Origin of the sequence: Alkalilimnicola ehrlichii (genome assembly GCF_003399765.1) — a bacterium.
GTDB lineage: Bacteria > Pseudomonadota > Gammaproteobacteria > Nitrococcales > AK92 > AK92.
On record NZ_NFZV01000010.1, the window covers coordinates 57,672 to 147,621 of the forward strand.

Sequence of the window (89,950 nt, forward strand, 5' to 3'; positions counted from 1 at the left end):
TGATTAAGCGCGTCTATTACGACCGGATGGTTGTGTCCCAGGGTGTTGGCGCCTAAACCGCAGATGTAGTCAATGAACTGATTACCGTCGACGTCGGTGACCAGGGCACCGGAACCGCTGGCTAAATAGATGGGAAAGCGACCGGGGGCAAAATGCTCCGGTTTTTTCATCATCGACTGAGTGAACCCCGCCACGTATTGCCGCGCCTCGGCGGCCAGTGTCTCCGAGCGGGTAAAGACCAAATCGGAACCAGGTTTAGGTAACTGCGCTAGCGCGTTGCTATCCATATAGTTAATTTCCTTTATCTAAAGACTTAGACACCGACTTCCGGTACTGCGCCGGATTGCACGATCATCCCTTGCATGGCCGCTTGCGCGAGACTGCGCTGAAAGCGCTGCCGGTCGGGCTTAGCTATCGGCTGTAAACGGCTATGCCAGCGCGGATTGAACGGAGGCGGTTCGAACCGACCCGGCATAGCCGGCGTACTGTTACGTCTTTGTTCGAAGAATGCTGCAAGCGTCTGATCGTGTTGATCGCCTTGCGTAAGACACTGCAACCACTCCGGTAACGAGGTGATGGCAAACTCATAGCCGCTGCTGCGCAACCAGTCGTAGACCTCGGCGATGGGAACCGGTGGATAGGGAGTGAGATGCCAGGTATCGGCGCTCAGGGGCTCGAACAACTGCCGTACGATGACGTGCGCGACGTAATCGACCGGCGTCCAGATTTCCGCGAAATCGAGCGCCGGGAGCAGCCGGTGCTTAAGCCCGGCACCGATAATCCGCCATAAAAGATCCTGCGCATTCGGATTTCCCCCGCGACTGGCCGGCGTTATCCTCCCGATCCGGAACACTTCGGCGGCTAAACCTTGGGCGATAGCGCCATAAACCCGCTGTTCCGCGACCCACTTACTTTGCTGGTAACCATCCTGCAAACCCGCGTGAGCGGCATAGGCGCATGGTGCGGCGACGGGAGCCAACTCGGCTGACGGCAGAGTGGCTAAGGTCGAGATAAATTGAAAACGCTTAGCGGTTCCGACGGCGGCCAAATCCAACAAATGCTGAGTGCCGTCGACGTTGGCCGCCCGCAGGCTTTGGTAGTCGCGCATGACGCTTACTTGCGCCGCATTGGCAATGACGGCATCCACCGCGTCGGCGAGCGTTTGCCATTGCGGTTGCGTCAAACCAAGGCGGGCTTTGGCGACATCGCCAACGACCACGTGCAGGCGCTCCTCCCAATGCGGCTGCCAAGAGCCGCCCTGCTCCTGCACGGCACGCTTGAGACGCTCCAGGCCCGCCCTCTCGCTGTCTGCGCGCACCAGGCAGTAAATCCCTATTGGCGTTTCTTGCAGGAGAATGGTCAGTAACTCGGTACCTAGGAAGCCTGTCGCGCCGGTCAACAGAACGGCACGCAAACGGCCTTGGGGTTGCCGGTAAACGCGCTCCGGCCCCTGCGCCTCGGTTACGAAAAGGGGCCATCCCGCCTGCTTGGAGTCCGCTTCCCTATCAAGGGCTTGCGCCAAATCCTTGAGACGGGGGTGACTGAACAGCAGCGGAATCTCCACCGTCTTACCCAATAACTTGCTGAGCCGGTTAGCCACTTGTAGGCATTGCAGCGACTGGCCGCCCAGCGCGAAGAAATCGGCGTCCCGCTCGATCTCGGTAAGGCCCAGTACGGTCTGCCAGACTTGCCGCACTTTCGCTTCCGTACCGCTCTCGAAGCCGATATCAGGCGCCTGCGAGAGGTGTTGCCGTGCCAGTGCCTGCAAGGCTTGCCGGTCGACCTTGCCGGTCGACGTCTTAGGTAGCGCGGTTACTTGATGGTAAGACGAAGGAATAAGCGGCGGCGGCAGCTTATTGGCCAGCTGCCGCCTGAGTTCGACGGCCTCGAGCCGCCGGCGGGTTACGAGAAATGCCGTCAAATATTTTTCGCCTACCCCCGTTTGCATGCCCAGCACCGCGGCTTGTTGCACATCGTCAAGCGCTAACAGCGCGGCCTCGACCTCTCCGGGTGTCACCCGGTGGCCGCTGATCTTAATTTCGTCGTCGACTCGGCCCAGATACGACAGACTTCCATCCGTTTCCTGTCGCACAAGATCGCCGCTGGCATAACTCCGTGGTGCCCCAACAAACGGCAGCGCTTTGACGAAGCGCTCTGCCGTTTGTCGGCTTAAGTTGTGGTAGCCCGACGACAAGGTCGGGCCGCAGAGCATCAACTCTCCGGCTGTGCCCGGCTGACACGGCTCGCCGCTGTCGTTTCGGACCCAAGCTTGAACGCCTGGCAAAGGCTGCCCTATCGATACCGGATCACGCCTCCCCGTCAAACGCTGCGCCGTGGCAACGACAGTGGCTTCGCTGGGGCCATAGGTATTCCAGAGCGGGCAGGCACCCGGGAGCTCGAACCAAAGCTGTCGCTGTTCCGGGTAAAGGGCCTCGCCGCCGATGATGACCTGCCGCAAGCTTGCGGGAAAGCTAAGCTTATGCTGTGCCAACGCCAGGCTCCACTCATGCCAAAAGGCGGTAGGCAGATCGAGTACCGTGATCCCCCAGGTATGCAAACGCTCGGTAAAGGTCGCCAGACAGCGCGTGGCGCTGCCGTCGCGGACCACTAGCGTCGCACCGCTACCGAGTGCGCCGAAGATCTCTTCGACACTGGCGTCGAAATGCAACGGGGCGAAGTGCAACACTCGGTCGTCGGCCCTTAGCCCATAACACTGCCGCGCGCTCGCGACAAAATGCGCCAACGCACGGCGGCTAACGATGACCCCTTTCGGCGTTCCGGTACTGCCGGAGGTGTAGATCTGATAGGCCGCTGTGTCGGAGCAATACCGCGCGGCAGGCGTATCCTGTGTCGGCGAGTCAAGACAGTCCCAGCGCCAGACCGGGCCCTGCCAATCGGGCACCGCTTCGGCGTCGCCGACGATCAAGGCTGCGGGCGCGGCATCTTTTAGCACCTGCGTTTGGCGCGCCGTCGGCGCGTTCGGATCTAAAGGAATATAGGTCGCACCTATACCTAACACGCTCAGCACGGCAACGATGGCATCGCTGCCTTGCGGCAGCGCTAACGCGACCCGTTGCCCCGCATCGAGGCCGCATGCACGTAGTGCCGATTGACGTCGGAGCACGGCTTGCAATAAAGCGCGATAGGACCACTGTCGCTCGCCGTCGATCAAGGCTATCTGCTCGGGCGTGGCATAGGCATGCGAAACCAGCAGTTGCGAGACGTCTTCGGCCGGGATTGCCAGTGGTGGCCCCGATAGCAGGGGTAGAGCGGCGGCTTCGACCTGCGGCTGCGCCGGGTCTTTTATCAAAGACCGCAATACTGTCAGTAACGTGGCGAGAAACTGCTCTACCGCCTCGCGTTGATAGACGGCGGGGCTGGCGCCGATGTCGATCTGTAACCTTCCGCCCTCGCCTCGCGGTTGTACCGTCACGCTAAGATCGTCATGACCGCCGCTGGACACGCTCCGAGAGCGGGCTTTGACGGCACCGAAATCCAGCGAGAAATCAAACGGCAGGACATTCACAACAAGCGCGAAGAGCCGCCGTTCGGGGGCTAGATAGCCGCTATCGCGTAAAAGATGGCCATAGCGATAGCGTAAGTGGGGGCGGCAATCGCGCAGTTCTTCGCGCACTGCTCGGCTCAGTTGAGCGCCGGTAGCGCCTGCCGGCAGCGACACCCGCAACGGGCTCAGATTCATCACCAGCGCGGGCACCCGGGCGGTTTTAGACCCAAGGCGCCCCATCGCGGCCATCCCAAGCGGTATGTCTCGGGCACCTGTATAGGTATGTACGAGCAAGGCGGATGCCGCGTAAATCCAGTCCGTCCAATGGGTGTCGGACGACTCCGCCTGCGCTTTGAGTGCCTCGAATTCGTCGGCTTCAAGATGCGCTCGCGCATTTAACAACTGATGAGAGGCTGTCGGCGGCCGCGTCGATAACCGTGGCGTTTGCGTTGCCAGCCCCGCCAGTTTCTCCGCCCAAAATGCCTGATCGGCGTCTCGGGCAGTGCTTGCCTGGTAGGCCGCATCCTCTTCGAAAACCGCTTCTGGCGGACCGAAGGCCGGCGGTGCCTCGGGTGTGCGGTAAAGCTCAGCCACCCGCTGTTGCAGTAATTGATAACCGTACCCATCGATCAACAAATGATGAATGGAGAGAAACCAATAATGCCGCTCGGCGGACAAGCGGATTAGTGCGTGGCAAACCAATGGCCCGGTCTTAAAATTTACCGTTCGCGCTACCCGTTCGCGCATCCAGGCGTTGGCGGCATCCTCCGGTTTGGCATCAGCGCTGACATCGACCCGCTCTAAGGCCGTTGAAACGAGGCTCCGGCGCTGTTCCGGCACATCGCCGCTGTCGTCGATGACGACGTGCAACCCTTCGGCTTCCTGCAAGGCCTGCTCGGCCGCGCGTCGAAAACGCGGCAAATCCAGCGGACCGTCAAGGCATACATATTCCGCTGTGTTATACAGGGCCGGTTGCGCTGCCTGTTGCTGGCTTAACCAAAGGCCGAGCTGCGCCTGCGTGAAAACTCGGCGAAGCGGCTTAGGCTGCGGCACGATCCGCCTCCCGAATCGCTCGCCACCAACCCGCAACGGTCGGGTCTTCCGCCAGGCGCGGGAAGCTGACGTTTAAGCCTTGCCGCTGCCAACGCTCGACAAGCCGCATCGCTTGTATGCTGTCTAAACCGGCGTCGATTAAGTGCGTCTCCGAGCTAAGCTGCACCACCGATACCCGCATGACAGTCGCCAGTTCTTGCAGTAACCAGTTGTAACCGAAAGCCTCTGCCTCGTCTTTCCAGGCGTTGATAACCTGTTGCGTTGTTAGGACTTGGCCGCAACGCGTCGCGATATAGTTCAAGGCATGCTGATGTTCGCTGCGACTGAAATCGGCCACCGCATCGGAGACCACGGTGGTCTGAATATCCTGCATAAAAGCGTCCAAAGCAGTGGTTTGGATGCCGATATGCGTGTAGACGCCCACAATGACGAGTTGGTCTCGCCCCCATTCCGTTAGATCCTGCCGCAGCGATGAACGCTGGAAGGCGGAATAGCGCCACTTGGTCAGTAAACGGTCGCCCGGCATTGGTGCCAATCCGGCGACGACCTCGGTTTGTTCCGGCTTCGCTTCCAGTCCTCGGCCCCAGAAATCGGTCAACAAGCGCCGTTGTTCGGCTGGCTGATCGCCAGGCTGGAGCGTATAAACTATCGGAATCTGGCGTTCTCGCGCGGCCGCGATCAAGCGTCGACAGTGATCTACGAGCTCGGGAACCGGCGCTTTTTCTTGGTCGAAGAACCCAAGAAAATAACGCTGCATGTCGTGTACCAGCAGTGCTGCACGCTTTTTGTCGAGCGGCCAATCGACCTTATTGGCAACGGTCGGTTGGGCATCGGCGAGTCGATACGAATAGATTTTGGGTATAGCCATAAGCCACGTCATTCCTCTGAGTGCGTTTAAGATGCCTGCCGGGAGGCCGTGTGGTTTGCATACTCGGCCGCCAGCTCGCGCAACTGCCGTTTGCTGGTTTTGCCGGCGGCAGTGAGCGGAAAGGCGCTAACCGCTTGGAAGAGGTCCGGGATTTTGTAGCTCGCCAGTCCGCTTTGGCGAAGAAACTCCCGCAACGCCCGCTCCGGCATGACAGCCTTACGGCGAAAAATCAGGAAGGCGCAGCTACGCTCGCCGAGGTGTTCGTCGGGCATGGCGACCACCGCCGCATCGTGAATATCGGGGTGGGCTAGCAGATGATTCTCGACTTCCTCCGCCGCGATTTTTCGCCGCCGCGGTTAATCTGATCTTTCGCCCGCCCTTCGACGATGAGATAACCTTCGTCGGTCAAGCGAACGCGATCGCCGGTTCGGTAAAGCCGTCGACGGTAAATGCTCGCGCGTTATGCGCCGCTGTCTTGTAGTAGCCCCTGATCGTGTACGGCCCCCGGGTAAGTAAATGACCGACCGCACCCGGCGGGACGTCCTTGTCCTCGTCGTCCACCACACGGATTTCATCGTCTGCCGACAGCGGCCTGCCTTGTGTGTTGATGATCAGCTCGTCGGGGTCGTCCAAACGCGTGTAGTTAACCAGCCCTTCGGCCATGCCAAACACTTGCTGCAATCGGCACCCAAGCTTGGGCGTCACCCGCTTGGCCGCCTCGGCGCTGAACTTCGCTCCGCCGACTTGTAGTAATCGAAGACTGGATAAATCCTCTCGCCGATGCTCGACCGCCTCCATCCAAAGAAGCGCCAGCGGCGGGACGAGCGCTGTTAAAGTGACCGCTTCCCGCTCGATAAGCGGAAACGCCACATCCGGGCTTGGATGCCGGGCCAGGACGACTCTGCCGCCCGCATGCAAGATGCCTAGGCTGCCGGGAGAGCTGAGGGGGAAGTTATGAGCGACAGGGAGTACGGTTAGACAAACGCTATCGGCACCTAGCCTGCATAGCTCCGCGCTCGCTCGCACGCTGTAGAGGTAGTCGTCATGGGTGCGCGGAATAAGCTTTGGGGTACCCGTACTGCCGCCGGACAACTGAAAGAAGGCTACGGTGTCCGCAGCCGGTTCCGGAAAGGAGCTTGCAACGGCATACAAGCTGGCAAACGGAATAAACTCTTCGGCCTCGCCCAGCACTATAACGTGACGCAAAGCCGGGCAACGCGCCTGGACTTCATAAGCGAGCTGCCGATAATCGAACCCGCCCTCTATGTCCGGAACGATATACGCAACCGCTCCTGTCTGCTCGCAGAAGCTGACGATCTCGGAGCGTCTATGCGTTGGCAACGCCAATACCGGCTGAGCGCCTAATCGAAACAAGGCGAAACAAATCGCAAAAAACTCTGCAACATTAGGCAGCTGGACGACAACCTTATCATTCCGCTTAATAGGCAAACCGCGCAACCCCGCCGCCAGCCGGTCGGCACGCTCGTCCAGCTCGCGGTAACTCCAGCGACGCTCCTGGTCTACGAGCGCGATACGATCGCCAAAGCGGGCAGCGCGTGCGCGCAGAAAGCTTCCTAGTGTCTCCCCAGTCCAATAGCCGGCCTCTCGATAATAGTCGCCAAACACAGCCGGCCATGGCGTAAACGCTTGTTCTTCAAGCTGTTGCCCTATACTGTTTGTCATCGCCACACCTCTTCCAGCAGTTGCTCGACCCCTAACGCCACCAACATCGTGCGTAATTTCGAACTCGTCTCGGCCAATTCCTGCTGAGGCGTCGATCCGGCCACAATGCCGGCACCGGCAAATAACCTCAGCGCCCGACCGGCGGACTCGGCACAGCGGATGGTGACCGCCCATTCGCCATTACCTTTAGCGTCCAACCACCCGATAGCACCGGTAAACGCACCCCGATCGAACGGCTCCAGCGCTTTGATGGCGCGCCGCGCAGGCTCGGTCGGATAACCGCACACAGCAGGAGTCGGGTGCAGTGCGTATACCAACTCCAAGGTGGAAACATGCGGTCGAGTCAAGGTGCCGGCGATTCGGGTCGATAGATGCATCATGCTGTCGGTAAACACGACACTGGGTTGAGCCGGTACGACTAGGGAGGCGCAATAGGGACGTAAAGCCTCCTCGACGGCAGCGACAACGATGGCATGCTCGCGCCGGTCTTTATCGGAGGCCAACAAGGCTGTTGCTCTACGCTGGTCTTGAATCGGGCAACCAGTACGCGGCAAGGAGCCGGCTAAGGGGTTGCTGGTGACGTGATTGCCGTGGCGCGATATCAGGAGTTCCGGACTTGCACCGAACAGCGTTCGCGGGGTCTGCTCTCCCTCTCTAAACGGAAGCTGCAACGCATAGGTATAGCCGGAGCGGTTTTGCTGGGTAAGGCGTTTAAGCACAGCCGCCAGCGCAACCTCCCGATCCAGCTTAAGATCGAGTGCCCGGGATAATACAATCTTGCTCAAAGCCCCTTGCTCGATAAGCATCAAGGCCTGCTCAACCCCTTCGAGGAAACAAGCCGGGTCCGACCGACACTCCTCAATGGTATGGGTAACCGGCGGGATTAGCAGGCTACGGACAAATTCCGCTGCCGGAAGCATGCAACGCAATGTCTCCGGCACAAAGAGTGCGACGTCTGCGTCACGTTCGAACGGCAAAGCACCCACCGCGAGCTCCGAAGGGGCGAGTCGCCATGCGAGAGTGTTCTGCAACTCTGCGGCGCTTTGCTTATTCCAGGGTATAGTTATCGACTCTCGGATGCCCTCGCCGATCCAGGTTTGTCCCGGCGAAGCAAAGTAGTAGCTTAAGTTTTCGCCGACCGCGGAGAACACGTCTTCCCCCCGGTCGTTAGCGTCATAGCGTTTGCCTTGCGTTATCGTACTCATACCAATCCTTTGTTTCGCGCTTGAACAACCAAAGCGATCAGGCACTTAGGCTTGCACCTCCGTCCACGCGAAGATCATGTAGCGTGACATGCCTGGCCTTTTCGGAGAGTAGAAAAACAACGGCGTCGGCAACGTCTTCCGGCACCGCGATACGGCCCAGAGGAATACCGTTACGAAAGCTACCGAGGCAGCCCTGCACAGCGGCCGCCCTACCCGCAGCGTCCTGCCAAAGTGTTTGCTGCATAGCGGTATCGGTCGAACCAGGAGAAACTAAGTTGCAGCGAATTCCATACGGCGCCAGCTCCAACCCGGCACAGCGAATAAACTGGCTCATTGCAGCTTTGGACGCGGCATAAGCCGCCATGTGAAGCCTGGGTACAGCGGCAGCATTCGAACCTATCGCCACCATCGCACCCTGCCGACGCGGCATCATCTGGCGCGCGACTGCGCGCACCGTATTAAAGGTGCCGGCCGCATTAACCGCGAAGCTCTCTTGCCAATCCTCGTCGCTCGTCTCCAGTAAGGAGCCAGGCCGCAATATCCCCGCGACATGAACAAGAAAATCGATATTTCCCCACGTCGCTTCAATCTCGCCCACCGCCCGCTCAACGGCCGCACTGTTGCTAACGTCAAGTGCGACCGAGACGATGCTGCCTCCGCAGCGCGCCATATCGCCGCAGTCGGCCGGTTCGCGCTTATGCACATCGGCTGCAATAACCGTCGCTCCGAGTTGCATTAGCCGCTCTACCACAGCCGATCCTATACCTCCCCAAGCTCCGGTTACTAAGGCACATTTGCCGGCGAAGACCTCGTTGCCACTCCCTTCCTGCCGCTCCACTGAGCACCTCCTGATTCCGCTGACAAACTCTGCCTGTAGTCCTTATCCGACAACTATGATAGTGAGAAGCATTTGCATTTAAAGATGATGGGGCTAGTATTTCACAAGCCGACACAAAAGAAATTTGCCGAATCACAGGAGAAGTTTGTGGAATGCTCAACTTGAATAGGGGAAACGACGAGCCGCGCGGGCGAGCATTGAGCGGCGAGCAGGTCAAGCTAAGCGGGGAGACATTTGGATCCGGCTATGAAATAAGCGGCTCCCGCCCTGAAAGCTCGATATTCAGCGGGACCTTGCGGGCAGCCAAGCTAAGGGACGGCTTGCTCGTGCACTGCGCCGATCTGTGCGACTTGGCGGATACCAAGATAGAACTGCTACTCCACCCCGTACTTAGTATCGAGCTGATTCTCCGCAGCGAGGCGGATATCTTTTTTGATAACCGACCGCTTAAGTTAAGAGGCACACTTTCCAACGGTAAAGAGAATCCGCGAGGTGTGCTGATATCGCTAACCGACCCCGTACGCTTCCGGCGCCAAGCGCGAGCCGGCAACCGGGAACGGAAAGTCAGCATCCTATTAAGTAAATCGTGGCTCGCACAAGACAGTCATAACCTTTTGACCGATAGCGAGTTAGGAAGACTTTATCGACGTCGTTTGACGATCGCCGAATGGCAGCCGTCTCCCCGCGCCATTGCTTTAGCCGGGCAAATGCTTCAGCCTGCCGCGCTCACTCCCCTATTGGAGCGTATGTACCTGGAGAGTCGGGCGATCGAACTCGCCGCCGAGGCCTTATCGCAACTCGGTCGGCAACCCGTGCAAATGCCTACGCGTCTCAAACCGCGCGATTATCGGCGCATGCTCTCGTTACGGGAGTATCTGGATAGCGGCGAAGCCGCCTCTGCCTCTTTGCCCAAGCTTGCCGCGCAAGTAAACGTCAGCGTTAATACGCTACAGCGACATTTTAAAGCGGCATTCGGCTTAACGGTGTTCGATTATCTACGAGAACAGAATCTACAGCGGGCGAGAGCTGCGCTGGAACAAGGCGGCGTAAGCGTTGCCGAAGCGGCGGAGATTGCCGGCTACAACAGTGCCGCCAACTTCGCCACGGCCTACAAGCGCCGGTTCTCCATAGCGCCTAAGGAATCTAGAGCTAGGCTTTGATAGAAAACGAAAAATCGGTTTTCCCCAAAGCCCCCTTGTCTTGCGGCGTTTCCCAGGGCTTAGATTCTCTGGGAACACCGAGCCTATGAGGCGGGGCGGCCGATCCGGCTTAGTAGCACAAGCCTGCTAGGCCGGATCGGCCATTACGGCTACTCCAACGGGGCGAGACGATCGATTTCGAACTCGCCTTCGCTCACTTCTCTGATGCGGAAGGAAACCTTATCGCCAACACCAAGCCCTTCCGTCAGTTCGGCATCAGCCACCGCAAACCGCATGACCATGGCGGGCCAGTTCAGCTCCGGCATCGGCTCATGATGCATCACAAGGCTTGTACCGTTCTTTCCAATGGCGCGCACTTCCCCTATCCCCTGCGCTGTTACCGCCACGCTTTGCGCGTCATGCTGGTGATGTTGATGGCCATGTCGATGAGCGTTGTCGGCCCAGGCCGCCGGCGCCGCGAGTCCGACGGTCATAGCTAGCGCGCCGATCAGGTTAAGGTAGGATTTCATTGGCATTTTCCTCATAGTCGTAGGTAATGGGGGGCGGCAACTTATTCGGTGGCGCCCGTCTCGGGATAGCGACGACGCTGCCAGAGCCAGTACAGAACCGGCAGGAGTAACAGCGAAACCAACGGTGCGGTGATCATCCCGCCGATCATCGGCGCGGCGATGCGCTGCATCGCTTCCGACCCCGGCCCACCGGCAAGCAGTAAGGGCATGAGGCCTAGCACCACCGTGAGCGCCGTCATTGCCTTGGGACGCACGCGCAGGACGGCGCCTTCAATAACGGCTTGTTCCAATTCGCGACGCGTGGCCGGCCGCTTTTGCTCGACGGCGCCCTTGATGTACATCAGCATGACGACGGCGAACTCGGCAGCTAATCCCAGTAGCAGGATAAAGCCCGCAGCCACGGCAACCGACATTTGGAAACTCATGGCATAAAGCAGCCAAACGCCGCCAACCGCCGCAAACGGGAGTGCCCCCATCAACATCAAGGCCTCGGTACCATTGCGGAAGCAGAGGTACAAGAGCAGGAAGATCAGTACGACCGTGACAGGCACAACCAACGTCAGGCGTTCCTTGGCCCGCTCCATATGCTCGTACTGACCCGACCACCGAATCGAGTACCCGGCCGCAGCTCAACCTGGTCTCGCACCACGACTTGCGCCTCTGCGACATAGGAGCCAAGATCGCGGCCACGGATATCGACAACGACCCAGCCATTCAGGCGGGCATTCTCGGTCCGGATCATTGCCGGCCCATCGACCAGTTCAACGGCGGCCAAGCGATGTAAGGGCAGCTGCTCGCCCTCGGCGGTAACCACCGGCAACTCTCTCAGGCTTTCTATGGAGTCCCGCCAATCTTGCGGATAGCGGATGCTGATCGGGTAGCGCTCCCGCCCCTCTACGGTTTCGCCCACCGTCATACCACCGACTGCGGTTTGGATGACTGTTTGCAACTCGGCGACGTTAACCCCGTAACGTGCTGCCGTCCGGCGGTCGATCTCGACTTCGATATAGCGGCCCGTCGCCGTGCGATCGGCACGCGCGGATACCGTGCCCTCCACATCGGCCAAGGCCTGTTCGATATTGCGGCCGATTTGCTCGATGACGGCGAGATCCGGGCCCGCCACTTTGATGCCCACCGCAGAGCGAATCCCGGTGGAGAGCATATCGATGCGAGTCTTGATCGGTTGTACCCAAACGTTATTGGCGCCTGGGATGGATACCGCTTGGTCGAGTTCCCGAATCAAGTCGTCCTTGGTCAGACCCGGCCGCCATTGGTCGCGGGGTTTGAAGCGGATGACGGTCTCCAGCATCCCCAGCGGCGCAGGGTCCGTCGCGGTTTCGGCTCGGCCGGCCTTACCGAATACCTGCTCGACTTCCGGCACACTCATGATGGCCCGATCCGTATACTGGAGAAACTCGCGCACCGTTCCGATCGACGCGCTCGGCTCCAACGACGGCATATACATTAAGTCGCCCTCGTCGATCTCGGGCATAAACTCGCTGCCCAGTCGCGTGGCAGGGTAAAGCGCGCTCAGGGCCAGCACTCCCGTCACCGCAACGGTTGTCCAGGGGTAGCGCAACAGCGCCATCAGCACGGGACGATACGCGCCGATCAAGGCGCGGCTGATCGGATGCTTCGACTCCGGCCGAATCCGCCCGCGCACCAGATATCCCATCAACACCGGAACCAAAGTAATCCCCAAGCCGGCGGCGGCAGCCATGGCATAAGTACCGGTGAACGCCAACGGTTGGAACATGCGACCTTCCTGGCCTTGCAGCGTGAACAGCGGCAAGAAGCTAACCACGATGATTAACAAAGCAAAGAAGATCGGCCGCCCGGTTTCCTTGGCAGCAGCGGCCACAGTCGTCCAGCGCTCTTCGCCGGGGGGAGCCCTTTCTAACCGTTTATGTAGGTTTTCCACCATCACAATCGCGGCATCTACCATCGCGCCGATCGTAACGGCAATCCCTCCTAGCGACATGATGTTGGCGTTGATACCTTGCCACTGCATAATCATCAACGCTGCCAAGATACCGATAGGCAGGCTGACGATAGCCACCAAGGCGGAACGCAGATGCAGCAGGAACACCAGACATACCAGCGCGATAATCAGGAATTCCTGCACCAGTTTCTCGGCTAGATTTCGTACCGAGGCCTCGATTAACGTCGAGCGATCGTAAGTTTCTACAATCTCGACCCCCGGCGGTAGACTCGGCCGCAATTCCTCCAGGCGTTGTTTGACCCGCTCAATTGTGGCAAGGGCGTTTTCGCCGTGGCGCATCACGATAAACGCCCCGACGACTTCCCCTTCCCCATTCAAATCTGCAAGACCGCGACGCGGCGCCGGCCCGATTCGGATATCGGCAATGTCCTCCAGTAACACCGGCGTCCCCTGCGCGCTGCGGCCCACGGGTACGCTACGTATATCCTCTACGCCTTGCAGATAACCGCGCGAACGCACCATATACTCGGCTTCGCCCATCTCGACGACCGAGCCTCCGGCTTCCTGATTCGCGCCGCGGATAGCCTCCCGCACTTGAGTCAGCGACAGCCCATAAGCCCGCACCCGCACAGGGTCGAGCACCACTTGATACTGACGTACCATCCCGCCGAGCGAAGCGACCTCGGAGACACCTTCGATCGCTTGCAGCTCGTACTTTAAGAACCAATCTTGCAGAGAACGTAGCTCGGCCAGATCATGCTGACCGCTACGATCGACTAACGCATACTGATATACCCAGCCGACTCCGGTTGCGTCCGGCCCTAAAGCCGGGCGAGCACCTTCGGGCAGCCCCGGCGCGACTTGGCTCAGATACTCAAGTACCCGAGAACGGGCCCAGTAAGGATCGGTGCCATCCTCGAACAAAATGTAGACGTAAGAGTCGCCGAACATGGAAAAGCCGCGCACATCGGTGGCACGCGGTACGGATAACATCGCGGTGCTCAGCGGGTAAGTCACTTGATCCTCGACAACCTGCGGAGCCTGACCCGGAAACTCGGTATGGACGATTACCTGAACATCCGACAAGTCCGGAATCGCGTCTAAGGGTGTTTGTCGTACCGAGAACACGCTCCAGGCAATAAATACCAGAGCCAGCAGTAGTACCAAGAGCCGGTTATCGAGCGACCACTGGATAATGCGTTCGATCATCGTAATCGCCTCCTTAGTCAATCGGCTCTATAGCGGTGACCGTGTACCCCAGCACACCACCCTCGATCATCCGGAAGCGGACGACTTGTCCGGCGGCAAATCCATCGAGTGCCACCGCTTCGTCGACGGAGAAATCCATCGTCATCTCCGGCCACTGCAGCTCGGGTATGGGCTCATGGGCAAGCCTTATTTCGTGGGCCTGGCGATCGATGGATATCAGCTTGCCCTCGGCCCAAACGACCTGCCGAGGTTCGTCCTGTGGACCGGCTTTTTCCATACGGCGCAACTCCGCACCAAGGTTGGATTCGGAGTCGATCAGAAAATGACCGGAGGCAACAACAGACTCGCCAACCTCAAGCCCTTCCCGAATCTCAAAGCGGTCGCCGAACCGGCGGCCGAGCTTAACGGCTCGCCCGGCAAACCGCCCCTCGCCCAGCGCCACTACCACTCGGCTATGGCTACCCGTTCGTATCACCGCCTCCGCGGGAACATGCACCGTATTCGTGACGGTCCCCGCCTGGAGGTCGACGTCGGCGTACATGCCCGGCCTGAGGCGACCATCCGGGTTATCAAGTGTGATTCGAGCACGCACGGTACGGGTAGCCGTGTCTAAAGCCGGATAGATAAAATCGACCGTACCGCTTAGGCTCATATCGTTGATGCGAATCGCCGCCCCGCTACCGACCTGTACATCGGCCGCTTGCTCCGGGAAAAGATCGACCAGCAGCCAGACGCGCGAGAGATCGGCCAGCTCCATGGCGGTTGTCCCCGGCGCGAGCTGCATGCCTTCTCGAATACTCAGCTCCTGTACGCTCCCCCGTTGACGGGCACGCATAGGGACCAACGACTGCACCCGCCCTTCCTGTTCGATCGTGCGTATATCCGCTGCGCTTAGGCCCAAGGCGGCCAGACGCTCTCTAGCCGCCGTTCGGTCGGCGCCACTCCGAACAACCTGCAACAACTCCTCCTGCGCATTGATCAGCGCCGGCGAATACATTCTAAATAGCACCTGCCCGCGCTCGACTTGCTCGCCGGTGGTGCGCACCCGCAGATCTTCGATCCAGGCCTCGGTACGCAGATGCACATGCGAGAGACCACTTTCATCGAAATCGACGTACCCCACCGCGCGAACCTGCCGGGTCAAATCGCCCTGTTCCACCGTGGCTAACCGTACATTCATACTTTGCAGTACACCGGGCGCGACCCGCACGCCGTCACCGTCCCCCGCTTCCGCGCTGTCCGCATAGACCGGCACGTAATCCATGCCCATGTGGTCCTTGCGCGGTTCGGGCGAGGTAATCGAGGGGTCCATAGGATTTCGATAGTAGAGAATCTCGCGCTCCCCGCCGGAGGATGCCGCGTTCGTCGTCGCTTTCTGCACGGCTACGCTCGCGGCACCGCCGACTGCGGCGCCGAGGCTTAATAGCAGAACGATATGGATGGCTTTCATAATGCTTGTCCCCCGGCAAGGTAAAGCAGCTCAGCTTGCAGCTGGCGGCGCTCGATCATCACCCGTAAAGCTTCCAGTCGGGTCTCCAAATCCGTTACGCGTGCTCGGATCAGGCTGCGAAACGGTATTGTCCCCGCCCGGTAGGCCTGTTCGGCAGCTTCGGCATTACGCCTTGCCGGCTCCAATAAGCGCTGCTCGTAACGCCGCTCACGTTCCAAGAGTTGCTGCCAACGGCCCATCGCCCCCTCCCATTGGCTGCCCAGCGCCCGCTGACGTTCGATATAAGCCTGTTGAGCAGCCAGATAACGGTGCCGCTCGGCAGCAACTTCGCTGTTAACGCGCGCCCGGGAAAGCAGCGGCAAATCCACCATTACCATTCCGGAAAAACTGCCGGAATTGTCCGTCATACCGCCGGGGGCGTAACCGTAGCCGAGTTCGACGCTCCACTGCGGCCGATAGCCCTCCTGCGCCAACTCGACAGCATGTAAGCTAGCCTCGACAAGCGCTTGTTCCGCATCCAAAATCGGGTGGGTTGAGAAGTACCTTGGCGGATCGGGCAGTTCGGGCAGCTCGTCGCTCAACGGACGCCGAGCCGCTTCCGCTCCTATCCAACGCGCCAACTCCGCAAGCGCCAGGGCTTGCTGTTCCTGAACGATACTGATGCGCTCTTCTAGCCGCCGTAGCTCCAGCTCCGCCTCCAACACATCTTGCTGGCTTGTGGTACCGGCGGCGAATTCTCGTTGCGTCAGGTCTACTAGGTTTTCGAATAACCCCCTATTCTCCTCGAGGACATCGGAGGCTTGGCGCAAGTACGTCAGTTCTAGAAACAGTTGCCGCACCTGCTGCCGACTTTGATGCTCTGCATCCTCGGCACGCGCGTAGTCGCCGCGCGAAAAGGAACGCTCCCGTTCGCGGGCTAAGCGCCGGCTGTCCCCCGCGGGAAGGATTGACGCACACCAATGCTGAACTGAGTCATCGGGTCGCTATCGAGGGCATCGTCGAAGGGGACGCTCATCGCCTCTCCGATAAGCATCAAATTGGGAAGCCGCCCGGCAGCGTCGGCTGCTGCTTCCTGGGCCCGCGCATTCTCGCGGTGACGAAGGGCGGCCGGATCGCGCTCCAGCGCTAGCCGCTCCGCCTCGTCGAGTGTCAGCGGCGATGCTGTCATGCCTGGCAATGGCATTAGCAAAACGCCGCCTAGGAGCAGGCCTGATAGCCTGCCCAGGCAGAATCGAAACATGAATATATCCTCGTCGTAGGTACTCGCGCTGCGCCGTAGACGAACGGCACTATTGCGATGTCAACGCGGCTTATAAGCCGCCGTACTCAGACGAGGCGAAATCTGGGAGGTCGAGGGTCTTGAGTGGGATTTTGCGTGACAAAAGCGGTTTGCACGAAAAAGTTTGCCTGTTTGGCGGCCAGCACGCGCGTGCCTAGCGTGCCGGTAAGGCCGGGCGCACACGGGGCACAGTCGAAACACGCCTGTGCCGCCGCCTCCCCCGCACAGCAGTCGTGTTCGTCATGGACATGTTCGGCGCTAGGCGATTCGACCTGAGCGGAAGCCGACGCCATCGGCATACCCATGACCACTGACGCAGGAGCCCCTACGAGCATCGCCAACAGTAGCAGTATGGTAATGGCATGGCGTCCGAACATAAGCGAATCGAAAACAGATCCTTGCTAACTATTTCAAAGGCGCGGGATTTAACCCAATACTTTCATTGAACGGGCTGACTTTGCCCTTACCCTGACGCCAACAGTACTAGCCCAACGCAGGCAGGAGCTTGAGTTCGATCAAGTTGTCTCTCACTATTTGCGGAAGCGAGTAACGGGCGCTAGTTGGCGAGTATAACGAAGATGCAGGTGTATAACCGTTACCTACTTCCTTACCTTACCCACTTCGCGATGCGAATGCCAATGCTCGACGCCTATCGGCGGGAAGTGGTCAGGCAGGCGCGCGGTAACGTGCTGGAACTCGGGGCGGGCTCCGGGCTTAATTTGGCGTTGTACGAGCCGCGCTTAGTCAGCCGGGTTTACGCGCTGGAGCCGGAACCTGGAATGATTCGCTTAGCGCGCACCCGGCTTACCGAGGCTGCGGTTCCGGTAGAGATTCTGCCGGTTGGCGCGGAAGCCATTCCGTTACCGGATTGCTCGATCGATACGGTTTTGTCGACCTGGACGCTGTGCACGATCCCCGACATCAAGGCCGCGCTGTCGCAAGCGCGCCGCGTGCTTAAGCCCAATGGCCAGTTTCTATTCGTGGAACACGGTCTGTCGAACGACAACGCCGTCGCCCGCTGGCAGCACCGGCTCACTCCGTTTTGGTCCCGTTGTGCCGGCGGTTGCCAGCTGGATCGCCCGCATGCCAACTTGCTCCGCCAGGCCGGTTTCGTTATCGATAGGCTTGAAACCGGCTATATCGGCCGCTTGAAACCGATGACTTATACCTATCGAGGCCAAGCGCGCCGAGCGGATTCCGAATAAAGCTCAGACTAAGGCTAACCCCTTAGCCTTGCCGACTTTACCGTTTGTTCTCTTAACGAAAGTTCGCCAAAAGCCCGTTAGGCCGGAGCACTCGCCCCCGGAAGCAGGCCGATACTACCAACAGCTATCAGATACGCCACGGCAACGATGCCGAAACACCCCCATGAAACGGGGTCGCGCGCCGTATAAACGATCGGATCGGTATGCATAGTGCCGCGGGTAGCCGCTAACCAGAGTCGGCATTGCCAACACAGCATCGCCGGTACCGCCAGCCAAAGGCTTAGCGGCTCCAGATAGACTCCGCTAAGTGCCGCGCTATCGATATACAGCGCAAGCACCAGAATCGCTATAACGCTGCTGAAGACGCCTATGGCGCAAACCCTACCTACGTTCGCCGAACCGTATCCAAGAGCCGGACCCTCCGCGATAGTCGTATCGGTTTCTTGCAGTTCGGCAGCCCGTTTAATCAACGCCAACGCGAGGAACAAAAACCCTGAGACGACCACCAACCAACTCGAAACCATAAGGCCGCACGCGATCGCCCCGCCAAGCAGACGAACGGCATACAACGACGCCAGGCTGAGCACGTCGGCCAGCGGCTTTCGCTTCAGCCAGAAGGAATAGGCGGTAGCAATTCCGGCAAATAAGACGATCGCCAAGCCGGCTAACAAAGACAATGTAGCTGCGAGTAAAATGCCGGCGCCTATGAAGGCAGGCCCTAACACGCCGTAACGCAAGGGAAGCTGGCCGCCGGCAAAAGGACGCGTTCGTTTACGTGAATGGCGGCGATCTGCTGCGATATCGATTAAGTCATTGATGATGTAAGAGCCTGACGCGGCCAGGCAAAACGCTACGAACATGAACGCGGCGGCAAGCATCGCCGCCGGGTCGGTCCAGGGCACGGCAGCGAATGCCGGCACGAATACCAGGAGGTTTTTCGCCCATTGGGCGCTGCGCAACGCCTTCAGCAAACTCGTTAGGCGACCGTCGCGGTTGCCGAAAACACAGCTTACGAATGCCGCGGCTCGCGCTTTCGCTTCCAGGCGACCGGACGGATTTACTAAAAGCGCCTCGGCCGCGCTTTCCCATACCGGCAAATCGCACTCGGCCGCGCCGATATAACTGTAACCGCCGGCACCGAAGCGACCGACAAGCGCCTCTGCTATTGTCTTCTCTTCGCTATTCAACGCATCGGCGGCGAGAACCTCATCGAAAACCCCCAGGTGATCTGCGATGCGTTCGGCGACAGTGCGATGTATAGCCGTCGCCAATACGACCCGGCGACCGTTACCTTTCTGCTGCTCGACATAGCGCAGTACGGCTGTGTTGAAAGGCAAACTCGCCACGTCAAGTTCGCATTCCTGCCCAAGTCGCTGCCTGAGTGCGGAACGCTCGCCGCGCGTTTGCCAAACGGCCTGGAGTAACACCAACGGTTTATGGCGCAATAGGCCAACTAAACATTCGTCGACAGGGTCGGCCGCCAACAAGCTACCGTTCAAGCCGACACAAAGCGGAAGCTTTTCTAGCTGGGCTTGGCGGCCCTCCGGAAGCCGCCGAGTTTTGGGAAACGGCAACACCTGTGCTTGAGCGTTCTGCATCAGTCATCCCTCTGACGGCTGTGACATCGGCATGCGAAGCATTAAGGCGACAACTGAAACCGCTTCCCGGCGGCAAACCCCAGCGGGTTTCGGCAAAAGACCATCTTCAACTGCAAGGAAATAATGGGTTTTCTCGATCCGCTTTCAAGCGGGGGGAAATCGGGCAGGTTTTATCCGCAGAGCGGCAAACGAAGGGCATAGGACAAGGTGTGTGGGGGGAAAGCCGGGGATACCGTCATCAGGTATCCCCGGCTATACGAGCAGACGTCGATTACAACTCGTCGACCGGAATGGCCATCACGGCCGAGGAGCCATGGCTTACGCTCTCCGCATGAGCTTTGGCGCGAGGTAGCAGCTGTTCGATATAGAACTGCGCCGTAGCCAGCTTTTGCCGATAGAAGGGGTCGTCGCTGCCGGCGTCGATGGCTTGTTGCGCAAGGAAGGCGCCACGAGCCATCAGGCCGGCGCCGGTAACGTAACCTGCCAACATCATATAATGGTAAGAATTGGCCGTCGCTTGTACCGGATCGGCCGCGCCGTTACTTAACAACCACTCGGTGGCTGCCTCCAGTTGCTCAAGCCCTGCGTTTAATGGCTGCTGCCAACCGGCAAGCGGCGTGAGTTCGCTAAGCGACGCAATATTCTGCCGCAACTCGGCAACCAAAGTTTGCATTGCCTGCCCGTTATCCCGCAGCAACTTACGGCCTACCAGGTCGTTCGCCTGGATACCGTTGGTACCTTCGTAGATGGGCGCGATGCGCGCATCGCGTAAGTGCTGGGCCGCGCCGGTTTCTTCGATAAAACCCATGCCGCCATGCACTTGAACGCCTAAGGAAGTCATTTCCAGGCCGAGTTCGGTGCACCAGCCTTTAACGATGGGGATTAACAGATCGACACGGCTTTGCTGGTGCGCTCTGCGTTCAGCATCCGGATGGTGCCGCGCTTCGTCCATAGACGCGGCGGCTGAATAGGCCAAGGCACGCATTGCTTCGATAGCCGAGCGCATCGTCATCAACATACGGCGGACGTCGGGATGATGTGCGATCGGTACAGGATTGGCGTCCTTATGCCCCACTGGCCGCCCTTGCACGCGCTCGCGGGCATAAGCGACGGCCTGTTGATAGGCCCGTTCCGCAATGGCCAGGCCTTGCACCCCGACCTTATGGCGCGCCTCGTTCATCATGGTGAACATGTAGGCTAGGCCTTTGCCCTCTTCGCCGACCAGATAACCGATAGCGCCTTCATTATCGCCATACGACATAACACAGGTCGGGCTACCGTGAATGCCGAGCTTGTGTTCCAAAGCCGTGCAACGGTAGTCGTTCCGTTCGCCGAGGCTGCCGTCCGCGTTGACAAGATACTTCGGTACGATAAACAGCGAGATACCTTTCACACCGGCAGGTGCGTCGGGAGTGCGGGCCAGAACGAGATGAACGATGTTCTCGGCCATCTCGTGCTCGCCCCAAGTGATGAAGATCTTCTGCCCGAACAACCGGTAACGATCGCCTTCGGGTACCGCACGCGTGCGGATCACCGACAAATCGGAACCGGCCGACGGCTCGGTAAGATCCATAGCGCCGGCCCATTGCCCACTGACCATCTTCTCCAGGTACAGCGACTTTTGCTCGTCGCTGCCGTGATGCTTCAGCGCTTCGATAGCCCCGGCCGTCAACATCGGGCACAGGCCCCACGCCATATTGGACGACTGCCACATCTCCTGTGCTGCTGTCGCAACCACTTCCGGCAAACCCATGCCGCCGTACTCCGGGCTAGCCGCCGCACCATTCCAACCGCTCTCGACAAACTGTTGATAGGCTTCGGCAAAACCTGGGGTTGCGCGAACCGTTTCGCCTTCTAGCTTCGCTCCGTCCGTATCGCCTACCCGATTCAGAGGGGCAAGGACTTCGCCGCTAAAACGCGCAGCTTCCTCGATGATGGCGTCGACAAGATCCGGCTTGGCTTCCTCCAAGCCCGGCAGCTCCGCCAGTTTCTCTAGCCCTAACAATTCGTTGATAACGAAGCGCATATCGCGTGTTGGAGCATTATAATGACTCATGCTTAGCCCTCTTGCGCAGTCTTTGACGCTTTTCCATTCAGCGCCTAACGTCTCTTTTTTATTGTCCCGGCCATTAACTAACCGGGCGACAGTTTGCCATGATCCGCGCCGGCTTGCATGAGAACAATTGCCGAAGTGACAACGTGCGGCTTTCGCCGCAACAGGTGATCGAAGCACTATGAGGTAAGTGTTTGCAGGATCTCGACGGCATTATCGCAAGCGCGCTCGTCCGCAAAAACGAACCGTATTAACCGCACGCTTTGCAAGGTATTAGTTTGTTCGAGTACGGTTGCGAAAGCAACGCGCATGGCCAAGTCGAACGGATAACCGAAAGCGCCGGTGGAGATTGCCGGAAATGCCAACGATTGCATGCTTTGCTCTTCCGCTCGCCGCAAGGCATTGCGATAACACGCTGCCAGCCGTTCCGCAGCAGGCTCGTCAACGCCGTAGACGGGGCCAAGGCAATGGATCACGTAAGGATTAGGTAATCGATAACCGCCGGTAACGACGGCCTGCCCTGGCGCGATCGGCGCCAAAGGCGCGCACGCTTCCGCCAATTCGGGGCCTGCCGCCCGGTGTATCGCGCCGGCGACCCCGCCTCCTGGCATAAGTTGCGCGTTGGCGGCATTGACCACCGCATCGATGTCGGTTTGAGCGGCAATATTGCCGCTCAAACATTCGATAGCGATATTATTACTCGTCGTCGAGAAAACCATGCGTTAACGCCGCCTTATATAGCTCGCTGCGACATCCTTCATCGATTGCCGTATGACACCTGCCGCATTCGGCTCGCCTTTGAAGAGCGACGCGGTATATTTCCGCGCCTGCTCGAGGCTGATATGCGGCGGCAACGGCGGGACATCGGGGTCCGTGTGCGCGTTAATGACGACCGGTCGCTCGGCCATCAGCGCTTCTTCCCACACTGGCACGATATCCTCCGGCGTATTCATACTCAGCCCGATCAAACCGAGCGATTGCGCATATTTATCGTAGTCAAAATCCGGGATATTTTGCGAGGCCTCGAATTTCGGATCCCCTTCCATAACCCGCTGTTCCCAGGTTACTTGGTTAAGATCGTGGTTGTTAAGCACGAGCACGACGAGCTTAGGGTTTTCCCACTCGCGCCAGTATTTCGAGATCGTTATCAGGCCGTTGATGCCGAGCATTTGCATCGCCCCGTCGCCGACCATGGCAATCGCCGGCCGGTCCGGGTAACAGAACTTGGCAGCGATGATATACGGCACGCCCGAACACATGGTTGCCAAACCGCCCGACAGGGAGCCTATCGCGCCGTCACGGATCATCAGGTCGCGGGCATACCAGTTGGTACCCGAACCCGAGTCGGCACTCAGCATAACGTTCTCCGGCAAACGCTTGGACAACTCCCAAAACACCCGCTGCGGATTAATGGGATTGGCCTCGTTCATGGCGCGACTTTCAACCACCTTCCACCAATCCGCCACACTGGCTTCGATACGATTGCGCCAGGAGCGATCTTTCTTCTTCTTAAGCATTGGCATCAATGCTTTGAGCGTTAATTTTGCATCGCCGTGGAGATTGACTTCGTTCGGGTAGCGCAAGCCTAAATGGGCCGGTTCGATATCGATCTGCACTCCCCGAGCGCTCCCCTCTTCCGGCAAAAACTCGGTATACGGAAAGCTGGTGCCGATCATGAATAGCGTGTCGCACGACTCCATCATATCGGCGCTCGCTTTAGTACCCAGCAAGCCGATAGAGCCCGTAACGAAAGGCAAATCGTCCGGAATCATCGTCTTCGCGAGGATCGCCTTAGCAACGCCCGCGCCGAGTAGATTGGCGGCCTCTATCACCTCTTCGGCGGCGTCGCGAATACCCGCGCCGACCAGAATCGCCACCCGTTTGCCGTCGTTTAAGACATCCGCCGCGCGCAGCAACTCTTCCGGCGTCGGAACAACACGCGGATGCGAATAGCCGATCCCGGAGAAATTCGACCCATGTTTGCGAGGGGGCGTTTCCATGGGGAGCTCTTGCAGGTTATTCGGAACGATGACACAGGTGACGCAGCGCTTGGCCTTGGCGATCCGCATCGCTTCGTCGATCAAATGGCGCACCTGCCCCGGCGTGGAAGCCATTTGAACGTATTCGTGGGCGACGTCTTTGAACAACGCGCCCAAGTCCACTTCTTGCTGATAGCCGCTACCGATCGACATCAGCGCCTGTTGGCCGACGATAGCAACAACCGGCTGATTGTCCTTGTAGGCGTCGTATAGACCGTTAAGCAAATGTATGGCGCCTGGCCCGGAAGTCGCTAAACAGACACCGACCTCCCCGGAATACTTAGCATGTCCGCAGGCCATAAAAGCCGCATCTTCCTCATGCCGGACCTGTACGTAATGCATCTTGTCCGACGCCCGATTCAACGCTCCCATTAAACCGTTAATGCCATCGCCCGGATAACCGTAGATCCGGCGCACACCCCAGTCATGTAAGCGTTGGATAATAAAATCCCCGACTGTCTCGGCCATATGTCCTTCCTTTCGCCGCACCTTAAGATCGGTTGCTCCGCATCGCGAAGAGCGTTGGCGCTCGCAAAGCGTTGATAAAGCCCATGGCGGGCCTTTTGCCGTTTACAGCACCCTGGTCGACGCCTTGGGTTCTGTACGTCTCGCTCGGCCAGCACCCATTAATAAACCTCTTTCTAATGCGTATGGCCGGAAGCTCATTAAGCAAATGCCGCGCAAGCGCAAATTTCATCTGCGTCCGGTTTGGTATCTGAGTTAATGGGTTTTATCTCTGACAGGTAGCGCGGTAAGTAAAGGATCAGGCTATGGCTCAGGCGCGCGACAAGAATGCTTTTGCTTACAAAGCGTTAGCAGAGGAACTTCAGTCCCAGATAACGGGAGATGTCCGCTTTGACGAGGGCAGCCGAGCTTTATATGCCACCGATGCTTCGAACTACCGGCAATTGCCCTTAGGCGTCGTGTTGCCACACACCGTACGAGAGCTGGAAACCGTGGTCGACGCTTGTCGCTCGTACGCGCTCCCTGTGCTGGCGCGTGGCGGCGGCACCAGCCTGGCAGGACAGTGTTGCAACGAAGCGGTTATCATCGACACCAGCAAATACCTTAACCGCATTCTGCAAATCGATCCGGAGCGGAGGCGCGCCTGGGTCGAACCGGGAGTGATTCTGGATGAACTCCGCGACCAAACGCAGTCTTATGGGCTGACGTTCGGCCCCGACCCTTCGACTCACGACCATATCTGCCTGGGCGGCATGATCGGTAACAACTCCTGCGGCGTGCACTCGGTGCAGACGGGGAGAACAGCCGATAACTTGGCTCGACTGGATATTCTTACCTACGACGGCCTGCGAATGCGGGTAGGCCCAACCAGCGAAGCGGATTTCGAACGGATTATCGCGCAAGGCGGGTGCCGTGGCGAAATTTATGCGGCTTTGCGAGCCTTCCGCGACAAGTACGCCAACCTTATCCGCGAGTGTTTTCCACGCAATCTACCGCGGCGAGTGTCCGGCTTTAATCTAGACGAACTACTACCGGAGCGCGGCTGCAACATCGCCCGCGCGTTGGCAGGTACGGAAAGCACGTGCGTCCTTATTACCGGCGCCGAGCTCGAACTCGTGCCGCAGCCACCGGAACGGGCGCTGTTGGTCGTCGGTTTCCCTTCGGTCTATGAAGCTGCCGATGCCGTGCCGGCCCTGCTTGAGAGTCACCCTATCGGCCTAGAAGGCATGGACGACGTGCTCGTCCGGCAAATGCACGAGAAATCGCTGCATACGGACAAGCTGCACTTACTGCCGAAGGGAGGCGGCTGGCTATTAGCCGAATTCGGCGCCGAGGAATGTGGCGCCGCGCGCGCCAAAGCCGAGGCGGGATTGCAGTGCCTACGGCAGGAAGCGACCGCCATAACCGGCCGCATCGTTACCGACCCCGACGAGCAAGCCAAGCTCTGGAAAGTCCGCGAAGCCGGCCTCGCCGCGACTGCCAAGACACGCGATAGCGGCTACGCCTGGGAAGGCTGGGAGGATGCGGCAGTCCCTCCCGCTAAACTGGGTGCCTATCTGCGCGAATTTCGGGCGTTATTAGATCGTTACGGCTATGCATGTTCGCTCTACGGCCACTTTGGCGACGGCTGCATTCATGTACGAATCGACTTCGACTTATTTAGCCGCGAGGGAATAGCTCGCTACCGCCGTTTCGTCCAGGCCGCGGCCGACTTAGTGTTGCAGTACGACGGCTCTTTGTCCGGCGAACATGGCGACGGCCAATCTCGCGCCGAGCTACTGCCGAAGATGTTTGGACCCGAGCTGGTCGAGGCTTTTGCAGCATTCAAGCGAATCTGGGATCCGCAAGGCAAGCTCAACCCCGGCAAAGTCGTTAAACCCTACGCCTTAGACGAGAATCTCCGCCTGGGCCCAAGCTTCGCCCACCGGCGCCGGCCACCTACTTCGCCTACCCGGAAGACAATCGTAATTTCGTCGATGCCAGCCTGCGTTGCGTTGGCGTCGGCGCCTGTCGCAGCCTTCACGGCGACGTCATGTGCCCAAGCTATCGGGCGACCGGTGACGAGCAACACTCAACCCGAGGCCGCGCCCGCCTATTGTTTGAGATGTCGCGAAACGACTCCTTGCTGCGGGGGTGGCGGGATAAGGCGGTTCTCGACGCCCTGGATCTATGCTTAGCGTGTAAGGGTTGTAAAAGCGACTGCCCGGTCAGCGTCGACATGGCTACCTATAAAGCCGAATTCTACGCCCACTACTATCGACGCCGCCTTCGGCCCCGCACCGCCTACGCCATGGGGTTGATTTATTGGTGGTCGCGCTTGGCAGCCTGGGTGCCGACGCTCGCGAACGGTATGACGCAAACGCCCGGCATTAGCGGGATCGCCAAGCGCTTGGGCAATATTCACCCCGAGCGCCCCCTGCCCCGCTATGCGAAACAGAGCTTCCGAGCTTGGTTTAGCCGCAGGCGTCGTCGCCCACCTGGCAAGCCCGTCCTCCTCTGGCCGGATACGTTCTACAATTTTTTCTATCCCGAAGTTCCTCGGGCTGCCGTTGCCGTCCTTGAGAATGCTGGCTACAAACCGTTACTGCCCCCGCGCTCCGTCTGTTGCGGCCGTCCCCTGTATGCATGGGGCATGCTGGATACCGCGCGCCGACAATTGCGGCAAACGCTAGATACCATTTATCCCTGGATGGCTCAGGGCATCCCGCTGGTAGGCTTGGAACCATCCTGTATTGCCGTCTTTCGTGACGAGCTACCGAACATGTTAGCCGACGACCCCCGAGCGACACCGGTTGCCAATCAGAGCTATTTATTTAGCGAGTTCCTGACCGAGTCCGATTACCAGCCGCCACAACTTAACCAGCGCGCCTTAATTCATGTGCACTGCAACCAACACGCCGTGTTAGATGCCGATGCCGACGGCCGCTTATTAACCCGCGCAGGTATCGACTGCCACAAGCTCGACTCAGGCTGTTGCGGCATGTCGGGGCCTTTCGGTTTTGAACGGGCGCATTACGACATTGCCCAGGCAGTAGGCGAGACGGTGCTGCTACCGGCGGTACGAGAAGCGCCTGACGACACCCTTATCGTTACCAACGGATTCAGTTGCCGCGAACAGATTGCCCATAACACCCGCCGGCGCGCGGCATACCGCCGAAATTCTATTTCAGGCCTTACAACAGCAAGGAGGGCGACATGCCGCAAGCGATTGGTAAAACCCGTTGGGCTATTGCCGAAGGCTACATCCCCTCAGGCAGTACGGGGTCGGGTCGAGCTTTAGAAAGTCACGAAACGGTATGTTTATTGAACGCCGGCGATGTCGATGCACATGTCGAAATAACAATCTATTTCGCCGATCGCGAGCCGGCAGGCCCCTTTGTTGCCAACGTACCCGCTCGTCGAACTCTGCATTTACGCTTTAACGAGTTAAAGCAACCCGAACCGATTCCCAAAGATACCGACTTCGCCAGCGTTATCGAATCTAACGTACCCATTGTCGTTCAGCACACCCGACTCGACTCGCGACAAGCGGAATTGAGCATTATGACGACGCTGGCATTTTCAGCCTGAGCCAAGGAGGCAGCATGATAAAGCGCAGCAGAAAGTCGCGACAGGTGGTTGTTATCACGGGTGCATCCGCAGGCATTGGACGCGCAACTGCGTTTGAATTCGCGCGCCAGGGCTATGCCGTCGGATTGATCGCCAGAGGCGAAAAGCGGCTGCACTCGGCCTGCTCGGCCATCGAGCGGCAAGGGGGACGGGCATTGGTCTTGCAGGCCGACGTCACCGACCCGGCAGCCCTGGAGCAGGCCGCAGCACGGGCCGAGCGCGAACTCGGCCCAATCGACGTATGGGTCAATTCGGCTATGGCTACGGTATTCGGGCGTTTCGACGATATTACTCCAGACGAATACCGTCAGGTTACCGAAACGACGTATCTGGGTACGGTCAACGGCACCCGGAGCGCCTTGGTGCGTATGCGACGCCGGGATTCCGGCACAATCATTCAAGTCGGTTCAGCCTTGGCATATCGCGCTATTCCCCTGCAAGCGGCATACTGCGGAGCTAAGCACGCCATTCGCGGATTCACCGATTCTCTGCGCAGCGAACTCATCTACGAAGGCAGCCGGATTCGACTCAGCATGGTGCAGTTGGGCGCCTTTAATACGCCGCAATTCGAGTGGGGCCGAAACCGGATGAATTATCGTCCGCAGCCCGTGCCCCCCATTTATCAGCCGGAAGTGGCGGCACAAGCGATAGCTTGGACTGCTCGCCATCCGCGACGGGAAGTCTCGGTTGGAGCGACCAGCGTTCTGGCCATTCTTGGCCAGAAGCTCGCGCCCCGCATTATGGACTGGTACATGGCTAAAGGCGCCTGGGAAGGCCAACTCACCGAACAGCGCGCGTTAGCGGGGCGCCCGGACAATTTATTCTCCGCGCCGAAAGGCGATTACGGGAGTCATGGCCGGTTCGATAGCGAAGCCCGTAATTCCAGCATCCAATTCCTGCTATCTCGAAACCGAGCCTGGCTCGGTAGCGCGGTGACGGCAGCACTGGCGGCAGGTGTGATCCGTTATCGCCATCATCACCGTTAGGACGCCCTTATCAGGTTGCCGGAGATGTTTTTCGGTTCGAACCACTGATAAGAGGCAAACGACTACTGCGGAGGCGGTTGGTAAAAGCTCCCCAGAATCAGGCCGTATACCAGTTGCGCGAGCAGAGTCGTTAGCGGAGTCCGCGGCCCGTAGTTCAGCCCGAAGCGGCCGGGCGGCTCGATCCGCCGAGTCCGGCTCGGCCCATCATACTCGTTCGCAATTCGAGGGTGGATATGCGACAGCATGTGCATGCACGATAGCAGCGCAGCACCATGCAATAAGCCGAGAATGCCGCCGAGCCACCAACTGGAGAAGCCGAGGGAGGTAAAAATAAGCACGTAAACGAAAGCAAATAGCCAGCCCCCGACCCAGTACAGACCAAGCCCGAGGATGACCGACTTATGGCGGTCAGCAGTGAACACCGTGCCAACTAAAAAGGAAGATTAAGTCGCGACAACCCTAAGCTTTGACTGCCTTGCAAAATGGTAATCATCGCGGCGCTGGCGACAAACCCCCAAAGTAAAGCGCTCCCGACATCCACTAGGTCTCTTCCCTCCCGACCCGGCGACGCTCCATACCCATGGCGGCGTCAATTAATGCCAAATGGCTGTAGGCTTGGGGAAAGTTCCCGCAAAAAAGCCCGCTGTCCGGCTCCAACTCTTCCGCCATTAGACCAAGCTCGTTGGCAAAACCTGCCACATGCTCGAAACGCTCGCGGGCCTCATCCATACGACCTTGTTCGATCAAGCAATCGACAGCCCAAAACGAACAGGCCCAAAACGCACCCTCGCCTTCCGGCAAGGGGTCGTAGTCCGTGTGATAACGATAAATCAGGCCGTTTCTTCCCAACTCGCGTTCGATAAAGTCGTACGTGCCGACCATGCGCGGATCGCGGGCGTCCAGAAAACCCCGGCGCGCCATCAGCAACAAGCTGCCGTCGGCCTGATCGCCATCGAAAGCGCCGACGAAGCTGTTAAGGCTGGCGTTAAAGCCTCGCGCATTGATCGCCTGTTCCAAAGCCGCCCTTTCCCGGTAAAACTTTGCTACCGGTATCGACAACTGTCCTTTCTCGTGCAGCTGGAGTAAACGATCCAGCGCAACCCAACACATCAACTTCGAGTAGGTGTAATGGCGCGGAATATCGCGGATTTCCCAGATACCTTCGTCGGCTTTGCGCCATAAACGACAAACCGTATGCCCAAGTCCCGCTACCATCCGCCGCTCGAACGGGTCGAGACGACCGCCGCTGAGCACATAGTCATACGCGGCAAGAACCACTTCCCCATAGACGTCGAGCTGGAGCTGGTCCTGCGCGCCGTTACCGATGCGCACCGGCCGCGAACCGCGATAGCCGCTAAACTGCTTGAGTTCGGTTTCGTCGATGTCGATTTCGCCGTGCGCTGCATACAACACCTGCAGTTCCGGCCACGTCAACCGCGTACTGTGCAATAGCCATTCAAGGAACGCGGAGGCTTCGTCGGTGTAGCCAAGATCCATAAAGGATCGATAGGTAAAGGCCGCATCCCGCAACCAGCAAAAGCGATAATCCCAATTGCGACTGCCGCCGATGTTTTCCGGTAAGGAAGCCGTCGGTGCGGCTAAAACCGCCCCCGAGAGAGCATAGTCGAGGAGCTTGAGCGTGATGGCGCTGCGCACGACCTGCGCCCGGTAAGGCCCTTGATAGCGGCAAATTCGGCTCCACCGCTCCCACCAGTGGCAGGTCGCCGCCACTCTCTCCTCGGCCGCCTCGCCAAGCAACGGGAACGTGGCCACATCGCCTTCGGTGAAGCACACGGAAAAATGTAAGCGCTGCCCTGCCTTGGCACGCACCTCCGCGTGTAAGCCACGGCCGTCGGCACTCGGTTCCAGCGCCACATCGCTCGCCAGTACCAGGAGCCGATTACCGTAACGGTATTGCCAGCCCAGTCGGCCGCGCTTTACCAGCTCGGCACGGCGCGCCGCATACTCCGGCCGCGGTTGGAAATCGACCGTTAAGTCGATCTCCCCGTCCAACACCTCGACCAACCGTAACAGTTCGCGTTGAGGTTGGATCGGGCACCCCTCCGGGTCGGTATTGATAGGCATACAATCGGTTAACCTAACTGTACCCGTCTCGCAGACAAACAGCGTTTCCAATACAGCCGTATCGCCTCGATAACGACGCTCGACCCGCACCCTGCGTTTGGGCGTTAGGGAGAAATGCCCGCCATTCTCCCCATCGAGAATAGCGGCAAACAGCGAAGGTGCGCTGAAATGAGGCAAACATAACCAGTCGATGGATCCTAACCTAGAGATTAGCGCAGCTGTTCGGCAATCCCCAACAACGCCGTAATCGTTGATACGCGGCTGTGACACAGCAGTGGACGACACGCAAACGCTCCCTACAAAACTTTCGCTGACACTCTTCAGGCCACGTCGGCCATACCTTCGAAAGCGACTGCGGCGGCGCCTCCAGCCTCTTGAGTTATGGGGACTTTCAAGGTAATTTTCAGCAGAAGCATTCGCTTGCCTTCACCGTCGACGCCCCCACATCCAAGCTGCGGCGGTGGTTTCTCAAGCTATCTCTTACGAGTTGTGAAATCGGGGTTTGCTTATGCGAATTATGGATACGAACAGCCGAGGCAGGCTGATCGTTGTCTCCAACCGCCTGCCTCTTACCATGCAAAACAAAGACGGCATTTGGTCCGCCGAACCGAGTAGCGGAGGCTTGGTCAGCGCCATGCTTCCAGTCCTACGGCGACGGGGAGGCGTTTGGATTGGATGGCCAGGGGCTACGGCGGAAAACCCAGACGATATGCGCGGCGTGTTCGGCGCGGCGGCGAAAAATCGGGTTTCGATTACGAGCCGGTGCACTTGTCCGCCGAAGAAGAGTCCGGCTTCTATTACGGGTTTTCCAACGAAATCATTTGGCCGCTATTCCACGACCTCGTCACCAATTGCAACTTCGACCCCAGTTATTGGGACATCTACGAACGAGTCAACCGCAAGTTCACCGAAGCGATCAAGCAGACCTATCGGGAAGACGACTTCATTTGGGTGCACGACTATCATTTGATGGAAGTGGCCCGTTATCTAAGACGCGACGGCTACCGAAGCAAGGCCGGTTTTTCCTTCATATACCCTTTCCTCCGCTAGAGATCTTCCTGAAATTGCCTTGGCGTTTCGAGATTTTGAAGAGCTTACTGGAATTCGACTCGCTAGGTTTTCAGACGGTTCGCGACCGCCGCAATTTTCTCCAATGCGTTCGTACGCTGTATGACGTGCACACCAGCGGTAGCGGAGCCGTTATCAACCTTCGCGTCCCGACAGAGCCGGCAAGAGAGATCAGCGTCGGCTGCTTCCCGATCGGAATCGATTACGACTACGTCTCTAATCTTGCGGAATCCCGCGAGGTTCATGCGGAAGCGGCTCGCTTACAAGCAAGCCTGAACGGGCGCACGATCATCCTCGGCGTCGACCGCTTGGACTATACGAAGGGTCTGCCGAATAAGCTGGAAGCCTTTGCCGATGCCTTGCGGCGTTACCCCGAACTACGCAGGCGAGTTACCTTAGTGCAACACGTTGTTCCAAGCCGCCTCGATATTCCGGACTACCACCGACTCCGCCAGGAGATCGAACAGCTCATCAGCAACATTAATGGCGAATACACCCAGGCGGGCTGGGTTCCGATCCACTACATGTTCCATAGCCTAGATCAGGCATCGCTGATCGCCTACTACCAAATGGCGGATATCGCCCTAATTACTCCGCTTAAGGACGGCATGAACTTAGTCGCTAAAGAGTACTGCGCGTCGCAGACAACTAACGATGGCGTATTGATTCTCAGCGAGTTTGCCGGTGCCGCAGCACAACTACAATCCGCGGCCCTACTCGTCAACCCCTATAATATTCAAGATGTTGCGGACAGCATTTATCGAGCCTTCGAAATGAGTCAGAAGGAGCGCAAGGAGCGGATGCAGCGGCTACGGCGGATAGTGAAATACCATGACGTGTTTCATTGGGCCGATTCGTTCTTGGCAAGTTTTACCCGTCGTAACGTTTCTCACTTCCCAATGGTCGGTGACTATATCCCACGAGAGGGGCAAACTTAGTCATGACGACGATTACCGAGGTTACGGGTTTAGCATCGACGCGCGCAGTCACCGCGGCCGTAGTAGATCGTCTACGCGGCCACACCCCCTTCGTCTGCCTAGATTTCGACGGCACATTGGCACCGATCGCCAACGATCCTGCCACCATCGAGCTGTCGACCAGAGGACGAGCGGCACTTATCGAACTAAGCCACTGTTTCCCCGTTGCTATTGTCAGTGGCCGCGCGATAGCGGATTTAAAAGCGCGCATCCCTACCGAGCGCTTGTACTTCGCCGGAAACCACGGCCTGGAGATCGAAGGCCCCGGCCTAACGCGAAGGCATGCCGAAGCCATTGCCGCCCGCCGGGAACTGCAACGGGCCTATTCCTCTATCCAACATGCAACAACGGATATCGAAGGGGTCTTGATAGAAGACAAAGGCTTGACCTTATCGGTCCACTACCGCCAAACCCCCGAGTTTGCTCGCTTGCACGTCGCGCGGGCGGTGGATAGGGCTGTCGTCGAATCGCAGAATCTACGCAAGCATCACGGCAAGTGCGTTTACGAGCTTCGCCCTGCCGTCGATTGGCACAAAGGCGCTGCCGTCGAATATCTGCGGAGCGCTATCGAGCGTAAAACAGGGACTAACTTGCTGCCTCTCTACGTTGGAGACGACTGCACGGACGAAGATGCGTTTGCCGTATTAAACCAAGGCCGGGGAGTTTCCATATTAGTTGCCGACGCCGCTCGCCCTACCGCTGCGGAATACCTATTGCCCTCGCCCGATGCCGTTCACAGTTTTCTAGAAAACCTGCTCGACGAACTTACTTAAAAAGACACCAGCTCAAAGTTTGGCAAGCTTAGGATAAGCGACTTTCGCCACATTCTTAAGCTGTCGGCTTTGTCAACGGGTTTCGGTGCAGGTGCATTTGCGCAATAATCGTCGTTTCCCTCAGGACGAACACCCGAAGGACCATGACGGATACAACCCAGCCGGCTACGCTCACCTACCCTACCGTAACCCGCGGCGACACCCGCTATACCCTTTTGGGGACGGCGCACGTATCGCGGGCTAGTGCGGAGGAAGTACGAGACTTAATCGCTTCCGGACGTTTCGATTCGGTCGCCATCGAGTTATGCGAAAGCCGTTATCAGGCCATCGTCAAACCCGAAGCGATGGGACAGATGGATCTGTTCGATGTCTTTCGGCAAGGCAAAGCCGGCATGGTCGCGGCCAGCCTTGCCCTAAGCGCTTATCAGCAGCGGCTTGCCGACCAGTTTGGCATAGAGCCGGGCGCTGAAATGAAAGCAGCGATCGAGTCTGCAAAAGAAGCCGATTTACCCGTGCTACTCATCGATCGAGAGATCGGCACGACGCTTAAGCGCATCTACCGCCGCATTGGCTGGTGGCAGCGAATGATCCTCATTTCAGGCCTTATCGGCAGTTTGTTCTCGCGAGAGAAAGTCACCGAAGAAGAAATCGAACGCCTAAAAGAAGGCGATGTCCTCGAATCTACCTTCTCCGAGTTCGCCTCTCGCTCGGCGACTTTGTACGATACTTTGATTCGCGAACGCGATCGTTATATGGCCGCCCGCCTACGGGAAGAACAAGCCAAACAATCGCTCAAGGAAGTCTTGGTCGTCATTGGCGCAGGCCACGCAGCCGGGTTGCAAGAGTATCTGCGCGACGAGCAAACCGAGCCGAGAGCCGAACAGGCGCAGCTGAATCAAATTCCGCCGGCGAGCCGTTGGCCGAAGATCTTTCCGTGGGCGTTAGTTGCCCTCATTCTCGCCGGCTTCGCCATCGGATTCAGTCGCAGCAGCAGTTTAGGCTGGCAGATGGTCTTTGAGTGGGTCGTCATCAATGGCGGTCTGTCTGCCCTTGGCGCAGCGATTGCAGGCGGGCATCCCCTCACCATTTTGGGCGCATTCGCGGCGGCACCGTTGACCTCGTTAAACCCAACCATAGGGGCAGGCCTAGTGGTTGCTAGTATTGAGCTTAGCCTGCGACGACCGAAGGTGGTGCATTTCGAAACGTTAAAACAAGACGTGGCCCATATTCGCGGGTGGTGGTCTAACCGCGTGGCACGGATTCTACTGGTATTTATGCTGGCAACGGCCGGTTCGGCCATTGGCACCTACGTCGCAGGCTTTAGAATTTTCGAACGTCTAGTGAACTAAGCGTTCGATTTATGGGTGCAGAGTGCCGCGCCCAGCGCGGCACTCTGCACGGGTCGACACCCATTGTCTGCTCGTCGTCCTGCAGCGCCCTCTCACGGTGGCTTTACTGTCAACGGACTCATACAAAAAGGCGCCGGGGCACAAGCTCAATAAATGAAAAATATCGGTGTTTCCTCATTCTGTGATTGCAAGCGCTGAAAAGTCTTGCGCTTTTCCGTTTATCTCTACATTATGAGCAGTAGGTGATACACAAACATAAGCAAAAGGCGAACATGCGCCGAATCATCGTCTTAAATAGCAAAGGTGGCTGCGGCAAGACGACCATATCAACGAATCTAGCCAGTCAATACGCAGCCAGGGGGTATAAAACCGCGTTGATCGATAACGATCCTCAGGGCTCCAGTTTGAACTGGCTAAGCCACCGTCCTGGCTGGTCTCCTGAGATCAAAGGGATCAATGCGTTTGCCGCCAATCGCGGCGGCATGACTCGCTCTTGGGCCCTGCGTACGCCACCGGATACCGAGCGCGTCATTCTAGACACGCCGGCCAGCTTGCTCAGGCCCGATTACAACGAGCACTTGCGCGGCGTAAACCTCATTCTCATCCCCGTTCAACCGTCTTCTATCGATGTTCATGCGGCTGCGAACTTCATTCGCGACTTGCTCCTGGTTAATAAGGTCGATCGCTACCAAGAACGCGTCGGCATCATAGCCAACCGCAGCCGACAGCAGGGAGGCGCGTTCGAGAAGCTCGAACGCTTTCTGGCAAGTCTTAAAATTCCGGTGCTTGCGCATCTGCGAGATACGATGAATTATGTACGGGCCGCCGAACAAGGGCTGGGTGTACATGAAATCGATGCCTCGCGGGCGCAACTCGAACTGGAAGCTTGGGACCGCATTATCGAGTGGTTAGAGCGGGACCAGGTGCCCGGAGCTTATTTTTAAACATCGCCTCGAACCCGGGCTTCAGCATTTTAATCCGTGGGCAGCAGCGGCCGGAGTCTGACGGTCCTTGTAGCAGACTCGATAAACGCCACCCGCACGCAGCCGCCGGCGCACCCCAATAAAATGCCACAGCAAGACAGCCGACTCCCCGGCCGCTGGTCAGCAAAACGATAAGATGTAGGAGTATGTCGATGGACTCACTGGTCACCCTACAAAAGGAAGGGCCAATCGCCGTTGTAACTTTGAACCGTCCGGATAAGTACAACGGGCTGACTATACCGATGCTGCGGGAGTTGATTGCGACCGCAAAGCGTATCCGCCGCGATCGCACCCTACGAGCCGTCGTCTTACGCGGCGAAGGGCCGGCGTTTTCCGCCGGTTTGGATTTCGCCAATGCGACCAAAAAACCCTTGGAGATAGTTAAAGCCTTTCTCCGCAACCCGCTACGGCCTCGCAACACCTTTCAAGAAGCGGCCTGGTGCTGGCGAAATTTGCCGATTCCGGTTATCGCCGCCATTCATGGGCATTGCTATGGGGCCGGGCTACAAGTCGCGCTCGCGGCCGATTTCCGGGATTGCGCCCCAGACGCAAGACTCTCGCTCATGGAGGCACGCTGGGGCATGGTCCCCGACCTGACCGGAACCTTAGTACTGCGGGAGCTTATGCCGCTCGACACGGCGAAAGACTTAGTCATGCACGGCACCGTCTTAAGCGGTGAAGAGGCAAAAGCGATCAACTTGGTCACGGCCTTAGCTGACGACCCCTATGCCGCCGCTATGGAACGCGCCCAACAATTGGCTTTACGCTCTCCAGACGCGGTAAGCGGTACTAAGAAACTGCTACAAGCTAACTGGAATGCGTCCGAGCGACGGGCATTTCGGAACGAGCGCACCGTACAGCTCCGTATTCTCATAGGTAAGAACCAAAGTCGGGCGATGAAAGCAAACTTTGCCGGCGAAGAGCCCCGCTTCGGCCCGCGCTCCAAGCTACTCTAAGTTTTAGAAAGACCTATGAACCGGATATCGGAGCAAGCTACCGGTCGATTGACCCGCAGCGACGTGCTACGCGAAGCGGCCGATGGCGGTCGCTTTCGCCTAACCTTTTTAGACTTACCGCAACCGTCCGGCGCTCCCATCGTTTACTTACCGGGGATGTTTACCGGCCGCAATTTTTGGTTGTCCGAGCGCGGCATTGGCTTAGCCGCTTATCTAGCCGAGGCCGGCCATCCGGGCGTTATCGTCGAACGCCGCCGACCTCAAGCTGCCAGGGCAGGATTGGAAGAGCACATTCGCTACGACCTGCCTTTGGTGCAAGCGGAAATACAGCAACGATGGGAGCGAGCGGCTTTTTGGGTAGGCCACTCCTTCGGCGGTGTATTAGCCGCTCGCGCCATCGGCTCCACGCTGGACCAGCAAGCCGTAGCGGGACTGGTCGTATTCGCCTCGCAGTTTGAAGTCGGCAAACACGGCTTAGCGACGCCGGGACACTTGCTGACCTTAGGTATCTGCAAACTACTTGGCAACTTCCCCGCCCGTCGGCTGGGTATGGGGCCGCAAGATGAGCCGCCGGCCGCCATGCAGGATGCGGTACGCATCGTTCGCCACGGCCGCAGCAAACCTGAAATTCGCCGTACCCTTAACACTATTGACCGACCGCTACTCGCCATTTCCGGCTTGGGCGATAAAGTCGATCCCACCAAAGGCTGCGAGCGCTTGGTCAGCCATGTCGGGAGTAAAGATCGACAGTTTATTGCGGCGGGCCGGCAGACCGGCTTTGCACTCGACTACGATCATCCGGGTATCGTCGTCAGTAAACCTGCCCAACAGGAAATCTGGCCGATCGTTCGCGACTGGCTCAGCAAACGTGCTCCTACCGGTTAAGAGCGTGAGCCTCCCACGTTCTTAACCTCCTCCTGTAGCGTAACCCTCTCCGTATCGGCAGCACCGTTGCTGTCGCCCCTTCCAACCCCACTTCTTGTGAAAGAACCGTACTTCGTCATCTTGGCGGGCTGCTGATAGCGGACGAAACGTTACCTTTCTGCTCAGCGCGTTGTTACCAATGGTAGCGGCAGAACCTCCAGGGGTATGAGCAACAGCCCCAGAAGAATCATATCCGCATGATTTAACTTAGAAAAGGTCAGTTAGCACGGTTTGTGCATTAAAAAACTGCCGCCGGCATTTCCCGATTCCGGTTGCAACCATAAAAAACGGGCGACGACAGGCTTTAAAGAAGTCGTCGGATCGTAAAATTACGGGAGGAGAACAATGAACGACGACAAGCATCGTTATGCGGGCTCACCGCATAAGAATGAAAGCGCTCGCGCATCGGCTGCGGCTTACTGGAAGGAAAACATTAAGATTCTTTCCTGGCTGCTGGTGATCTGGTTCGCGGTGTCTTTCGGCGCCGGCATCCTATTCGCCGATCTGCTCAATAACATCCAATTTGCCGGATTCAAGCTCGGTTTCTGGTTCGCCCAACAAGGCTCGATATACACCTTCGTTGTGCTCATCTTCGTTTACGTTTGGAAGATGAACCAACTCGACCGTAAATACGACGTGCACGAAGAATAAGGCGAGGTCGAACCATGGAACAGCAGCTTCTTATCTACCTGTTCGTAGGGGCGACGTTCGCCCTCTACATCGGTATTGCTATTTGGAGCCGGGCGGGAACCACCGGCGAATATTATGTCGCTTCCAAAGGCGTCAACCCCATTGCTAACGGTATGGCGACCGCGGCCGACTGGATGTCGGCGGCCTCGTTTATTTCCATGGCGGGCCTCATCGCCTTCCTGGGCTACGACGGTTCGGTTTACCTAATGGGTTGGACCGGCGGCTATGTGCTATTGGCCATGCTGCTTGCTCCCTACTTACGCAAGTTCGGCCGCTTCACGGTGCCCGACTTTATCGGCGACCGCTACTACTCGCAGCTCGCACGCACCGTCGCCGTTATCTGCGCGTTGTTTATCTCCTTCACCTATGTGGCAGGGCAAATGCGCGGCGTGGGCATCGTCTTCTCGCGCTATCTGGAAGTGCCCATTAATGTCGGCGTTATTATCGGCATGGGCATCGTATTCTTCTACGCGGTGCTCGGCGGCATGAAGGGCATTACCTATACCCAGGTTGCTCAGTATGTGGTGATGATCTTCGCCTACCTGGTGCCGGCGATTTTCATTTCCTTGCTGGTAACCGGCTGGGCCATCCCCCAGATCGGCTTCGGTGCAACCGTCGTCGGTACCGACACCTCAGTGCTGGGGCGACTGGACGGAGTGCTCACTGATCTCGGCTTCGATCAGTACACGTCAGGGCAAAAGCCAACCATCGATGTCTTTTTCATTACCTTTGCCTTGATGGTCGGTACAGCGGGGCTACCTCACGTTATCATCCGTTTCTTTACCGTACCGCGGGTTCGGGATGCACGCATTTCGGCCGGTTGGGCTTTGATCTTCATCTCCCTGCTCTACACCACCGCTCCGGCAGTCGGCGCGTTTGCGCGGGCGAATCTGATCGATACAGTGAGCAACGCCGAATATACGGAGCTGCCGCAATGGTTCCATAACTGGGAAACAGCCGGCCTCATTGCCTGGATGGACAAGGACGAATCGGGCGTGATTCGCTACGGACCGGGAGCACCGTTCGAAGGGCGTCCGCAGTTCACCGGCGAAGTGGGCGAATACGGTCAGCCCCTGTTACGCAACACGCCGACGGACCACGCCAATGAACTTTATGTCGACCGCGACATCCTGGTCTTGGCGAACCCGGAAATTGCGCAGTTGCCGAATTGGGTCATCGCACTCATGGCAGCAGGCGGCCTTGCAGCCGCGCTCTCAACCGCAGCAGGGCTGTTACTGGTCATATCGACCGCGATATCGCACGATCTGCTTAAGAGTCAGCTCATGCCCCATATCTCGGAGAAAGGCGAGTTGTTAGCGGCGAGGTTAGCCGCCGCCGTGGCAGTCGTGTTGGCAGGCTTGATAGGCATCTATCCACCGGCCTTCGTCGCCCAGGTGGTCGCCTTCGCGTTCGGCTTAGCAGCGGCGACCTTCTTCCCGGCCATCATCATGGGCATTTTCTACAAGCGGATGAACAAAGAAGGCGCTGTGGCCGGGATGCTGGTGGGCCTCGTATTCACCTTCGGCTACATCCTGCTCTATAAGTTCATCAACCCGGCACTGGATCATCCGGACCATCACTTGTTCGGCATTTCGCCGGAAGGTATCGGTACCCTCGGCATGATCCTGAACTTCATTACGGCCTTCGCCGTAAGCCGGTTCACGCCACCGCCACCGGACCATATCCAACACCTTGTCGAGGATATTCGCGTCCCGCGCGGTGCAGGCGCCGCTCAGGACCACTAAGACTTGCCGCAACCACAGGAGTGCCCCTACCGACTGGGGGCACTCCTGCTTTTCGTTCAGACGCGAAATTCGACTTCCAAACGACGTTGTAATGCTTGGGCCTGACGGAAAGACTGTTTCAGGATCTGCCGATTCAGCGGGTTCAAATCGTCCGGGTTCAATCGATTGTTCATCGTCTCGCCCTTACGGAACTGTGCCTGATGAACACGCATCCGCAACAACTGTATAAACGAGAATGCAGCCCTCCAGGCCTGGCCGTCGCCTGGGCGCACGTGGCCGCGTTCCGTCAATGCCGACATTCTGTCCAGCGTATTCGTTTCGTCGACGCCCAAACTCAAACTGAGGATGCGCGCCCCGTCCACAAACGGAGTCAACCCTTGCACTTTCAGATCCAAACCCGGCTTGGCCCCGCCACGGCTGGTTGTTCTAAAGTCGCGTATCAACCCCAATGGCGGCCGACTTTGCAAGGCATTGGCTGCCATCATGTGTTGAAAGATGGTGTTCCGCTGGGCCCGCTCCAAAACATCCTGCTGCAAGGCTTTGATACCCGCAACATCTCCCCAGATACCGCGCAAATCGAAATAAATGCTCGATTTCAAAAGGTTGTCGGGCGTTGCGCTCTCGATCATACCGGCGAAAACGCGCCGCCATTCTTCTGCGCTCAAACACAGCCGCGGGTTACTGGCCATAATGTTGCCCTTGCACAGCGGAAAACCGCAGTCGGCCAACAGCGTGTTGATTTGACGCGCCAACGGAAGCAATTGTTGCCGAATGGCCTCGGGGGTTTCGCCTGCCGGGGTCGTGAACAAGATCGCATTATCCTGATCGGTCGACAGCGTTTGCTCGCGCCGCCCTTCGCTACCGAAAGCGATCCACCCGATCGGCACCGGCGGCTCGCCAAACTCCGCGATAGACAGCTCGATCGCCCGCGCTACGGTGTGGTCGTTAAGCAGCGTAATGATCTTCGTGACTTGTTCGGGGGCAACGCCCTGGGCCAGCAAGGTGTCGATCAAGCGCACGATTTGGCTTCGAATACCGACCAAGGTTTTCGCCGTCTCGGCCTGGGCGATGGTTCGGGTCAGTTGCACCAACTTCACGCGTTGCAGTGCGAACAAATCCCGCTCGGAAATAACGCCCAGCAGCCGCCCGTTCTCCATCACGCAAACATGGCCGAAATGACGCCCCGCCATCAAAATGGCGGCATCGAAAGCGCGGGCATCCGGCGGCAACCCCAAAGGGGCCGGTGTCATAAACCGATAAACCGGCTGGTCCAGGTCTGCAACGCCTTCGGCAATCACGGCGCGCAAATCATGCAAAGTAAAGATGCCCAACGGCTTTTGGCTAAGGTCGCAGACGATAACGCTACCGACCCGGTGCTCATGAATCAGCTTAACCGCCTCGCGCAGGCCCAGGTCCGGCGAGCAGGTCACAGGGGCGCGGCTGATCAGATCTCTCAAGGCAATGTCCAGGGAGCTATCCTGCGCGAAGCGGTCGCCTACTTCAGGCAGCTCCGGCGGTTCGATACGGTCGAAATCGGACATAAGAATGCTCCCGTCAGGCAAATCTAAGCGTGAAGGTGTGCTAGAACCGATCACGGCTTACCTATATAGCTTAGCAGGATAACGCTTTTCTCTTATATGAGGGTAAGGGCATGACTATACTGAATAGAGGGAAACTGTCCGCCGCAGCAAACGCCTTAGGCCGACATGGCCTTGGTGCGGGAATGAGTGTTAGCAGCCACAGAGATCGCGATGAGTAAACGTATTTTGATAGCGGACGACGAGCCTAACATCGTCCTGTCGCTGGAATTTCTACTACAGAACGCCGGTTATGAGGTCGCGACCGCAACCGATGGCGAGGCGGCGCTTACAGCCATTGCGGATCAACGTCCGGATCTCGTCTTGCTCGACGTCATGATGCCGCGCAAGGACGGCTACGAAGTTTGCCAGATTCTACGCAGCGACGAGGCGTATCGCGATCTAAAGATTGTGATGCTCACGGCAAAAGGCCGTGATGTCGAACAGGAAAAAGGACTCTCCTTGGGCGCGGACGATTACATTACCAAACCCTTTGCGACTCAGGATGTGGTCCAGCGGGTTCGGCATTTACTGGAGGCGTAACCGATGCGCCGATGGCTGTTGTCGCCAAGAGGACTCTTCTGGGGGTTTTTCCTCTTAGTGGCCGGGACGATCAGCGCGCAGTTTCTCGTCATCGGCACGGGAACGCTTCCCGAACTCGCCGACGGCATGCCGCGCACCCGGTTCATACAGTTGTTGCTCGGCACTTGGTTGTTAAGCCTATTGGTCTTAGGTTTCGCTTGGCGCGAGCTGGACCGCCGTTTTGTCCGCCCTATTGCCGCAGTCGCCAAGGGCGCGGCCATTCTTACCCACACCGATAGCGAACACTCGCTGGAAGTACCCAAAGGGCATTGGCTCCAAGAACTACCGACGAACGTCCAGTATCTGGGCGATAAGCTCCAGCAAACGCGGAACGACATGGAGAAATCCTTCGCCAGCTGGTCGGAGCGATTAGAGCGGCAAAAACAGAGTTTAGAGACCGTGCTTCGCGAACTCGACGCGGCGGTGCTCGTGTGCGATAACGAAGGCCGTATTCTGCTTTACAATCCAGCCGCGCAAAGGATTCTGGCAGGCCACGAAGCGCTTGGGCTCGGGCGCTCGTTGTACGACATCTGCGCGCGCGCGCCGGTCGAGCACACTTTGGAGTTGCTCCAGCTACGGCGAGACACCGACGACGGTAAAGCAGGAAGCGCCGAATTCGTGTGCGCAACAACCGGGCACGGCCCGCTTCTTCATTGCCGCCTCAGCCTCCTACCCGCCGAAGATGGCGGCTTTGTCCTCGGCTTCGAGAATGCCGGCGCGCGCATCGAGCGCTTAGTACGGCGAGACAGTGCCTTACGCCACGCCGTCGAGAATCTACGTTCGCCGCTGACCAACCTACGTGCTGCCGCCGAAACCTTAAGCGCTGGCCATGCCATGGACCCGGTAACGCAAGATACGTTCCTCACTATGCTAGAGCGGGAGAGCCAAGCCTTGAGCGAACGCTTTGAAGGGCTCGTTAAGGTCTCGCAAGAGCGGCTTTCTTCGCGCTGGACGATGGCCGATATTCGCTCCCGCGACCTTATCGACTCGGTGCTACGGCATGGCCTGGAGCAGCTGCCGCAGCTCGAACAGACCGGCCGCCCCTTATGGCTACACGCCGAGAGCCTGTCCCTAGGCTTTCTCCTGGGGCACTTGTTACAGCAACTTAAAAGCTACGGCATCCCTTACGTAAACGTCGAGGCACTGCTCGGTAACCGTTGGGTTTACCTCGATATCGTCTGGGAGGGGAAACCCATTCCGGCCGACACACTGAGCAATTGGCTGAGCAAGCCGTTGGCGTACGGCGAAGGACTTACCGGCAACGAGGTATTGGAACGCCACGATAGTGAGGCTTGGAGCCAGGAGCATGGGCGCGAAGGATACGCCCTCCTCCGCTTGCCTTTACCGGCCTCGCAACGACAATGGGAGCACGCCGGCCCCGACCGATTGCCGCCCCGACCGGAGTTCTACGACTTCAGCTTGAGCGAGCAGCGGGCGCCGTTAGCCGACCTGGCATCCACCCGGCTCGACGATTTGCACTATGTGGTATTCGATACCGAAACAACGGGGCTGCGGCCGTCGGAAGGGGATCGGATCATTTCCTTGGCGGCCATTCGCGTCGTCAACGGCCGCATACTGTATAACGAGGCCTTCGAGCGCATAGTAAACCCCGAGCGGAAGATTCCCGCCGCATCCACCCGCTTCCACGGCATCACCGACGCCGACGTCAACGATGCCCCGACCATCGGAACCGTTCTGCCGGCCTTCCGAAATTTTGTCGGCGATGCCGTATTAGTTGCCCATAATGCGGCTTTCGACATGAAATTCTTACAACTTCAGGAAGCCAACACCGGGGTTCGCTTCGACAACCCCGTTCTGGATACTTTATTACTTTCGTTCTACCTTCACGACCATACGCCCGAGCATACCTTGGAAGCGATTGCAAAGCGGCTCGGGGTTAAAGTCGAAGGGCGCCATACCGCTGCGGGCGACGCCACGACAACGGCCGAGATTTTCGTTCGCTTGCTGGAGTTGTTACGCGCGCACGGCATTGAAACACTTGGACAGGCGTTAGGCGCCGCCGAGGAAATCGTGGATGTGCGCCGCATGCAATCGCGCTTCTAGAGGGCCCCTTCCATGCGAAACAAAACGCCCCGAACCGACTTGCTTATCGCGCTATTCATCGGCGGCTTGTTGCTTTTCAACTATCCGGTTCTATCGCTTTTCTCCACCGACGGCAACGTCTTCGGCTTACCAAGCCTATATGTTTACCTCTTCTCTGCCTGGGGCAGCTTTATCCTCTGCCTGCGCCTGATTCTCGGCCGGCGCGGCGGAAGCGAGACTAGCATGCTGCCGCAATGGCTACTCATACTCGCGCCTTTTACTTATCTCGGGCTGTTGTTTCTCATCGCATGGTATGCCGATCGGCTCGCTTTACAAGGGCGAACCTTGGTGGACAATCCGTATGTCTACACCCTCTCGATCGCGGTTTACTGCACAGCCTGGACGTTCTACGGCAGCGTAGGCCGCGCCGCCGAGGCCGGCGTCGAGTTTCTCACCATCTACCTCGGCCCGACGCTAATGGCGGGGCTTTGGTGGTTAGTGCTGCGCAAAATTATTCGGATCAGCAAACAGCACCGGATCACCTCTATTGCCGATTTTATCGCATCGCGTTACGGCAAAAGCATGGGGCTGGGGGGCTGGCGACGTTTATCGCGGTGCTGGCCGTAACACCCTACATCGCCCTCCAACTCAAGGGCATTGCGGATAGTTTCGAAGTTTTGCTAGGCCACCCGGAAAGCACCGCCCTCCCCATCGCCGCCGGCTTCTGGGACAACAAAGCCCTCTACGTGGCCATGTTACTGGCGCTGTTCTCGATTCTGTTCGGCACCCGCCATATCGATACCAGCGAGCGCCTGGAAGGCATGGTGGTCGCGGTGGCATTCGAGTCCTTGATCAAATTGATTGCCTTTCTGAGCGCGGGCGTATTTATCACCTTCTTTCTTTTCAGCGGGCCGCAAGCGATATTCGCAGGCATTGCCGAACAACCGGACCTCGCCCCTCTGCTGCAAATGCAAACAGGCGCTTACGGCAGCTGGTTTGTGTTAATCCTGGTCTCGATGGCGGCCATCGTCCTACTTCCTAGGCAATTTCAAGTTACTGTGGTGGAGAATGTAGACGAAGAGCACCTCCGAACCGCCGCTTGGCTCTTCCCGCTTTATCTTTTATTGATCAACCTGTTTGTGCTTCCTATCGCCTTTGCCGGCCTGCTCTACTTCAATCCCGGCGACGTTAATCCCGATAATTTCGTCTTGGCTTTACCGCTGGCGGAAGGCCGAGAGCTACTCGCTTTATTCGTCTACATCGGCGGTTTCTCGGCGGCTACCGGCATGGTGATTGTGGCCACCATCGCCTTGGCCATCATGGTATCGAACGATCTCCTGATGCCTATCCTACTGCGCATCCGCCACCTGCGTTGGATCGAACGCATCGGGCTACAACGCCTTATCGTTAACTTCCGCCGGATAATCATTCTGGCGCTGATGTTGTTAGGCTACACCTACTATCGATGGATTGCCGAAGGGCAAGCGCTAGTGAGTATCGGCCTGGTTTCCTTTGTCGGCGTCGCCCAGTTCGCGCCCGCAATATTGGCCGGCATGTACTGGAAAGGTGCCTCACGATTGGGTGCTCTGGCAGGTTTAGCCTGCGGCTTCGGCGTTTGGATATACACCCTTTTATTACCTTCCCTAGCAACCGGTGCCGCCGCCGTGTCGGAAACCTTCGTCACCACCGGTCCTTTCGGCATCGAGAGTCTGCGCCCTTACGGGCTCTTTGGGCTTGAGGGGCTAGACCCGATCAGTCATGCCGTGTTCTGGAGTTTATTGATTAACAGCGGAATGCTGGTACTGATTTCGCTGTTCGCTCGGCAAAGCGAAATCGAAAGAATTCAAGCGACGCTTTTCGTGGACGTTTTCCAGCGCCGCGGCAGCGATGCCGGTTTCTGGCAGGGAATTGCGACGGTCGGCGCACTGGAGGCGCTTTTAGCACGCTTTATCGGCAGTCAGCGGGCTGCGGACGCACTGGCTTACTACCACCGCCGCCGAGGCCGCACACCGGCACCGGAAACGCGCGCCGAGCCGGCATTAGTCAATTATGTCGAACGCTTATTATCGGGTTCGATAGGGGCGGCTTCCGCCCGGGTAATGGTCTCATCGATCGTCGAGGGGGAAGCGCTGACGTTTGAAGGCGTGATGGAAATACTCGATGCCACCTCGCAGGCTATCGAGTACAGCCGACGTTTGGAGCAGAAATCCCACGAACTGGAACGTACCAGTCAAGAGTTGCGAGCCGCTAACGAACGGCTTAAAGAGCTGGACCGGCTAAAGGATGAATTCGTCTCGACGGTCAGTCACGAATTACGGACGCCACTAACGTCGATTCGCGCGTTCGCGGAGATCCTCTTAACCAATGCTGCGCTCGATTCGGCAAAACAGCAACAGTTCTTGGAAATCATGGTTGCGGAAAGCGAGCGTTTAACGCGACTCATCAACAAAGTTCTGGATTTTTCGAAAATTGAGCGTCATTGGGATGAATGGTCTCTGGAGACATTAGACCTCAGAGCGATTATCGAGGATGCTAGCCGCTCAACCTCGCAACTCTTCACGGAACGTAAGGTTAACCTGATACCCCACTTGCCGGCCTCTGCCTGTCCGATCAAAGGCGACCGCGATCGTTTGATTCAACTCACCATCAATTTACTTGCCAATGCGGTCAAGTTCAGCGAATCCGGCACCGCCGTCACCATCGACCTACAGCACCGCGGTACCTGGTACGAGCTAAGCGTCAGCGATCAGGGTCCGGGCATACCGCAGCAAGAACAAGCGCGAATATTCGAGCAGTTCCACCAAGTAAGCGACCAGCAGGCGGGCAAACCCAAAGGTACGGGGCTTGGCTTGCCGATTAGCAAGCGGATCGTCGAACTGCATTGGGGCAGTATCCGAGTCGAAAGCGTTCTCGGAGAAGGTGCAACATTTATCGTGCGGCTACCCGAAGCGGGCGGCGAGCACTGCGAACTACGGAAACGCTAGTAGGCGAGTGCCTTTCGCTTTGCCGGTTCGGCGAGCCGGAAAAACGCTCCAAACCCGAAATAAACGGCAGTAAAGCAAAATGCTTCTACTAGCGTCCGAGCAACTGCCCCAAGGGGCGGGTAACACTAGCTAGCAAGATAAAAAGTGAATCCCGCGCGAGGTCATATCCTTTGACCTCTACGCAGGCTCAGATGCAGCCGCACCCTACTTATCCGAGAGTCGTGAAGATTGCCGAACCGCCGGAAACGTCCCTGTTTCCCTATTACGTCTACTGTAACGGCGGCCGGCATACCTCACGCAGCTCTCGCTACGCCACCCTGTCCCTGGGTCGCTTGCCTCCCTGCGAGGCCCGTTAACCTTAACGTGACGTGGCTGTAGCGGGTGTAGGGATATGACGACATCTTTTGTCAGTCTAAGCTGTTTTCACGCGTTCCTGCGCGCAAGCAGTGCTTTGTGTTACTTATCGAAACAGCTTTATTGCAACAACTGTCGCCGCTCGGCGGCGGGCAGTTTCTCCGCGGCATAGCGCAACGCGCTCCGCACCATCGTCGTTCGTCGGCCGAGCAAGAAAGCATAAATCTCGCGAGGATATTGCTTGCTCGCCTCTTTGAGCATCCAGGCATAGGCTTTTTGTACTAAATGATCCTCGTCCTCAAGCAAGCCATCGGCGATATCGCACGCTGCCTGCAAGAATTCGCCACGCCTGAGGCCATAAATTAAGCTAACCGCTGCGGCACGCCGTAGCCAACGATTTCTATCCTGCACCCAAGGCGAGAGCTTATGCACCGAAGCTGGAAAGGTCAGTAGCAAGAAACCGAGGGAATGGGTACACAAGTCGTCGCAATCGCTCCAGTCGTCGACGTACTCGCTTAGCCACGATTCGAAGACCTTAAAATCCGATTCTTGGAAACTGCGCCGGCAGCGAAAGCTCCAATCAAACGCAATTAACTTGCACTCATAGACATGAGAGCCCAGCAACGCTTCGCAATGGCCCCGAACTTCAGCAAACGGTTCGCCTCGCAGCGCCCGAAAATGCTCGGCAGCGATCTTTCGCACCTTCGGCGTCCGCACCCCGAGAAAGTTATCGACGTTCATTTGGAAATGATCGCGGATACGAGCCCGATACTCGGGATCGCGGTGGGCTTCCAGATCGTCCAAGATTGCCTTCAACACAAGCCCCCTCCTCTGCGAAGCACGAGATCGAAGCGATGCCAATGCTTCGGCCCCTGAAAGCTTTTGCCGTCGAACTCCCGCTCTTGACACAGGACGATCTCAAACGGCGAGACCATCGACTCCACTTCGCTACCGCTATGGAAACTCATCGACGGGTGCCCTGCCCAATCGTCCCTATCTCCAAACAGGTGACCAGCGAAAATGCCTCCTGGCTCCAAAGCCGAACTCACACACGCCCAGAACTGCTCGAAGCGCTCCGGCGAACAGAACGGCAGGCTCAACCCCGCGTGAATCAATGCCGCCGTGGGCAATACCGAAAGCGACTCGAAGCGTTGGCAGCGTGCATCGAGCCTGTCTCCGTACTCTGGCCTATCGGTCAGGCCCGCAATGGCTTGCTCCTCCGCGTCTATGGCGAGAACACGCCAACCGCCGTCTAGAAGGTAATCCACTTCCTTGCCTGCGCCACAGCCGAGATCGATAGCAAGGGACTTGTCGCCGGGTCGGCCGTAGCACTGCAAGGCTTGCTTTAATAAGGGCGAAACAGGCCGCCCCTGCTGCGCTCGGTAATAGGCCTCCCATCCGCTTTGCTTGCCTGCCGTCATAACCGTTTGATAACCGCCGTTGCTGTTGCGATAGCGATCATACGCCCATCTTGCCTTAGCTCGCCGGACAAAAAACAAATCTCGCCGCCGCGCTGCCGAACCCGTCCCGTCGCCTGTAACTTTCCCGGGCGGGCCGGCGCCAGAAATTGAACATTTAGATTTAAGGTCGGCGCAAACTCCCCGGCGCCGAGTTGAGCGGCCAACGCCGGCCCCATCGTGTCGTCGAGCATGGCGGCGAGAAAGCCGCCTTGGATATTGCCCGCCGGGTTGGTGAACGCTTCCTTAGCGAAAAATTCCGCCTCTAACACGCCGCTGTCGACGTCGACATTCAGAATGTTAAGCCCCAACGTATCGGCGGCTTTCGGGGGCGGAATTTTTCCGTCTTGCATCTGCCAGAAAAAAGCATTCTTATCCATAGCCGCTCCTGGTTAAGGTAATTCTTTTTGTACTTTTGACGGTACACGCTTGCTCGGAACGCTAAGTGCCCCCTCTCGCGAGGTAGGCCGACACCGCTACCGACATTGCCGAATCAGGCCAATAGGCCTTGTCGAAGGTAAAACTCGATCAACTCGCGACGCACGGAAATGACGACGAGGTGCGGTTTCCACCCACTAGATACGATTCGTGTGCCCGCCCAACCGGCCGGAGACGATGAGTTAAATGCACCTGTTCAGAAAGCGTTCTGGCATCAGATTGTCTGTTTTTTCTTATGGTTAGCACATTCATAACGGTGCCGCCATAGCAGATCGCAGCCGCCGGTCTGCTATGGCGGCACGTCGTTGCCCTAGAAACGAATTTGCAGATTAGCCGAAGCCATGTCTAAGTCGGTATCGGCCAAATCGAAACGTTCGTACTCGATCCGTAGATCCAACTGCTCGGATAACGCAAACCGCGCGCCCACACCGTAGAAATTATCTTCGCCACTGTCGCTACGGCTAATGGGGCCCGCGCTGACATCCGCATCCCAGTGTAAACGGCCGAATTTGCCGTAGGGAGCGAAATTCTCGGTAATGGGTAACGCCAGGATACCGGCAACCGTCCAACCGTCGGCATTCAGGCTAGTGACGTCGCCTTCCGCTTCGCCAAAGTTCACGTATCCCAACTCTAAACCAAGGATACGAGAAATTTCGATTCCCCCAAACACCTTTACCGATAATCGGTCGTCTTTAAGACGTTCATCCTCATCCAGAAAATCCCCATCATTCAAACGATAATAACCAATACCGCCACCGACAAAAGCTTCCAACCCAGAGGGTCTTTCTTGGGAGAAAACAGACTGAGGAAATCCGACCATTCCAAAAACAGCGATTGGGGCAATCAAAGCCATCTTCTTCATGTTGCCTCTCCTTCAAAAGCGCAAACAACATCCCTTTACGCGACAAGCAAATTCAATTTGTCAGGGCGAAATCAATTCTGCGATGCATTATTTAACTTTGCAACCTGTCACCAAAAAGCGACACGCAGCCAATAAATCACCTAAAAAGACAAGATATAGAGCACCACTCTTAAACTATAAGGTTGCCGAAAGCATTATCAAACAAGGCACTAATCCGAGGAACTCATTCAAGAACAAGCTGTCTAAACCTTGCCTTTAACGGGCAAGAGCCTCGATTAATTCCTGAAAAACGATTGCGCCCCTGCACCAAACAGGCCCGGCGCCATTGACGCAGACTCAAACGAAACAAGGGGCTGTTAGCGAGGAAGGCGGAGGCAGGTAAACGGCCGCCTCTGACGGAGGGTTCGCGAATGAACAGGCGTTTCCGAGCGCCGCCTACTCCTTTGTTGCTCTTAACACCCAAGCGGCAAGGAGTCAGCAGCCCTCAGCGCCACATTTTCTTAGTTATCGGCCCATGCCTGTTGCGCCCCCACCTTCTCGGTGAACGCTTCCGCACGTTTATTGGCCGGGCGGCCTTTTAAACCATGCCAATAATCTACGAACTCTGGGCGTTTCTCCAGCGTTCCGCACTGCAAGCCCCACCCTATCTGCGACCCAAGATAAATATCGGCAGCGGTAAACTTATCGCCGGCGATATAACGCCGCCCTTTAACGGCCTGAGCCAAGGTATTCACGGTCGCTTCGTAAGAGCCATGGCCCAACTCCATCTGTTGTTTCGGTGTCGGATGAAAACCTAATTGGTTAAGGGCTAAGGCGTTATCCAAGGGGCCGGCACCAAAAAATAACCAGCGGTAGTATTCCCCTCTAGCAGCAGGCTCGGGAGCGAGGCCGGCCTCTGGAAAGGTATCGGCCAGATAAGCGCAGATCGCGGCCGCTTCGGTAACGATTACGTCGCCATGTTTGATAGCGGGCACCTTTCCCATCGGATTGATGGCCAAGTAATCGGCCGTTTTCATACCGGCACCGTAGTCCAGAATCTCCATCCGGTAGGGCACCTGCAATTCTTCCAACATCCAGTGGACGATAGCGGCGCGCGACCACGGATTGGTATAGAAGACGATTTCCTGGTCCACTAGCTTCTCCTTCCATTTAGTGGCTAAGGGAAAAGTGTAAGGGCGAGTACTGTCAGGTCCTGGCTGTAGGCTTAGCCGCCACTGCCGCAACAGACGCCGCCGCCCGCCCGGATAACGCCGCTCGGCGGCTTTGACGCTTACCATCCGGTCTATCCGGAACTGGCGAAAATCCTGCCGCAGTTCGCACCAGCCCAATACGATCCGGCTCGACTCGAAATAACCGAGAGCAATTGGCCAAATAGCGCGTTTCGAGTAGAGCCCTTGCCGGTCGCGGTATTCGACCTCTAGTATGCGGGCTTCGCGAATGGCCTGGCGTAACAGCGCAAGATCTACCGGGGGCGGATTTTCCCAGTGAGGGCCGACGATCAGCGACGAGTCTTCCAACTCTTGGCGCAAATTATGCGGCAGTACTGCCGCAATCTTCGTCATTGCGTCTTTCGCTGCAACGGCCAAGCCGTCGTCGCCCCGTTTCGCCACCCATTTCAGCCCTAACGCCAAGGCTTCGATTTCTTCGTCGGAGAACATAAGCGGCGGCAATGTGAAATTAGGCTTTAAGACATAGCCTAATCCCGGCTCGCCTTCGACTTCCGCGCCGATACTCTGTAGCGCCGCAATATCGCGATACAGAGTACGTAAGGAAATTCCGAGTTCCTCGGCGAGCACGGCCCCGCTCACCGGCCGTCGATGGCGGCGTAATACGTGTAGCAAATCGAATAGTCGCGTGGTTCTAGACATGGTCGGTAACCGCCCGGCTCAGGAAGACATCCAGCGCGGCTGAGCTTGGCAAATACGCTCATACACCGGACAGTCCTCTCGATGTGCCCCAGGCAGGTACCCGGTACTCATCAGAAATTCACCGACGATTTCCCCCCCTGTGAAGCGAAAAGATTTACGGAACAGGCGAACCCAGTCTTCTTTGGGTAACGGATGGTGATAATCCAACCATGCGGCGAAGGAACCGAAGCGCTCGCACAAGCCGAGGATAACCTGCGCATTATAAATCGCGGCATCGACCTTGAGACGGTTACGAATAATGCCGGCATCGTTCAGAAGCCGCGATCGCTCCTTCTCCCCATAGCCGGCGACTGTCGATAAATCAAAACCGTCGTACGCTCGGTAAAAACCTTCCCGCTTCTTCAGAATCGTCAACCAAGACAAACCGGCCTGATTAATCTCCAGCACCAGGCGCTCGAAGAGTGCATTATCCTCATAGAGGGGAAAACCATACTCTTGGTCGTGATAAGGGCCGTGATAGGGGTGGCCGGGCGCATAGTCGCAATAACTCGCCATAACAATAGCCTAGATGATGTTATAAAGTGCGCCGGCCCGATTGTATCGGGAAGGCCGGCGGCATCGCTTTTATTGTCCGTAACGAGGTGCCCCGGCATCCAAATAGCGCGCTTCTTCGGCAGTACTCGTCCGGCCAAGCGCGACATTCCGGTGCGGAAACCGGCCAAAACGCTGCACGATGTCGCGATGCTCTTCGGCATACTCCAACATGCCGTGCGTAAAGGCATACCAAGGTTGTGGCGCTTCCTCGTGCAAACGCCGAAACTCACGCACGGAACGCTCCTGCAAACCGACATCCTCGGCGTGCTGCAAAGGCATCAGGAAAAACCCCCGTTCCGACGGCGTATAGCCGCGCTCAACCCTCATCTCCAAGCCTTCGATCGTTAACGCCGCTGCCTGCTCGTCCTGACCAAAGGCGGCAGCCGTTCCCCGGCCTAGATTCCGGCTAAGCTGATCGAGCAACAAAATCAACGCCAGGCGCCCTGCCGGCTGCTCCGCCCAATCCAGCAAGCGCCCTGCCCGAGCGTCTTCCCATAGCGCGGCGTAGCGTGCTGTTAACCGCGCATCGAACTCAGCCGATGCCCCAAACCATTCGGCGCTACGCTTTTCTGCCGCCTGCGGATCGTCGCGCGCCGTAGCGAACCAAAAGTCGAGTAAAGCTTGGTATTCGTGCTTCATGCACAGGCATCCTCTATCGGTTCAATACCGCCATCGTAAGCCGCGACACACACACCAAGCGATCGTTGTCGTCGGTGATTCTTATATCCCAGAGCTGGGTTGTGCCGCCTAAGTGAGCCGGTCGCGCCACCCCGTAAACGTAACCTGACTTCGCGGAACGAACATGGTTGGCATTAACCTCCAAGCCAACGCACATCTTGCTCTCGCGGTCTACGCAGTAATTGGCTGCAACGCTCCCCAGCGTTTCCGCCAGAACCACCGAAGCCCCGCCATGAAGGATTCCTGCGGGTTGTACCGTGCGCTCGTCCACCGGCATGCGTGCGCGCATAAAGTCATCGCCGATCTCGAGAAACTCGATCCCCAGATGCGCCACTAGCGATGCTTGCGAATGGGCATGAATATCCTCAACGGTCGGCGGGTACGTCCAAATCGACATAAGGTACTTCCTATCTACTATCTATATCTCTAATGCGGCGTTTATTTGCTTAGCTAAGGCTTGCAGCGTCTCCGGATCGGCCTGTTCGCGGCCGTGACTGGCAACCCCTTCCCCTTGCCAACGCGGTACGACATGGGTGTGGTAATGAAAAACCGTTTGTCCGGAGGCTGCGCCGTTAAACTGAGTCACCGTAATACCGTCCGGCTGCAAAGCAACTTTCTGAGCACGCGCGATCATTTGAGCAACCCGCGCAACATGCTGCACATTGTCGCCAGGAAGGCTTAGAATGTCCGGGTAATGCGCCTTGGGCACAACCAAGGTGTGGCCTTTCGAGGCCGGGAAAGCATCCATGAACGCTAATAAGGTGTTGTCTTCATAGACAATAGCCGCGGGAATCTTCTCGGCCACGATAGCGCAGAAAATGCATTTATCGTCTGTCGGGTATGCCATACATTCTCCCCCTTATTCTTGCTTGGCTCAGCTTGACGTCTCCGCCTCACCGGCGCTTCCAGCCGGCGTTGACCCAATACCGAGACCGTTATCCTTTTCCTAGCACAACGAACTATGCCAGTATAAGCATTATTAGATAGTCACTATCTCATGCCTATGTGGTGGAACAAACTACGCCGTTTCTTCTCTCCGGCGCGCCGCTCCGATGCGGCGTGGCAACGCTTGTTAAGCGCCTGCCTAGGCAGAGAAGATCTCGCCCGCCGCCTCATGGAAGCAGAGCTTGAGGATAACCCCGATCTCTCGCCCGATGAAGCCGCCCGCCGCGCACTGCTTCGTTATCGGCGAGACAATGGCTAACGCTCCATTCCGATACTTGCTAACAACCAGGCGAAAAATGCTTCCTAATTTCTTAAGAATTATTATTTTTTCCTCCTCCTCGTTTTCGTCGGAGTGGCTCAGGCCGCTGTCGTTTTCATGTATCACCGTTTCGGCGAAGATCGCTTCCCTAGCACGAGCGTGACCATCGAACAGTTCGAACAACATCTTGAGCACATTGAGCAGGCCGGTTACAAGGTTTGGCCGCTCGAGCGAATAGCGGCTTACTTGCTCGCCGAGCAAGAGCTGCCTGACAAGATTGTAGGTATGTCCATCGACGACGCCTACGCCTCGATCTACGAAAAAGCGTGGCCGCGCTTACGGGAGCGCGACCTGCCTTTCACCGTATTCGTAGCGACCGATGAAGTAGATCGTGGCGGTCGTCCATACATGACATGGGAGCAAATGCGGGAGATGGCGGCCGCGGGGGTTCACTTCGCTAACCACTCATCTACTCACGATAAGCTGCATGAGCGCAAGGAGGGCGAAAGCAAGAACGCATGGCAAGCCCGGGTGCGCGCCGATATAGCGAATGCCGAGCAACGCCTACGGGAGGAGCTGGGGGATGCCGCAATACCCTCGCAACCGCGTCTGTTCGCTTACCCCTATGGCGAGTACGATAGCGCGTTGGAAGCGCTCGTCGAGGAAATGGGTTATGTCGGATTCGGGCAGCATAGTGGGGCTATCGGCGCCTATTCCTCGTTAACCGCTCTGCCGCGGTTCCCGATGGCGGTCGCTTATGCCGAGCTTGCCGAGTTCCGGCAAAAAGCCGCGACGTTCGCTTTACCGTTGACCGCCATCGAACCGCGCGACCCCGTTATCGGGGCGAACAATCCGCCGCGGTTCGAAGCCCGTTTAGGCGAAGTTAACGCAGATCCCAGGCGTTTAGCCTGCTTCGCCAGCCGCCAAGGCGCCTTAGAGATCGAGTGGATTGACCGAGAGCGGAGGCATTTCGCCGTTCAGGCCCCCCAAGCCTACCGGCCGGGCCGGGCACGCTATAACTGCACGTTGCCGTCCAACGAAGCAGGCCGCTTTTATTGGTATAGCCAACCTTGGATCGTACCGGGCGGAAGCCATTAACAGGGTGCCGAAAAAGTCAGGAGGCGCTTTTCGCTCTCTTCTGCCCCGCGAGTGCTCGCGGGGCAGAAGAGACCTCGCCCCCCTATTCGTGCGGAGCTAACCGATACTCGTCCAAACGGTGTAAGCCGTTGCTGGCAATCAGCACCCAAAGCTCGCGAACGTAGGGCGCTCCGCGTTCGGAGTAGCTCTCCAAACCACCGGCCAACCGCAGCGGATCCAATAACTCCCCCTGGATCCTTAAGCGCTGCCGCTCCATCCGCATGGGATAGTAGGCGCGGCCGGTATTGAGGGTATGCATATAATTCCTTACCGCTTCTTGCAGATCGGGGAAAATACGCACTAAATGCGTCGCGCCCTCGGGCCGATTGATCGGCACCATGCCTTGCGTTTCGTCCCAGGTCCAAACGCCAAACAGGTTGTTGCCTTCTAAGGCGAACCGCGAGGTTCCCCAACCGCTTTCTTTCGCTGCCTGGGCTAATGCCAGACCTAACGGGATTTCGTCGACTCGCCGCAACAGTTGCTCGCGAACCTCAGGGTTATGCAAATCGCCTTCGATCCGATAACGCGCCGCCAGCTCCTCCAGCTCGCGTTGACCGTTCGCCGCCAAGCGGTCCCGGCTTAATAGGGTTTGCAAACGTGCTCGTTTCTCGCGAATTCGCGCATTCTCGGCTAACACCAAAGGCGTCATAACACGAAAAAACAGCTCCTTCCGAGCATTCACGGACGCTTTCTCCAATCCTTCCGGAAACCTGGCAACCCCAACCCGAGGGACTCCGTTCTGCGGCGGCCAAGCGTAGTCAAGCGCTTGAAAATACGATTCCAATGCTTCTACTGCGTCAAATTCGACCGGTTGTAGGCGGTAAGGCTCTGGGGCTGGCTCCAAGGCTTTAGCAAGAAAAACGATGGCAAGGGCCACCAACGCTATGGGAAGGGCGTCCACAAACACCTTTAACCAAGGCGCGCAACGCACAATCGCTTCAGATCGCACCTATTTGCTCTCTCTAACATGGCGGGGTATCGGTAAGGATAACACTGCGTCAGCATATTATGTGAAGCTGTTACACATAATGACTGCATACTCAAGCAGGCGGCGGCTGCTACCGCTCAACAGGGCGACGGTTTCGCGACAGGCCGGTATTGCTACTGTTCTGGGGTCAGCCTTAGAGCTTCCAAAAGAGTGTGACGCGCTTATGGGGACGCTCTAACCGCCATCCATGTCTTTTCGACAACCAACGCATCGTCGGCTCGGTGTAGAAAACGACATGAGTAGGGTCGCGGCGATAATGCCAACCGCCGAAATCGATGCTCGGAGCAAGCAAGTTTGTCATCACGGCGAGCACCCCGCCCGGCTTCAATAAGCTATTCAGCCGGACGAACTCTTCTGCCGGTTGATGAAAATGCTCGGCAACTTCACTACATACGAGAAAATCGTATTGAGTTTGCAGGGCGGCTCGGTCGGGGGCGAAAAAGGGATCGTAAAGGGCAACAGACCTGCCCTTTTCTTCCAACATGGCGGCGCTGCCGACCCGGGGCCGCAGCCATAATCGAGCCCGCATGCCTCAATCGGAACCCGCTCTAGCAAGGCATTCGTCAGTGGCGCTAGAAACTTACGATAGCCGAGGTCGGCGGGATCGTTCTCATGGAGCAAGTATTCTGTTAGCTCCCGCTCCGGATCGGGCCGCGCCATAGGGTCGAGGAAAACGAGCGAACAGCACTGGCAACGCCAATAGCAGCGTGCGCCGTCTCGATAAAAAATAGCCGCACCTGCGCTGTGACATAACGGGCAAAGAAGAGAACCGCTCACAAAAAACCACTGCAATCCCAAGTGCCAAGAAGGCATCGAACGCTAGCGCTCGACTCATCGCCTGCATCGGAACCACACACGACACACGTTCCCGGACCGCCGCCCAAGCAAGTATTCGCAAGCTTGGGCGGCGGTCCGGGAACGCCAGGCAATAACGTAGTATTTTAACTGGCCACCAATTGGTAGGAGTCGCGCTTGGCGGAATAACGGTCGATCAGAACTTGCAATGCCGGCCGGTTATACGGACGCAACCCGCTTAGCAGTAATGTCTTCCTGCCCGTACCTACCGTCCGCCCGGCAGAGGCGATGCGAAATCCCAACACAACCTCGCCGCGCTTGCCGTTGGCACTGAGCGTGGAGTCGACTAGTTCCAAGCTTGGCTCGTCGATTTCCAGCTCGTTCAGGGTAAAGGACATACTGTCGTACACAACCAGGGGGCGATCGGGGTTAATCATAACCCCATGTTTGGCCATTAGCGGTACCAGTAAATGAGGGAAGTTCTGGCCGGAGAAAGCGACATAATTGTGCGCAAACTGGGCCGCCAGCGAAACATCTTGCGAGATCTCGCCAGAACGTGTCACTTGAAGATACGTTTTTCGGCAGCATCGGTTATGGTGAAGATGCCGTCCGGCTCCGCCTCCGGAAAGATCAACCCCACATCCTTCCCAACCATCCCCTTGAATTCAAAGGTCATGTTCTTGCTGATTCCATAGTGGTTCAGAACCAGCGAGAACAGCAAATCGCCCGGCACACAGAACCGGCTGGACTCGGGGTCGTGGATCGGGTTGAAGTCCCCAGCAACTTCTTTAGCGAAGCGGCTGCCTTGCTCCGCATCAATACGTATCTTCCCGTCGATAGCAGAATGAAATGGGCCAAAAGACATGAAGCTACCCGGCTCTGTTAGTGGATTTTGTATTTGGAGCGCTGAAGTGTCTACATCTACAGCGCCTACTCAAGGAAACAACGCACATTTAAGTGTTTTTGCTCACAAGGCTCGGCGCTGTGGACGATCCGCAGAAACACAGAGCTTTTTTATATCTACATAACGCTTCGATGCGTACTCTCATTTGCTTTACCTTCCCTGTAAATTTTTGGCCATTGTAGCGTTGCCCGCCGTCTAATCTTCGACAGCTCTGCAAGCCAGCCGGCGTTTTCCGGTACCCGCTTCCTAAATGCCTCCGTCTTAGCGTTTTTGTGACTAAATTAAGGCTTCATCAATCAGCATTGCCTAAACATTGAGGTCAGGCAGGTGATTTAACAATTGCTCAAGCGAGTCGTAACGCGACAAAGCCTCGACCACAACCGGCATAGGCTCTGCGAAAACGCCCGGAACATCCTCCACCTCGCCCGCCACCGGCGCATAGGCCAGACGCTCGGCGGGCGGGCAAAATTCGGCGTAAATACCTGCTTTATTGCCTCGCGCATCGACTCTGTACCAGCCGTACTCATTAAGGTATAGCGCATTTAATCCATGCAGGCACCAATTGGAGTCCGGACCGTCCATGCGAACTCTTTGGTAGCAAAATCCTGCGGCAATACCGTTTGCCCTTAGCAAAGCCGCTAAGAGGTGGCTTTTCGCGTAACACAAGCCAACCCGCTCGGCAAGAACCTCGGACGCCTTACAGGTCACTTCCGGGCGCTGCACGTCGACGCTATGATCAACCTCGTCGCGGACCCAACGAAAACATTGCTCGGCCACAAACGCTGGATCTTGCGCCTTACCGGCAAGGGCATGCGCCTGCTCCCGCACGGCAGGCGCCGTCCAATCGACAACCGGCGTGTTAGCAAGAAATTTATCCATTGTCCGGGCGTTCATGTAGGCACCTTCATCTTCAGCGTCAGACGACGCTTAACCTCTGGCCAGTCCAGGTCGGTGATGCTGTAAAACACCGAATCGCGGATATAGCCGCCCTGCGCGATCATATGCCGCCTATGGATGCCTTCCTTTTGCGCTCCCAACCGCTCCAACGCCCTTTGCGACCGAAGGTTACGGGAGTCCGTCTTAAACTCGACCCGAAGAGCTCCGGCATGCTCGAACGCATGCTGCAACAGCAGAAATTTTGCTTCCGTGTTGACAGCCGTACGCTGGAAAGCCTTCCCTAACCAGCTATAGCCGATCTCCACGCCTCGATGTTGAGCACGAATATTAAGGTAGCGCGAACTACCCATGACGCGCCCGTCGCGGGGGTGGGTCAGTACGAAGGCGATCTGCTCGCCCCGCTCTCTCAACGCCAGCGCCTGCTCGACCCAATGCTCTGCGGCGGCCAGCGAAGTCAGCCCTGGAATCGGCAGATAAGCCCAGTCGGCACTGTCCTGCCCAACTTCATATAAACCAGGCACGTGACTTTGCGCGATGGGCTCGAGAATAACGCTTTGTCCTTCCAGACCTTGTGTGGCCAAACTAAACATCGGCTTAATCCCGCGACGATGAAAGTGCCTGCGCAATCGCTTGCGGATTATGACCCCGCACGATTGCCCCGCGAACCTCAAGTAGCGGGACGCCGGTTGGATTCAGCTGGTCGTAACGCTGTCTGCCATAGGCATTATGCTCGATATCGTATTCGGTATACGGCACGCCTTGACTGTCCAAGAACCGGCGTGTTTGGTCGCAGTATCCGCACCATTGCGTCGAATAAAGCACGACATCGTCGACATCGACGGCAGCGGCATCGATCGACACACGATCAGCGCGATACCACTGTTGCGCAACCACAAGCAAAAGCGCAAAAACCAATAGCTTTTTCAAAAGCTTATCTTCCCTGTCTAATTTAGCAACACGCAAAATTTTAGCGTATGATAGCAAAGCCAACCGGGCTCTGAACCCGCAAATGGGGCCAGCCCACCAGGGGCGGGCAAGCACGACTATTCTGCGTGTTGTGTATGTACGTAAAAATGCTCGCATTAAAGCTAATTAGGCAATACTCCCAATGGACGAGAAAAGCGCAGCTTGCTAACGTCGTTACTAACGACGGCTGCCCTCCTCCCCTCTAGGGACATGAGACGCTTACAGGAGATAGCCGCAATACTCAGGCAGCCTACAGTCGTTTAAGCACTGAAGCATAACGGCATGTGTGACGGTATAACTTGACGCTTATGAGCTCTCCCGTTAGCCTTCCGACGGTTTCCTGCTGGAAAATACCGACACTACGGACTGTTTTTTGGACGGGTCGTTTGAAAACGCATCTTTCACATAGGGTTCGACGGCTAAGCTGGATTGCTTTGTTAAGCGCGGCCGGCATTAGCGGGTGTGCAACGACCACCTCTACCCAAGAAGGCGATCGTAACGGTCCGGCATCGCTTGGCGTCCATGGGCGCACGACTCAGCCTCAGCCGCTAATGGTCCCTACCGGCCGCGACGGTAACACGTTCAGCGAACGGGGCATCGTGCTAAGCCCTCGCGCCTCACGCCAGGGCACAGTACCCGACGAGGATAAGCCTGAGCAGGCCCCTGCTGCCCAAGCACCGAAAGAACCGGTTGCCACACCTGCTCCGGCAGCCGGGGCGGCACCTCGCTCCGAGTTTGAAGAGCTCGACGAACTCGACTGGTGAAGGGCACTCTTGAGGCAACTCAAGCCTGACGCCAAGCGTGTTATATTGCCTACTCTTTGAAGCCTCCGGAAACCCATGTCCGACTCGATCCGCATCCAAGGCGTTCGCCAGAATAATCTCAAGCAACTCGACCTGGACCTTCCCCTCGGGGAGCTGATCGTGGTCACCGGCGTGTCCGGGTCCGGCAAATCCTCCCTCGCCTTCGATACCGTCTACTCGGAAGGCCAGCGGCGCTATGTCGAGACCTTTTCCCCCTATGCGCGGCAGTTTCTCGATCGGATGGACAAGCCTTCCGCCGAGCGTATCGAAGGCATTCCTCCGGCGATAGCGATCGACCAGACTAATCCGGTACGCAGCTCGCGCTCCACCGTCGGTACGATGACCGAGCTTAACGATCATCTAAAACTACTTTTGCCCGCACAGCCAAGTTGTACTGCCGCAGCTGCGGACGCCATGTCCGGCGCGATAATGCCGACGGTATATTCGGACGCTTACTCGCCAGAGGCGAAGGCCGGCGGGCCATGATTACCTTCAGCGTCGGCGTGCCGGAACGGATGTCGAAGGAAACGATTCAGGCGGAGCTGGCGAAGCAAGGCTATACGCGCGTTCATACGGCTACCGACGAGAGAATCGAGGTTATTCAGGACCGCGTGCGGCTCGCAACCGATCGGCGCGACCGCATCGTCGAAGCGTTGGAAACGGCGTTGCGGCATGGGCGCGGGCGCATCGCGGTTTACCCGCTCGACGATGACCGACAACCGGAGGCGACCTGGAAATTCTCCTCCGAACTGCACTGCGCCGACTGCGATATTCCCTACTCCGACCCAACGCCAAGCTTATTTTCCTTTAACTCCCCCGTCGGCGCTTGCGAAACCTGTCGCGGCTTCGGTCGCACCATGGGTATCGACTATCGGCTTGTTATTCCGGATGCCAATAAAAGCCTGGCTATGGGCGCCATCAAGCCTTTCCAGACCAAGAGCAATGCCAGCGCCCAACGAGACCTGATGCGGTATGCCAAGGCCGAGGGCGTCGCAACCGACGTGGCTTGGGTCGATTTGCCGGAAGCGCATAAACGCTGGGTCATCGACGGCGGCGGCCGTTGGTACGGTGTAGCGGCTTATTTCGATTGGCTGGAGTCGAAAAGTTATAAGATGCACGTCCGGGTACTGCTGTCGAAGTACCGCTCTTACGATACCTGTACCGACTGCGGGGGCGCCCGTTTAAAACCCGATGCCCTGCTCTGGCGAGTCGGCGAATTCGACGATACCGACCGTGCGATAGATCGTGCGCAGCGTTTCCGCCCCGTCGCAGCCGGTTACCGGAGGCCGCATTTCTAGGCTTACCGGGCCTCTCGCTGCACGACCTTATGCTGCTGCCGTTGGACCGGGTCCGCGACTTTTTCGAACATGTGCGCCTACCGGCACCGATGGACGAGGCTGCCGAGATCCTATTGGACGGCATTCGTAGCCGCCTGCGTTACCTGTGTCAGGTCGGGCTAGGCTACCTCACCCTGGATCGCCAGTCTCGCACCCTCTCCGGCGGCGAAGTACAACGCATCAATCTCACCACGGCGTTGGGAACCTCGCTCGTTAATACCTTGTTTGTGTTGGACGAGCCCTCGATAGGTCTGCATCCGCGAGACATGAATCGGATTAACGAAATCATGCTGCGGCTACGCGACGCCGGTAACACTTTGCTGGTCGTCGAACACGATCCGCAAGTCATGCTTGCCGCCGACCGTATTCTGGATATCGGCCCCGGCCCCGGCGAACACGGCGGCGAGATCGTTTTCTACGGCCGGCCCAAGGAATTACTACAGGCGCCAAACTCGCTGACCGGCGATTACCTAGCCGGTCGGCGGCGTGTAGCGCCCGCGCGCGAACCGCGCCCGACAGCGGAGAATTGGCTGGAGGTGGTGGGCGCGCGCGAGCACAATCTGAAAAATATCGCCGTCAAGATCCCCCTGAACCGACTGGTTTGTTTAACCGGCGTCTCCGGTTCGGGCAAATCCACGCTGATGCGGGATATCCTGTTTAACGAGTTAGCTAAGCGGCGAGGTCGCCCCGAGGAACCGCCGGGAGAGCACGACGATATTTTAGGAGACTGGGACATCGACGAGGTCGTCATGGTCGATCAGTCCCCCATTGGCCGTACAACCCGCTCCAACCCCGCAAGCTACGTCGGCGCCTTCGACGCTATCCGCAAAGCATTTGCCAAAATTCCGGAGGCCGCCGCCCGCGGTTATACTGCCGGCACCTTCAGCTTCAACACCGGCAACGGCCGTTGCCCGACATGCGGCGGCAACGGCTTCGAGCACGTCGAGATGCAGTTTCTCTCCGACGTTTATCTGCGCTGTCCGGATTGCGACGGCCGCCGATACCGGCCGGAGATACTGGAGATCAAGCTAGCACCGGCAGCCGGCATCGACGCGGACCCGAAATCGGTTGCCGATGTGCTTGCCATGACCGTCACCGAAGCCTGCGACTTCTTCCGCGACCAGAAAGACGTCCTCAAAGTACTGGAGCCGCTGCGTGCGGTTGGATTGGGTTATCTCAGCCTTGGCCAACCGGTGCCGACGCTGTCGGGCGGCGAAGCTCAGCGGTTAAAGCTCGCCGGCCACCTGGCGAAGAACACGGGTAACCGGCGCTACCGCGACAAGCTGCTGTTTCTGTTCGACGAGCCGACCACCGGCTTGCACTTCGAAGATATCCGAGTTCTGCTCGATGTCTTCCAAACTTTGATCAAAGAAGGCCATTCGCTACTCGTTATCGAGCACAACCTCGATGTCATAGCCGCGGCGGATTGGCTCATCGATCTTGGCCCCGAAGGCGGAGATGCCGGCGGCGAGCTGCTATTTGCCGGCCCGCCAGCGGAAATCGTCCATTGCGCGGGCAGCCATACCGGTCGAGCTTTAAAGGACTATCTGCAGGCCGCGGTATCGCTGCGCGAGCCGGCCGCCCTCGCTACGCCTACCGGCGTGCCGCGCCGCGCGCCTAGCGCGGCGGCCATTCAAGTCCATCATGCGCGCGAGCACAACCTAAAGAACATCGACCTGCATATCCCGCGCGAAAAACTAACCGTAATCACGGGCTTATCCGGCTCCGGAAAGAGTACCGTTGCCTTCGATATTTTGTTTAACGAAGGTCAGCGACGTTACCTGGAATCGCTCAATGCCTATGCGCGCCAATTCGTACAGCCGGCATCGCGGCCGGACGTGGACGCTATCGAGGGCATTCCGCCAACGGTTGCTATCGAACAACGCACCAGCCGCGGCGGCCGTAAAAGCACTGTGGCGACCATGACGGAGCTGTATCATTTTTTACGGCTTTTATTCGTCAAACTCGGCGTGCAGTATTGCCCAACATGCGAGGTGCCTATCGAAGCTCAAAGCAGCGATGCCATCCTTGCACATATACAAAAATCGCATCGGGGCAACGACGTAGAACTACTAGCGCCGCTGGTTACCGCCCGCAAAGGGATATACAAAGACTTAGCGCTCTGGGCCGCCGCCAAAGGCTTTAGCCAGCTACGGGTCGATGGCGAACGCTTCCCGACCGACGACTGGCCACAACTGGATCGCTATAAAGAACACGATATCGAGCTGCCGGTCGGCCGCTTTCAGGTCGATCCGGCGCGCGAAGAAACCGCCGCCGCCCTACTCCGGCGCGCCCTGGAATACGGTAAAGGTACGGTGAAGCTACTCGCCGGCGGAGAAGAGCGCTTATTTTCCACCGAACGAGCCTGCCCCTGCTGCCATCGCAGCTTTCCCGAACTTGACCCGCGCTTGTTTTCCTACAACTCGAAACACGGTTGGTGCGATACCTGTTACGGTACCGGGCAGTTAATCGCCGGCTTCGATAGCGAGCAGACCGGCGAAGAGAGCGCTTGGCGGGAGGTCGAAGAGGACAGCACCTGCCCAGCGTGTACCGGCAAACGCCTCAACCCCACAGCGCTGGCCGTACGCTTTCAAGGCCGCGGCATCGATGCCTACACCTCGTTGTCGGTGGAAGCGGCACAAGCCCTGTTTCAAGCGCTGGAACTTAGCGGTCGAGAGGCCGGTATTGCCCGCGATATCCTGCCCGAACTACGGGCTCGGCTTAGTTTCCTGAAAGAGGTCGGGCTCGGCTATTTAAGCCTCGACCGCGCCGCACCGACGCTCTCCGGCGGCGAAGCGCAACGGATTCGCCTGGCAGCCCAACTCGGCTCTAATCTGCAAGGCGTGTGCTATGTCATGGACGAGCCGACTATCGGGCTTCATCCGCGCGATAACCGCATGTTGCTAGATACCCTCGGCCGCCTGGAAGGCAAAGGCAATACCATTGTCGTCGTCGAACACGACGAAGACACCATCCGTCGTGCCGAACACGTCATCGACCTCGGCCCCGGTGCGGGCGTTCGCGGCGGCGAGGTGGTCGCAGCCGGGACGGTAGACGATTTATTAGCCAACCCCCAATCGGTGACCGGACGCTACCTGGCCTCGCCGCTACGCCACCCGCTGCTAGGCCAACGTCGAGACGCTGCCCAACAATGCATACGTCTTGCCGGCGCCCACTTGCATAACCTAAAACGAGTCGACGCAAGCTTTGCGCTCGGGCGGCTTAACTGCGTCACCGGGGTCTCCGGCTCGGGGAAAAGCTCCTTAGTCCGTGGCGTCTTACAACGCAATCTTAAACAACTCCTGAGCAGCAAGGGCGAAAGCCCGCTCAGTCATTGCAGCGCGCTGGAAGGCTGGCGGGCAATAGATCGGGTCTTGGAAGTCGATCAAACGCCGATTGGCAAGACGCCACGCTCCTGCCCCGCCACGTACATCGGTTTTTGGGACGATATACGAAAACTATTCGCGCAAACCGAAGAAGCTCGCTTACGGGGTTATACCGCCGGCCGCTTTTCCTTCAATACGGCTGACGGCCGTTGCCCCGAGTGCGACGGCCAGGGAGTCAAGAAGGTGGAAATGAGCTTCTTGCCCGATGTTAGCGTCCCCTGCGAGCTTTGCCGCGGACAGCGCTTTACGCCCGAAACACTGGCCGTGCTCTACAAAGGGCGCTCGGTGGGCGATGTGCTCGCAATGAGCGTCGATGAAGCCGTCGCCTTCTTCAGTGCCGTGCCCCGCGTACATCATGCGTTAAAATTACTGCAGGATGTCGGGCTTGGCTATCTCACGCTCGGCCAACCCAGCCCCACCTTGTCGGGCGGCGAAGCGCAGCGCATCAAGCTCGTGAGCGAATTGGCCAAGGCACGCCCGGATCTTAAAGGGCGCAAACCGCCGCACACGCTATACGTGCTGGACGAGCCGACGGTCGGCCTGCACATGGCGGATGTCGAAAAGCTCATCCGGGTTCTGCACCGCCTAGTAGAGGTCGGCAATAGCGTCGTCCTCATCGAACACAACTTAGACCTGATGGCCGAAGCCGACTGGTTGTTAGACCTCGGCCCGGAGGGCGGAGACGGCGGCGGCGAGATCGTAGCCGCCGGCACACCCGAACACGTCGCCACAAAAAACACGCACACAGGACTGATTCTAAAAGACTTTCTCTCCGAGCGACGAAATCCGCATTGAGTTGACGGGTAGCTGACCCTTATACTGTATAAAAACACAGGATCAACTACCCGTTATGACCTCCGCTCCGCCTTACGCCGAATTGCACTGCGTAAGCAACTTCACCTTCCTACGCGGCGCCTCGCATCCGGAGGAGCTGGTTGCGCGGGCGGCAGAGTTGGGCTATCGCGCTTTAGCCATAACCGACGAATGTTCGCTGGCCGGTGTCGTCCGGGCTCATCAGGCCGCTAAATCGCATAAGCTCCCCCTCATTATTGGCAGCGAATTTCAGCTAAATACGCATTTGCAACTCGTCTTGCTGGCGCCTCACCGTCACGCTTACGCACAGCTCTCGGCACTGATCAGCTTAGCCCGTACAGCCGGTCGCAAAGGCAGCTATCGCCTGGAGCCGGGCGATGTAGAGAATGCCGCACCCGATTGTCTGGCACTATTGGTAGGCAAACCTCGTCCCCGCGACCTGGTGTGGTTTCGGCGTCATTTCCAAGGCCGGGGTTGGCTCGGCGTCAGCATACTCTACGAAGCCGGCGAGGATCTCCGCCACCACCGTCTGTACCGGGCCGGTAAACGGCTCGGCCTGCCAGTAGCGGCCTGTGGGGCCGTTCATATGCATCGGCGCGGCCGCCGCGCTCTGCAAGATACGCTAACCGCGATCCGGCTAAGCAAACCGCTCGCCGAGCTTGGCAAGCGGCTTTTCCCTAACGGCGAGCGTCATTTGCGGACACGAGCTCAGCTGGCTCGTTTGTACCCGCCGGAGCTGCTAGAGGAAACGTTGGCAATCGCCGAACGGTGTCGCTTTTCTCTGGACGAACTACGCTACGAATACCCTGCCGAACTCGTACCTGCCCCGTATAGTCCCGCCCAGCATTTGCGTGCGCTCACCGAACAAGGCATGCGCAGACGCTGGCCGCACGGCGCTCCAGAAACGGTCAAAGCACAAATCGAACATGAACTGGCCTTAATCGGAGAGCTGGCGTATGAGCCTTATTTCCTAACCGTGCACGATATCGTCCGTTTTGCCCGCTCGCGCGGCATTTTATGCCAAGGCCGAGGGTCGGCTGCCAACTCTACCGTCTGTTTTTGCCTTGGTATTACCGAGGTCGATCCGTCGCGCCTGAATTTATTATTCGAGCGTTTTGTCTCGCGCGAACGCGACGAGCCGCCGGACATCGATGTCGACTTCGAACACGAACGACGCGAAGAGGTCATTCAGTACATTTATCGCAAATATGGCCGTCACCGGGCGGCGTTGGCGGCGACCGTCATCAGCTATCGCCCCCGTAGCGCTTTGCGCGATGTGGGCAAGGCGCTCGGGCTAGACGCCCACCGTATCGATCGGCTAGCCAAGAGCATGCAGTGGTGGGATGGCAAAAGCATTAACCCTGAGCGCCTGCGCGAGGCAGGTTTCGAACCGAACGACAACCCGTTGCTGGAACGCCTACTGGTGCTGAGCAACGAGCTGTTGGGCTTTCCTCGCCATTTATCGCAACACGTCGGCGGCTTCGTGATTTCTGCCGGACCGTTAAACGAGCTGGTACCGATAGAAAATACCGCCATGGAAGGCCGTACCGTCATTCAATGGGATAAAGACGACCTCGAATCCCTCGGTTTACTAAAAGTTGACTGCCTGGCGCTAGGGATGTTGACAGCCATTCACAAAGCGTTCGACTTAATTGCCGAACAACACGAGAAGCAACTGACGCTCGCTAACGTACCGGCCGAAGACCCCGCCGTCTATCAAATGATTCAAAGAGCCGATACGATCGGTGTCTTTCAAATCGAGTCGCGCGCGCAGATGGCAATGCTGCCGCGGATGAAGCCCCGCTGCTTTTACGATTTGGTAATTGAAGTCTCGTTGGTCCGCCCCGGCCCGATTCAAGGCGATATGGTTCACCCCTATCTGCGCCGGCGCGAAGGTTTGGAGCCGGTGACTTACCCCTCCGAAGCCGTGCGCGGCGTACTCGAACGCACGCTAGGCGTACCCATTTTCCAAGAGCAAGTCATGCAACTAGCCGTTGTCGCCGCCGGCTTTACCCCCGACGAAGCCGACCGCTTACGACGCGCTATGGGGGCTTGGCGTCGACGCGGCAGTTTAGGGCCCTTCGAGCGCCGCCTCCGAGAAGGGATGAGCGCACGCGGTTACAACGAACAGTTCGCCAGCCAAATCTTCCGCCAAATACAGGGCTTTGGCGAGTATGGCTTTCCGGAATCTCACGCGGCCAGCTTCTCGTTGCTGGTCTACGTCTCGGCTTGGCTAAAATGCTACGAACCAGCCGCCTTTTGCTGCGCGTTACTAAACAGTCAACCGATGGGCTTTTACGCACCGGCACAACTGGTACGCGACGCACGAGAACATGGCGTTGAAGTCCGGCCCGTGGATGTAACCGCTAGCGACTGGGACAGCACGCTGGAAAAAAACGACGACGGACCTGCGCTACGTCTGGGTTTGCGGCTCATTAAAGGTTTGTCCGCTGCCGCCGCGCAACGCATCGCTAAGGCTCGACTCAAGGCCGCTTTCAACGATCTGGAGGATCTCGCCGGTCGAGCGCAACTGGACAAGCGGGAACTGACGGCTTTAGCGCAAGCCGGTGCGCTCTACCGCCTCAGCGGCCATCGGCGCAACGCCTTATGGTCGGTGCTAGGCCGGGAGCCAGCCCAGCCGTTACTGGCCGACAGCCGCATCATCGAAACGCCCCCTAAGCTCTCCGCACCGAGAGAAGGCGAAGATATCCGGGACGATTATCACAGCCTAGGCCTTAGCCTCGGCCGCCATCCACTCGCCCTACTACGCCCTTGGCTACAGCAACAACGCCTGCGCAGCGCAAGCGAGCTGCAAAGCAGCGGCCACCGACAGCTGGTCCGTACGGCGGGCATTGTTATCAACCGTCAACGGCCCGGCTCTGCCAGCGGCGTCACCTTCGTTACGCTAGAAGACGAGACTGGACAGATTAACGTTGTCGTATGGCAAGACCTGGCAGAGCGACAACGGAAAATCTTACTCAGCGCTCGCTTACTTGGCGTTGTCGGCGTTTGGGAACGTAAGGGCGAAATCTGCCATCTCATCGCCCGCCGCTTAGAAGACTACAGCGCATTACTCGGCACACTTGCACCCCGGTCGCGCGATTTTCATTGAGCTTACCGCTCAACCGGTATTTCGTTATCCGCGGCATATTGCCTCCGCTCTTCTGTGCCCACACCTTGATGCCGTAGAAGAACCTGTCTGCTGCCGCGCCCTAGGCGGTAGCTTGGTCCGGAGGTTGAATATGCACGACCTGATTCCTGGCCTCTTCTTACTTCTGACGCTGGCGCTAGTTCCTCAGCCCAGCTACGCCTTTCCCGAACAAGACCCGGAACTGATTACCGCCGCCGCTCAGGCACGCCTACAGGACCTGGCTATTACCGACGCTATTTATCAAAAACTAGCGACCGTCGATAACTTACGTAACACCAATCTCAATATTCAGACTCAAGAGGGCGAGGTTCACATCAGCGGCTATGTGCCCGATTTTCAAGCTGCCATTCAACTCATCGAGCTTGCCGAAACCGTCGAAGGCGTCAAGCATGTCAGCGTAACGTTAAGGGAGTACTAGTACCTCGTTTCACTAGTACTCCTCCCTCCTTATCGAATCGCACCCTCCCCTTTAAGCCGACCTAATCGTCTCCATATTGGCAGCCATTCAGTGGTTATCCATTTTAGGAGTTGGAAATGTCGTCGAACCCTCGCCATTGGGTCGCTATCGCCGTGTTAGCAGGCGCTCTTGCAGCACCTTCGGTATACGCCCAACAAGAACCGGGTCCGGCCCCGCAACAAGCCCCCGGAGGCCCGCCAGCCGGCCAACAACCCACCGATCCCGGACCACCCCAACCCATGCCCCCAGGGCAGCCGCCGGAGACCGGCCCACAAGGTCAACCGCAAACATGGGATCAAGACCTATCGGAAGCGACTCCGCAAGGCCCCAGACCTACGCCCGGGCAACAACAAGTTCCCGGCCAACAACCGACCACTCCGGACACACAACCGGGGCCACCGCCCCAGGACGACTGGGGAACGCTTGAGGACGAAGATACGGTGTGGGATACCAGCCCCGGCCAGCCGGGGACGCCTGGCCAACCAGGCTCTCCGGGGCAACCCGCCACCCCCGGCGAACCGGGCGCTCCAGGCCAACCCGCCCCGCAAGACACGCCCGGTCCCGGCCAAAATGGCCAGGCAGGGCCTGGAACCACTTGGAACGACGAGGCGCGGGAGCGGGACACTCGGCCCTCCCCGGGATGGTGAGAAACCCAAGCTTTCGACCATAAAGGGCCGCCGCAGCAACGAAAACGTGGATCGTTGCTGCGGCGACCCTTGCCGGCGGGCGGTTTAGCGCGCGCATTTACTCGCCGAAGGAATAGCCCGCTATTGCATAAACTGACACCCAGCTCTTCTTCTTCGCTTTAAACGGCTGATATTCATACCTACCCCCTAGAAACAAGCCGATCTGCGGTTTTCGTATGTTCGGTTAAGGGGTTGGTGCGGTCTCCCGCAGCCGACCCGCCCAGGAGTTTAAGAACTTGCGCGGACAGAAACCGCACGGTAACGAAAAGACAAGGAGGTTGCGATGAAGCTTCGGAGAAGCACCCTAGCCGCCGCACTGATTTCTGCGGCAGTGCTTCCATTTGCCGCCGCTCAGGCACAGCAAGAGATGTATGAAGAGCAGTACGAGGAGCATTCTGTCACCGACGGCGCTTGGCATCATGAGCGAGGTGCCGGGCAACAGTTGGAAGCACGGGACCCCGATCAAGCGGCGATCGACCCAGCCGAAGCGGCCGCCATCACCGACGACGACGAACTAACAGAAGCCATTAACGATATGCTGATCGACGACTTACAGATCGACCAGCAAAATGTAATGGTGACGGTTGAAGACGGCGTGGCCTATGTATCGGGATCGGTAGACTCGGCCGAAGAGGAAGAGCGCCTCTACAATCTAATCGGCCAATTACCGGCCATCGACCGCATAGAGACCGATCTCGCGGTCGACCCAGATGCCTCACCGGATACAGTCACCCGCCCCTTTGGCACCGGCGCATAACTGCCGGCAAACCGTCTGGAGTAAAGGCAACGCCTTACTCCAGACGGTTCTTTTTAAATGCCTGTAGATTTCTACGATCTCGTTTATTCGGCTTACCGGCAGCGCGCAACTGGCCAGCGGCCTGTAACTTCATCTGCTCGCGCTGGGAAGCAACGGCCTCCTTACTTGCTGCCGTTTCCTCATACAAGGTCTGGGCAACGGCAGCCGGGCCTCTCTGCTCAGACAGCTCACGCACGAATACACAATGTTCGAACGGCCCCTTTCGAATCCGAACCTCACTGCCTACACGAACAGTTTTAGCGGGTTTGGCGCGGACACCGTCCACGTGAACCTTTCCGCCGCTAATAGCCTCTACCGCAAGCCGTCGGGTTTTAAAAAAGCGGGCGGCCCATAACCATTTGTCCAGCCGGACGCCTTCTTCTGCCATGGCTACTAAGAGCTTAGATTGGGTAAGCGGCCGTAATTACCGCTGATATATTCAACCAACTCGGCGATCCTATGCTCCTGCCCGTCCACGATCCAGTTGGTCAGGTCGCGGAGCGATATCATACCGATCAGTGCGTCGCCTTCCATGACGGGCAAATGGCGGCAGTTCTTCGCCTTTACGATAACTAGCGCCTCTTCAACCGTCGTCGCCGGGCGGACAAAGGCCAACTGTCGCGTCATGACTTCATATAACGGCGTCGCTCCCGGATCGAGATCGCGGTCGATCACCCGCCGCAGCACATCGCGTTCCGTGAATATCCCTACCAGCTTGCCGTCTTCGACGACGGCAACCGCACCGATATTCTTCTCGTTCATTAAATGTACGGCGGCGGTCACCGTAGCATCAGGGGACACCGCGTATACTTGGCCCTGTTTAGCTTCCAGAATTTCGCTAATGGGATTATCCATACCACCCCCTCCACTCCGTAGCAGCGCTGAGTAAGACACCCACAGCGCTAGTTTACCTACTTACTATATATAGGCGGAAACTTGGGTTCCGGAAAGCCATCCTCCGCCCGAAGCCCGACTATACGCGATCGCAGCCTGCCAAGTTCGACACCGATAAAGCCACTTCCGCTCAGCATGCCAAGGCATGCTTATCCCGCGCTTACTGCCAAGGCACGCTCGGCCACGACAATACCGTCGCTATCGGCGTAGAGATAATCGCCGGGCTGAATGGTGACACCAGCGAAAGTAACCGGAACGTCCCGCTCGCCAACGCCTTTTTTACGCTCTTCAGCGGATGGGTGTTGAGCGCTTTGACACCGATATCCAGCTGTGCAATATCGGCCGAGTCACGGATACACCCATAAACGATCACGCCGACCCAGTTATTCTTTTGCCCAAGCAGGGCCAGCTGATCGCCCAGTAGCGCACAGCGCATGGAACCGCCGCCGTCCACGACCAACACCCGAGCGTCGCCAGGCTCCTCCAAAGCCGCCCGCACTAATGAGTTGTCTTCAAAAACCTTGACTGTCGTCACCGGCCCGTTGAATAAACGTCGACCACCGTAGTCTTGAAAAATCGGGCTGGCAATGCGGAGTTGATCGGAGAAATCATCGCACAGATCGGTGGTTTTTTCGCTCATTGATGTTCCTTCTTGAATAAATGCCATGCCTAAGCAGCATTACAAACTATGGGGAATGCGGCAACAGCCAGAAAGAAGCAGTTCGCTGCCCGATCTGTCGCTATCTTGCCCCCCGGCAGGGTCGCCTGGCGGTCGGCTAAAGCTACCGTTGCAGCGCGGCCCAGGCAAGCCGCGCCAAACGTCTAAAGCCGCGGTCAGCGCTTGTCGTAGACTCAGCCAGTCGATAAGTTTTTAACCATCTCGCCGTTTGACATACAATACGCCGTGCCCACAATGATCCAAGACCGGTTCGGCTAGCGCTCACCTCTTACCCAGCCTGCTGGCAAGCGCGAGTATATAGGTATATAGGCGGACCGCCGTTTTCGGCCGTGGCACATAAGCGCACATAGGGGTGCGAACCGAGGTAGGGATCCAGGCATGCCAAAAGACATTCGCCCCAATACGGCACCGCGCAACAACCTACGCGCTTTATTACAACATGCGCAACGGCCCATTTTGCTCGCTGTAGCGGGCGATAGCGGCAGCGGTAAAACGACTTACAGCCAAGGCATTCGCCGTCTCTTAGGCGAAGACATGGTGGCGGCCATTTCGCTCGACGGCTACCACAAAGAAGATCGCGCTATGCGCAAGATCAGCGGGCGCTCGCCGCTCGACCCACGGGCGAACGATCTAAAGCTGATCAAATCGCACTTACGGACCTTGCGCGCCGGCCAAGCGGTTGAAATACCCGTATACAATCATGAAACAGGCCTGTTTGACGAACCGCAGCTCGTCCAACCCAAACCCGTTATTCTGGTCGAGGGTTTGCATGCGTTGTATCCTAACTTTCTACCCTACTTCGATTTCACCCTGTTCGTCGACTCGGATCGGGAAGTGAAATGGCGTTGGAAGTTGGAGCGCGACGTCAACTGCCGCGGCTACGACCCAGAAGAAGTAAAGCGGGAGATGCAGCGCCGAGAAGTGGCTTATAAGCGTTGGGTGGACTTTCAAAAGACGCATGCCGACGTCATCGTTAAAGTGCATGAGAGCGAGCTGGCCTCGCTGGCAGTCCAAGAGTACGAAGGACGTTTACCCGAGAACTGCTATCACATGGAAGTCATCGTCTCGCCCTCGACGGTCCCGCTACCGGCGCTCTATCTCCCAGTGGACTTCAACGGCATGACCAAACACGACGCGCTCCCGTTCATGCTGGCGAACGTCCCCAGCAGCTACTGGGGGCGTCAGGTTAACGTGGTGCACGTTGACGGCATCATTCCCGTCGACGCCATGTGCCAACTTGAACAGGAAATGGTTCGCTTCACCGGCTTAACGCCGCAATCCGAGTGCGGACTGGGTCAACCGAACAACCCCATAGCCACCTTAGGATTTACTCAGCTGGTCGTGGCTTGGCCATTCCTTGGCCACATCGCCGGACTATTGCAGCAGTGGGTCGATCAAAAAACGCAATCTCGGCCGATATGTAAAGGCAACCCAAATCGAGATCGCCGTTAACGACTCAGCAATGGACAACGCTATGAGTACAACGCCGCCAGAGCCACCCCTTAATGCGATTGCTGAACTGCTAAAGCAACGCGACCAGGCGAGCTCCGCATTGGCCAATATCGATCGGGCATTACACCTCGAGCTGACCCGGGCAGCGGCGACCGGCACGGACGCGATCTCGCCGACGGCCTTGCTGCGGCAGCTGGTCATTCAACCCGATGTGGCAAACGGAGTACTCACGGCAACCGATGCCTTAGCATCGGCTTTTCCCCATACGCAAGGCACGCTAGGCCTGCGTAGCGCCCAAGGCTCTACCCGTATTGCCGGCGCCTGGCGCCTCGGCCAAAGCGGAACGCACTTATTGAAAGACAGCGGCACCAGCCTCGCCCCTCCCTCGCTAACGGTTCCGCTCAACGGTTACAGTATCGACATCGGGGAGCTGCGCCTCTGGAGTGTGGAGCAACAAACGCAAACGCTGCCGGAGCAAGCGACCATTCACGCCTTTGCGGTGGCTATCGAAGCCGGCCTCGGCGGTTTAATACTCAAGGAACGCCTGGCGGGGGATAGCGCCCGCGACCCGCTGACCGGCCTCTTCAATCGTCGTTATATGGAAGACACACTGGACCGCGAATTGCACCGTGCCGTTCGCAAACAGCTTGAGTTAGGGTTGATTCTGTTAGATATCGACCGTTTCCGCCCTTTCAACGAACGTTACGGCTTGCCCGCCGGCGACCAGGTCCTGCGCGCTTTGGGCGGCTTGATTCAAGCCTCTTTCCGCGGTTCCGACGTCTGTTGCCGATATAGCGGCCAACAATTTGTCGTGATACTGCCCGAAGCGCCTCTCGCCGATACCTTGCGTCGCGCACAACAATTACAGGTTCTCGTAAGAGAGCTGGACCTTCGCTACGAAGGCCGCACCTTACCCCGCATCAGCCTTGCCGTCGGCATCGCCCATTTCCCGCGCCATGCCGCAAAAGGCGATAATCTCTTGGCCGCCGCGGAAAGTGCGCTCTATCGGGCCAAGCAACACGGCCCTAATCATGTAATGATTGCCGAAAAATACGAGTAATCGAATGCCCGTAGCAAGCAACCGAATGCTCCCCGACACCTCGGCGGCGGACAAGAGCGTTGTGCGAGGTTTTCGCTGGGATAGAATGCGTCCCTTTGCCGAGCCTGGATCGCCCTGTCATGAAACCTGATTTGCTCCGCGGGGCCGCATTCGTCGTCGGCGCGGGAATTTTAACAATGCGACAAGGGCGCGCTAACCGGTGTAGCCGGCCCGCTAAGCACGTAACCTGAAGTTACGGGTATAATGCCCCGCCACTGCCCAAACGCGTAAGATGGAAGCTCATTTGTGACCGAACGTCTACTGGTAAGTTACCAACTGCACCTAAGCGAAGGGGAATCCGCTGAAGAAAAAGCGCGAGGTATCGCCCTTGAGCAAACTGTCGAGCTGCCTTGGGACTGCGTTCCGGAAGCCCTGCGGGAGCAGGTCGTAGGAGAAATCGTCGCGCTCGAAGCCGTGTCGGCGGATTGCTATACGGCCACGATAGCGTATCCGCTGGAAGTGATCGGTAACGAGTTAACACAGTGCCTTAACGTATTGTTCGGCAATATTTCCTTAAAAGGCGGGTTGCGCATCGTCGATATTCGCTGGCCGACCGTTTTAACCGAACAATTTGCCGGCCCCGCCTTCGGCGTCGCCGGCCTGCGACAACTCTGCCAGGTCCAACAGCGCCCCCTGTTAGCGACCGCACTGAAACCCGTCGGCTTAAAGGCCAGCGAACTTGCACAACATTGTTACCAATTCGCGTTAGGCGGTATCGATATTATCAAGGACGACCATGGACTCGCCGACCAACCGAGCGCGCCGTTTCGCGAGCGGCTGCAACGCTGCCAGGAAGCGGTTACCCGCGCCAATGCGGAAACAGGAAACGCGAGCCTTTACTTTCCGAATGTCACCGCCGGCCCTGGCGTACTGGAGGAAAGGCTCGCAGCCGCGGCACAAGCCGGTTGCAAGGGCGTCCTCATCAGCCCTTGGTTAACCGGGCTCGACGCGATGCGTGCTGCGCGCGACCGCTACGGTTTAGCCTTGATGGCCCATCCGGCCTTTACCGGCAGCTATTTCACCGGTGCCGCCTCGATCGCCCCCGGCCTCTTTCTCGGCGATCTGTTCCGGCTCGCCGCGCCGACGCCTCTATTTATCCCAACGCGGGCGGCCGCTTCGGTTTCGATTTGGCAACCTGTGCATTTATCAATACCCGCCTCCGACAACCGCTGGCAGGTATCGCCCCGAGCTTCCCAACGCCGGGCGGCGGCATGGACGTTAAGCGCGCGCCGGAATGGATCGAGCGCTACGGAATCGATACCATTTTGCTGATTGGCGGAAGCCTCTACGCACAAGGCGACCTACGCGGCGCTTCACAAGCGCTGCGCGAAGCCATCGGCTAAACCAAGCCCGCGAGGTATCTTTCATATGGGCGACAACGCATCGAAAATCGTTCGCGCGAATAACTATCGCTGGAACAGCGTCGACTTACGCGAATACAAAACCGAAGGCAGCCATTTCAAGGACATCACACGGCAAACCCTGCTGGGCGAAGGCGACGGAGAGCAGGCGCTGAACGCGCTAACCCGTTATTTCGAAGTCCAACCCGGGGGGTATTCCACCTTAGAGAAACACGAGCACACCCACTCGGTGATCATTATCCGGGGCGCCGGCGAGGTCATCTTAGAGGATCGAGTAGAGCCCGTCGGCTTGCACGACTGCGTTTACATCGCGCCCAATACATTCCACCAGTTTCATGCAACCTCCGAAGAACCGCTCGGTTTTCTATGCATTGTCGACCGCGATCGCGATCGACCGCAATTGCCGAGCGAGGAAGATCTCGAACGTCTACGACAGACCGAAGCCGTCGCAAGCAGGCTGAAAGCCTAAGCATCATAACGGCGCCCGCCGGCAGCAAACCGCAGGCGCATATCCAATAAAGGCCGACCATGAGCAAAAAGGATTTCTACTCGATCTACACCCACGGATTTCTTCGCTGCGCCGTCTGCATGCCCGCCGTACGCGTTGCCGATCCGCGTTTTAACGCCGAACGCACCTTAGAGCTCGCACAACGAGCATCGGACGCGGGCGCCGGCGTCGCACTTTTCCCCGAGTTAGGTCTATCCGCTTATAGCAATGACGACTTATTTCATCAAGACGCCTTGCTTGAGGCGTGCCTGGAGGCTTTGCAAACGCTGATCGACGCCAGCGCCGACCTCGCTCCCCTGCTGCTAATTGGCATGCCGCTACGGGTGGACGGCCGACTTTTCAACGTCGCGATAACGCTCTATCGCGGCCGCATCCTCGGGGTCGCGCCCAAGACTTACTTGCCTAATTACCGCGAGTACTACGAGAAGCGTCAATTTACCTCCGGGCGCGATACCGTCCGCGATACCATCGAATTACTGGGACAAAGCGCCCCGTTTGGCAACGACCTACTCTATGCGGCCGATAATTGGCCCGATTTCATTCTGCACACCGAGATCTGCGAAGACGTCTGGGCGCCGATTCCGCCCAGCACCTATGCGGCCATGGCGGGCGCGACCGTGTTGGCCAATTTATCGGCAAGTAACATCACCATCGGCAAAGCCGAAGATCGGCGCGATCTTTGCGCGGCACAAAGCGGCAAATGTATTGCCGCGTACCTCTACTCCGCCGCAGGCCCCGGCGAGTCGACCAACGACCTGGCTTGGGACGGCCATGCCGTTATTTTCGAAAACGGTAAGCGTCTGGCAGAGTCGGAGCGTTTCCCCAGCAGCGAGCAGTTAATCCTAGCCGATATCGACCTGGAGCGGCTCGCGCAAGAGCGCATGCGCACGCATACCTTCACCGACACCGCGGGCGTGCACCGGGAGCAGGTGCGTCGTCTACGCCGAGTCGGCTTTACCTTCTCGGCACCGGAACGCGTTCATGAACTGAAACGCCCGCTGGAGCGCTTCCCATACGTCCCGAGCGACCTGGAGAAGCGCGACGAGCAGTGCTACGAAGCCTATAACATTCAGGTTCACGGGCTCGCAAAACGCATTCAAAGCAGCGGTATAGAACGCTTGGTTATCGGCGTCTCCGGGGGGCTTGATTCAACGCATGCCCTTATTGTCGCTGCCAAAACCATGGATCGACTAGGCTTACCGAGAACGAATATCTATGCCTACACCATGCCCGGCTTCGCCACCAGCAATACAACCTTAAAAATGCGCATGCATTGATGCGCGACTTGGGCGTAACGGCCGCAGAGATCGACATCCGCCCCTCCTGCCAGCAGATGCTCCGCGACATCGGCCATCCGGCTGCCGAAGGCGAGCCGGTGTACGATGTCACCTTCGAGAATGTGCAAGCTGGCGAGCGCACATCGCATTTATTTCGGCTCGCCAACCGACATCACGCCATGGTGGTCGGAACCGGCGACCTAAGCGAGTTGGCCCTAGGCTGGGCGACTTACGGCGTGGGCGACCACATGTCGCACTACAACGTCAATGTCTCCGTACCAAAAACGCTGATTCAATACCTAATTCGTTGGGTAATAAGCTCTCGACAATTCGATTCGGCGACGGCGGAGACCTTACAAGCCGTGCTCGATACGGAAATCTCCCCCGAGCTAGTCCCCGGGGAGGACGATAGCGGCGAACCGGCCCAAAGCACCGAAGCTAAAATTGGTCCTTACGAGTTGCAGGATTTCAACATCTATTATGTAACCCGTTACGGCTTTCGCCCCAGCAAAGTTGCCTTCCTTTCTTGGCAGGCCTGGCACGATCGCAATCGAGGCGCCTGGCCGCCGGACCTTGCCCCCGAGAAGCGCAACCAATACGACATCGATCAAATTAAGCACTGGCTGGAATTATTCTTATATCGCTTCTTCAAAATCAGCCAGTTCAAACGCACCTGCATCCCCAACGGGCCGAAGGTCGGCTCCGGCGGCTCGCTATCGCCGCGCGGGGATTGGCGAGCGCCCAGCGACTCCGAAGCCGAACTGTGGTTGCGAGAATTACGCGATAACGTTCCGAAAACAGAAACTTAAGCCGACACCGGAAAAAGGGCCCGTTGCATTTAAGCTCAAGGGGCTTTGCTTCGCCGCAAAAGAGCATGCTTTCGGTTCATCGCGCTTTGGCGGGATGATGGTTTGGTTGGGGTTATTTTGGGTGTCGATGAACCCTATTTTTCACCACTACAAGCCAATAAGGCAACATAGCCACTTTTTACACACACCAATCTGTCGCCTAATGGCGACAGATTGGCAAGAAAACCGACAAAAGAACAAACCCAAGGCACTGCAATAAAAGAAAAAAACCAATAACGAACAAACTTAAGCGCTTTCCCGCCGTTTTCCCCTTGAATACCTCCTAAACGCCACAATTATTTGCTACTGATATAACCGAATACGGTTTTATCGACCGACGAGCGGAACGCTTGCCGGTAATGATCGTAAGCGCAAGGAGGTGCTGAATGAATTTCAAAAAGGAACTACTGGCCATGGCTGCCGCGGGCGCACTGGTAATGACGCCGGCTTGGGCGTTCGCCGAGGACGAGGACCGGGCGCAGATTGATCAACAGGAAGAGCAGGTGGAAATCGATCGCGAGGGCGAAGATGACGTTGCCCTGTTCGAAGAGGACGAGGACACCGAGCAGTTTGCCCCGTTCGACGAAGAGCGTGACGAGGTCGCCGAAGATGACTGGGCCGTCGAAACCGACGATGAAATGGCCGAAGTCGAGCCACCGGTTAGCGACGAACTGATCCTTCAGCTGCAACAAGCGCTTAATCAAGAAGGGCAAGACATCGCCGAAGACGGGATCTGGGGTCCGGAAACCGAAGAAGCGCTTAGCCAGTATCAGCAGGACCAAGGCATAGACGCAACCGGCCAGCTGGATGCCGAAACGCTCGCGCAGCTTAACCTCGACGAGGAAGGCGACGTCGCCATGGCCGAAGAGGAGCAGGCCGAGGTAGACGAAGAGGACGACGATACAGCCTTCTTCCAGGAAGAAACGGTCGAAGAGGAGCAGAACTAAGGTATTAGTTCTCGCCAATCAAAGTAGCCGATCGGCCTTCATGGCCGACCGGCTACTTATCGTTCACGCCCTTGTCCCTTTTTATGTTTATCGCGCTAAGGTCTATGCTTAGTCGCTATTGTCGGTAGCGATGCGTGATGAACCATCTTTTAATGGCTATGGTGGCCTCCACCATGACCATGACGGCGATGTCCACTCGGATGCCGCGCTTCGGCGGTCACATCCAAACGACTACCGTCATTAAAAATCAACGTGAGCGGCACGTCGTCCCCAGCTGCCAAGGCATGCTCAAGCCCTAACAACATAATGTGATAACCGCCCGGCTCCAGCCCAATTTCGTCGCCGGCAGGGACGATAATCTCCTCCACCTTGCGCATTTTCATCACACCATCTTCATGCAAATGCGTGTGCAGCTCCACGGTCTGCGCAATGGTCGACTCGGCGGCAACCAGTGCGAACGTCTCGTCGCTTGGATTGCGAAGCGTCATATAGGCCGCGCTGTTTTCCATTCCCGGCGGCGTAGCCCGCGCAAACGGGTCGCTCACTTGAATCGAATCGGCCGCAAAATCTGCCCACGCCGCCATCATCGGCATACCGGCTAAGACAAAACCCAATGCCCAAGACGCCAAGGCGTTTGCCTTCATGCTATTCACTCCCCTCATGCCTTTCATAAGCCCTTCAAGGTAACGCGAAACAATGCCCTTACCTCTCGCTGCCGCCCCCACCGAGGTGGCAAGGGAAATTATTCGGCGCTTCTTTAACCGTTACCGTTCGGGAAACCTTCATTTAATCCACCCCACGCGGAGATACGTTACCCCGGCGAAGCATCTCGCACCGAATACCGGTGAATCCTCTCACAAATTCAGCGACGGATGAATCCATCGCAATGGCTATAGCTTGCCGTCGCAAGCGTTATGTTATAACGTTTCGACTGCGCTAATAACTACGACGAAACTCGCCATACCGCCATGATTAAGCACCCGCACACCCGGTTAGTATCATTGGCCCGCAATGCACTCTCCCCGCTGAGCGGCTCCCCCCTCCCCCGCTTCGTGCTCAATGCGTTTTTAACGGGCACGTTAATCGTTGGCTTTTCCAGCACCGGTGCGACTGAAGCGGATTCTCTCGCACCCCTGGTCGTTACGGCTTCGCCGCGCGCCATGGATCATCGGGACGCTCCCGCATCCGTCACCGTAATTGCGGGAGAGGACATCCGGCGTCGCGGAGCGCAAAACCTGGCCGAAGCCGTTGACGGCGGCCCCGGGATTAGTCTCAGCTCGGTCGGCTTTACGCGGCGTGGCGTTAACATTCGCGGCATGCAGCCGGACCACTCGCTGATTCTCATAGACGGCATGCGGATCAGTGCCGCCGACGATGTCATTGCCCATGCCGATTTTAATCTCGGCTGGGTTCCCATCGACGCGATAGAAAGAATCGAGGTCGTCCGCGGCCCCATGTCCTCCTTATACGGCTCGGAAGCACTGGGTGGGGTGGTGAACGTGATCACACGTCCGGCCACGGATATCTGGCGCCTGAGCGGAACCGTCGGTGGGGGGTGCGAGAAGACGGTCGGGGCGGCGAAACCCAACAATATGCCGCCAACCTTAGCGGCCCGCTCGTCAAAGACGTACTAGGCATCGGTATACAGGCTGAGCTCCAAAAGCGGGCCGCAACCCCGGATAAAAACAACAAAACCCTTAGCGAATTGGAGGGTCGCGAGGCGCTCGCCGGCAGCGTGAACTTAAGCTTTACGCCGAGCAGTACGCAGCGGTTCGATCTGCGCCTCTCGGAAAGCAAGGAAGAGCGCTGGCGCGATACTGCGGCAGGGCCTGCCGTTTATGAATCGCGCGACGATATTCGCCGCCAACACTACTCGCTCACACACCGTGGCGAATACGGCGCGCTGGAGAGCGGATTACGGCTTTATCAGTCGGAGCTAGAGAGAACCAACCGCCGTAGCGACCAAAGCGCTTCCGCTCCGCCGCAACGGCTCACCGACCGAGTCGTCGACGGCCACCTCAGCCACCCGCTTGGAGAGGATCACCTTCTAACCGTCGGTGGCGAGTATCGCCGCGAACGGCTGCGCGATAACGCCTTCTCGGACACCGGCCGGGAGCAAGCCGCTCACCGCGCCGTTTTCGTACAAGACGAATACTTTATCGGCGACACGATGCTCGTTACCGCCGGCGCCCGTGCCGATCGTCACGATGTTTATGGATGGACGCTCAGCCCTCGGCTTTACTGGCTTCACCACTGGACTGACAGTCTGACCTTCAAAGCCGGTTACGGCGAAGGTTTCAAAGCGCCTACTTTGAAACAACTCTCGTCGCAGTTCAGTACGGTTGGCGGCGGCGGTCGTTTCACCGTCGTCGGCAACCCCGATTTAGATCCCGAAACCAGTGCTAGTTACGAAGTTGGCCTAGCCTACCACGACACCGCACGGGCGGAACTTACCCTGTTCCACACCCATGTCCGCGACCTCATCCAAACGCACTGCATCAACAACTGCGGCGCCGGCAATCCGTCCGAACTACGCAGTTATACCAACGTCGACCGCGCCCGGCTGCAGGGCCTTGAGGCAGCGTTCGACACACCGCTGCCGCTTGGTCTAGCGTTATCCCTTAACTACACCTACCTCGACGCTCGCGACCGAGGCAATAACGAGCGGCTTAGCCATCGGCCGCGTCACCGCGCCAACAGCCGCCTGCAATGGCAGGCCCGGCAAGGGATAACCGCATACCTAAGGGCCGAACACGTTGGCCCTCAGGTAACGGGCTCCGGCGCGAATCGGGAGCGGCTCCCGTCCTACAACCTTTTGCACACGAACCTGAGTCTTCCGCTGAGAGAACCGATCACGTTGCACTTCGGCATAGATAACCTCACCGATTTAAGGCTTTCGGACCGCTCCGATGCATTCAGCGACGAAGAGATCGGGCGCTTTTACCGGGCCTCCCTCACCGCCTCCTTTTAACGCCTATGCAAACGAGATACCCCATGCCAGCTTTCCTTGTTATACGGTGCCTGCTGTGCGGAATCTTGCTCGCTGCGGTCGGCGGCACCGCAACTGCCAGCGATGCTCAGCGCCCGCTTGTCATTGCTTACACGACCGAGTTTGTCCTGAGCGGAAAACTTGACCTCCTAAGCCAGGTCGCCGACGAGGCCGATATCGATTTCCTCTACCGGCGAGTCGAACACCTTGACGCACAAACGCTCGCAGACGACCAAGCCCGCGCACATTTCATCCTCGTCGATACGCCGCGGGGCATCGATGCCATGCATGCTCGAAACGCCCTAGCGCCGCTGCTTCAGGACGATGCCGCACCGCCGCTTTTACAAAGCATAGGCCGCGAACATAGGGCACAGGGCTTGAGCCCGACCGATGCCGAGCGCCTCGGCGCTTACTATCGATACGGCGGCCGCACGAATTTTCAACGCTTCTTCAATTACCTCAATGTCGGCTTGTTCGGCAGAGAAGGGACCGTGGAGCCTCCCCTACCCTTGCCTGCTGCCGGGGTTTATCACCCCGCGCACCCAGAGCGGGTCGTTAGCGACATCGCCGACTATTTGAACTGGACTCGCCGCGGCAAGCACGACGAGCGCCCGGTTGTCGCCGGCCTGATTCACGAGAACAGCATCGGCGACGAGCAGACGGCGGTGCTCGATAAAATCGTCGAACGGGCCGAAGCCCACGGTCTGATCCCCCTTCTGTTTTATTACCCGAGCGGCGACGAGACGCCGCTAATCGACTATCTGCACGATGGCGAGAAAAGTCGCATCGACGTCCTTTTCAACACGCGTCATCTTCATGACGCCGACGGGCTGCGGGCCCAGTTCGAGCGCTTAGATGTGCCGGTCATCCAGACATTAGGTTTTCGCGATGGCAGCCCCGCCGAATGGCAAACCGAAGCCAGCGGCATACCTTCGCGCATGGTGCCCGGCTTTTTGGTCACCCCCGAGTACATGGGTTTGATTGACCCGCAGGTCATCGGCGCCGTCGACAACGGGCACTCGATGCCGCTTACCGAGCAAATCGATGCGCTGCTCGGTAAGGCCCGCAACTTAGCAAACCTGAGGCGGACTCCGCGAGCAGACCGGCAGGTAGCTCTGTTTTACTACAACTATCCCAGCGGCGAGAGCAATCTCTCCGCCTCGCACCTTAATGTTCCGCGTAGTTTGGCGCATGTGAGCGCTGAACTCGCAGCAGCCGGTTACAATCTCCAACCGCTGGCGGAAGCCGCGTTCATCGAACACGGCACGGCCATGCTCCGGCCGTACTACTATCCGGAGGAAGCACCGGCGCTATTAGACGATGGGCGCGCGGGCTTGTTGCCGCTTACCCATTATCGGGCTTGGCTAAACGAGCTACCCGAGCAGCGCCGGCAAGCGCTCTTGGAGCATTGGGGCGAGCCGGAAAGTCATGCATTCGTTATCGAGCGCGACGGGGAGCACTATTTCATAATCCCGCGCCACCGTTCCGGCAAGCTTACCTGGTTGCCGCAGCCGCCTCGCCGGGGCGCCAATATCCATAACGATGCGGCGCCGCCCGATCATATTTATCTAGCGACTTATCTGTATGTACGGGAAGTTTTAGGTGTCGATGCCATTATTCATTTCGGCACCCACGGCAGCCAGGAGTGGCTGCCCGGCAAAGACCGAGGCTTAGCCGCCGACGACTGGCCCAATCTGCTGATCGCCGATATACCCGTTATCTATCCCTATATCGTCGACAACATCGGGGAGGCCCTGCAAACCAAGCGGCGCGGGCGTGCCACCACGATCAGCCACCAAACCCCGCCTTTTGCTCCCGCCGGTCTTTACGGCGATTTGGTCGAGCTGCACGAGCTCATTCACCACTACGAAATGCTGGACCAGGGCCCCGTGCGCGAACGGACCCGCGAAGCCATCGTCGAAACGGTGCTAAACGACACGTTGTACAAAGACTTGGGATGGCGTAATCGGGACATCCGCGACCACTTCGAACATTTCCTACACGACTTGCACGACTATTTGCATGAGCTTGCCCGCGCGGCTCAGCCCTTGGCACTGCACACGTTCGGCCGCTCGGCCGACGAACGCCATATACTCAGCACGGTAATGCAAATGCTGGGCGATGCGTACTATGCACAGATCGAAGGTGTCGATATCGACGAACTCTTCGTCGACAATTTCGACGCGGTGCAAAACTCGAAACCTTACCGTCTCCTGGCATCGCACCTACTGGAGCAGTCGCCAGCGCCAACGCACTTGAGCGACACAATGGAGGTAGCGGAGAGATATTTCCGCCACCTCCGCGATAACAGCGAAATCGAGGCCCTGTTGGCCGCACTCGACGGGCGCTATATTCCCACCTCCTATGGCGGCGATCCGATTCGCAATCCCGACAGCCTACCGACCGGCCGCAATCTTTACGGTTTCGACCCCGCAAAACTACCGACGCCGCAAGCCTATGCCGCCGGCGGCGAAGCATTACAAGGCTTGCTGTCCAGTCACCGCCAAAAGCACGGCGAATACCCGCAGAGTCTGGCCTTCTCGCTGTGGTCGTCGGAAGCCATGCGCCACTTCGGCGTACTGGAAGCGCAAGTGTTACATGCCCTTGGGCTTAAGCCGGTTTGGGATCGTGGCGGGCGGCTGGAACGCTTGCACATCATCCCCGCCGATGAGTTGGAACGCCCCAGAATCGACGTCGTCGTATCCCTCACCGGGACTTACCGCGATCAGTTCGACCCCTTCTTGCACCTATTGGCGGAAGCCATCGCAGAACTCGCCAGGCTGGACGAAGCCGATAACGCTGTTTTTCAGCATGCACAACGCATCCGCCAGCAACTCCTCGACAACGGCTTAACGTCTAGCGAGGCCGAACACCTTGCCGCGGCCCGACTGTTCGGCAATCCGCTCGGCCGCTATGGAACAGGCTTGCCCGAACAGGTCATGGCGAGCGACCGGTGGCAAAACGATAGCGAACTCGCCGCCGCCTACCTGGAAAGAATGCAGTACGCCTATGCCACGGGAGACGGTAACTGGGGGCGCCGAATCGACGGCGTCAACCTTTATGCCGAGCAACTGAAACGCATCGACGGCGCGGTGCTCGCCCGCTCAAGCAACCTCCACGGTCTACTCTCCACCGATCATCCCTTCGAGTTTCTCGGCGGGATAGCACTCGCCACTCGCACCCTAACGGGCGCAAGCCCGGAGCTGTACATCGCCGACTTACGCGACCCCAACCGGCAACATTTGACGACGGCGGATCGATTCCTCGCCGCCGAACTGCGTAGCCGCTATCTCCACCCGGGATGGATAGGTGCGATGCAGGGCGAAGGGTATGCCGGCACGTTAAGTCTCTTGAATACGGTGAATAACGTATGGGGTTGGCAAGTGATGGAGCCGGGTACCGTACGCGCGGACCAGTGGCAAGCACTACACGATACCTACGTTCAAGATGCACTAGATCTCGGCCTCTCCGAGTGGTTCGAGGCCCATAATCCGCACGCGCATGGGCAAATCATCGAGCGTTTACTAGAGGCGGTTCGCACCCACTACTGGGACGCCTCCGAAACCACCCAACGGGAGTTGGTAGAGCGCTACCTGGAGCTCGTAGAGCAACACCAGGTCGGCAGCCTTAACGCGGCGTTCCGCGATTACGTGGACGAGCTGGCGATCGGGTTCGGCCTTTCCGGTGCTCCCGCTACAGGGATCGAAGCCGTTACCGGCCCGGTTTTGGAACCCGTCGTCGAGCATGCCTATCCGCCGACGGCTCACAGCGCTTGGCTCTACGCCTTACTCCTGCTGCTTATCGTTGCCGCCGGAGCCTTTTATCAACGCTACCGACAAAATCGCCTCTAGGAGCACTTATGAACTGGCTGGAACTAACCATGTTCGAGATCTCCCGGTTGTTCTTAACACCGGTGCTAATTTTGATCATGATTGCCTTTATATACGCCTTCTTTGCCTTGGGCGGTTTTTTGCTGGAAAGTTTTGCGCGGGCGCGGGGCAAGCATCGCTCGGAACTGGCCGCGTACTATCGGCGACACGGCGGCAGCAGCGACGATCTGGAACTCTGGATCCTGCGCCGACTCGAAGCCCTGCGGATTACCACCCGCAGCGCGCCGATGCTCGGCTTGGTTGCCACGATGATTCCGATGGGGCCGGCCTTGCTCGCGCTGTCGACGAACCAAACGGACGGCGTTGGCGAAAATCTAGTGATTGCTTTTGCTGCCGTCATCCTGGCCCTGCTCAGCGCTTCCATCGCGTTCGCCGTGCTCATCGTACGCCGCCGTTGGCTGCTTACCGAGCTGCGTCAAATCGAACGTAAGCGGGAGGAGGCCTTATGAGCCGTTTTCTCGATCAAGAGGAGGACGATCCTATTCTCTCTGTTGTTAACCTGATCGACGTGTTTTTGGTAGTAATCGGTATACTGCTGATCGTCATCGTCCAAAACCCACTCAACCCCTTTACCGACGACGATGTCATGGTTATACGCAACCCCGGTAGCGACACCATGGAAATTATCGTCAAGCAAGGGGAAGTGCTGGAGCGCTACGAATCCAGCGGCGAGATTGGCACGGGCGAAGGTGTGAAAGCTGGCGTAGCCTACCGATTACCCGATGGGCGCATGATTTACGTACCGGATTAAACAATGTTCGAAGTAAAATCAATACGATATCGTTACCCTGACGGCACAACGCTGGAACTTCCCGATTGGGCCGCCAAACAAGGCGAACACCGGCTGCTGCTAGGCCCTTCCGGCTCGGGCAAAACGACGCTACTGCACTTACTGGCCGGGGTACTACATCCCGACCAAGGTAGCGTCACGGTGGCCGACACCGATTTGGCAAAACTGCGCGGTGCGGCGATGGATCGCTTCCGCGGCCGTCATATCGGCTTAGTATTTCAGCAGATACACCTCGTTCACGCGCTGACAGTGCTCGACAACCTATTGCTCGCCCAATACTTAGCGGGCCTTCCGCAAGATCCGGAGCGGGCGAAAAGTCTGCTGGACGAGCTCGGACTTGGCGAACACATGAAGCGTTACCCGGAACAGCTCAGCCAAGGCCAAGCCCAACGAGTCGGACTGGCGCGGGCTGTCGTCAACAAACCTCGCTTAATACTGGCCGACGAACCGACAGCGAGCCTGGACGACCGTCATTGCCAAACCGTACTCGAACTCTTGCAGCAACAAGCCGCGGCCTGCGGCGCGACGCTAGTCGTCGCCACACACGACGGGCGAATCAAAGCGTCCTTCGAGCACCGTTTGGATCTTGATGTAGAGACTGCGTGATGAACTTACTCAAACTCACCACTGCATATCTTCGGGCTAATCGTCTTAGCGTCCTTCTCAATCTCCTGCTGTTCGCTCTCGGCATGGCGACCATCGTCACGCTTCTCTTGGTCAACCACCAGGTGCAGGACCGCTTAACGCGCGATGCAGCGGGAGTGGACTTGGTCGTGGGCGCCAAAGGCAGCCCGCTGCAAATCATCCTGGCCAATGTCTTTCATATCGACGTACCAACCGGCAACATTCCGCTGGCCGATGCCGAATGGGTAAGGAACCACCCGATGGTGGGTAACACGATACCGCTGGCGTTGGGCGACAATTTCCAGGGCTATAGAATCGTCGGCACGGAACACGGTTACGTGGACCTATACAATACGAGCGTACGCGAAGGCGGCCTTTGGGAAACCGACTTCCAGGCGGTAATCGGCGCCGAGGTAGCCGCCCAATCGGGCCTAACGCTAGGCGATACGTTTGTTGGCGTCCATGGGCTTGGGGCCAGCGATCACGTACACGGGGATCATCCATACCAAGTGGCCGGCATTCTAGCCCCGAGCGGGACGGTGCTTGATCGCCTGATCCTTACCTCCGTTAACAGCGTATGGGCTGTGCACGGTCATGGGCACGACCACGACCATGACCATGGGCACGAC

The 89,950-nt window shown here is 57.9% G+C and carries 71 protein-coding genes and 8 pseudogenes (1 of these 79 running past the window's edge); 40 read left to right on the forward strand and 39 right to left on the reverse strand.

Annotated features, from left to right (window positions below; translation table 11 throughout):
- From CAI21_RS11215 to CAI21_RS11240, 7 genes are all read right to left on the reverse strand, one after another.
- Window positions 1-287, reverse strand: the 5' portion of a protein-coding gene (locus CAI21_RS11215) for an aminotransferase class III-fold pyridoxal phosphate-dependent enzyme (protein ID WP_116302369.1). 994 nt of this gene lie to the left of the window's left edge; the window shows 287 of its 1,281 coding nt (coding positions 1-287); it begins with the start codon at window positions 285-287; its stop codon lies off the left edge, out of view.
- Between the two features lie 26 nt (window positions 288-313).
- A complete protein-coding gene (locus CAI21_RS11220; RefSeq protein WP_181919380.1) occupies window positions 314-4,558 on the reverse strand; it encodes a non-ribosomal peptide synthetase in 4,245 nt (1,414 codons plus the stop codon).
- Entirely contained in the window at window positions 4,545-5,426 is an 882-nt protein-coding gene (locus CAI21_RS11225; RefSeq protein WP_116302371.1) for an isochorismatase, read from the reverse strand. The genes CAI21_RS11220 and CAI21_RS11225 overlap by 14 nt, the downstream gene beginning before the upstream one ends.
- A 26-nt stretch (window positions 5,427-5,452) precedes the next feature.
- Entirely contained in the window at window positions 5,453-5,698 is a 246-nt protein-coding gene (locus CAI21_RS25595) for a hypothetical protein (RefSeq protein WP_309544950.1), read from the reverse strand.
- A gap of 133 nt (window positions 5,699-5,831) precedes the next feature.
- Window positions 5,832-7,109: a (2,3-dihydroxybenzoyl)adenylate synthase gene (locus tag CAI21_RS11230; protein ID WP_309544951.1), complete on the reverse strand. Its 1,278-nt coding sequence runs from the start codon at window positions 7,107-7,109 to the stop codon at window positions 5,832-5,834.
- A complete protein-coding gene (locus CAI21_RS11235) occupies window positions 7,106-8,314 on the reverse strand; it encodes an isochorismate synthase (protein ID WP_116302372.1) in 1,209 nt (402 codons plus the stop codon). Before CAI21_RS11235 ends, CAI21_RS11230 begins: the two co-directional genes overlap by 4 nt.
- 37 nt (window positions 8,315-8,351) lie before the next feature.
- Window positions 8,352-9,152, reverse strand: a complete 801-nt coding sequence (locus tag CAI21_RS11240; protein WP_116302373.1) for a 2,3-dihydro-2,3-dihydroxybenzoate dehydrogenase — start codon at window positions 9,150-9,152, stop codon at window positions 8,352-8,354.
- Window positions 9,153-9,304: 152 nt separating this feature from the next.
- Between CAI21_RS11240 and CAI21_RS24850 the strand changes: the two genes are divergently transcribed.
- On the forward strand, window positions 9,305-10,312 hold the full coding sequence (locus tag CAI21_RS24850; protein WP_116302374.1) for a helix-turn-helix domain-containing protein: 1,008 nt from the start codon (window positions 9,305-9,307) through the stop codon (window positions 10,310-10,312).
- A 149-nt stretch (window positions 10,313-10,461) separates the two neighbouring features.
- On the opposite strand, the gene CAI21_RS11250 is transcribed toward CAI21_RS24850, so the two are convergent.
- The 6 genes and pseudogenes from CAI21_RS11250 to CAI21_RS11275 all read right to left on the reverse strand — a co-directional run bounded on the left by CAI21_RS11250 (window position 10,462) and on the right by CAI21_RS11275 (window position 17,078).
- Complete coding sequence (locus CAI21_RS11250; RefSeq protein ID WP_181919381.1) at window positions 10,462-10,821, reverse strand: copper-binding protein; 360 nt, start codon at window positions 10,819-10,821, stop codon at window positions 10,462-10,464.
- A gap of 41 nt (window positions 10,822-10,862) precedes the next feature.
- A pseudogene (locus tag CAI21_RS11255) lies at window positions 10,863-13,972 on the reverse strand (efflux RND transporter permease subunit).
- Between the two features lie 13 nt (window positions 13,973-13,985).
- Complete coding sequence (locus CAI21_RS11260) at window positions 13,986-15,422, reverse strand: efflux RND transporter periplasmic adaptor subunit (protein ID WP_116302376.1); 1,437 nt, start codon at window positions 15,420-15,422, stop codon at window positions 13,986-13,988.
- Entirely contained in the window at window positions 15,419-16,261 is an 843-nt protein-coding gene (locus CAI21_RS11265; protein WP_116302377.1) for a TolC family protein, read from the reverse strand. The genes CAI21_RS11260 and CAI21_RS11265 overlap by 4 nt, the downstream gene beginning before the upstream one ends.
- 77 nt (window positions 16,262-16,338) lie before the next feature.
- Window positions 16,339-16,662, reverse strand: coding sequence for a hypothetical protein (locus CAI21_RS11270; RefSeq protein ID WP_116302378.1), 324 nt, complete (start codon window positions 16,660-16,662; stop codon window positions 16,339-16,341).
- 86 nt (window positions 16,663-16,748) lie between these two features.
- A complete protein-coding gene (locus CAI21_RS11275) occupies window positions 16,749-17,078 on the reverse strand; it encodes a hypothetical protein (protein ID WP_116302379.1) in 330 nt (109 codons plus the stop codon).
- 201 nt (window positions 17,079-17,279) lie between these two features.
- Between CAI21_RS11275 and CAI21_RS11280 the strand changes: the two genes are divergently transcribed.
- Window positions 17,280-17,906, forward strand: a complete 627-nt coding sequence (locus tag CAI21_RS11280) for a class I SAM-dependent methyltransferase (RefSeq protein ID WP_116302380.1) — start codon at window positions 17,280-17,282, stop codon at window positions 17,904-17,906.
- Between the two features lie 77 nt (window positions 17,907-17,983).
- Here the strand turns inward: CAI21_RS11280 and CAI21_RS11285 are convergent, their stop codons facing one another.
- From CAI21_RS11285 to CAI21_RS11300, 4 genes are all read right to left on the reverse strand, one after another.
- Window positions 17,984-19,504, reverse strand: coding sequence for a UbiA family prenyltransferase (locus tag CAI21_RS11285; protein WP_116302381.1), 1,521 nt, complete (start codon window positions 19,502-19,504; stop codon window positions 17,984-17,986).
- Between the two features lie 271 nt (window positions 19,505-19,775).
- A complete protein-coding gene (locus tag CAI21_RS11290) occupies window positions 19,776-21,560 on the reverse strand; it encodes an acyl-CoA dehydrogenase (RefSeq protein ID WP_116302382.1) in 1,785 nt (594 codons plus the stop codon).
- 176 nt (window positions 21,561-21,736) lie between these two features.
- The gene (locus CAI21_RS11295) at window positions 21,737-22,276 is read right to left on the reverse strand and encodes a macro domain-containing protein (protein WP_116302383.1); all 540 of its coding nucleotides are present in this window, start codon (window positions 22,274-22,276) and stop codon (window positions 21,737-21,739) included.
- Window positions 22,277-22,279: 3 nt separating this feature from the next.
- On the reverse strand, window positions 22,280-24,064 hold the full coding sequence (locus tag CAI21_RS11300) for a thiamine pyrophosphate-requiring protein (RefSeq protein WP_116302384.1): 1,785 nt from the start codon (window positions 24,062-24,064) through the stop codon (window positions 22,280-22,282).
- Window positions 24,065-24,366: 302 nt separating this feature from the next.
- On the opposite strand from CAI21_RS11300, the pseudogene CAI21_RS24855 reads away from it, so the two are divergent.
- The 5 genes and pseudogenes from CAI21_RS24855 to CAI21_RS11315 form a co-directional block, all read left to right on the forward strand.
- Window positions 24,367-25,920 (forward strand): annotated as a pseudogene (locus CAI21_RS24855) (FAD-binding oxidoreductase); the annotation flags it as partial.
- A 173-nt stretch (window positions 25,921-26,093) separates the two neighbouring features.
- A pseudogene (locus CAI21_RS24860) lies at window positions 26,094-26,219 on the forward strand (hypothetical protein); the annotation flags it as partial.
- Window positions 26,220-26,279: 60 nt separating this feature from the next.
- The gene (locus tag CAI21_RS24865; RefSeq protein ID WP_258868939.1) at window positions 26,280-27,341 is read left to right on the forward strand and encodes a (Fe-S)-binding protein; all 1,062 of its coding nucleotides are present in this window, start codon (window positions 26,280-26,282) and stop codon (window positions 27,339-27,341) included.
- Entirely contained in the window at window positions 27,257-27,631 is a 375-nt protein-coding gene (locus CAI21_RS11310; protein ID WP_116302385.1) for a sensory rhodopsin transducer, read from the forward strand. Before CAI21_RS24865 ends, CAI21_RS11310 begins: the two co-directional genes overlap by 85 nt.
- Window positions 27,632-27,645: 14 nt before the next feature.
- A complete protein-coding gene (locus tag CAI21_RS11315; RefSeq protein WP_116302386.1) occupies window positions 27,646-28,656 on the forward strand; it encodes an SDR family oxidoreductase in 1,011 nt (336 codons plus the stop codon).
- Window positions 28,657-28,718: 62 nt separating this feature from the next.
- On the opposite strand, the gene CAI21_RS11320 is transcribed toward CAI21_RS11315, so the two are convergent.
- A complete protein-coding gene (locus CAI21_RS11320; RefSeq protein WP_220348029.1) occupies window positions 28,719-29,078 on the reverse strand; it encodes a hypothetical protein in 360 nt (119 codons plus the stop codon).
- Window positions 29,079-29,196: 118 nt separating this feature from the next.
- Window positions 29,197-31,026, reverse strand: a complete 1,830-nt coding sequence (locus CAI21_RS11325) for a glycoside hydrolase family 15 protein (protein ID WP_220348032.1) — start codon at window positions 31,024-31,026, stop codon at window positions 29,197-29,199.
- A gap of 390 nt (window positions 31,027-31,416) precedes the next feature.
- Between CAI21_RS11325 and CAI21_RS11330 the strand changes: the two are divergent.
- From CAI21_RS11330 to CAI21_RS11365, 8 genes and pseudogenes are all read left to right on the forward strand, one after another.
- A pseudogene (locus tag CAI21_RS11330) lies at window positions 31,417-32,747 on the forward strand (alpha,alpha-trehalose-phosphate synthase (UDP-forming)).
- Window positions 32,748-32,749: 2 nt separating this feature from the next.
- On the forward strand, window positions 32,750-33,559 hold the full coding sequence (gene otsB, locus CAI21_RS11335) for a trehalose-phosphatase (protein ID WP_116302388.1): 810 nt from the start codon (window positions 32,750-32,752) through the stop codon (window positions 33,557-33,559).
- A gap of 143 nt (window positions 33,560-33,702) precedes the next feature.
- On the forward strand, window positions 33,703-34,908 hold the full coding sequence (locus CAI21_RS11340) for a TraB/GumN family protein (protein WP_116302389.1): 1,206 nt from the start codon (window positions 33,703-33,705) through the stop codon (window positions 34,906-34,908).
- 272 nt (window positions 34,909-35,180) lie between these two features.
- Window positions 35,181-35,852, forward strand: coding sequence for a ParA family protein (locus CAI21_RS11345; protein WP_116302390.1), 672 nt, complete (start codon window positions 35,181-35,183; stop codon window positions 35,850-35,852).
- 191 nt (window positions 35,853-36,043) lie between these two features.
- Window positions 36,044-36,847 carry a crotonase/enoyl-CoA hydratase family protein gene (locus CAI21_RS11350; RefSeq protein WP_220348042.1) on the forward strand — a complete coding sequence of 268 codons (804 nt, stop codon included), beginning with the start codon at window positions 36,044-36,046 and terminating at the stop codon, window positions 36,845-36,847.
- A 15-nt stretch (window positions 36,848-36,862) separates the two neighbouring features.
- Complete coding sequence (locus CAI21_RS11355; protein ID WP_116302392.1) at window positions 36,863-37,732, forward strand: alpha/beta fold hydrolase; 870 nt, start codon at window positions 36,863-36,865, stop codon at window positions 37,730-37,732.
- Between the two features lie 384 nt (window positions 37,733-38,116).
- The gene (locus CAI21_RS11360; RefSeq protein WP_116302393.1) at window positions 38,117-38,422 is read left to right on the forward strand and encodes a DUF4212 domain-containing protein; all 306 of its coding nucleotides are present in this window, start codon (window positions 38,117-38,119) and stop codon (window positions 38,420-38,422) included.
- A gap of 14 nt (window positions 38,423-38,436) precedes the next feature.
- Window positions 38,437-40,206 carry a sodium:solute symporter family protein gene (locus tag CAI21_RS11365; RefSeq protein WP_116302394.1) on the forward strand — a complete coding sequence of 590 codons (1,770 nt, stop codon included), beginning with the start codon at window positions 38,437-38,439 and terminating at the stop codon, window positions 40,204-40,206.
- Between the two features lie 56 nt (window positions 40,207-40,262).
- On the opposite strand, the gene CAI21_RS11370 is transcribed toward CAI21_RS11365, so the two are convergent.
- Complete coding sequence (locus CAI21_RS11370) at window positions 40,263-41,747, reverse strand: DUF294 nucleotidyltransferase-like domain-containing protein (RefSeq protein ID WP_116302395.1); 1,485 nt, start codon at window positions 41,745-41,747, stop codon at window positions 40,263-40,265.
- Between the two features lie 210 nt (window positions 41,748-41,957).
- On the opposite strand from CAI21_RS11370, the gene CAI21_RS11375 reads away from it, so the two are divergent.
- The 4 genes from CAI21_RS11375 to CAI21_RS11385 are packed head-to-tail and all read left to right on the forward strand — an operon-like array spanning window position 41,958 to window position 47,392.
- On the forward strand, window positions 41,958-42,326 hold the full coding sequence (locus CAI21_RS11375; RefSeq protein ID WP_116302396.1) for a response regulator transcription factor: 369 nt from the start codon (window positions 41,958-41,960) through the stop codon (window positions 42,324-42,326).
- A gap of 3 nt (window positions 42,327-42,329) precedes the next feature.
- Window positions 42,330-44,429 (forward strand): 3'-5' exonuclease, encoded by a 2,100-nt coding sequence (locus CAI21_RS11380; RefSeq protein WP_116302397.1) that lies wholly within the window; start codon window positions 42,330-42,332, stop codon window positions 44,427-44,429.
- A 12-nt stretch (window positions 44,430-44,441) separates the two neighbouring features.
- Window positions 44,442-45,035, forward strand: a complete 594-nt coding sequence (locus CAI21_RS24870; protein ID WP_258868937.1) for a hypothetical protein — start codon at window positions 44,442-44,444, stop codon at window positions 45,033-45,035.
- The gene (locus CAI21_RS11385; protein ID WP_258868938.1) at window positions 45,023-47,392 is read left to right on the forward strand and encodes an ATP-binding protein; all 2,370 of its coding nucleotides are present in this window, start codon (window positions 45,023-45,025) and stop codon (window positions 47,390-47,392) included. The genes CAI21_RS24870 and CAI21_RS11385 overlap by 13 nt, the downstream gene beginning before the upstream one ends.
- Window positions 47,393-47,866: 474 nt before the next feature.
- Here CAI21_RS11385 and CAI21_RS11390 read toward each other — a convergent pair whose 3' ends face one another.
- From CAI21_RS11390 to CAI21_RS11430, 9 genes are all read right to left on the reverse strand, one after another.
- Window positions 47,867-48,565: a DNA alkylation repair protein gene (locus tag CAI21_RS11390; RefSeq protein WP_181919382.1), complete on the reverse strand. Its 699-nt coding sequence runs from the start codon at window positions 48,563-48,565 to the stop codon at window positions 47,867-47,869.
- Complete coding sequence (locus tag CAI21_RS11395) at window positions 48,559-49,167, reverse strand: class I SAM-dependent methyltransferase (RefSeq protein WP_116302399.1); 609 nt, start codon at window positions 49,165-49,167, stop codon at window positions 48,559-48,561. Before CAI21_RS11395 ends, CAI21_RS11390 begins: the two co-directional genes overlap by 7 nt.
- Window positions 49,164-49,583: a PaaI family thioesterase gene (locus CAI21_RS11400; RefSeq protein ID WP_116302400.1), complete on the reverse strand. Its 420-nt coding sequence runs from the start codon at window positions 49,581-49,583 to the stop codon at window positions 49,164-49,166. Before CAI21_RS11400 ends, CAI21_RS11395 begins: the two co-directional genes overlap by 4 nt.
- A gap of 368 nt (window positions 49,584-49,951) precedes the next feature.
- Complete coding sequence (locus CAI21_RS11405) at window positions 49,952-50,503, reverse strand: outer membrane beta-barrel protein (protein WP_116302401.1); 552 nt, start codon at window positions 50,501-50,503, stop codon at window positions 49,952-49,954.
- A gap of 500 nt (window positions 50,504-51,003) precedes the next feature.
- On the reverse strand, window positions 51,004-52,371 hold the full coding sequence (locus CAI21_RS11410; RefSeq protein WP_116302402.1) for an HTH domain-containing protein: 1,368 nt from the start codon (window positions 52,369-52,371) through the stop codon (window positions 51,004-51,006).
- 18 nt (window positions 52,372-52,389) lie between these two features.
- The gene (locus CAI21_RS11415) at window positions 52,390-52,926 is read right to left on the reverse strand and encodes a DNA-3-methyladenine glycosylase I (protein ID WP_116302403.1); all 537 of its coding nucleotides are present in this window, start codon (window positions 52,924-52,926) and stop codon (window positions 52,390-52,392) included.
- A gap of 69 nt (window positions 52,927-52,995) precedes the next feature.
- Window positions 52,996-53,604, reverse strand: a complete 609-nt coding sequence (locus tag CAI21_RS11420) for a DUF924 family protein (RefSeq protein WP_116302404.1) — start codon at window positions 53,602-53,604, stop codon at window positions 52,996-52,998.
- Window positions 53,605-53,617: 13 nt separating this feature from the next.
- Window positions 53,618-54,040, reverse strand: a complete 423-nt coding sequence (locus CAI21_RS11425; protein WP_116302405.1) for a hotdog fold thioesterase — start codon at window positions 54,038-54,040, stop codon at window positions 53,618-53,620.
- 21 nt (window positions 54,041-54,061) lie between these two features.
- Window positions 54,062-54,490 (reverse strand): HIT family protein, encoded by a 429-nt coding sequence (locus CAI21_RS11430; protein ID WP_116302406.1) that lies wholly within the window; start codon window positions 54,488-54,490, stop codon window positions 54,062-54,064.
- A 156-nt stretch (window positions 54,491-54,646) separates the two neighbouring features.
- Here CAI21_RS11430 and CAI21_RS11435 point away from each other — a divergent pair, with 156 nt between their 5' ends.
- Both CAI21_RS11435 and CAI21_RS11440 read left to right on the forward strand, forming a co-directional pair.
- Window positions 54,647-54,847 carry a hypothetical protein gene (locus tag CAI21_RS11435; protein ID WP_116302407.1) on the forward strand — a complete coding sequence of 67 codons (201 nt, stop codon included), beginning with the start codon at window positions 54,647-54,649 and terminating at the stop codon, window positions 54,845-54,847.
- A 117-nt stretch (window positions 54,848-54,964) separates the two neighbouring features.
- Window positions 54,965-55,945 (forward strand): polysaccharide deacetylase family protein, encoded by a 981-nt coding sequence (locus CAI21_RS11440; RefSeq protein ID WP_116302408.1) that lies wholly within the window; start codon window positions 54,965-54,967, stop codon window positions 55,943-55,945.
- Between the two features lie 82 nt (window positions 55,946-56,027).
- On the opposite strand, the gene CAI21_RS11445 is transcribed toward CAI21_RS11440, so the two are convergent.
- The 6 genes and pseudogenes from CAI21_RS11445 to CAI21_RS11470 form a co-directional block, all read right to left on the reverse strand.
- Window positions 56,028-56,933, reverse strand: a complete 906-nt coding sequence (locus CAI21_RS11445; protein ID WP_116302409.1) for a glucosaminidase domain-containing protein — start codon at window positions 56,931-56,933, stop codon at window positions 56,028-56,030.
- 172 nt (window positions 56,934-57,105) lie between these two features.
- Window positions 57,106-57,501: a class I SAM-dependent methyltransferase gene (locus CAI21_RS24875; protein ID WP_258867986.1), complete on the reverse strand. Its 396-nt coding sequence runs from the start codon at window positions 57,499-57,501 to the stop codon at window positions 57,106-57,108.
- A 412-nt stretch (window positions 57,502-57,913) separates the two neighbouring features.
- A pseudogene (locus CAI21_RS11455) lies at window positions 57,914-58,632 on the reverse strand (DUF3581 family protein).
- A gap of 345 nt (window positions 58,633-58,977) precedes the next feature.
- Entirely contained in the window at window positions 58,978-59,565 is a 588-nt protein-coding gene (locus CAI21_RS11460; protein ID WP_220348045.1) for a transglutaminase-like domain-containing protein, read from the reverse strand.
- Window positions 59,562-60,158: a GNAT family N-acetyltransferase gene (locus CAI21_RS11465; protein ID WP_116302410.1), complete on the reverse strand. Its 597-nt coding sequence runs from the start codon at window positions 60,156-60,158 to the stop codon at window positions 59,562-59,564. Before CAI21_RS11465 ends, CAI21_RS11460 begins: the two co-directional genes overlap by 4 nt.
- Window positions 60,159-60,162: 4 nt before the next feature.
- On the reverse strand, window positions 60,163-60,495 hold the full coding sequence (locus tag CAI21_RS11470) for a glutaredoxin family protein (RefSeq protein WP_181919383.1): 333 nt from the start codon (window positions 60,493-60,495) through the stop codon (window positions 60,163-60,165).
- Window positions 60,496-60,920: 425 nt separating this feature from the next.
- Between CAI21_RS11470 and CAI21_RS11475 the strand changes: the two genes are divergently transcribed.
- From CAI21_RS11475 to CAI21_RS11500, 6 genes and pseudogenes are all read left to right on the forward strand, one after another.
- On the forward strand, window positions 60,921-61,298 hold the full coding sequence (locus tag CAI21_RS11475) for a hypothetical protein (protein WP_147305101.1): 378 nt from the start codon (window positions 60,921-60,923) through the stop codon (window positions 61,296-61,298).
- Window positions 61,299-61,373: 75 nt separating this feature from the next.
- Window positions 61,374-66,855, forward strand: a pseudogene (gene uvrA / locus CAI21_RS11480) (excinuclease ABC subunit UvrA).
- Between the two features lie 55 nt (window positions 66,856-66,910).
- Window positions 66,911-69,985, forward strand: coding sequence for an error-prone DNA polymerase (locus CAI21_RS11485; protein ID WP_116302413.1), 3,075 nt, complete (start codon window positions 66,911-66,913; stop codon window positions 69,983-69,985).
- Window positions 69,986-70,115: 130 nt separating this feature from the next.
- The gene (locus CAI21_RS11490; protein ID WP_116302414.1) at window positions 70,116-70,442 is read left to right on the forward strand and encodes a BON domain-containing protein; all 327 of its coding nucleotides are present in this window, start codon (window positions 70,116-70,118) and stop codon (window positions 70,440-70,442) included.
- A 116-nt stretch (window positions 70,443-70,558) separates the two neighbouring features.
- Window positions 70,559-71,128: a hypothetical protein gene (locus CAI21_RS22890; protein WP_147305102.1), complete on the forward strand. Its 570-nt coding sequence runs from the start codon at window positions 70,559-70,561 to the stop codon at window positions 71,126-71,128.
- A 322-nt stretch (window positions 71,129-71,450) separates the two neighbouring features.
- Window positions 71,451-71,924 carry a BON domain-containing protein gene (locus tag CAI21_RS11500; RefSeq protein ID WP_116302416.1) on the forward strand — a complete coding sequence of 158 codons (474 nt, stop codon included), beginning with the start codon at window positions 71,451-71,453 and terminating at the stop codon, window positions 71,922-71,924.
- A 34-nt stretch (window positions 71,925-71,958) separates the two neighbouring features.
- Here the strand turns inward: CAI21_RS11500 and CAI21_RS11505 are convergent, their stop codons facing one another.
- The 3 genes and pseudogenes from CAI21_RS11505 to rraA form a co-directional block, all read right to left on the reverse strand.
- On the reverse strand, window positions 71,959-72,351 hold the full coding sequence (locus tag CAI21_RS11505) for an RNA-binding S4 domain-containing protein (RefSeq protein WP_116302417.1): 393 nt from the start codon (window positions 72,349-72,351) through the stop codon (window positions 71,959-71,961).
- Window positions 72,352-72,356: 5 nt separating this feature from the next.
- The gene (locus tag CAI21_RS11510; RefSeq protein ID WP_116302418.1) at window positions 72,357-72,818 is read right to left on the reverse strand and encodes a CBS domain-containing protein; all 462 of its coding nucleotides are present in this window, start codon (window positions 72,816-72,818) and stop codon (window positions 72,357-72,359) included.
- Window positions 72,819-73,006: 188 nt separating this feature from the next.
- A pseudogene (rraA, locus tag CAI21_RS11515) lies at window positions 73,007-73,524 on the reverse strand (ribonuclease E activity regulator RraA).
- 390 nt (window positions 73,525-73,914) lie between these two features.
- Here rraA and CAI21_RS11520 point away from each other — a divergent pair.
- From CAI21_RS11520 to CAI21_RS11545, 6 genes and pseudogenes are all read left to right on the forward strand, one after another.
- Window positions 73,915-74,988, forward strand: a complete 1,074-nt coding sequence (locus CAI21_RS11520; RefSeq protein WP_116302419.1) for a phosphoribulokinase — start codon at window positions 73,915-73,917, stop codon at window positions 74,986-74,988.
- 22 nt (window positions 74,989-75,010) lie between these two features.
- Window positions 75,011-76,048, forward strand: coding sequence for a GGDEF domain-containing protein (locus tag CAI21_RS11525; RefSeq protein WP_181919384.1), 1,038 nt, complete (start codon window positions 75,011-75,013; stop codon window positions 76,046-76,048).
- Between the two features lie 285 nt (window positions 76,049-76,333).
- On the forward strand, window positions 76,334-77,359 hold the full coding sequence (locus CAI21_RS11530) for a RuBisCO large subunit C-terminal-like domain-containing protein (RefSeq protein ID WP_258868258.1): 1,026 nt from the start codon (window positions 76,334-76,336) through the stop codon (window positions 77,357-77,359).
- Window positions 77,360-77,455: 96 nt separating this feature from the next.
- Entirely contained in the window at window positions 77,456-77,917 is a 462-nt protein-coding gene (locus CAI21_RS11535; protein WP_116302421.1) for a cupin domain-containing protein, read from the forward strand.
- A 119-nt stretch (window positions 77,918-78,036) separates the two neighbouring features.
- Window positions 78,037-80,042, forward strand: a pseudogene (locus CAI21_RS11540) (NAD(+) synthase).
- 425 nt (window positions 80,043-80,467) lie between these two features.
- A complete protein-coding gene (locus tag CAI21_RS11545; RefSeq protein WP_116302422.1) occupies window positions 80,468-81,028 on the forward strand; it encodes a peptidoglycan-binding domain-containing protein in 561 nt (186 codons plus the stop codon).
- Between the two features lie 149 nt (window positions 81,029-81,177).
- On the opposite strand, the gene CAI21_RS11550 is transcribed toward CAI21_RS11545, so the two are convergent.
- On the reverse strand, window positions 81,178-81,672 hold the full coding sequence (locus CAI21_RS11550) for a copper chaperone PCu(A)C (RefSeq protein ID WP_258868259.1): 495 nt from the start codon (window positions 81,670-81,672) through the stop codon (window positions 81,178-81,180).
- A 324-nt stretch (window positions 81,673-81,996) separates the two neighbouring features.
- On the opposite strand from CAI21_RS11550, the gene CAI21_RS11555 reads away from it, so the two are divergent.
- The 7 genes from CAI21_RS11555 to CAI21_RS11585 all read left to right on the forward strand — a co-directional run.
- Window positions 81,997-82,662 carry a TonB-dependent receptor plug domain-containing protein gene (locus CAI21_RS11555; RefSeq protein ID WP_116302423.1) on the forward strand — a complete coding sequence of 222 codons (666 nt, stop codon included), beginning with the start codon at window positions 81,997-81,999 and terminating at the stop codon, window positions 82,660-82,662.
- A complete protein-coding gene (locus CAI21_RS11560) occupies window positions 82,584-83,999 on the forward strand; it encodes a TonB-dependent receptor domain-containing protein (protein ID WP_181919385.1) in 1,416 nt (471 codons plus the stop codon). The genes CAI21_RS11555 and CAI21_RS11560 overlap by 79 nt, the downstream gene beginning before the upstream one ends.
- 23 nt (window positions 84,000-84,022) lie before the next feature.
- Window positions 84,023-87,868, forward strand: a complete 3,846-nt coding sequence (cobN, locus tag CAI21_RS11565; protein WP_181919386.1) for a cobaltochelatase subunit CobN — start codon at window positions 84,023-84,025, stop codon at window positions 87,866-87,868.
- A gap of 8 nt (window positions 87,869-87,876) precedes the next feature.
- Window positions 87,877-88,356, forward strand: a complete 480-nt coding sequence (locus CAI21_RS11570; RefSeq protein WP_116302426.1) for a MotA/TolQ/ExbB proton channel family protein — start codon at window positions 87,877-87,879, stop codon at window positions 88,354-88,356.
- Window positions 88,353-88,658 carry a DUF2149 domain-containing protein gene (locus CAI21_RS11575; protein WP_116302427.1) on the forward strand — a complete coding sequence of 102 codons (306 nt, stop codon included), beginning with the start codon at window positions 88,353-88,355 and terminating at the stop codon, window positions 88,656-88,658. Before CAI21_RS11570 ends, CAI21_RS11575 begins: the two co-directional genes overlap by 4 nt.
- Window positions 88,659-88,661: 3 nt before the next feature.
- Window positions 88,662-89,303: an ABC transporter ATP-binding protein gene (locus tag CAI21_RS11580; RefSeq protein ID WP_116302428.1), complete on the forward strand. Its 642-nt coding sequence runs from the start codon at window positions 88,662-88,664 to the stop codon at window positions 89,301-89,303.
- Window positions 89,303-89,950: ABC transporter permease (locus CAI21_RS11585; RefSeq protein WP_181919387.1), on the forward strand; the 648-nt coding region annotated here is incomplete at its 3' end. The genes CAI21_RS11580 and CAI21_RS11585, both read left to right, overlap by 1 nt.

Excerpts from the sequence above, each read along its gene's own strand:
- CAI21_RS11510 (WP_116302418.1), bottom strand. The coding sequence starts at position 72,818 with ATGGATAATCCCATTAGCGAAATTCTGGAAGCTAAACAGGGCCAAGTA.
- CAI21_RS11395 (WP_116302399.1), bottom strand. The coding sequence starts at position 49,167 with ATGACGGCAGGCAAGCAAAGCGGATGGGAGGCCTATTACCGAGCGCAG.
- CAI21_RS11250 (WP_181919381.1), bottom strand. The coding sequence starts at position 10,821 with ATGAAATCCTACCTTAACCTGATCGGCGCGCTAGCTATGACCGTCGGA.
- CAI21_RS11275 (WP_116302379.1), bottom strand. The coding sequence starts at position 17,078 with ATGTTCGGACGCCATGCCATTACCATACTGCTACTGTTGGCGATGCTC.
- CAI21_RS11290 (WP_116302382.1), bottom strand. The coding sequence starts at position 21,560 with ATGAGTCATTATAATGCTCCAACACGCGATATGCGCTTCGTTATCAAC.
- CAI21_RS11415 (WP_116302403.1), bottom strand. The coding sequence starts at position 52,926 with ATGGCGAGTTATTGCGACTATGCGCCCGGCCACCCCTATCACGGCCCT.
- CAI21_RS24875 (WP_258867986.1), bottom strand. The coding sequence starts at position 57,501 with ATGCGGGCTCGATTATGGCTGCGGCCCCGGGTCGGCAGCGCCGCCATG.
- CAI21_RS11270 (WP_116302378.1), bottom strand. The coding sequence starts at position 16,662 with ATGTTTCGATTCTGCCTGGGCAGGCTATCAGGCCTGCTCCTAGGCGGC.
- CAI21_RS11295 (WP_116302383.1), bottom strand. The coding sequence starts at position 22,276 with ATGGTTTTCTCGACGACGAGTAATAATATCGCTATCGAATGTTTGAGC.
- CAI21_RS11535 (WP_116302421.1), top strand. The coding sequence starts at position 77,456 with ATGGGCGACAACGCATCGAAAATCGTTCGCGCGAATAACTATCGCTGG.
- CAI21_RS11300 (WP_116302384.1), bottom strand. The coding sequence starts at position 24,064 with ATGGCCGAGACAGTCGGGGATTTTATTATCCAACGCTTACATGACTGG.
- otsB (WP_116302388.1), top strand. The coding sequence starts at position 32,750 with ATGACGACGATTACCGAGGTTACGGGTTTAGCATCGACGCGCGCAGTC.
- CAI21_RS11380 (WP_116302397.1), top strand. The coding sequence starts at position 42,330 with ATGCGCCGATGGCTGTTGTCGCCAAGAGGACTCTTCTGGGGGTTTTTC.
- CAI21_RS11345 (WP_116302390.1), top strand. The coding sequence starts at position 35,181 with ATGCGCCGAATCATCGTCTTAAATAGCAAAGGTGGCTGCGGCAAGACG.
- CAI21_RS11520 (WP_116302419.1), top strand. The coding sequence starts at position 73,915 with ATGCCAAAAGACATTCGCCCCAATACGGCACCGCGCAACAACCTACGC.
- CAI21_RS11260 (WP_116302376.1), bottom strand. The coding sequence starts at position 15,422 with ATGAAAGCCATCCATATCGTTCTGCTATTAAGCCTCGGCGCCGCAGTC.
- CAI21_RS11410 (WP_116302402.1), bottom strand. The coding sequence starts at position 52,371 with ATGTCTAGAACCACGCGACTATTCGATTTGCTACACGTATTACGCCGC.
- CAI21_RS11525 (WP_181919384.1), top strand. The coding sequence starts at position 75,011 with ATGAGTACAACGCCGCCAGAGCCACCCCTTAATGCGATTGCTGAACTG.
- CAI21_RS11490 (WP_116302414.1), top strand. The coding sequence starts at position 70,116 with ATGCACGACCTGATTCCTGGCCTCTTCTTACTTCTGACGCTGGCGCTA.
- CAI21_RS11375 (WP_116302396.1), top strand. The coding sequence starts at position 41,958 with ATGAGTAAACGTATTTTGATAGCGGACGACGAGCCTAACATCGTCCTG.
- CAI21_RS11405 (WP_116302401.1), bottom strand. The coding sequence starts at position 50,503 with ATGAAGAAGATGGCTTTGATTGCCCCAATCGCTGTTTTTGGAATGGTC.
- CAI21_RS11440 (WP_116302408.1), top strand. The coding sequence starts at position 54,965 with ATGTATCACCGTTTCGGCGAAGATCGCTTCCCTAGCACGAGCGTGACC.
- CAI21_RS11420 (WP_116302404.1), bottom strand. The coding sequence starts at position 53,604 with ATGAAGCACGAATACCAAGCTTTACTCGACTTTTGGTTCGCTACGGCG.
- CAI21_RS11505 (WP_116302417.1), bottom strand. The coding sequence starts at position 72,351 with ATGGCAGAAGAAGGCGTCCGGCTGGACAAATGGTTATGGGCCGCCCGC.
- CAI21_RS11400 (WP_116302400.1), bottom strand. The coding sequence starts at position 49,583 with ATGGATAAGAATGCTTTTTTCTGGCAGATGCAAGACGGAAAAATTCCG.
- CAI21_RS11350 (WP_220348042.1), top strand. The coding sequence starts at position 36,044 with ATGGACTCACTGGTCACCCTACAAAAGGAAGGGCCAATCGCCGTTGTA.
- CAI21_RS11280 (WP_116302380.1), top strand. The coding sequence starts at position 17,280 with ATGCAGGTGTATAACCGTTACCTACTTCCTTACCTTACCCACTTCGCG.
- CAI21_RS11235 (WP_116302372.1), bottom strand. The coding sequence starts at position 8,314 with ATGAGTACGATAACGCAAGGCAAACGCTATGACGCTAACGACCGGGGG.
- CAI21_RS11315 (WP_116302386.1), top strand. The coding sequence starts at position 27,646 with ATGATAAAGCGCAGCAGAAAGTCGCGACAGGTGGTTGTTATCACGGGT.
- CAI21_RS11365 (WP_116302394.1), top strand. The coding sequence starts at position 38,437 with ATGGAACAGCAGCTTCTTATCTACCTGTTCGTAGGGGCGACGTTCGCC.
- CAI21_RS11360 (WP_116302393.1), top strand. The coding sequence starts at position 38,117 with ATGAACGACGACAAGCATCGTTATGCGGGCTCACCGCATAAGAATGAA.
- CAI21_RS11500 (WP_116302416.1), top strand. The coding sequence starts at position 71,451 with ATGAAGCTTCGGAGAAGCACCCTAGCCGCCGCACTGATTTCTGCGGCA.
- CAI21_RS11340 (WP_116302389.1), top strand. The coding sequence starts at position 33,703 with ATGACGGATACAACCCAGCCGGCTACGCTCACCTACCCTACCGTAACC.
- CAI21_RS11435 (WP_116302407.1), top strand. The coding sequence starts at position 54,647 with ATGTGGTGGAACAAACTACGCCGTTTCTTCTCTCCGGCGCGCCGCTCC.
- CAI21_RS11285 (WP_116302381.1), bottom strand. The coding sequence starts at position 19,504 with ATGCAGAACGCTCAAGCACAGGTGTTGCCGTTTCCCAAAACTCGGCGG.
- CAI21_RS11225 (WP_116302371.1), bottom strand. The coding sequence starts at position 5,426 with ATGGCTATACCCAAAATCTATTCGTATCGACTCGCCGATGCCCAACCG.
- CAI21_RS11580 (WP_116302428.1), top strand. The coding sequence starts at position 88,662 with ATGTTCGAAGTAAAATCAATACGATATCGTTACCCTGACGGCACAACG.
- CAI21_RS25595 (WP_309544950.1), bottom strand. The coding sequence starts at position 5,698 with ATGCCCGACGAACACCTCGGCGAGCGTAGCTGCGCCTTCCTGATTTTT.
- CAI21_RS11550 (WP_258868259.1), bottom strand. The coding sequence starts at position 81,672 with ATGAAGGCAAACGCCTTGGCGTCTTGGGCATTGGGTTTTGTCTTAGCC.
- CAI21_RS11570 (WP_116302426.1), top strand. The coding sequence starts at position 87,877 with ATGAACTGGCTGGAACTAACCATGTTCGAGATCTCCCGGTTGTTCTTA.
- CAI21_RS11230 (WP_309544951.1), bottom strand. The coding sequence starts at position 7,109 with ATGACAAACAGTATAGGGCAACAGCTTGAAGAACAAGCGTTTACGCCA.
- CAI21_RS11425 (WP_116302405.1), bottom strand. The coding sequence starts at position 54,040 with ATGTCGATTTGGACGTACCCGCCGACCGTTGAGGATATTCATGCCCAT.
- CAI21_RS24850 (WP_116302374.1), top strand. The coding sequence starts at position 9,305 with ATGCTCAACTTGAATAGGGGAAACGACGAGCCGCGCGGGCGAGCATTG.
- CAI21_RS22890 (WP_147305102.1), top strand. The coding sequence starts at position 70,559 with ATGTCGTCGAACCCTCGCCATTGGGTCGCTATCGCCGTGTTAGCAGGC.
- CAI21_RS11545 (WP_116302422.1), top strand. The coding sequence starts at position 80,468 with ATGAATTTCAAAAAGGAACTACTGGCCATGGCTGCCGCGGGCGCACTG.
- CAI21_RS11370 (WP_116302395.1), bottom strand. The coding sequence starts at position 41,747 with ATGTCCGATTTCGACCGTATCGAACCGCCGGAGCTGCCTGAAGTAGGC.
- CAI21_RS11355 (WP_116302392.1), top strand. The coding sequence starts at position 36,863 with ATGAACCGGATATCGGAGCAAGCTACCGGTCGATTGACCCGCAGCGAC.
- CAI21_RS11460 (WP_220348045.1), bottom strand. The coding sequence starts at position 59,565 with ATGAACGCCCGGACAATGGATAAATTTCTTGCTAACACGCCGGTTGTC.
- CAI21_RS11575 (WP_116302427.1), top strand. The coding sequence starts at position 88,353 with ATGAGCCGTTTTCTCGATCAAGAGGAGGACGATCCTATTCTCTCTGTT.
- CAI21_RS11430 (WP_116302406.1), bottom strand. The coding sequence starts at position 54,490 with ATGGCATACCCGACAGACGATAAATGCATTTTCTGCGCTATCGTGGCC.
- CAI21_RS24865 (WP_258868939.1), top strand. The coding sequence starts at position 26,280 with ATGGCTACCTATAAAGCCGAATTCTACGCCCACTACTATCGACGCCGC.
- cobN (WP_181919386.1), top strand. The coding sequence starts at position 84,023 with ATGCCAGCTTTCCTTGTTATACGGTGCCTGCTGTGCGGAATCTTGCTC.
- CAI21_RS11555 (WP_116302423.1), top strand. The coding sequence starts at position 81,997 with ATGATTAAGCACCCGCACACCCGGTTAGTATCATTGGCCCGCAATGCA.
- CAI21_RS11465 (WP_116302410.1), bottom strand. The coding sequence starts at position 60,158 with ATGTTTAGTTTGGCCACACAAGGTCTGGAAGGACAAAGCGTTATTCTC.
- CAI21_RS11310 (WP_116302385.1), top strand. The coding sequence starts at position 27,257 with ATGCCGCAAGCGATTGGTAAAACCCGTTGGGCTATTGCCGAAGGCTAC.
- CAI21_RS24870 (WP_258868937.1), top strand. The coding sequence starts at position 44,442 with ATGCGAAACAAAACGCCCCGAACCGACTTGCTTATCGCGCTATTCATC.
- CAI21_RS11485 (WP_116302413.1), top strand. The coding sequence starts at position 66,911 with ATGACCTCCGCTCCGCCTTACGCCGAATTGCACTGCGTAAGCAACTTC.